General features: G+C 48.8%; 107 protein-coding genes (1 of these 107 cut by a window edge). 39 read left to right on the top strand and 68 right to left on the bottom strand.

Annotated features, from left to right (window positions below; genetic code table 11):
* The 3 genes from ppnN to AKL11_RS20030 form a co-directional block, all read left to right on the top strand.
* A protein-coding gene (gene ppnN, locus AKL11_RS20040) for a nucleotide 5'-monophosphate nucleosidase PpnN (protein WP_067521130.1) crosses the window boundary here: on the top strand, nucleotides 1-276 show its final stretch. It extends 1104 nt beyond the left edge of the window; only the last 276 of its 1380 coding nucleotides appear in the window; its start codon lies off the left edge, out of view; its stop codon occupies nucleotides 274-276.
* Nucleotides 277-547: 271 nt separating this feature from the next.
* Complete coding sequence (gene acnB / locus AKL11_RS20035; RefSeq protein ID WP_067521418.1) at nucleotides 548-3139, top strand: bifunctional aconitate hydratase 2/2-methylisocitrate dehydratase; 2592 nt, start codon at nucleotides 548-550, stop codon at nucleotides 3137-3139.
* An 82-nt stretch (nucleotides 3140-3221) separates the two neighbouring features.
* Entirely contained in the window at nucleotides 3222-3686 is a 465-nt protein-coding gene (locus tag AKL11_RS20030) for a YiiD C-terminal domain-containing protein (protein WP_067521126.1), read from the top strand.
* A gap of 13 nt (nucleotides 3687-3699) precedes the next feature.
* Here AKL11_RS20030 and AKL11_RS20025 read toward each other — a convergent pair whose 3' ends face one another.
* From AKL11_RS20025 to AKL11_RS20010, 4 genes are read right to left on the bottom strand one after another with little or no spacing between them, the layout of a single operon-like run.
* Complete coding sequence (locus AKL11_RS20025) at nucleotides 3700-5721, bottom strand: transglutaminase TgpA family protein (protein WP_172807337.1); 2022 nt, start codon at nucleotides 5719-5721, stop codon at nucleotides 3700-3702.
* Nucleotides 5722-5734: 13 nt separating this feature from the next.
* The gene (locus AKL11_RS20020) at nucleotides 5735-6712 is read right to left on the bottom strand and encodes a DUF58 domain-containing protein (protein WP_157673680.1); all 978 of its coding nucleotides are present in this window, start codon (nucleotides 6710-6712) and stop codon (nucleotides 5735-5737) included.
* A 19-nt stretch (nucleotides 6713-6731) separates the two neighbouring features.
* Nucleotides 6732-7634 carry an AAA family ATPase gene (locus tag AKL11_RS20015; RefSeq protein WP_067521116.1) on the bottom strand — a complete coding sequence of 301 codons (903 nt, stop codon included), beginning with the start codon at nucleotides 7632-7634 and terminating at the stop codon, nucleotides 6732-6734.
* Between the two features lie 54 nt (nucleotides 7635-7688).
* Nucleotides 7689-8924, bottom strand: coding sequence for an O-succinylhomoserine sulfhydrylase (locus AKL11_RS20010; RefSeq protein ID WP_067521112.1), 1236 nt, complete (start codon nucleotides 8922-8924; stop codon nucleotides 7689-7691).
* Nucleotides 8925-9230: 306 nt separating this feature from the next.
* Between AKL11_RS20010 and AKL11_RS20005 the strand changes: the two genes are divergently transcribed.
* Complete coding sequence (locus tag AKL11_RS20005) at nucleotides 9231-10037, top strand: 5'-3' exonuclease H3TH domain-containing protein (RefSeq protein WP_067521109.1); 807 nt, start codon at nucleotides 9231-9233, stop codon at nucleotides 10035-10037.
* 42 nt (nucleotides 10038-10079) lie between these two features.
* Here the strand turns inward: AKL11_RS20005 and purF are convergent, their stop codons facing one another.
* The 3 genes from purF to AKL11_RS19990 all read right to left on the bottom strand — a co-directional run bounded on the left by purF (nucleotide 10080) and on the right by AKL11_RS19990 (nucleotide 13030).
* The gene (gene purF, locus AKL11_RS20000) at nucleotides 10080-11582 is read right to left on the bottom strand and encodes an amidophosphoribosyltransferase (RefSeq protein ID WP_067521106.1); all 1503 of its coding nucleotides are present in this window, start codon (nucleotides 11580-11582) and stop codon (nucleotides 10080-10082) included.
* A gap of 184 nt (nucleotides 11583-11766) precedes the next feature.
* Nucleotides 11767-12261, bottom strand: a complete 495-nt coding sequence (locus AKL11_RS19995) for a CvpA family protein (RefSeq protein ID WP_067521102.1) — start codon at nucleotides 12259-12261, stop codon at nucleotides 11767-11769.
* A gap of 250 nt (nucleotides 12262-12511) precedes the next feature.
* A complete protein-coding gene (locus AKL11_RS19990; protein ID WP_067521099.1) occupies nucleotides 12512-13030 on the bottom strand; it encodes an SPOR domain-containing protein in 519 nt (172 codons plus the stop codon).
* 246 nt (nucleotides 13031-13276) lie between these two features.
* On the opposite strand from AKL11_RS19990, the gene AKL11_RS19985 reads away from it, so the two are divergent.
* Nucleotides 13277-14053, top strand: a complete 777-nt coding sequence (locus AKL11_RS19985) for a DsbC family protein (RefSeq protein ID WP_067521094.1) — start codon at nucleotides 13277-13279, stop codon at nucleotides 14051-14053.
* Nucleotides 14054-14114: 61 nt separating this feature from the next.
* Here the strand turns inward: AKL11_RS19985 and AKL11_RS19980 are convergent, their stop codons facing one another.
* The 4 genes from AKL11_RS19980 to AKL11_RS19970 all read right to left on the bottom strand — a co-directional run bounded on the left by AKL11_RS19980 (nucleotide 14115) and on the right by AKL11_RS19970 (nucleotide 17266).
* Nucleotides 14115-14879 (bottom strand): SDR family oxidoreductase, encoded by a 765-nt coding sequence (locus AKL11_RS19980; RefSeq protein WP_067521090.1) that lies wholly within the window; start codon nucleotides 14877-14879, stop codon nucleotides 14115-14117.
* A gap of 39 nt (nucleotides 14880-14918) precedes the next feature.
* Nucleotides 14919-15653: a sulfite exporter TauE/SafE family protein gene (locus tag AKL11_RS19975; protein WP_095210560.1), complete on the bottom strand. Its 735-nt coding sequence runs from the start codon at nucleotides 15651-15653 to the stop codon at nucleotides 14919-14921.
* A 107-nt stretch (nucleotides 15654-15760) separates the two neighbouring features.
* Entirely contained in the window at nucleotides 15761-16036 is a 276-nt protein-coding gene (locus AKL11_RS26345; RefSeq protein WP_253705266.1) for a hypothetical protein, read from the bottom strand.
* Nucleotides 16037-17266, bottom strand: a complete 1230-nt coding sequence (locus AKL11_RS19970; protein WP_253705264.1) for an aminotransferase-like domain-containing protein — start codon at nucleotides 17264-17266, stop codon at nucleotides 16037-16039. It lies immediately after the preceding gene.
* A gap of 204 nt (nucleotides 17267-17470) precedes the next feature.
* Here AKL11_RS19970 and AKL11_RS19965 point away from each other — a divergent pair, with 204 nt between their 5' ends.
* From AKL11_RS19965 to AKL11_RS19940, 7 genes are all read left to right on the top strand, one after another.
* Complete coding sequence (locus AKL11_RS19965; RefSeq protein WP_067521082.1) at nucleotides 17471-18823, top strand: aminotransferase family protein; 1353 nt, start codon at nucleotides 17471-17473, stop codon at nucleotides 18821-18823.
* Nucleotides 18824-18952: 129 nt separating this feature from the next.
* Nucleotides 18953-19975, top strand: coding sequence for a taurine ABC transporter substrate-binding protein (gene tauA / locus AKL11_RS19960; RefSeq protein WP_067521078.1), 1023 nt, complete (start codon nucleotides 18953-18955; stop codon nucleotides 19973-19975).
* Between the two features lie 63 nt (nucleotides 19976-20038).
* Nucleotides 20039-20308, top strand: coding sequence for an ATP-binding cassette domain-containing protein (locus tag AKL11_RS26710; protein ID WP_366556868.1), 270 nt, complete (start codon nucleotides 20039-20041; stop codon nucleotides 20306-20308).
* On the top strand, nucleotides 20289-20891 hold the full coding sequence (locus tag AKL11_RS19955) for an ATP-binding cassette domain-containing protein (RefSeq protein ID WP_366556867.1): 603 nt from the start codon (nucleotides 20289-20291) through the stop codon (nucleotides 20889-20891). Before AKL11_RS26710 ends, AKL11_RS19955 begins: the two co-directional genes overlap by 20 nt.
* A gap of 2 nt (nucleotides 20892-20893) precedes the next feature.
* Nucleotides 20894-21787, top strand: coding sequence for an ABC transporter permease subunit (locus AKL11_RS19950; RefSeq protein WP_095210559.1), 894 nt, complete (start codon nucleotides 20894-20896; stop codon nucleotides 21785-21787).
* A gap of 614 nt (nucleotides 21788-22401) precedes the next feature.
* Nucleotides 22402-24099, top strand: a complete 1698-nt coding sequence (locus AKL11_RS19945; protein ID WP_067521075.1) for a PEP/pyruvate-binding domain-containing protein — start codon at nucleotides 22402-22404, stop codon at nucleotides 24097-24099.
* Nucleotides 24006-27011 carry a DUF4116 domain-containing protein gene (locus tag AKL11_RS19940; RefSeq protein WP_253705262.1) on the top strand — a complete coding sequence of 1002 codons (3006 nt, stop codon included), beginning with the start codon at nucleotides 24006-24008 and terminating at the stop codon, nucleotides 27009-27011. The genes AKL11_RS19945 and AKL11_RS19940 overlap by 94 nt, the downstream gene beginning before the upstream one ends.
* A 398-nt stretch (nucleotides 27012-27409) precedes the next feature.
* On the opposite strand, the gene nqrF is transcribed toward AKL11_RS19940, so the two are convergent.
* The 19 genes from nqrF to AKL11_RS19845 all read right to left on the bottom strand — a co-directional run bounded on the left by nqrF (nucleotide 27410) and on the right by AKL11_RS19845 (nucleotide 44528).
* On the bottom strand, nucleotides 27410-28636 hold the full coding sequence (gene nqrF / locus AKL11_RS19935) for an NADH:ubiquinone reductase (Na(+)-transporting) subunit F (protein WP_067521067.1): 1227 nt from the start codon (nucleotides 28634-28636) through the stop codon (nucleotides 27410-27412).
* A gap of 15 nt (nucleotides 28637-28651) precedes the next feature.
* Entirely contained in the window at nucleotides 28652-29248 is a 597-nt protein-coding gene (gene nqrE, locus AKL11_RS19930; protein WP_067521063.1) for an NADH:ubiquinone reductase (Na(+)-transporting) subunit E, read from the bottom strand.
* A 3-nt stretch (nucleotides 29249-29251) separates the two neighbouring features.
* Complete coding sequence (locus tag AKL11_RS19925; protein ID WP_067521059.1) at nucleotides 29252-29917, bottom strand: NADH:ubiquinone reductase (Na(+)-transporting) subunit D; 666 nt, start codon at nucleotides 29915-29917, stop codon at nucleotides 29252-29254.
* Nucleotides 29917-30714, bottom strand: a complete 798-nt coding sequence (locus tag AKL11_RS19920; protein WP_067521055.1) for a Na(+)-translocating NADH-quinone reductase subunit C — start codon at nucleotides 30712-30714, stop codon at nucleotides 29917-29919. Before AKL11_RS19920 ends, AKL11_RS19925 begins: the two co-directional genes overlap by 1 nt.
* Complete coding sequence (locus tag AKL11_RS19915) at nucleotides 30714-31913, bottom strand: NADH:ubiquinone reductase (Na(+)-transporting) subunit B (protein WP_216636553.1); 1200 nt, start codon at nucleotides 31911-31913, stop codon at nucleotides 30714-30716. Before AKL11_RS19915 ends, AKL11_RS19920 begins: the two co-directional genes overlap by 1 nt.
* Nucleotides 31914-31916: 3 nt before the next feature.
* Nucleotides 31917-33266: a Na(+)-translocating NADH-quinone reductase subunit A gene (locus tag AKL11_RS19910; RefSeq protein ID WP_067521049.1), complete on the bottom strand. Its 1350-nt coding sequence runs from the start codon at nucleotides 33264-33266 to the stop codon at nucleotides 31917-31919.
* A 650-nt stretch (nucleotides 33267-33916) separates the two neighbouring features.
* On the bottom strand, nucleotides 33917-34699 hold the full coding sequence (locus AKL11_RS19905; protein WP_067521046.1) for a TatD family hydrolase: 783 nt from the start codon (nucleotides 34697-34699) through the stop codon (nucleotides 33917-33919).
* A gap of 102 nt (nucleotides 34700-34801) precedes the next feature.
* The gene (locus AKL11_RS19900; protein WP_067521042.1) at nucleotides 34802-35143 is read right to left on the bottom strand and encodes a PilZ domain-containing protein; all 342 of its coding nucleotides are present in this window, start codon (nucleotides 35141-35143) and stop codon (nucleotides 34802-34804) included.
* A gap of 20 nt (nucleotides 35144-35163) precedes the next feature.
* Entirely contained in the window at nucleotides 35164-36183 is a 1020-nt protein-coding gene (locus AKL11_RS19895) for a DNA polymerase III subunit delta' (protein ID WP_157673679.1), read from the bottom strand.
* Between the two features lie 12 nt (nucleotides 36184-36195).
* Nucleotides 36196-36837 carry a dTMP kinase gene (gene tmk, locus AKL11_RS19890; RefSeq protein ID WP_067521038.1) on the bottom strand — a complete coding sequence of 214 codons (642 nt, stop codon included), beginning with the start codon at nucleotides 36835-36837 and terminating at the stop codon, nucleotides 36196-36198.
* 22 nt (nucleotides 36838-36859) lie between these two features.
* Complete coding sequence (gene mltG, locus AKL11_RS19885; protein ID WP_067521035.1) at nucleotides 36860-37930, bottom strand: endolytic transglycosylase MltG; 1071 nt, start codon at nucleotides 37928-37930, stop codon at nucleotides 36860-36862.
* Nucleotides 37923-38756, bottom strand: coding sequence for an aminodeoxychorismate lyase (gene pabC, locus AKL11_RS19880; RefSeq protein ID WP_216636552.1), 834 nt, complete (start codon nucleotides 38754-38756; stop codon nucleotides 37923-37925). Before pabC ends, mltG begins: the two co-directional genes overlap by 8 nt.
* Nucleotides 38757-38760: 4 nt before the next feature.
* Nucleotides 38761-40008: a beta-ketoacyl-ACP synthase II gene (fabF, locus tag AKL11_RS19875; RefSeq protein ID WP_067521021.1), complete on the bottom strand. Its 1248-nt coding sequence runs from the start codon at nucleotides 40006-40008 to the stop codon at nucleotides 38761-38763.
* Nucleotides 40009-40291: 283 nt separating this feature from the next.
* On the bottom strand, nucleotides 40292-40525 hold the full coding sequence (gene acpP / locus AKL11_RS19870; RefSeq protein WP_020582918.1) for an acyl carrier protein: 234 nt from the start codon (nucleotides 40523-40525) through the stop codon (nucleotides 40292-40294).
* 202 nt (nucleotides 40526-40727) lie between these two features.
* The gene (fabG, locus tag AKL11_RS19865; RefSeq protein ID WP_216636827.1) at nucleotides 40728-41480 is read right to left on the bottom strand and encodes a 3-oxoacyl-ACP reductase FabG; all 753 of its coding nucleotides are present in this window, start codon (nucleotides 41478-41480) and stop codon (nucleotides 40728-40730) included.
* A 21-nt stretch (nucleotides 41481-41501) separates the two neighbouring features.
* Complete coding sequence (gene fabD, locus AKL11_RS19860; RefSeq protein WP_067521018.1) at nucleotides 41502-42437, bottom strand: ACP S-malonyltransferase; 936 nt, start codon at nucleotides 42435-42437, stop codon at nucleotides 41502-41504.
* A gap of 247 nt (nucleotides 42438-42684) precedes the next feature.
* A complete protein-coding gene (plsX, locus tag AKL11_RS19855; protein WP_095210556.1) occupies nucleotides 42685-43734 on the bottom strand; it encodes a phosphate acyltransferase PlsX in 1050 nt (349 codons plus the stop codon).
* Between the two features lie 17 nt (nucleotides 43735-43751).
* Complete coding sequence (rpmF, locus tag AKL11_RS19850; RefSeq protein WP_067521010.1) at nucleotides 43752-43925, bottom strand: 50S ribosomal protein L32; 174 nt, start codon at nucleotides 43923-43925, stop codon at nucleotides 43752-43754.
* Nucleotides 43926-43970: 45 nt separating this feature from the next.
* On the bottom strand, nucleotides 43971-44528 hold the full coding sequence (locus AKL11_RS19845; protein WP_067521007.1) for a YceD family protein: 558 nt from the start codon (nucleotides 44526-44528) through the stop codon (nucleotides 43971-43973).
* A 195-nt stretch (nucleotides 44529-44723) separates the two neighbouring features.
* Here AKL11_RS19845 and AKL11_RS19840 point away from each other — a divergent pair, with 195 nt between their 5' ends.
* Nucleotides 44724-45305: a Maf family protein gene (locus AKL11_RS19840; RefSeq protein WP_067521004.1), complete on the top strand. Its 582-nt coding sequence runs from the start codon at nucleotides 44724-44726 to the stop codon at nucleotides 45303-45305.
* 36 nt (nucleotides 45306-45341) lie between these two features.
* Here the strand turns inward: AKL11_RS19840 and AKL11_RS19835 are convergent, their stop codons facing one another.
* Together AKL11_RS19835 and rluC are read right to left on the bottom strand one after the other, a co-directional pair.
* Nucleotides 45342-46325 (bottom strand): S49 family peptidase, encoded by a 984-nt coding sequence (locus AKL11_RS19835; protein WP_067521001.1) that lies wholly within the window; start codon nucleotides 46323-46325, stop codon nucleotides 45342-45344.
* Nucleotides 46326-46342: 17 nt separating this feature from the next.
* Nucleotides 46343-47431 carry a 23S rRNA pseudouridine(955/2504/2580) synthase RluC gene (gene rluC, locus AKL11_RS19830; RefSeq protein WP_425387583.1) on the bottom strand — a complete coding sequence of 363 codons (1089 nt, stop codon included), beginning with the start codon at nucleotides 47429-47431 and terminating at the stop codon, nucleotides 46343-46345.
* Between the two features lie 886 nt (nucleotides 47432-48317).
* Between rluC and rne the strand changes: the two genes are divergently transcribed.
* Complete coding sequence (rne, locus tag AKL11_RS19820; protein WP_067520994.1) at nucleotides 48318-51503, top strand: ribonuclease E; 3186 nt, start codon at nucleotides 48318-48320, stop codon at nucleotides 51501-51503.
* Between the two features lie 197 nt (nucleotides 51504-51700).
* Entirely contained in the window at nucleotides 51701-52045 is a 345-nt protein-coding gene (locus AKL11_RS19815; RefSeq protein ID WP_067520991.1) for a hypothetical protein, read from the top strand.
* A gap of 82 nt (nucleotides 52046-52127) precedes the next feature.
* Here the strand turns inward: AKL11_RS19815 and murB are convergent, their stop codons facing one another.
* The 8 genes from murB to AKL11_RS19775 all read right to left on the bottom strand — a co-directional run bounded on the left by murB (nucleotide 52128) and on the right by AKL11_RS19775 (nucleotide 59169).
* Complete coding sequence (gene murB / locus AKL11_RS19810; RefSeq protein ID WP_095210553.1) at nucleotides 52128-53159, bottom strand: UDP-N-acetylmuramate dehydrogenase; 1032 nt, start codon at nucleotides 53157-53159, stop codon at nucleotides 52128-52130.
* A 69-nt stretch (nucleotides 53160-53228) separates the two neighbouring features.
* Nucleotides 53229-53699, bottom strand: a complete 471-nt coding sequence (locus tag AKL11_RS19805) for a low molecular weight protein-tyrosine-phosphatase (protein WP_067520987.1) — start codon at nucleotides 53697-53699, stop codon at nucleotides 53229-53231.
* Nucleotides 53700-53727: 28 nt separating this feature from the next.
* The gene (gene kdsB / locus AKL11_RS19800; protein WP_067520983.1) at nucleotides 53728-54510 is read right to left on the bottom strand and encodes a 3-deoxy-manno-octulosonate cytidylyltransferase; all 783 of its coding nucleotides are present in this window, start codon (nucleotides 54508-54510) and stop codon (nucleotides 53728-53730) included.
* Nucleotides 54510-54701, bottom strand: coding sequence for a Trm112 family protein (locus AKL11_RS19795; protein WP_067520980.1), 192 nt, complete (start codon nucleotides 54699-54701; stop codon nucleotides 54510-54512). Before AKL11_RS19795 ends, kdsB begins: the two co-directional genes overlap by 1 nt.
* A 12-nt stretch (nucleotides 54702-54713) precedes the next feature.
* Complete coding sequence (lpxK, locus tag AKL11_RS19790; protein WP_067520976.1) at nucleotides 54714-55748, bottom strand: tetraacyldisaccharide 4'-kinase; 1035 nt, start codon at nucleotides 55746-55748, stop codon at nucleotides 54714-54716.
* Entirely contained in the window at nucleotides 55745-56173 is a 429-nt protein-coding gene (locus AKL11_RS19785; protein WP_067520973.1) for an ExbD/TolR family protein, read from the bottom strand. Before AKL11_RS19785 ends, lpxK begins: the two co-directional genes overlap by 4 nt.
* Nucleotides 56170-56811, bottom strand: a complete 642-nt coding sequence (locus tag AKL11_RS19780) for a MotA/TolQ/ExbB proton channel family protein (RefSeq protein ID WP_067520970.1) — start codon at nucleotides 56809-56811, stop codon at nucleotides 56170-56172. Before AKL11_RS19780 ends, AKL11_RS19785 begins: the two co-directional genes overlap by 4 nt.
* 108 nt (nucleotides 56812-56919) lie before the next feature.
* Entirely contained in the window at nucleotides 56920-59169 is a 2250-nt protein-coding gene (locus AKL11_RS19775) for a DNA internalization-related competence protein ComEC/Rec2 (RefSeq protein ID WP_067520967.1), read from the bottom strand.
* Between the two features lie 332 nt (nucleotides 59170-59501).
* On the opposite strand from AKL11_RS19775, the gene AKL11_RS19770 reads away from it, so the two are divergent.
* Together AKL11_RS19770 and AKL11_RS19765 are read left to right on the top strand one after the other, a co-directional pair.
* Complete coding sequence (locus AKL11_RS19770) at nucleotides 59502-60026, top strand: DUF2062 domain-containing protein (RefSeq protein WP_067520964.1); 525 nt, start codon at nucleotides 59502-59504, stop codon at nucleotides 60024-60026.
* Nucleotides 60027-60064: 38 nt separating this feature from the next.
* The gene (locus AKL11_RS19765; RefSeq protein ID WP_067520960.1) at nucleotides 60065-60367 is read left to right on the top strand and encodes a hypothetical protein; all 303 of its coding nucleotides are present in this window, start codon (nucleotides 60065-60067) and stop codon (nucleotides 60365-60367) included.
* Nucleotides 60368-60578: 211 nt separating this feature from the next.
* Here the strand turns inward: AKL11_RS19765 and sthA are convergent, their stop codons facing one another.
* The 4 genes from sthA to AKL11_RS19745 all read right to left on the bottom strand — a co-directional run bounded on the left by sthA (nucleotide 60579) and on the right by AKL11_RS19745 (nucleotide 64191).
* Nucleotides 60579-61973 (bottom strand): Si-specific NAD(P)(+) transhydrogenase, encoded by a 1395-nt coding sequence (gene sthA, locus AKL11_RS19760; RefSeq protein ID WP_067520957.1) that lies wholly within the window; start codon nucleotides 61971-61973, stop codon nucleotides 60579-60581.
* Nucleotides 61974-62107: 134 nt separating this feature from the next.
* Nucleotides 62108-62341, bottom strand: coding sequence for a (Na+)-NQR maturation NqrM (gene nqrM / locus AKL11_RS19755; RefSeq protein ID WP_067521393.1), 234 nt, complete (start codon nucleotides 62339-62341; stop codon nucleotides 62108-62110).
* Nucleotides 62342-62355: 14 nt separating this feature from the next.
* Nucleotides 62356-63456 carry an FAD:protein FMN transferase gene (locus tag AKL11_RS19750; RefSeq protein WP_157673678.1) on the bottom strand — a complete coding sequence of 367 codons (1101 nt, stop codon included), beginning with the start codon at nucleotides 63454-63456 and terminating at the stop codon, nucleotides 62356-62358.
* 66 nt (nucleotides 63457-63522) lie between these two features.
* Nucleotides 63523-64191, bottom strand: coding sequence for a helix-turn-helix domain-containing protein (locus AKL11_RS19745; RefSeq protein WP_095210573.1), 669 nt, complete (start codon nucleotides 64189-64191; stop codon nucleotides 63523-63525).
* A 285-nt stretch (nucleotides 64192-64476) separates the two neighbouring features.
* Between AKL11_RS19745 and AKL11_RS19740 the strand changes: the two genes are divergently transcribed.
* From AKL11_RS19740 to AKL11_RS19725, 4 genes are all read left to right on the top strand, one after another.
* Entirely contained in the window at nucleotides 64477-65856 is a 1380-nt protein-coding gene (locus tag AKL11_RS19740; protein ID WP_067521384.1) for an L-serine ammonia-lyase, read from the top strand.
* Nucleotides 65857-65950: 94 nt separating this feature from the next.
* Nucleotides 65951-68902, top strand: coding sequence for an aminomethyl-transferring glycine dehydrogenase (gcvP, locus tag AKL11_RS19735; RefSeq protein ID WP_067520952.1), 2952 nt, complete (start codon nucleotides 65951-65953; stop codon nucleotides 68900-68902).
* A 3-nt stretch (nucleotides 68903-68905) separates the two neighbouring features.
* Nucleotides 68906-70027 (top strand): glycine cleavage system aminomethyltransferase GcvT, encoded by a 1122-nt coding sequence (gene gcvT, locus AKL11_RS19730; protein ID WP_067520949.1) that lies wholly within the window; start codon nucleotides 68906-68908, stop codon nucleotides 70025-70027.
* A 262-nt stretch (nucleotides 70028-70289) separates the two neighbouring features.
* Nucleotides 70290-71660: a YjiH family protein gene (locus AKL11_RS19725; protein WP_067520946.1), complete on the top strand. Its 1371-nt coding sequence runs from the start codon at nucleotides 70290-70292 to the stop codon at nucleotides 71658-71660.
* Between the two features lie 76 nt (nucleotides 71661-71736).
* Here the strand turns inward: AKL11_RS19725 and AKL11_RS19720 are convergent, their stop codons facing one another.
* Nucleotides 71737-72276 (bottom strand): hydrolase, encoded by a 540-nt coding sequence (locus AKL11_RS19720; RefSeq protein ID WP_067520943.1) that lies wholly within the window; start codon nucleotides 72274-72276, stop codon nucleotides 71737-71739.
* An 87-nt stretch (nucleotides 72277-72363) separates the two neighbouring features.
* Nucleotides 72364-73662, bottom strand: coding sequence for an anaerobic C4-dicarboxylate transporter (locus AKL11_RS19715; RefSeq protein ID WP_067520939.1), 1299 nt, complete (start codon nucleotides 73660-73662; stop codon nucleotides 72364-72366).
* 171 nt (nucleotides 73663-73833) lie between these two features.
* Here AKL11_RS19715 and AKL11_RS19710 point away from each other — a divergent pair, with 171 nt between their 5' ends.
* Together AKL11_RS19710 and AKL11_RS25335 are read left to right on the top strand one after the other, a co-directional pair.
* Nucleotides 73834-74307: an RDD family protein gene (locus AKL11_RS19710; protein ID WP_067520936.1), complete on the top strand. Its 474-nt coding sequence runs from the start codon at nucleotides 73834-73836 to the stop codon at nucleotides 74305-74307.
* 153 nt (nucleotides 74308-74460) lie between these two features.
* On the top strand, nucleotides 74461-74613 hold the full coding sequence (locus AKL11_RS25335; RefSeq protein ID WP_157673677.1) for a hypothetical protein: 153 nt from the start codon (nucleotides 74461-74463) through the stop codon (nucleotides 74611-74613).
* A gap of 95 nt (nucleotides 74614-74708) precedes the next feature.
* Here AKL11_RS25335 and lptG read toward each other — a convergent pair whose 3' ends face one another.
* Nucleotides 74709-75767 (bottom strand): LPS export ABC transporter permease LptG, encoded by a 1059-nt coding sequence (gene lptG, locus AKL11_RS19705; protein ID WP_067520933.1) that lies wholly within the window; start codon nucleotides 75765-75767, stop codon nucleotides 74709-74711.
* Nucleotides 75760-76875 carry an LPS export ABC transporter permease LptF gene (gene lptF, locus AKL11_RS19700; RefSeq protein WP_067520929.1) on the bottom strand — a complete coding sequence of 372 codons (1116 nt, stop codon included), beginning with the start codon at nucleotides 76873-76875 and terminating at the stop codon, nucleotides 75760-75762. Before lptF ends, lptG begins: the two co-directional genes overlap by 8 nt.
* A gap of 206 nt (nucleotides 76876-77081) precedes the next feature.
* Between lptF and AKL11_RS19695 the strand changes: the two genes are divergently transcribed.
* Together AKL11_RS19695 and AKL11_RS19690 are read left to right on the top strand one after the other, a co-directional pair.
* Nucleotides 77082-78569 (top strand): leucyl aminopeptidase, encoded by a 1488-nt coding sequence (locus tag AKL11_RS19695; protein ID WP_067520925.1) that lies wholly within the window; start codon nucleotides 77082-77084, stop codon nucleotides 78567-78569.
* Between the two features lie 140 nt (nucleotides 78570-78709).
* Complete coding sequence (locus AKL11_RS19690; RefSeq protein ID WP_067520921.1) at nucleotides 78710-79162, top strand: DNA polymerase III subunit chi; 453 nt, start codon at nucleotides 78710-78712, stop codon at nucleotides 79160-79162.
* Between the two features lie 41 nt (nucleotides 79163-79203).
* Here AKL11_RS19690 and AKL11_RS19685 read toward each other — a convergent pair whose 3' ends face one another.
* Nucleotides 79204-80073, bottom strand: a complete 870-nt coding sequence (locus AKL11_RS19685; RefSeq protein WP_067520917.1) for a death domain-containing protein — start codon at nucleotides 80071-80073, stop codon at nucleotides 79204-79206.
* A gap of 236 nt (nucleotides 80074-80309) precedes the next feature.
* Between AKL11_RS19685 and AKL11_RS19680 the strand changes: the two genes are divergently transcribed.
* The 3 genes from AKL11_RS19680 to xerD all read left to right on the top strand — a co-directional run bounded on the left by AKL11_RS19680 (nucleotide 80310) and on the right by xerD (nucleotide 84845).
* Nucleotides 80310-83180 (top strand): valine--tRNA ligase, encoded by a 2871-nt coding sequence (locus AKL11_RS19680; RefSeq protein WP_067520913.1) that lies wholly within the window; start codon nucleotides 80310-80312, stop codon nucleotides 83178-83180.
* Nucleotides 83181-83358: 178 nt separating this feature from the next.
* Nucleotides 83359-83838 carry a hypothetical protein gene (locus tag AKL11_RS19675; RefSeq protein ID WP_067520910.1) on the top strand — a complete coding sequence of 160 codons (480 nt, stop codon included), beginning with the start codon at nucleotides 83359-83361 and terminating at the stop codon, nucleotides 83836-83838.
* 110 nt (nucleotides 83839-83948) lie between these two features.
* Complete coding sequence (gene xerD / locus AKL11_RS19670; RefSeq protein WP_067520907.1) at nucleotides 83949-84845, top strand: site-specific tyrosine recombinase XerD; 897 nt, start codon at nucleotides 83949-83951, stop codon at nucleotides 84843-84845.
* Nucleotides 84846-84848: 3 nt separating this feature from the next.
* Here xerD and folC read toward each other — a convergent pair whose 3' ends face one another.
* From folC to truA, 6 genes are all read right to left on the bottom strand, one after another.
* Nucleotides 84849-86150 (bottom strand): bifunctional tetrahydrofolate synthase/dihydrofolate synthase, encoded by a 1302-nt coding sequence (folC, locus tag AKL11_RS19665; protein ID WP_157673675.1) that lies wholly within the window; start codon nucleotides 86148-86150, stop codon nucleotides 84849-84851.
* Between the two features lie 280 nt (nucleotides 86151-86430).
* Entirely contained in the window at nucleotides 86431-87345 is a 915-nt protein-coding gene (accD, locus tag AKL11_RS19660) for an acetyl-CoA carboxylase, carboxyltransferase subunit beta (protein ID WP_067520899.1), read from the bottom strand.
* The gene (trpA, locus tag AKL11_RS19655; protein ID WP_067520895.1) at nucleotides 87346-88155 is read right to left on the bottom strand and encodes a tryptophan synthase subunit alpha; all 810 of its coding nucleotides are present in this window, start codon (nucleotides 88153-88155) and stop codon (nucleotides 87346-87348) included.
* 11 nt (nucleotides 88156-88166) lie between these two features.
* Nucleotides 88167-89411, bottom strand: coding sequence for a tryptophan synthase subunit beta (gene trpB / locus AKL11_RS19650; RefSeq protein ID WP_216636549.1), 1245 nt, complete (start codon nucleotides 89409-89411; stop codon nucleotides 88167-88169).
* On the bottom strand, nucleotides 89408-90028 hold the full coding sequence (locus AKL11_RS19645) for a phosphoribosylanthranilate isomerase (RefSeq protein WP_067520890.1): 621 nt from the start codon (nucleotides 90026-90028) through the stop codon (nucleotides 89408-89410). Before AKL11_RS19645 ends, trpB begins: the two co-directional genes overlap by 4 nt.
* A 128-nt stretch (nucleotides 90029-90156) precedes the next feature.
* Nucleotides 90157-90960: a tRNA pseudouridine(38-40) synthase TruA gene (gene truA, locus AKL11_RS19640; RefSeq protein ID WP_067520889.1), complete on the bottom strand. Its 804-nt coding sequence runs from the start codon at nucleotides 90958-90960 to the stop codon at nucleotides 90157-90159.
* A gap of 224 nt (nucleotides 90961-91184) precedes the next feature.
* Between truA and AKL11_RS19635 the strand changes: the two genes are divergently transcribed.
* A complete protein-coding gene (locus tag AKL11_RS19635) occupies nucleotides 91185-92384 on the top strand; it encodes a coiled-coil domain-containing protein (protein WP_067520885.1) in 1200 nt (399 codons plus the stop codon).
* A 102-nt stretch (nucleotides 92385-92486) separates the two neighbouring features.
* On the opposite strand, the gene AKL11_RS19630 is transcribed toward AKL11_RS19635, so the two are convergent.
* The 8 genes from AKL11_RS19630 to leuC all read right to left on the bottom strand — a co-directional run bounded on the left by AKL11_RS19630 (nucleotide 92487) and on the right by leuC (nucleotide 101794).
* Nucleotides 92487-94889 carry a motility hub landmark protein FimV gene (locus tag AKL11_RS19630; RefSeq protein ID WP_067520882.1) on the bottom strand — a complete coding sequence of 801 codons (2403 nt, stop codon included), beginning with the start codon at nucleotides 94887-94889 and terminating at the stop codon, nucleotides 92487-92489.
* Nucleotides 94890-95157: 268 nt separating this feature from the next.
* Nucleotides 95158-96171, bottom strand: coding sequence for an Asd/ArgC dimerization domain-containing protein (locus AKL11_RS19625; RefSeq protein ID WP_067520878.1), 1014 nt, complete (start codon nucleotides 96169-96171; stop codon nucleotides 95158-95160).
* A 102-nt stretch (nucleotides 96172-96273) separates the two neighbouring features.
* Nucleotides 96274-96729: a PaaI family thioesterase gene (locus AKL11_RS19620; RefSeq protein WP_067520875.1), complete on the bottom strand. Its 456-nt coding sequence runs from the start codon at nucleotides 96727-96729 to the stop codon at nucleotides 96274-96276.
* Nucleotides 96726-97184 carry a PaaI family thioesterase gene (locus AKL11_RS19615; protein WP_067521376.1) on the bottom strand — a complete coding sequence of 153 codons (459 nt, stop codon included), beginning with the start codon at nucleotides 97182-97184 and terminating at the stop codon, nucleotides 96726-96728. Before AKL11_RS19615 ends, AKL11_RS19620 begins: the two co-directional genes overlap by 4 nt.
* A 199-nt stretch (nucleotides 97185-97383) precedes the next feature.
* Nucleotides 97384-98505, bottom strand: coding sequence for an aspartate-semialdehyde dehydrogenase (gene asd, locus AKL11_RS19610; RefSeq protein ID WP_067520871.1), 1122 nt, complete (start codon nucleotides 98503-98505; stop codon nucleotides 97384-97386).
* A 61-nt stretch (nucleotides 98506-98566) separates the two neighbouring features.
* Entirely contained in the window at nucleotides 98567-99649 is a 1083-nt protein-coding gene (gene leuB, locus AKL11_RS19605) for a 3-isopropylmalate dehydrogenase (protein ID WP_067520867.1), read from the bottom strand.
* Between the two features lie 27 nt (nucleotides 99650-99676).
* Entirely contained in the window at nucleotides 99677-100321 is a 645-nt protein-coding gene (gene leuD, locus AKL11_RS19600; RefSeq protein ID WP_067521373.1) for a 3-isopropylmalate dehydratase small subunit, read from the bottom strand.
* A 15-nt stretch (nucleotides 100322-100336) separates the two neighbouring features.
* A complete protein-coding gene (leuC, locus tag AKL11_RS19595; protein ID WP_067520865.1) occupies nucleotides 100337-101794 on the bottom strand; it encodes a 3-isopropylmalate dehydratase large subunit in 1458 nt (485 codons plus the stop codon).
* Nucleotides 101795-101988: 194 nt separating this feature from the next.
* On the opposite strand from leuC, the gene AKL11_RS19590 reads away from it, so the two are divergent.
* On the top strand, nucleotides 101989-102876 hold the full coding sequence (locus AKL11_RS19590) for a LysR family transcriptional regulator (RefSeq protein WP_067520862.1): 888 nt from the start codon (nucleotides 101989-101991) through the stop codon (nucleotides 102874-102876).
* A 1-nt stretch (nucleotide 102877) separates the two neighbouring features.
* On the opposite strand, the gene AKL11_RS19585 is transcribed toward AKL11_RS19590, so the two are convergent.
* Nucleotides 102878-103267 carry a cupin domain-containing protein gene (locus tag AKL11_RS19585; protein ID WP_067520859.1) on the bottom strand — a complete coding sequence of 130 codons (390 nt, stop codon included), beginning with the start codon at nucleotides 103265-103267 and terminating at the stop codon, nucleotides 102878-102880.
* Between the two features lie 73 nt (nucleotides 103268-103340).
* On the opposite strand from AKL11_RS19585, the gene acuI reads away from it, so the two are divergent.
* Both acuI and AKL11_RS19575 read left to right on the top strand, forming a co-directional pair.
* Nucleotides 103341-104318 carry an acrylyl-CoA reductase (NADPH) gene (gene acuI / locus AKL11_RS19580; RefSeq protein ID WP_067520856.1) on the top strand — a complete coding sequence of 326 codons (978 nt, stop codon included), beginning with the start codon at nucleotides 103341-103343 and terminating at the stop codon, nucleotides 104316-104318.
* Between the two features lie 131 nt (nucleotides 104319-104449).
* The gene (locus AKL11_RS19575; RefSeq protein ID WP_067520853.1) at nucleotides 104450-105892 is read left to right on the top strand and encodes a TrkH family potassium uptake protein; all 1443 of its coding nucleotides are present in this window, start codon (nucleotides 104450-104452) and stop codon (nucleotides 105890-105892) included.
* Here AKL11_RS19575 and AKL11_RS24775 read toward each other — a convergent pair.
* Nucleotides 105867-106043 (bottom strand): NAD(P)-binding protein, encoded by a 177-nt coding sequence (locus AKL11_RS24775; RefSeq protein ID WP_095210547.1) that lies wholly within the window; start codon nucleotides 106041-106043, stop codon nucleotides 105867-105869. The two genes, AKL11_RS19575 and AKL11_RS24775, sit on opposite strands and share 26 nt — an antisense overlap.
* Before the next feature lie 213 nt (nucleotides 106044-106256).
* Between AKL11_RS24775 and AKL11_RS19570 the strand changes: the two genes are divergently transcribed.
* On the top strand, nucleotides 106257-106802 hold the full coding sequence (locus AKL11_RS19570) for a hypothetical protein (RefSeq protein WP_067520850.1): 546 nt from the start codon (nucleotides 106257-106259) through the stop codon (nucleotides 106800-106802).
* 13 nt (nucleotides 106803-106815) lie between these two features.
* Complete coding sequence (locus tag AKL11_RS19565; RefSeq protein ID WP_067520846.1) at nucleotides 106816-107061, top strand: DUF6482 family protein; 246 nt, start codon at nucleotides 106816-106818, stop codon at nucleotides 107059-107061.
* A 23-nt stretch (nucleotides 107062-107084) separates the two neighbouring features.
* On the opposite strand, the gene AKL11_RS19560 is transcribed toward AKL11_RS19565, so the two are convergent.
* Together AKL11_RS19560 and AKL11_RS19555 are read right to left on the bottom strand one after the other, a co-directional pair.
* Entirely contained in the window at nucleotides 107085-107429 is a 345-nt protein-coding gene (locus tag AKL11_RS19560; protein ID WP_067520842.1) for a 5-carboxymethyl-2-hydroxymuconate Delta-isomerase, read from the bottom strand.
* Nucleotides 107430-107482: 53 nt separating this feature from the next.
* Nucleotides 107483-108991: an alpha/beta hydrolase family protein gene (locus AKL11_RS19555; protein ID WP_067520839.1), complete on the bottom strand. Its 1509-nt coding sequence runs from the start codon at nucleotides 108989-108991 to the stop codon at nucleotides 107483-107485.
* A 440-nt stretch (nucleotides 108992-109431) separates the two neighbouring features.
* Here AKL11_RS19555 and AKL11_RS19550 point away from each other — a divergent pair, with 440 nt between their 5' ends.
* The 5 genes from AKL11_RS19550 (at nucleotide 109432) to AKL11_RS19530 (ending at nucleotide 114291) form a co-directional block, all read left to right on the top strand.
* Entirely contained in the window at nucleotides 109432-110268 is an 837-nt protein-coding gene (locus tag AKL11_RS19550; RefSeq protein WP_157673574.1) for an IS630 family transposase, read from the top strand.
* Between the two features lie 236 nt (nucleotides 110269-110504).
* Nucleotides 110505-111440, top strand: a complete 936-nt coding sequence (locus tag AKL11_RS19545; protein ID WP_067520835.1) for a D-2-hydroxyacid dehydrogenase — start codon at nucleotides 110505-110507, stop codon at nucleotides 111438-111440.
* Nucleotides 111441-111507: 67 nt separating this feature from the next.
* On the top strand, nucleotides 111508-112398 hold the full coding sequence (locus AKL11_RS19540; RefSeq protein ID WP_067520831.1) for a PA4780 family RIO1-like protein kinase: 891 nt from the start codon (nucleotides 111508-111510) through the stop codon (nucleotides 112396-112398).
* A gap of 140 nt (nucleotides 112399-112538) precedes the next feature.
* Nucleotides 112539-113201: a DUF1294 domain-containing protein gene (locus AKL11_RS19535; RefSeq protein ID WP_067520828.1), complete on the top strand. Its 663-nt coding sequence runs from the start codon at nucleotides 112539-112541 to the stop codon at nucleotides 113199-113201.
* Nucleotide 113202: 1 nt separating this feature from the next.
* The gene (locus tag AKL11_RS19530) at nucleotides 113203-114291 is read left to right on the top strand and encodes an NAD(P)H-dependent flavin oxidoreductase (RefSeq protein WP_095210546.1); all 1089 of its coding nucleotides are present in this window, start codon (nucleotides 113203-113205) and stop codon (nucleotides 114289-114291) included.
* A 540-nt stretch (nucleotides 114292-114831) separates the two neighbouring features.
* Here the strand turns inward: AKL11_RS19530 and AKL11_RS19525 are convergent.
* On the bottom strand, nucleotides 114832-115343 hold a 512-nt coding region (locus AKL11_RS19525; protein ID WP_157673691.1), incomplete at its 5' end, for an IS630 family transposase.

Here is a 115343-nt window from a genome sequence, read left to right as displayed (position 1 = left end):
CCAACCCATGAGAACATGGCCGCACTGGATTTACACAGCAACCTGCCACCGCACCAACTGGCGGCCAATCTTCGCCGTGTGATGTCTGGCATTGTTGCCGGAAATATAAAAGAAGACGGGGTCAATCTGATTCGACAAAAAGGACCTTACCAACTGAGCGGCGAACCAGAGCTGATGAAGCAAATGGATAAACTTCTACAGTCGTTTGTAGACCAGCATCGTATGAAGCTGCCCGGCAGCCATTACGAACCCTGTTATGAAATTATTAACACATAATCTCCCCTGAAGGGGCTACCCCGCCCCTCCAGCCCCCCGCAACTATTCACTAAAAAAATAGTGGTTATTTCGGTCTTTACTTAACTTGAAATGTACGTTCCGCTATACTGCCCGCGCCGCCAGTGCTTTAACTGCCTGATAATTATCAACATCATTGCGTGAGCACTGGCCAAGATTTCACCTTGGAACGTCTGACGGACCTACCCAATAATCACAATGGTTCGTCGAAGGATCGCCCAAGAGCCTGCCACAGATGATGAGGGTAGAACTCGTGTTAGAAGCTTATAGAAAACACGTCGAAGAGCGTGCACAGGAAGGTGTCCCACCTAAGCCCCTGAGCGCCGAACAGGTACAAGGCCTGGTTGAATTACTGAAAACCCCACCTGCCGGTGAAGAAGCATACCTTCTTGATCTGCTGGAAAATCGCATTCCTCCTGGTGTTGATGAAGCCGCTTATGTAAAAGCCGGTTTCCTGTCTGCCATCGTAAAAGGCGAAGCAGAATCCCCACTGGTAGATAACAAAAAAGCGGTTGAACTATTGGGCATGATGTTGGGCGGTTACAACATCGAAACCCTGATTGAACTGCTGGACAACACCGAACTGGCAGAGCTGGCAGCAAAACAGCTGAAGAGCACTCTGCTGGTATTCGATTCTTTCCACGACGTGGAAGAAAAAGCAAAAGCGGGCAACACTCACGCTCAAGCGGTGCTTCAATCCTGGGCGGACGCCGAGTGGTTCACCAAGCGTGACGCGGTGCCAGAAAGCATCAAAGTGGCTGTCTTCAAAGTCACTGGCGAAACCAATACCGACGATCTGTCTCCAGCACCGGATGCCTGGTCCCGCCCGGACATTCCTCTGCACGCTCGCGCCGCTTACAAAATGACCCGAGACGGTCTTGAGCCAGAAGAACACGGCGTCACTGGCCCTCTGAAGCAAATCGAAGAGATCAAGAGCAAAGGTCTGCCTGTTGCTTTTGTGGGCGACGTTGTGGGTACCGGTTCTTCCCGTAAGTCCGCCACTAACTCTGTACTGTGGTTCTTTGGCGATGATATGCCTGGCGTACCGAACAAGCGTGCTGGCGGTATCTGCATCGGTGCCAAAGTCGCTCCGATCTTCTTCAACACTATGGAAGACGCTGGCGCACTGGTTTTCGAAGCACCCGTAGACAAAGTGAACATGGGTGACGTGATTGAAATCCGTCCATACGACGGCAAGATTCTTTCTGAATCTGGCGAAGTGCTTTCCGAGTTCTCGTTCAAATCCGACGTTATTCTGGACGAAGTTCGAGCTGGCGGTCGTATCAACCTGATCATCGGTCGTGGTCTTACCGACAAAGCTCGTGAAGCCCTGAAGCTGGGTCATTCAGACATCTTCCGTCGTCCAGTGGCACCTAAAGATTCCACCAATGGTTTCACTCTGGCTCAGAAAATGGTCGGCAAGGCTTGCGGCGTTGACGGTGTTCGTCCTGGCCAGTACTGCGAACCTAAGATGACCACTGTCGGTTCTCAGGACACCACCGGCCCAATGACCCGCGATGAACTAAAAGATCTGGCGTGTCTTGGCTTCTCTTCTGATCTGGTGATGCAGTCTTTCTGTCACACGGCTGCTTATCCAAAACCAGTGGACGTGGAAACGCACCACACCCTGCCCGACTTCATCATGAACCGTGGCGGTGTTGCCCTGCGCCCTGGTGACGGCATCATCCACAGCTGGCTGAACCGTATGCTGTTGCCGGATACCGTTGGTACTGGCGGTGACTCGCACACCCGTTTCCCACTGGGTATTTCATTCCCTGCGGGTTCCGGTCTTGTAGCTTTCGCAGCGGCTACCGGTGTTATGCCATTGGATATGCCAGAATCTATTCTGGTGCGTTTCAAAGGTGAAATGCAGCCGGGCATCACTCTGCGTGATTTGGTACACGCCATTCCACTGTACGGCATCAAGCAAGGTCTGCTCACCGTCGAAAAGAAAGGCAAAAAGAACGCCTTCTCTGGTCGTGTACTGGAAATCGAAGGTCTTGAAAGCCTTACTGTTGAGCAGGCATTTGAATTGTCTGATGCTTCCGCAGAGCGTTCTGCAGCGGGCTGTACCATCACGTTGTCTGAAGAATCCATCACGGAATATCTGAACTCCAACATCACCATGCTGCGCTGGATGATCAGCGAAGGTTATGGCGATCGTCGTACGATTGAGCGTCGTGCCGCGAAAATGGAAGAATGGCTGGCGAACCCAACCATGATGCGTGCAGATAAAGATGCCGAGTACGCTGAAATCGTCGAAATCGATCTGGCCGACATCAAAGAGCCAATCCTCTGCGCACCAAACGATCCAGACGACGCACGTACACTGTCTGATGTTGCCGGCGACAAAGTAGACGAAGTCTTCCTGGGCTCCTGCATGACCAACATCGGCCACTTCCGCGCAGCCGGTAAACTGCTGGAGCAGAATCACGAGCCGCTGAAGACCCGCTTCTGGATGTCGCCACCCACCAAAATGGACAAGGCGCAGCTGGAAGAAGAAGGTTATTACGAAATCTACAACGACAGCGGTGTTCGTACAGAAATTCCGGGATGTTCACTGTGCATGGGCAACCAGGCTCGCGTAGAGCCAGGTGCGACTGTACTGTCTACCTCTACCCGTAACTTCCCGAACCGTTTGGGTGATGGCGCTAACGTGTACCTCTGCTCTGCAGAGCTGGCTTCTGTGGGCGCGATTATGGGCAAGATTCCGACTACTGAAGAGTACATGGAATACGCCAGCAATCTGAAATCCATGTCTGCGGATATCTATCAGTACCTGAACTTTGACCGTGTTGAGTCTTATCAGAAAGCGGCAGATGATATTATTGCCAAAGCTGGTTAATCAGACAACGATGTCAATGTAAACCCAAAGCCCCTGATCTTCAGGGGCTTTTTATTACAGAGCTTTTTATTACAGAGCATTTATGAACAACACCCAAAAACCCACGCCAGAATCACTCTTTACCCCGGAGTTGACTCGGTGGATCAAAGACAATATTCCACTACTGAACAGTATGGATGTCAGCTTTGATCAGTTTCAGGATGGAGAGCTAACCATCAGCTGCCCACTGGAGCCCAACATTAACGACAAAGGCACTGCTTTTGGCGGAAGTATTGCGGCACTGGCCACCATTTGCGGCTGGCTTTACACGACACTTTACGCACGCACAATAGTAAAAGAATGCGCTGCCGTGATTGCTGATTCACAAATGACCTATCACGCGCCCGGCACAGACAGAATCATCGCAAAGTGCCAGGCACAGGTTCCAGAGACGTTTTATGAGCGATTAAGCGAACAGCGTAAGGCCAAACTGGAATTAACCATCACACTGCTCTCGGATGAGATTCATATCGCGACTTATAAAGGGCTCTATGTGGCAATCCCATGATTGCCACAACAATTCATATCTGGCTTATGGCACTTTTGAGAGATTGAAATTCAGCCTTATCCAAATCGTCCGTTTTCCCATAAGCCGAGCGGATATATCGACCAATAACTGGCTTCAACTTTTCCCCCAGAACAGGGTTTTCTAAACAAATACGATCAGCAAACGCCGCCGGCCCTTCTCCGGGTTCTCGGTGATAGCCTTTGCGCGCTAGCTTTTTCTCTAATGACAGCCATAATTTTTGATGTACGCTCAACGCTGACTTTTTGCTCAACAAAAAGAAAACACCATACAGTGAAAGGAAGATAACCATCAGTCCACCCAGTACTGCCATCTGGTGCCAATAATAAGCTGCAGTACCAAACAACTGACGCATAAAATCTTCCTGAGCGTCCTCTTGATACTGGATAACTGATTTCTGCCAGCGATACTCCAATCCTTCCCACTGGTTTCTCAAAAACTTCAGGACCTGGGTATTTCTCAAATGGTAGGCCAATGGCAACTCTTTCTGCTCAAGTCGCCCTCTGGAAATCATCTCATCAATGCCCAGCTCTACCCTTTCAGGAGCGACCGCTGTCGTTGGATCAAAACGAATCCAACCTTCACCATCCACCCAGATTTCTGCCCAGGCATGAGCATCTCTCTGTAATACCCGAATAACATTGTCTTCCGGTAATAAATCACCGCCCTGATAACCCGTAACAATACGAGCCGGCACACCAACTGAGCGCATCATAAAGACAAAACTGCTGGCATAATGCTCACAGAAACCTTTTTGATAACGGAACATAAAATCATCCACTTCATCCCGCCCCATCAACGGCGGCGATAGAGTGTAATAAAACGTGGACTGATTGAAGAATTTCAAAATACTCCGACCCATAACAAGAGGATCACCCTCCGATTCCTCAAACAACTCTCGTGCAAAATAGCGACTCTCTTCATTACCTGTGTCAGGTAATGTTGTGTTCACTTCTCTTAGCCACGCTGGCATGGATACTGAAACCGGATCAATTTTCTCTGATGAAGGACGATAGAGCTTCCTTTCGAACACGGGGCGTTCTGCCTCAATCCGCATGGTACGAAACAATGTACTATCAGGTATTGCACTGGCAGCTGGCCCCAGAGTAGGTAACCACTCACTGCCACTGGGTTCCAGTAAAATTTCGTAGTCATAACCGTCTGGCTGATTCTGCCACCAGCTGACCGCGGCACTCTTCTTTACTTGCCAGTCGCTATCACTAACGACAACATCAGGGTATTGACGACGCAGTGTATCCAGTTTGGTTTGCGACCACTGACCATCAGTGTATTGATCAAAAACAAGGGCTCGCCAGTAGCGTTGATCCGGCAGAGGCATATCCCCCTTAAACTGCGCTCTGAATGCTAACTCGTAGGATTGGCTCAAGCTGGCAACATCACCAGGCTTTAAGGTACCGGAAAGACCGGTTTGCTTTGAGGAATCCGGCCAGGTCACCGCCCACAATGGCCCTAATCGAGGCACAAAGACAAACAGTACAATGGTTAATGGCAACGCCTGAAGCACCATCAATCCAGCAAAGCGACCACTGACTTTTATTGAACGTTGATCAGGCGATGAATAGACAGCATGAACTGCCGCCACCAGCACACCAATGCAAAGCACCAGATAAGCGGCCTGTGACAACGATTGAGAATACAACCCTGCGGCACCAGTCACAAAGAAGCCAATAAACGCCACGATCATGGCATCTCTTCGAGTAACCGTCTCCAGCATTTTTAAGGCGTAGCCGGTGACCAAAACAGTCACTGCCATCTCCAGGCTAAACGTCCAACCTAAACCGGCAATAATTAACCCGACAGCACAGGCCACCAGCACTATTCTGATAACAACATTCGGCCAGAAGCCACGACCAAACCAGATCAACACGCGCCACAATAGCGTCAGAGCAATCAGCGGTAGCACCGTTACGGGCAAGACATCAAACACTGGCAGCGCCACCATCACCTGAGCCAACAGCAACCACAACGTGGCGTAGCGCGATACCGCTGGGCTCATGACTTTTTTCTTTTTAGCGCTCATCACTGTCATCAACGTTGTAAAGTGCCAGCAATTCAAATGCTTTATGCAGATGGACTGCGCCGTTGGCAGGCGACAGCTTCTGTGTACCCAGTGTTAAGCCATAGCTGAAACGTTGTCGTTCGCAATAAAGGCACCAGCCGGTCAAAATTGACAACTGTTTTTCAAGGTCGTAACCAGCAACCTGATCCAGAGAAAACCACAACTCTCTACCAACGGGCTGATCAAACTGCTTGGTCAGCAGTTCACCCGTTTTAGCAAAACCCTGCCAGTAAACATGGGAAGGGCTGTCGGTTTCCTGATAACCGCGAAAACCATGAAAATCATCAATACCGGATTTCACCAGTGATCTTTCACCGCCCTTACCGCAGTTCCCCTCTGGCAACGGTATACCCTCCTCCGGCGCGGGATAAATCAACGAGTGACAATCCAACCGAACCCAGGTCCAGGTACGAAAAAATCCCAACGGGTAAATACTTTTGATAAGCATCCTGCCCGGTCGAAAGCGCCCTCTTTGCTCTTCTGGTGCCAACAGTGACTGCTCATGTTCATGAGAAAAACTGGCTGACACCATTTCGGACTCTGGCCAGCCCATCAAAATGGAAAAACGCTGGCGACCTTCCGTCAGGCATTCCAAATTCACCGGCACCGGTTCGCCTGCATAAACCGACTCAGCGCCGCGCACGACCAGCGTAATACCGGCCAGGTTTCGCCACGTGTGAATCATAGAAATCTGGAAAAGACTGAGCATGAAAAAACACAGCCCAAATGCTAATGAGTTGGAATAGTTAGTGGCCACCAGAAAGACCAACAACACCATCAACAACCAGAAAAAACCATAGCCCGTGGGCACAATATAAATGCGACGCTGGTTTAATCTGATGCGATGGGAGCGAGGGCTTCGGCTGTCAATCCAGCGGCGAAACCGTTCCGACAGCCACTTCTCCGGTGATTTCAGACTTTCATTCATACTGTGAGAGCGCATCCGTTTAAACCATCACGTTAACGCGGGCCAATAATTCGCTAGGTGAAATCCCATGTTTGCTGGTAATCAAACGATGCCTTGCCACGGGCAGAAATACCGCTTGAACATCTTCCGGCACCACGTAATTTCGACCGTCAATACGAGCCCAGGCTTTTGCAGCCTGAAGCAAAGCAAGGCCAGCCCGTGGCGATAGGCCAACCTCAAAATGCTCTTCACTGCGCGTGGCCTTTAACAATCGAAGAATGTAATCCAACAGCAAATCACTGGCGCTGACCTTGTCCACTTCTTCCTGCAGCAGCAGAAGTTCTTCTGCAGTCATCGCCTGCTCAAGGCTATTGAGACACAGACGACCAGCCTCGCCTTTCAAGATAGCTTTTTCAGATTCGGTGTCGGGATACCCCATATGAATCTGCATTAAAAAGCGATCCTGCTGAGACTCCGGAAGCGCAAAGGTACCTTCCTGAAATACCGGATTCTGGGTCGCAATAACAATAAACGGCTTTGGCAGCATTCTGGCCTCACCATCAACAGTCACCTGACGTTCTTCCATGGCTTCCAATAATGCACTCTGGGTTCTGGGTGACGCCCTGTTGACTTCATCTGCCAGCAGCATCCCGGTAAACACCGGGCCCGGTTTGAATTGAAAGTCACTGGCAGACTGATCAAAGATTGATACACCGAGAATGTCCGCTGGCAATAAATCGCTGGTAAATTGAATCCGCTGATATTCCAGACCCAACAGACGGGAGAAAGAAAGCGCCATGGCCGTCTTTCCCATGCCGGGTAAATCTTCGATCAACAAATGCCCACGGGCGAGAAAACAGCAGAGCGCCAGTCGTACTTCGTTATCCTTCCCCCGAATAACGCCCGACATGGATTCCAGACAGTTCTTGATTATTGCGTCCATATCAACCTGATTTTTTAGTATTGGTTATTAAGCAATTCACGTACGCAGGCACTCTTAACGCAATTGCTGTAGTCCCTTATCAATATCCCGCTTGAGATCTTCAATATCTTCTAATCCCACAGCAACACGAACCAGGCCTTCTGTAATGCCAGAGCGCTGTTTGTCGTCATCCGTAAGACGACAATGCGTGGTGGTTGCCGGGTGGGTAATGGTGGTTCGGGTATCACCGAGATTGGCGGTTCGGGACATAATGGTAACACTGTCGATGACTTTCCAGGCAGACGCTCGACCGCCCTTCACTTCAAAGGCCAGCACACCACCAAAGGCCGATTGCTGTTTTTTGGCAAGCTCATGGCCTCGGTGTGAACTCAGACCAGAGTAATGTACCTTGTCAACCGCCGGATGTTCATCCAGCCATTTCGCCAAAGCGGTGGCATTACGACAGTGGCCTTCCATTCTGATGGAGAGCGTTTCCAACCCTTTAAACAGAACCCACGCATTAAACGCGCTGAGCGTGGCGCCGGCTGCCCTTTGCCACAAATGAACTTCATTCACCAGTTCTTTTCTGCCCACCACCATGCCCCCAAGGCAACGCCCCTGACCATCAATATATTTGGTGGCAGAATGAATAATCAGATCGGCTCCAAAAAGGAGCGGCTTTTGTAATGCTGGCGTGCAGAAACAGTTATCCACCATTAATAGCGCGCTCTTGTTATAGGTGTTGTGGGCGATATCTGCCAGTCGTTGTATATCAGCGACGTCGCTCAGAGGATTCGACGGAGTTTCCAAAAATAAAAGACGGGTTTCCGGCGTCATTGCCTCCTGCCATTGCTGATAATTGGTCAGATCCACAAAGGTGGTTTTCACGCCGAACTTTTCAAAGTACTTGGCAAAAATCGTAAACGTCGTGCCAAACACATTGCGGGAACAGATGACATGATCACCGCTTTTCAGCAACGCCATACAGCTGCCCAAAATCGCCGCCATACCAGACGACGTCGCACAACCAATAATATCTTCCATGCCGCCGGCTTCGAGAATGGCCATGCGCTCTTCAAACATCTGCACAGAAGGATTGGTGTAGCGGGAGTAGACATTACCGGGCTCATCACCCGCAAACACCGCCTGAGCTTGAGCGGCGCTGTCATAAACAAAACTGGAGGTTAAATAAAGTGCTTCACTGTGCTCCCGCATATCGCTGCGAAAAGAACCGCCCCGGATTGACTGAGTGGCAAAACCCAGCGCTTCATCAATGTCTGGAAGTTGATCGTTCACGTCTTGATTTTTCATGGGTAATTCCGGGACAGCTTTTTTTTAGAGTTAAGTAGTTGTTCAGATTAAATCGCAGCTTTCTGGCTGAGTAGGCAGTTACTATGCAAGGCAGAGCGTAGGGAGCATAGCCGTAGCTATGTGACCGGAGCTGTAACGCTGCAGAGTAGCTGATTACTTAGTCAGAAAGTATGATTTAATCTGCACAACTGCTGATACTTATTCAAGGAGCTAAACATAACAGAAGCCAAACAAAATCCACAGCCTTGAACCAATTTTCGTTATCATGGTCGAACCGTCAATATGATTGCTGAATAAACACGCACTATGGCCCCCACCTTATTGTTAATTGATGCCCTGAACCTGATACGCCGAATTCATGCGGCAGTTCCCGGCAGAGAAGCCCCCAGCCAAGACAATCATGATGATGAAGCTCAGCAGGTTGATGGCGCACTGTCGGCAACCGTGTCCTCTGTGCAGCGAGCCATTAAAGAGTGCAACCCGACTCATGCATTAGTCGTGTTTGATGGTGATCCGCCCACATGGCGTCACGAATTGCTGCCGGACTACAAAGCCAAGCGCAAACCAATGCCTGATGCGTTACGAAGACGGCTGTCTGACTTCAATAAAGCGTTTCGTGAAATGGGGCTAATGACTTTTCGCCGTAATGGCGTGGAAGCCGATGATGTGATTGGCGCCATTACCCATAAAGCCATTGGCGGAAATATCAACACGATTATTCTGTCGACGGACAAAGCTTACCGCCAACTGCTTCAATCGCCTCTGGTCATCCAGAGAGATCATTTCCAGAAGCTCGATTTTGATCGGGCAGAAGTGATGAAAGAGTTCGGCATTAAACCAGAACAGCTGCTGGATTACTGGAGTATGGCAGGGGTCGGTGATATCCCGGGCGTCGACGGTGTTGGCAAAAAAGGCGCTGGTGATTTGCTGGCTCAATTTGGCAATCTGCAAAACCTGTTCAGTGAAGGTTCAAACGTTGAAGCACCGAAAGGGCCACTAAAAAAGGTACTGAATCAGAAAGAACACGCTTTACTATCTTTGCAGATGGCAACACTTAAAGAGGATATTGACTTGGGCATGAGTTTGAAAGAAATGAGGTATCTGAACAAGTAGGTCGGCAACCCAGCGGGTTACCAACCTTTGCAAACCGATCGATTACAGATCATCCTCATTGTGAAGATCGATAATATCGCTTTCCACTGCCCGGCTGCTGTCATTCCGATGGGAAGCCAACTTTGCCAGATAAGCATCATCAATATTCCCCGCCAGATAACAGCCATCAAATACCGAGCAATCGAAATCTTCGATCTCTGGGTTTAACGCTGCCACGGATTTTTTCAGCTCATCCAACTCCTGAAAAATCAGCTTATCCGCACCGATCTGCTGGCTGATTTCCTCAATCGTCCGATTATAAGCAATCAACTCTTCACTGGTGGGCATATCAATGCCATAAACATTAGGGAAACGAATCGCCGGTGCCGCAGAGCAGAAATACACTTTCTTCGCCCCCGCTTCCCGCGCCATTTCAATAATCTGTTCACAGGTAGTACCGCGAACGATGGAATCATCCACCAGCAGTACATTTTTTCCGGCAAACTCCTGACCAATGGCATTCAGTTTCTGTCGTACGGATTTCTCTCGAATCGCCTGACCCGGCATAATAAAGGTTCTGCCGATGTAGCGATTCTTCACAAACCCTTCACGATATGGCAAGCCAAGACGAGTCGCCAGTTCCAACGCAGAGTTGCGACTGGTGTCTGGAATGGGCATCACCACATCAATGTCATGATCCCCCCATTCCCGCAGAATTTTATTCGCCAGCGTTTGCCCCATGCGCAAACGGGATTGGTAAACAGAAATACCGTCCACTGTTGAATCGGGTCGCGCCAGATAGACATACTCAAACATACAAGGGGTTAGCTTGCCGGGCACGCACTGGAAACTGTGCAACTGCCGCTGCTCATCAATATAGATGGCTTCACCTGGCGCCACATCTCTTATCAGCGTAAAGCCCAGAGCATCCAGCGCCACAGACTCCGATGCCAGCATGTATTCAGTGCCCTGCGCCGTTTCCCGCTTACCGTACACTAATGGTCGTATACCGTTGGGATCACGAAAGCCCAGCATGCCCTGCCCGTTCACCAACACAACCACCGCAAAGCCGCCTTCGCAACGCTCATAAACCCCTTTCACAGCGCTGAAAAAGTCTTCCGCCTGAGGCTTGAGCTTGCCAGCTTTGGCCAGCTCGTGAGCAAGGACGTTCAGCAGAATTTCAGAATCTGAATGGGTATTGATATGACGTAAATCCGCCTCAAACAGTGATTGTTTGATCTCTTCCGCATTGGTGATATTGCCGTTATGAGCGAGCGCGATACCGTAGGGAGAGTTGACGTAAAAGGGTTGGGCTTCTGCGGAACTGGAAGTACCCGCGGTGGGATATCGAACATGGCCAAGGCCGGAAGTGCCACTGAGCCGTGTCATGTGTCGGGTGCGAAATACATCCTTCACCAGACCGTTGTCTTTTCGCAGGAAGAACCGGTTATTGTCCAGTGTTACCATTCCTGCGGCGTCCTGCCCCCTGTGTTGTAGCACAGTCAGCGCATCGAACAACAGCTGGTTAACATTCACCGTTGCCGAAATACCGACGATTCCACACATGTACTCACCCCCAGGATTGATCAGTAAAGCGTGTTATCAAAAAGACCAACCAGATGAAGAATTTGCCTGTTCCCTGTCTGAAGATCCATTTCCTGATAACTCGTGTGGGGCGAATCATACGTGAAATTACGGTATTCCGAAATCGGTCTCAGTACTCAGATGTAAAAAAGTTATTAACTGAGTATCAACCACGCATTAGCGGCCCCATTAAACCCACCACTGTTTCTTTTGACCAATCCGCCAGCAGCAGGAAGTGAGGCAATAACACCGACTGCTGCCAGGCTTGATCCTGCTCTAATGGCGCCAACGTCATCAAGCCCAACAACACTGTCACCAGCAGACAACCCCGAAGCCCCCCAAACACCATGCCCAGCATACGATCCGTACCCGTCAAACCAGTGGCCTGAACCAGCTCAGCAATAATGCGGTTAACCAGTGCACCCAGCATTAATGTCACCACAAACAACAGAGCACAGGCCGCCATAACCCGAATGGAAGGTGTGCCGATGTAATCAGTGAATCGTTCAGACAGCGCTCCGCCAAAAGACCAGGCCACAAAGATAGCAGCGATCCAGGTAACGAGGGACAGTACCTCTTTAAAAAAGCCCCGCTTTAAGCTGAGCAATGCTGAGATAATAATAATTCCGGCTATCAGCCAGTCAATCCAGGTAAAAGACAAACAAACTTCTCCACGACGATAAGAGGGTGTCGCAAAATCCGTAGGTCGGTAATTCTGTAAGAATTGCCGACACCTCGCAGGCCTGTAGTTGATTGTCGGCAACCCTTTGGGTTACCGACCTACGACATCTGCTTTTAATGATCTTTTGCGACAACCTCGATAAGCAGGAAAAACAAGAGATTATAGCGAATATACAAGGCTGCCGGACAGAGAACTGAGCAAATTAAAGCTAGATTCTGTTGACGTAAGACTAAGGCTGAAATCGAACGATCATTCCATCCAAGCCCATCTCTTTCTTCAATGATGCCTTTAACCGTTGGAAGTCATCCGGACGAGCTTCAGGCCCGATGTAAACCCGATAAAAATAACTGCCGCTATCCGTTGTCACTTTATTGATATAAGCGCTATACCCTTTCTTCTTGAGATTTTTTTCAAGATTGTCAGCGTTGCTTTTATCAGAGAACGTCGCCAACCTGAGAGACCAGGCTTTCAAATGACCTTTTTCATCAGTGCCTGTATTCTGTGTCGGGACCGGGTCGAGCTCAACCTCTTGCACCTCGTCTCTGATGGCAACCGATACAGGTTCCGCCGGCACATCAAGCTGCTCAACAAACACCGGCACTGATGGCGCCTGTAAAGGCACTGCATCATTGTCTGAGGCCAGCATTGGGTGGCTTTCTCCCCCCTTAAACAGGGCTGGCGCAAGAATAATCAATAATGCCAATAATACGACAGCTCCAAACAGCCGTTGTTTCAATCCTTCGCCCAAGGCATTCTCCAGGAAAATTAAAGCTTAATACTCCACATCATTCCAAGTGTGCCGTTTCCGGTCAAGCAGGGAATGACCTTCATAAGTCAAACGTAAAGTCCAATTGACAATAACCTTCAATACAATCAGAAAAAATCAAGCTAAACTCGTTGTTTTTCCAAGCTTCAAACACGACTTTCCAGCCAGAAACTTACTGGCCGATAGCTCAATGAAGTGGTCATGAACTATTTATTTTGAGGAACCCATATGCAAAAACTCTCTGCCCTGCTTATTACCGGCCTGCTGAGCGCAATTTCTGTGGGGGCGGTAGCTGCCAATGCAGAGCCAGATGCCACAGCCAATAAGAATGCTGAAACGGTCATCCTAAAGGAGCTGATGACTCTGGACAGCAACATTCCTGTGGAGTCTATCGCCCCAAGCCCTATCTCAGGCCTTTATGAAGTTGTCCTTAAAGGTGGATTCGTTCTTTACAGCAGCGCTTCTGGTAAACATTTGATCAAAGGTGAAATGCTGGAAATTCGTGACAACCAGCTGGTCAATCTGACAGAAGAAGTGAAAAGCAAAGCTAACGCTGAACTCCTGGCTGCTTTAGATAAAGAAGACATGATCGTCTTCTCTCCTGAAGGCGAAACCAAAGGCGTCGTCTACGCATTTACGGATGTTGACTGTGGCTACTGTCGCAAATTGCATCAGGAAGTTGGTCAAATGAATAAGTTAGGTATCGAACTTCGTTATCTGGCCTTTCCCCGTGGCGGTGAACAATCACCGGCATTTCGAAAAATGACCGATGCCTGGTGCACTGCGGATCGTAAACAAGCCATGACCGATTTAAAATCCGGTCGCAGCATCAGTATTGAGGTTCAAGGCGATAAAGCTGCCTGTGAACAGATCATCAGCAACCAGTACATGCTGGGGATGCAGATGGGTGTAACCGGCACCCCTGCAATGGTTCTGGAAAACGGACAGGTCATTCCCGGATACCGCCCGGCAGATGCAATTGCCCAGATGCTGAACATTAAATAGCCCATAAAAAAAATAGCCTGAAATACATTCAGGCTATTTTCTTTACAATTCAATCCAACCTTCAGTCTGCTTGACGAACCACCTTGAAATTATCCCACGCCTGACTGCTTGGCATCACCTCAAGACTATTAATATTAATGTGCGCCGGCTGTTGTGCAATCCAGAAGATAATATTGGCAATGTCTTCCGGCAATAATGGATTCACCCCTTTATAAAGGTTATCACTCTTATCCTGATCCCCTTTGAATCGCACGACTGAAAATTCAGTCTCACACATACCCGGCTCAAGGCTGGTCACACGAACACCGCTTCCCGCAAGATCCGAGCGAAGATTACGGGAAAATTGTGCGACAAACGCCTTACTTCCGCCATAAACACTGGCACCGGGATAAGACCAGTTAGAGGCCACCGATGCCAAATTGATAATAGACGCCTTTGGTTGTTCACGAAGAATGGGCAGCAGTTTGTGAGTGACGTTTACCAATCCGGTGACATTGGTGTCAATCATGGTATGCCAATCGTCAAGGCTGGCTTCCCAGGCGGGCTCAGTGCCCAGTGCCAGCCCTGCATTATTGACCAGCACTTCAATGTTCCGGAACGCTTCTGGCAGCTCTGTCACCATGGCACCCACTGCCTCTGCGTCTCTGACATCCAGAGTCACACAATGGACAGGCACCATCGCCTTAAGCTCATCCGCCAATTGTTGTAGCCGCTCAGCACGTCGACCGGTGATAATTAACGAGTATCCATCCTGGGCAAACAATCTGGCACTGGCCAAACCAAATCCTGACGTGGCGCCCGTAATCAATACTGTGGTTGAACTCATACCCTGTCACTCCGTTTCTTCATTTATTGTGAGCAGCTTCTAAGCAGTCGTTATCATCGTCTGCAGAGCATTAATCAGCGAAAAAAATGCAAGCAGCATCATAGTCAAAAACGCAACTTGTTGAACTATCGCCGTAGTATACAGATGAAAAAGCACTTTACCGGCCAAAGCCCCTACGATGCAAAATGGTAGCAGCATAAAAAAGAGACTAAATACGGCATCGAGATCAGTAGCACCCGACAGAATTAAGGTGGCACATAGTATAGACGTCGAAATAAAGTAAACGATTAACGTCGCACGTTGCTTTTCAAGGGAAAGTGACGAACTCATCATGTACATAATAACCGGAATACCACCGGCGGATACGGCACTAGTTGTCCAACCTGACATCACACCACAGAGCCAACGCGAACGAGTTAATAGTATGGCACGCTGAGATGGCAAATAACTGAGCAATCCCATAGCCAATATCACAACAGCCACCAGCAGCCGCAACGCTGGCTCATCCAGGGTAAACAGTAAGAAAAGACCAATGGGAATGCCTACGCTGCTGGCTATCAACAATGAGTTCAGCGTTTTAGGACAACAATGCCGCCAGCTGCCTAATAACAGCGGTAAACCAGCAACTGCATCCAGCATCAACACAGCAGGTACCGACTCAGCCACTGAATAACTTTGACCAAGCACCAGTATGGCAATAGCAGCAAAACCAAAGCCGGTATAACCACGAATCACTGCCGCCAAAAAAACGGGAGAAACCAGATACCATTCCATCAAAATTACAGCGCCACCATTGAAGACTGATGACAGTGTAACTCACTATGAAGAACGTATTTAGACACAGTTGACGTTTTCGATGGTGACAGAGAGGGTTTGATCAATTAAACCGCGACAGCAATGCCCGACCTTGCAGAATGCTCAACATATAAAGCCAGTTTTCTTATACCAGGCTCGATCTGGTTTTTCTCTATGGCTGAAAAACCTAAACGGATGAATGGCCGCTTAAATTTTTCATCCATAAAATGAACGTCACCCGGTTCAATAATAACGCCATCGTCCATACAGCGGCTGACAAGCTCCGATAAGTTTACCGTGTCCGGCAGCCTCAGCCAGAAAGAAGAACCACCCGCTTCCGGATTGACCAACATGTCTGGCAACTAACAATTCAGTGACGCCTTCATTATCTGCCATTTCTCAAAATAGCTTTTTCGTAATCGTTGCAGATAACTGTCAAAATACCCCATGGAAATAAACAAGGCTGCTGTCCGTTGATTATTTACAGGCGGGTGACGGTACATCATGCGCCGAAGCATTCGGGCCTGGGTAATCACCTCTGCATCAGCCACCAGATAACCAAGCCTTAAACCATGAGAAAGGGATTTTGACAGGCTGCCCACATAAATAACACGACCATGGGTATCCAGACTTTTCAGCGCCGGGTGAGGGCGTTCCTGAAGGTTCACCTCACTGTCATAATCATCTTCGATGATCACGAAATCTTGTTCATTTGCTCTTTTGAGTAAAGCTTTACGACGCGCCATAGGCATGGTTGCATTGGTCGGCACTTGATGACTGGGCGTGACATACACATAGTCACAGCTATCCATCGTATCAGACAATGTAACGCCATCACCATCAAGGTGCAGAGGCACAACATCTGCACCATGATGGGTGAAAATATTTCTAACATCCGGATACCCGGGCTCTTCCATGCCTAATCGCGTATTCTTACCAGCCAACAATGAAGCAAGAAGATACAACGAGTTTTGTGTGCCTACTGTGATCAATATTTCATCATTCCGAACATTGATACCCCGCTTGATCAACACCCGTTTTCTCAGCTGCTCAACAAGAAACTCATCATCACTGTCTATCAGGTCAGGCATCCATGTATTTATTTCATGCTGGCTCTGAGCCAAACGACTGCACTCTCGCCACTGGCTGATCGGAAATAAAGAATGATCGGTTTGCCCGAAAACAAAAGGGTAAGGAAAACCCTGCCAATTTTCAGGCTTTTTTATATTTCGATAATGACTGAGGTCACTTTGCAAGCGGGATGACCAGTTCAGAGAATGTCTGACATTTTCAGCTGCCGGATACAGAGAACATTTAGTCGAATAAAGGTGATAATCTTGCTCCACATAGTGCGGGCTCACAAAATAGCCACTTCGTTCGCGGGAAACAAGATACCCCTCGTCTACCAATTTCTCATAGACAAGCACTACCGTATTTCTGGACACCTGAAGCATGTCGGATAGTTTTCGACAGGATGGCAGAGCCTGGTCGCTGAAGTGCTGCCCATGGATCATGGTCACCAGATGTTCTCGCAGTTGAACTTGCAAGCTTCGGCCTTTGGCAAAGTCAATGTGAAGTAAATGGTCAGTCATAAGACATCTGCCCTATCTTTTTCCAGTGCAAAGATTCTCAATCTCAGCGCGGACGCATAAATTCCCAACTAACCTTCCTCCCTGCAATTTTTCTGCCAATCATTATATTTCGCTGGCCTGAAAAAAAATCAAATCTGTACCTACAACTGACTGCCCGGAATTTCATATGTTGAAAAAAAGCGCAAAACAAAAGGTAACCCACTAATGGATATTGCAAAACTAAGCCGACAGAACATCTGGTTCCATCTGACTCAGCACACCAGTTATGACGATAAAGCGCCACCCGTCATGGTGAAAGGTGAAGGACTTAAAGTTTGGGATATTAACGGCAAAGAGTACCTGGATGCTTCTGCTGGTGGCGTCTGGACGGTCAATGTGGGTTATGGCAGAACGTCCATAGCGGAAGCGGTGAAAAAACAGATAGAGACGCTAAATTTCTTTGCCTCAACAACTGGCACACCGGTTGCTGCAGAGTTCAGTAAACGGTTACTGGAAAAAATGCCCGGTATGGGACGAGTCTATTTTTCAAACTCTGGTTCTGAAGCTAATGAAAAGGCTTACAAAATCGTACGACAAATTGCCCATAAGAAATACAACGGCAAGAAATACAAAATCCTATACCGTGAGCGTGACTATCATGGAACGACAATCACCTGTTTAAGCTCTACCGGCCAAAATGAACGCCGCTCCCAGTACGGACCTTTTACCCCGGGTTTTGTTGAGTTTCCCTATTGCTGTGAATACCGCAGCCAATTCGGTGATATCAATGATTACGGTACCCGAGCCGCTGAAGCGATGGAGGAAGTCGTTCTCCGTGAAGGAGCAGACACTGTGGGAGCTATTGTCATTGAGCCGATCACCGCCGGTGGTGGTGTGATCCCTCCACCAGAAAACTACCTGAAAAAGGTAGAAGAAATTTGTCGTAAATACGACATCCTGCTCCATATTGATGAAGTGGTGTGTGACATGGGTAGAACCGGCACATGGTTTGGTTATCAGCACTACGGTATTCAACCGGACATTGTCACCATGGCAAAAGGGGTTGCCTCAGGGTACGCCGCTATCTCCTGCACCGTGACTACTGAAGCCGTTTTCAACCTGTTTAAGGAAAACCCTGGCGAGCGAGAAGACTACTTCCGGGATATCAGCACTTTTGCAGGTTGCACAGCAGGCCCGGCCGCAGCTCTGGAAAACCTTCGCATTCTGGAAGACGAGCACCTGCTGGAAAATGCCAGCCACATGGGTGAAATCCTGATGGCCGGATTACAAAACCTCAAAAACCAATACCCGATCATTGGTGATGTTCGAGGGAAAGGCCTTTTCCTTGGCATCGAACTGGTCAAAGATCGCACCACTAAAGAGCCTGTGGATGAAAGTGTGACCATAAAAGTAGCATCACTGTGTACTGAATATGGCCTGCTTATTGGTCGCACGAACCGTTCAATGACCCAGTTTAATAACACACTTTGCCTAAGCCCTGCTCTGACCATTAACCAATCAGAGGTCGAGCAGATTCTGAACACTCTCAATCAGGCATTTGCAGAAATATCCATTTAATTTGAAGGCACTAATTAGAAGACACTAATTAGAAGACACCGTATTCAAACGGTGCATTACAAGACGAACGTCGTCATTAAAGCACTGTCTTGGTGCAACGAGAAATAACCACAATAAAAGGAATCCGTCATGAGTAAACGTCCATCGTTAAAACGCACATTGGGTATGACCGCAATATCCATTGGGCTGACTATTGCATCCGGAGTGAGCTTTGCTAAAGAAGTCACCATTGGCTACCAAGGCATGTTCAACCCCTGGAAGTACGCCATTGATCAGGAACTGGTCGAAAAAGAAACCGGCGTTGAGATCAAATGGCGCAAATTTGATTCCGGCGCCAAAGCCATATCCGCCATTGCCTCAGGCAGTGTGGATCTTACCGTTGCAGGCTCCAGCCCTATTGCAACGGCCGTCAGCCGCGGCGTGGAGCTGGTGTGGATTATGGAAAACATTGCCGAAGCAGAAGCCTTGGTGGTGCGCGACGGCAGTGGGATCAAATCCCCTTCAGACCTGAAAGGAAAACGCATTGCCGTGCCGTTTGTATCCACAACCCACTATCACATGCTCTTCGCCCTGAAGGAATTTGGCCTTACGGAGAAAGACGTCAAACTGGTCAATATGCAGCCTAATGCAATCAATGCCGCCTGGGCACGAGGCGATATAGACGGCGCTTTCATCTGGGATCCGGTTCTGGGCAGCATTAAGAAAGACGGCTCCGTACTGATATCTTCCAAAGAACTCAGCAGCTGGGGTAAACCTACTTTTGATGGACTCATTGCCAGCAAAGAGTTCACCAGCGAGTCTCCACAGTTTGTTGCCAAGCTAATCAAAATCATTGCGGAAACTGATGAAATGTATCGTCAGGCTGGCGTAACTTTCTCCGAAGACCACCCTATTGCCAAGTCCGTCAATAAGGTTGTAGGGGGCGAACCAGAGCAGGTGGTCGAAGCAATGGCACTTTACGATTTTCCTACGATTCCTACTCAGGTTTCCTGTCAGTGGTTAGGCTGTGAAATGGAAGGTGGTGCCGCAAAAGCATTGCTCTACACCTCTGAGTTTTTGCTGCAAGAGAAAAAAATCAACGCCCTGCAGGAAGACTACAGTGCGTTTGTTAATCCCGCTTACGCCAACATGGCCCTTACCCTTACCAACTGATCTGGAACAACAATTGCTAAACGACACTGCCTGAACCCTATTGGGTTAGGCCAGGAGATAATAATGAGTGTGAACAAGGTATTGAAAATCCGGGATGTCTCTGTGGAGTACCCCGGGTTACAGGGAGGCGCTCCGGTCACCGCCCTGTCTGGCGTCAACCTGGATATTCAACAGGGGGAACTGGTGGTCGCTCTGGGGGCTTCGGGCTGTGGCAAAACCACTCTGTTAAATCTAATAGCTGGTTTTATCCAGCCAACGGCAGGTTATCTGACTCTGGGAAGCTCCACCCTCACGGGAATCCCCGAGGGTTACCATGGGGAAAGAGATTGGTGATCAAATCGTAGGCCCCAGCGCAGAGCGAGGTGTGGTGTTCCAGAAAAACGCTCTGTTTCCCTGGATGAATGTGATTGAAAATACTGAGTTCGGATTAAAGCTGCAGGGCATCCAGAAAAAAGAACGTCGGCAGCGAGCGGCAAAATACCTTGCACTCGTCGGGCTGGAAGACTTTCATGATCACAAGGTCTACCAACTATCTGGCGGCATGCAACAGCGGGTAGGTATTGCCAGGGCATTAACGAACGACCCCAGCATTCTATTACTGGACGAGCCTTTGGGGGCCCTGGATTCATTGACCAGAGAAACTCTTCAGGAACTGCTACTGGATGCCTGGCAGGCCACCAGCAAGATGATGTTTTTTATCACTCACAGTGTGGAAGAAGCCTTGTTCATGGCTTCCAGACTGATTGTTATGTCACCACGTCCGGGGCGTATTACTCACTCATTTGACCTGGACTTCAATCACCGCTTTTTAAAGTCCCGAGATGCCCGAGCCGTGAAATCCGAGCCGGATTTCATCGCGATGCGAGAAAAAGTACTGTCCATTATTCATCAGGACGATCTCAGAGAGGTAAGTTAATCATGGATATCAACACTTCGGCCATCACCAGCCAACCTCAAACAAGTGAACAAAAGCCTCCTCTACTGACACGAGTAAAACAAAGGGTCATCGCCAGTACCGTGAAACCGGGCAGTTACTACGGTGAACCAGGCCAGGGTGATAGCCGGCTGATTGCTGTGATGACCACCATTGCCTGTCTGCTGCTGTGGCTAATAGCCACCGAGCTTGGCTGGATCAAACCGCTGTTTCTGCCCTCCCCGGTTGATGTCATTCTGCGAATGGGTGATCTCGCCAATGATGGTTTTGCCGGTGCGCCTCTGACTGAACATATGACCGCAAGCCTTGGTCGTGTATTCGGCGCTTTCTTTCTGGCCGCATTAACAGCGATACCTGTGGGTATTATGATCGGTTGCAACGTCTGGTTTCGAGGCATCTTTGACCCTATCATTGAATTCTACCGACCATTGCCTCCTCTGGCGTACCTGCCTTTGATTATCATCTGGCTGGGCATTGATGAAGCCAGTAAGGTGACGTTGATTTATCTGGCCATGTTTGCCCCCATTGCTCTCAGCGCCCGAGCGGGTGTCAGTGCAGCGAGAAGTGAGCAAATTCAAGCGGCCTACTCCATGGGCGCCACCAAATTGCAAGTGCTCTACCATGTGATTATCAAAAGCGCCATGCCTGAAATACTGACCGGCCTGAGAATTGGTATTGGCTTTGGCTGGACGACGCTCGTCGCGTCAGAAATGGTGGCGGCTGAAGTCGGTATTGAGTTTATGGTTCTTAATGCCGCTGAATTTATGGTCACTGATGTCGTCATTGCAGGCATTATCATTATTGGTTTGATTGCCTACAGCTTTGATCTTTTCATGCGCTATCTGGAAAAGAAGCTGATTCCATGGAAAGGCTATTAATGAATAGCCTTTCAAGCACTCACTCTTTCATAAAACTGTAACCATCTGATATTGCGATTGCGAAGACTTTAAAAAATTTTTCTTAGAACGATTATTTAGCAACGCTTATAGCTAAGTAGTTCTTAGCCGGAAAGTACCTTTCGCCTTGGTATCAAAGGCTTCAAGAGCCCATATAACCATCGAAGTTTCTTAATTCTTATTCGTTATATGTAGAGTTCCCAAGGGCTGGAAAATTTTCAAAATGAGCAATCTTCGATTTCCTACAAAACTTCGTGGTTAAGTTTTTGCCCTTAGACCATGGGAGAGTTGGGATTACGTAGTTTTCGTTCAGGCACTAAGTAGTTGATCAAATGTAATCGAATAATCCTGACCGATTGAATATTAATTCAGCTGATGACCTGTGCTGCAATAGTTATAGAGAGGTTATGGCTAATTGTGTTTGCCTCGATGTACTGTTAACTCAAGCAGTCACAATGTCAGTAATGCTTACTGGTCGATCAGTGATTTATTCGAAAGCAAATGGTTAACTACTTAAAAATCGTTCATTTACCGCTGCATACCGACTTTTATACAGATACACGAAAGATATTATTGCGGCAAAAAGATAAGGGAATATGAATCCAATAAATACAGACAACATTGCGAGCCTGATCAGTCAGCTTGAAAAGCTGTATCAACAAAAGCCTTCCTATATTGCACGTTTTTTGAATGGCTTAAAGGTAAAGAAATTACCAGGTTCAGAATTACAAGAGAAACTGAACCATTTCAGATACCAAGAGCAAACCGGTCATCAGGCGTTTGTGACTGCACTGAGTAATTGCCCTGACAAGTCCATTCTGACGCGGGGCATAGAGATTATTAAAAATAACCGCTATACCGATTGCACCGAGGCCGAAAAACCGCAGGTAATTCAACAGTTATCCGATATTGCTAAAGGTCTTAATCAGAACGGTTCATCCGTTGACCCCATCACTTTTAATGAGGTCTTACCTCCCCCAGCCAAAAAACGAAAGCCTGAGCCTATGGAATGGGAGTCATACCCGCCAGTCAGTGAATTGGCACGCCAGAAATTTGGTGGCAAGGGCATGTTTCTGAAAACCATGCAGGAGATGAAATTACCGGTTCCTCCTTTCCAGCCAATCGATATTGCTCTTATTAAAAGCTTCGAAAGTGAAGTCTTCAGTGTTGCCCTGATTCAACCGTTTATTCCTGAGCTACCAGATCAACCATCAGACACCAGTCTTCAGGCGATTGCCAATCGTATTGAACAGTTCCGCCCTTTTGAAAAAGCCAAAAGGGAACAGTGGTTATCCGGGCTTGCGAAGTTTATTGCCGGTGACGACTTTTATCAGGTCATCCAAAGTCGTGCAGCAGCTCAATCCATTAATGCGTCTTACCAGCAGTTAAAAAATCAGTGCCCGGAACAATCGGTAATTGTCAGAAGCTCCGGCACCCATGAAGACGATTACGGGGATGCCCAGGCCGGTAAGTTTGACTCCCATGTTCAGGGGGCAGAGCCGATTCTCAAAACCTGTTTAAAGGTTCTGGCATCCGGCTATCAGCCTGCCATTTGTCAATCGGGAAAGCCGCAGCCCTTGGCCATGGTGCTTCAAGCCTGTATTCCCTGCGCATCGGGTGGTGTGGTGTTAAGTCACTCATCATTGCAGGATGAACGCATCAACGTTGAATACGCTCCCGGACAGCCTCGCACCGTCGTTGCTGGCAGTGGTGAATTGACGCCCCACCGATACCGGATCGATCGAACCGGAGCGCCAGATAAAACCCAGTGGCAAGCCGGTGTCATTCCGGCAATCTACCAACTTCAGCAAGATAGCCATGGTGCCTGGAGTGAGCAGAAAATTCCTTATTCTTCTAATGGTGCTGAATCTGAAACGTTGTCATCGGCGATACAGGATCAATTGGTCAAGATAATCCGTCAACTGGAAGATCGTCTGTTCTGTCCGGTGGATGTGGAATTTGCCGTAGGGCAAGACGGCCAACTGTATATTCTGCAGGTGCGACCGGTCACCCGACTCTCTGGTGGCAACCGTTACGCAAAAGCGCAGCCTGGAGCACCGTTGCTTATGGGGCAGCTGGTCAGTGAAGGATGCTGCAGTGGTGAACCGGTGTATGTGGATGTCCAACAAAACCGGAGGCATTACCGAAGGGCGCAGTGCTTTATGCGAACCATGGGGCAGACTGGATGCTGGAGCCCGATGTGCTTAAAAGAGTGGGAGGGTTTGTTCTGGCCATGGGTGGCACCAATGACCATGTGGCCATCACGCTCCGGCAGGCCGGGAAGCCCTGTCTGATTGCCGGCGAGCAGTACCGACAGCCTCAGGACAGAAGTACGGTTACTTTAGTGGCAGGCAATTTTCAGGGAACCGAGGGTGCCTGTATTGTGCCGGGGGATCAGGCCGCTGAATGGCTGGCCTGTCGCACCACGCTCAGTCAGGATTATGAGCCTGCCCTGAACCGTTCAAAACAGTATCAACCGGTACATCCCAGCTTCCAGCGACCCCAGGATGGATTTGCCTGGCTGAGCCAGCAGAATGACAGGCTGCTCAATTATTTCAGCACCAACCGGCTGTTTCACCAGTGCCTGTCTCCGGAACAAAGTAAATTATTGAGCATGTCCGGACATAGGGCGGAAGTTGCCCGTCAGCTTCAGACAGAAGTGGATTATTTCTGTGAAGATGCTGACGCTCTACTGCAAGGTTACCAACAGTTTTTGAACCTGGCCGGAGAAACGGAAGATACCACCGTGGTTGATTATCGGAATGAACTGCCGGTGTTGCGTGACAAGCTCCACCCTCTAACGGCCAATATAAAGCGGATGGCTGCTGATATTTCCTCAGCGCTTCTCGATAACAGGGAAACACAGAAAATTTCCGGCTATTCAGAATGGCTGGCTCAGTGTCAGGCATTGAAATCGACATTGCAGGACCTGAATCAACCCGCAGACGCTGCCACAATCAACAGTCTTCATGATTTTATCTTTCTGGTTCATAAACGGTTTGTGGATGGCCTTGGCCCGGTTGCCGAGCATTCCGGCCAGGGGAAGGTGATCGGTTTCGGGCATAAAAAAAATCAGGGGAAATGGCTGGATTTTATAAGCACCGGGGATGCCGGGCTGCTTAATCCGGATATCCGTGACGCATTAAAAGCGTTTGATGGTGAGGTCACAATCCTCAATTTGCCGACGGCATTCAGGCTCAATGCCCGCTTGGGGATGCACGTGTGTGAAGTCGGGATGTTTGAACAGGCCGAAGGGGGAAAAGGTCGTAAAATAAAATTGACTCTGTCAGATAATTTCTCATCTGGACATGCTAGTGGAAAGTATCAGCGCTGCTTCTTCCTGGTTAGCGGCTTACTTGCCGAAGGGATGGACAGAAACAGAATGACCCTTAATTTTGACCGGGCAACGGGCAAACTGAGCCTGGACTACGCACCCATCGGGTCACAAGAAGACATGCAGAGGTTTTATGCTCTTAGCGTATCTTTGTTGGGAACTATGCGAAATTTGGACATAACTTTTAATGACAATCCCAAATGGAATTTTGAATCATTAGAAACCAGACTTAACCAGCCCGATTGGGATATTGAAAGCTTCATTCGCCTGATTCTGAGCGTTAGAGTGAATAACAAGCCTTATTACCACCGATTGGATAAGGTATACCACAAATTGAACGAGTTGCAGCAATGCATTTGCCGTTTAACAGATGAGGAATTATCAACCGCAAACGATTTGTTATTCAACGCTTATCAAGAATTCAAAGAGCAGGGAAGAGAAAGTGAATACCGTGCGTTTATCAGAGCAATGGTAGATCAGTATTCGGACAGCGTCTTTCCATTACTAACGCCCTATCCCCAGCTGATGGCATGGCTGAATCAGGATGAAATCCCCATAAGGTACGCTGGCAGTGCGGCGGGAGACAACAAGCAGCTCGTAATCAATGCACTGTCTCGTGGAGAAAAAGATACATTTAAGCATATCAGTGAGCGACTATTAAATGACCGAACTTTCATTCTAGAACTGATCGAACAGTATCCGCAGGCTATGAGTGGAATCGCGAACATTAATGTCTGGTTAAAAAAATGGAGTGATGATCAGGAATTACTGATAGCCGCTTTACGAAAAAAAGCATGCGGCTATTGGCAGCTTGAAGAAAAATGGAAAAACAATAAACCGTTCGTTCTGGCGTTAGCCGCATCTGGAGTTTGCATAGGCAACGTGGCTGATGACATAAGATATGACCGGGATGTATTTATGGTACGTAATAGTTGGTATGGGTTGAGCCATGCACCTGAGGCATTCAAAAGTGATCGAGAGGTTGTTCTGGCGGTGGTTAGCAGTGATGGCTTGGATTTGAAGTATGCTAGTCAGGCACTGAAAAAAGACCGTGAAGTCGTTTTGGCAGCCTGCCGCTCAAATAGTTATGCCTTGAATTATGCCAGTGATGAACTCAAAAATGACAAAGCTCTGGTGCTTGAAGTGGTTAGTCGTACTGGAGCCGCACTGGAGTATGCCAGCGAAGCATTAAAAAACGACCCGGATGTATTTATAGCTGCTCTCAGGCAGGATTACGAAGCGTTTAAGTACGCAGGCGCAGACTGGAAACAAAACCGGGAAGCAGTGCTGGCCGTGGTGCGTCAACATGGATACTACCTGCGTAATGTTGCTGATGCCTTTAAACAGGATGCGGAAATCGTCTCAGCAGCAATGGAAAATCACACTTTTGCTTTTCACTTTGCTGGTGACAGGTTTAAAGATAACGAGGAGTATGTGCGTAAAGCCATCACCCAAAGAACTTCAAATATGGAGTATGCCAGTGACCGATACAGAGGAAATAAACAGTTTGTGTCAGAAGTCATCAGGCAACACGGTGGGAATATATTAGAGTATGTTAATGATGAATTGAAAAACGATCCTCAGGTCGTGCTGACTGCACTAAAGCATTGGGATGGTCGGGGGAAATGTCCAATGGAATATGCTAGCCAAGATTTGCGTAAAACCCCGGATTTTGTGACTGCAGCGGTGAAAATAAAACCAGAAGCCTTTAAATCCTCTAGTTATGACTTGCGTAGCGATATCAATTTTATCAAGCAATTACTGGATATAGATAACCGCGTTTTACAATATGCAGATTATGATCTGAGAGATAATAAAGAGTTGCTTCGCCTCAGAGATATGAAGAACCCTTTAGGAATTGCCCTTGAATAACTTCCCCGTGTTCACCCTGAGCAGAGTTGAAGGGTGAACGGACTTCGATGCTTCGTCAAGCTCAGCACTCAGAACGAACGGCGTTAAGATAGTAGAAAGCGGAAGTTATTTTGGGACAGTTCCTTAAACACAGTTATTCCTGCGAAGAAGCCTTCTCATTTTTGGCCCTTCAGGGGTATCTTTGGGTAACCTGAAAGTTGATGACTATTTCTTTTCTCACCGTTACCGGACTATTGAAACATTGACACTTTTAAACCAGGCATTGAAACACCACAAGTAACAACAGAAACCTGCTTCCAGTGGTTACCCTGTGGTTGAGCTTGACTTAAGAAACTCCACAAAAAAAGCCGGTATCAAAAGATAACCGGCTTTTTATGAGATCAATTCACAACCGTGAATTAGCCACCGAAGTCATCCAGCAGGATGTTCTCTGGCTCAACGCCTTGGTCTTCCAGCAGTTTGATCACCGCTGCGTTCATCATGGGTGGTCCACACATGTAGAATTCGCAGTCTTCCGGAGCCGGGTGATCCTTCAGGTAATTATCGAACAGTACCTGATGGATAAAGCCGGTTTTGCCGGTCCAGTTATCTTCTGGCTGTGGATCAGACAGCGCCAGATGCCAGGTGAAGTTTTCGTTTTCTTCTGCCAGCTTGTCAAACTCTTCTACGTAGAACGCTTCACGCAATGAACGTGCACCGTACCAGAAAGAGATCTTCCGCTTGGAAGACAAACGCTTCAACTGATCAAAGATGTGCGAACGCATTGGCGCCATACCGGCACCACCGCCCACAAAGATCATCTCGTTGTCGGTATCTTTGGCAAAGAATTCACCAAATGGACCGTACACAGCAATCTTGTCACCTGGCTTCAGGTTAAAGACGTAGGACGACATAATACCTGGCGCAAAGTCAGTGCCCGGAGGTGGTGAAGCAATACGGATATTGAACTTCAACACGCCCTTCTCTTCTGGGTAGTTCGCCATGGAGTATGCACGGATGGTGTCTTCAGTCACCGTAGACACATACTGCCACTGGTTAAACTTATCCCAGTCACCTCGGTACTCTTCTTCGATATCGAAGTTTTTGTACTCAACGGTGTGAGGAGGACATTCCAGCTGAACGTAACCACCAGCGCGGAAGTTAACGTTTTCGCCTTCAGGTAATTTAAGTACCAGCTCTTTGATGAAGGTGGCCTGGTTTTCGTTGGAAACGACTTCACATTCCCATTTCTTGACGCCGAAGAGTTCTTCTTCAACTTCAATTTCCATGTCCTGCTTAACAGCCACCTGACAGGACAGACGCCAGCCTTCTTTCTCTTCACGCTTGGTAAAGTGAGAGCGCTCGGTTGGCAGCATTTCGCCACCGCCGGACAGAATCTTACACTTACACTGAGCACAGGTACCGCCACCGCCACAAGCGGATGGCAGGAATACGCCAGCGCTGGACAGGGTGTTCAACAGTTTGCCGCCGGCAGACGTAGTCACTGCTTTTTCAGCGTCTTCGTTGATACCGATGGTTACATCACCGGTACTCACCAGCTTTGAACGGGCTGCCAGAATCACCAGCACCAGCGCAAGCACGATGATGGTAAACATGGCAACGCCATAGATAATATTTAAATCCATATCGTACCTATCCCCTTACAGCTGTACGCCAGAGAACGACAGAAAGCCCAGAGACATCAAACCCACTGTAATGAAGGTAATGCCCAGACCTTGCAGCCCCGCAGGTACATCGCTGTACTTGAGCTTTTCACGAATGCCCGCCAGAGCAGCAATCGCCAGTGCCCAACCCATGCCTGCACCAAAACCGTAAACCACGGACTCACCGAAGTTGTAGTCACGCTGAACCATGAACAGGGATGCACCCATGATGGCACAGTTTACCGTGATCAGTGGCAGGAAGACCCCGAGCGCGTTGTAGAGCGAAGGTACAAACTTATCCAGAAACATTTCCAGAATCTGTACCAGTGCTGCGATAACGCCAATGTAGGTGATCAGGCCGAGAAAGCTCAGATCAACACCGGGCACCAGGGCACCGTCTTTCAGGATGTTCTGATAGATGACGTTGTTGATCGGCACGGTGATGGTCAGTACTGCAACCACCGCCACACCCAGACCCATGGCTGTTTTTACCTGCTTGGACACCGCCAGGAAGGTACACATACCCAGGAAGAAAGCCAGCGCCATGTTTTCCACGAACACTGCTTTCACAAAAAGCGAAATAAAATGTTCCATGACTTAGTGAGCCTCACTGAATTTGGTGTTCGGGGCAATTTTGAATTCTGCCGCTTCCACCTGGTCAACTTTCCAGCTGCGAATCGCCCAGATCAGTAAACCGATCAGGAAGAAGGCAGAAGGCGCCAGCAGCATCAAACCGTTGGGCAGATACCAGCCACCGTTGTTCACGGTTTGCAGAATTTCGATACCGAACAGGTTGCCCGCACCGAACAACTCACGGAAGAAAGCCACAACCATCAGAACCGCACCGTAACCCAGACCGTTACCGAAACCGTCCAGCGCCGACATAGCCGGGCCATTCTTCATGGCGAAGGCTTCTGCACGACCCATAACGATACAGTTGGTAATGATCAGGCCTACGAATACCGACAACTGCTTGGAGATGTCAAAGGCGTAGGCTTTCAGGATCTGATCCACCACGATAACCAGAGAAGCAATAACCGTCATCTGACAGATGATACGAATGCTGTTGGGAATCTGTTTGCGGATCAGGGATACGGCAAAGTTGGAACAAGTGGTTACGCCGATAACGGCCAGCGCCATTACCAGACTAACCTGCATGCTGGTGGTCACCGCCAGTGCCGAACAGATACCGAGGATCTGCAGGGTAATGGGGTTATTCTTTACTACCGGTTCCAGCAGGATATCTTTGGTCTTAACAGACATTATGCATTCCCCGCTTTCAAGTTAGTCAGGAACTGTTTAAAGCCAGCGTCTGACAGCCAGAATTTAATCAGGTTCGTGACACCATTAGACGTCAGTGTTGCGCCAGCCAGACCATCGATCTGGTTAGTTGCTTTCGGGCTAGACGTATCCACAGCGCCTTTGATCACTTGCAGAGCAACCTGACCATTAGCCGCGTAAATTTCTTTGCCGCTCCACCTGGCTTTCCAGATCGGGTTGCTGACTTCGCCACCCAGCCCAGGAGTTTCTGCCTGCTCGAAGAAACCAAAACCCTTGACGGTGTTCAGGTTGTTTTCCAGCGCCAGGAAACCGTACATGGTAGACCACAGACCATAGCCGTGTACCGGCAGGATGAGTGTTTCCATCTTGCCGTCTTTTTCTACCAGGTAAACTTTAGCCACGTTAGCCTGACGTTTGATGCCAGCAACATCTTCGCTGCCAGCCAGTGTCTTGGACACTTTAGGGTCTTTCGCGGCGGTACGCTGATCGTATTGATCAACGTTTTTGCCTTCTGCAGTTTCAGTGATGAACTTACCGGTTTTCAGATCCACCAGACGCGGCTTGATCTGTTTGTACAGTTCAGCCACTTCATCCACGCTCAGGGCTTTTGCGTCCTGAGTCAGACCGGAAATGGCCAGAATGTTACGCTGAACGTCCAGCTTGACGTTCTGATCCTGAATCGGCTTCAGGAACACTGCCGCCGCAGATACCAGCACTGAACAGATCAGTGACAGTACCACCGTGACCAGCAGCGTCTTTTTAATCGAATCGTTTCCCATCAGGCACGAGCCTCCCGACGCTTGATATTGGCCTCAACCACAAAGTGGTCAATCAGCGGCGCAAACAGGTTGGCAAACAGAATAGCCAGCATCATCCCTTCCGGGTATGCAGGGTTTACCACTCGAATCAGAACGACCATGATGCCGATCAGGATACCGTAGAACCAACGACCGGTGTTGGTCATGGACGCGGATACCGGGTCAGTGGTCATGAAGATCAAACCGAAGGCAAAACCACCCAGAACCATGTGCCAGTACCACGGCAGCTGGAACATCATGTTGGTGTCAGAACCAATCATGTTGAACAGGGTAGACAGCGCGATCATACCGATCATGGTGCCTGCAACGATTCTCCAGGAAGCAATGCCGGTAAACAGCAGAACCGCACCGCCGGCAAAAATAGCCAGAGTAGAAGTTTCACCTACGGAACCTTGCATCACACCGACGAAAGCCTGCATCCAGCTCATGGTCTGCTGCAGTGCCTCAACGCCGCCCTGTTGCGCCATGCTCAGCATGGTGGCACCGGAAAAACCGTCAACGGCAGTCCACACCAGGTCACCAGAGATTTGCGCTGGGTAGGCGAAGAACAGGAATGCACGACCCGTCAATGCCGGGTTGAGGAAGTTCTTACCGGTACCGCCAAACACTTCCTTACCGATAACAACACCGAAGGAAATACCCAGAGCCACCTGCCACAGAGGAATAGAAGGCGGAACGATCAGGGCGAACAACACCGACGTTACGAAGAAACCTTCGTTAACCTCGTGCTTGCGCACCATGGCAAACAGCACTTCCCAGAAACCACCCACAAAGAAGGTGACTGCATATATAGGCAGGAAGTAAACCGCGCCGTAGATCAGGTTGTCCCAGATACTGGCCGGATCATTACCTGCCAGCATGGCGATCAGCATACCGTGCCAATCTGCAGGTGCAGAAAGACCACCGGCAATAGCGGTGTTCGCCTGATAACCCACGTTCCACATACCGAAGAACATGGCCGGGAAAGTACACAACCAAACGATACCCATCATGCGCTTGAGATCAACCGCATCACGAACATGGCTGGTGGTGTGTGTTTTATCCAGCGGCGTGTAGAAAAGAGTGTCTGCGGCTTCAAACAGCGCGTAGAACTTTTCGTATTTACCGCCCTTGACGAAATGGGGTTCCATCGAGTCAAGGAGTTTTCTTAATGGCTTCACAGATTACCCCTCCAGCTCAATTCGGGTCAGGTTGTCACGCAGCAAGGGGCCGTACTCGTATTTACCTGCACAAACGAAAGTACACAGAGCCAGATCTTCTTCTTCCAGCTCCAGTGCGCCGAGTTTTTGAGCAACTTCAGTGTCGCCAACGATAATGGCGCGCAGCAATTGCGTTGCCAGAATATCCAGAGGCATCACCTTCTCATAGTTACCCACTGGCACCATGGCACGCTCACCACCGTTAGTCGTGGTAGAGAAGTTGAACAGACGACTCTTGCTCAGGCCAGACGTCATTACTCGCAGAATGGAGAAACGATCAACTGTTGGATTCACCCAGCCCAGGAACAAACGTTCATCGCTCTCTTCGAGAACAGACAGCTGGTTGTGATAGCGGCTCAGATACGCAAACGCACCACTGGCAGTACGACCACCAAATACGGAACCGGAAATTACACGGCTAGTACCTGACTTCAACTCACCCGCTGTCATTTCATCCGTGTTAGCACCCAGACGGGTACGAACCAGACGAGGCTTCTCAACCTGAGGACCGACCAGAGCAACAACACGATCCGTAAACAGTTTACCGGTAGTGAACAGTTTGCCGATGGCAATCACGTCCTGATAACCAATCTGCCATACGGTTTTGCTGGCAGACACTGGATCCAGAAAATGGATGTGCGTGCTTGGCAACCCGGCAGGGTGTGGTCCCGCAAACTCTTCGCTGTTGGCAATACCGGCAGGAATGCTGGCGCCCGGTGCTTTACACAGGAAGATTTTGCCGCCGCTCAGTTTGCCCAGGATATTGATACCCTGTTCAAAGGCTTCTGCGTGCTCTTTAATCACCACTTCCGGGTTTGCCGCCAGCGGATGAGTATCAATCGCGGTCACAAAAATAGAAGAAGGACGAGACTCCAGCGCAGGCACCTTACTAAAAGGGCGGGTGCGCAGAGCAGTCCAGAGACCGGCTTCGTTCAGCAGCGCTTCAACCTGCTCAGCCGTTAAGCCAGCCAGTTCTTCTGTTTTATAGGAAGTGAAAGTTTCCTCTTCTTCCTGGTCGCTTTCTGAGGACTCTACGTCGATCACCACGGACTGCAAAATCCGTTTCTCGCCACGATTTATGGCAGCAACTGTACCGCCAGCCAAGGCGGTGTACCGGATACCCGGTGTTTTCTTGTCGGTAAAGAGCAGTTGCCCTTTTTTAACTCGATCTCCCACAGCAACCGCCATCGTAGGCTTCATGCCTACGTAGTCCGAGCCGATTACGGCGACAGAACGCGCTGTTCTGCCTTCCGAGATAATCTGCTCAGGCGATCCTGAGATCGGGAGATCCAGCCCCTGTTTGATTTTGATCATACCTTTCGCCTAATCAATCAAGTTGAGGTCAGGAGTAACCCGTCTCTCCGGTGTACTGGAACTGCTATACAGGGTTTTACGACAGGTGTTCTGTGTATTGAGTGTGCTCAATAAGCGCTCAACCACGAATAGAACTTGCGTCACAAAATCAGAGTAATTCCGGGGGACGTCTTCAGAAGTAGGCTTGAGAAATGGGAGAAGAGTTTACAGGCAATATCAAACCCTGAATTACGACAGGGACTACAGCAGTGCCATCTCTATACCCTTTCTCAAGGCTACTGCTGCGTGGTCATACCGGAAAGCCACTGACCATCCGTACAGACATAACAAAACCCGCCACAAAGCAGCAGGTTTCTATTGGCAATCAGATAGACATGCACCGCAATTTAGAACTTATGTTCCTTATCTTTAGTGGAAACATGATCGGAAATTCCGTATCTGAGCCGTAATTCGCAACATCACCGATGAAATTGGTGGCGCAATTATAAAGAGACTGGAGAGGATATGCCATACTGAGCGACAGGTTATTTCACCTGCAGTACTTATTTGCACAGACACTCATATTCTGAGGACATTTTTCGAAAGCCTTGCAACGAAACACGTTGACCACCCAACACATCGCACACCAACGTCAAGACATAAACACATTTTTAGGCTGCAGTATTGAAGAGGTTAAAGAAATTCTCACTCGTCACTCGCCCTAACTCTCTTTCATCAACACCTTTCAACTCAGCGATATAACGAGCAACTTCAACAACAAACTTTGGCTCATTAGGCTTTCCACGATGAGGCACTGGCGCCAGATAGGGTGAGTCTGTTTCTATCAAAAGACGATCCATAGGAAGATGTTTCACAACATCTCTTAGTTCTGACGCATTTCGAAACGTTGCAATACCCGATATGGAAATATAGTAACCCAAGTCCAGCGCAGCAGTGGCCATTTCGAGACTTTCCGTAAAGCAATGCAAAACGCCAGCACTTTCCCCTGAGCCATACTCTCGAATAAAGTCGATGGTATCCTCTCTGGCATCCCGGGTATGAACAACCACTGGCAGCTTCAGCTCCGACGCCAGTTGTAAGTGATTAATAAACGACTGGCGCTGAATAGCCTGTAAACCTTCACTGTCGGCGTAGTAGTAATCAAGCCCAGTCTCACCAATCGCAACCACTTTTTTATGAGCAGCCAGCTTTTTCACTACCTCTATATCGGGCACTAGCTCTTTGCAATCCAAAGGGTGAACCCCCACGGAAGCAAATACATCGTCGTATTGTTCAGCAAGAGCAACCACTGTTGGCGCATTTTCCAGATCAATACCGATACAAAGCATCCGACTGACACCTGCATCTCTTGCTGCCTGCACAGCAAGATCCAGATCACCGTTGTAAGCAGTGAGATCCAGACGATCAAGGTGACAATGGGAATCAATAAACATAGTGAATCCTGATGAAAAATGCGGTCGGTTAACTGACTAATAAAGGAGAATTGAGCTTCTACCACAATAGATAAAAGCCCAAGGCATGAGAGGGGTCCGAAATCACATGGTATTGGTAGGACGATCCGAATTCAGAGCACCGGCAATATACGTCTCTATTTTGGTTCTGACGTTATCAGTAGGGTCATTAAACTGAATACCCACACCCGCCTGACGGCCACCCTGAGCCCCCGCCGGTGTAATCCACACCACTTTACCCGGCACCGGAATCTTTTCCGCTTCGTCCATCAGAGTCAGACGAATAAAAACATCGTCCCCCAAGGCATAGCGCTTGGCTGTGGGTACAAAAAGACCACCACCGGTGACATATGGCATATACGCTTCATAGAGTGATGCCGTATCCCTGATGGTCAGCGACATCAATCCCTGCATCCCTTTTCCCATCTCCCCTCTCCTCTTTAACCTTAAAGTGCCAATTCCAGATAATCACTGAACACGCCTTCCAGCAGCATCTGGCTGTTGAGGTTAGCGCCTTCCTGCAATTGCTGCCGCTGCAGCATAATACGATCTCGAACTTTGACCAGTGTTGGCGCATCTGCCTTTTTAGCGAGATAACCAATCATCCGATTCACGTCACGATTCCTGACAAGGCTCTCATCGGCCGTCAGTCTCAGTTTTACAGCATCATCCAGCCAGCTGCCTAGCCAGCCAAGCAACGAAATAAGGTCACCGGTATGCTGTTCTTTGGCCAGTTCCACCGGCGTTAAATTACCCCGAAACAGCTCTGGCATAACATTGATCAGGTGCCCGCGAAGCTCAAGCACATTCTGATCGAACATATTTCTCGCCAGCACCGGCGAACCACAGGACAACGACAACAGATGATCAATAGTTTGAGCATCTGCAATATGATCACCCAACCACTGCTTTGCCAGAGATAGATCTGGCACTGGAAACATCACCAGTTGGCAGCGACTGCGAATGGTGGCCAGCATATCCCCTGCCCGGGCACTGACCAGAAGAAACAGCGTATTATCGCCCGGCTCCTCAAGGCTTTTTAGCAACGCATTGGCAGCATTCACATTCATGGCTTCTGCCGGGTCGATAATAATCACCCGTCGCCCACCCTGCTGAGCCGTTTTTCTGGCAAATTCGTTAATACGTCGGATCTGGTCAATTTTTATAGGCTTACCAGAAGACTCTGGCTCAATCACCAAAACATCCGGGTGAGTACCCGCTTGCAACAGGTCGCAGCTTTTGCAATGACCACAAGCGTAGCCGCCAGAAGGTGTATGACACAAAACCCGCGACATCAATGCCTGAGAAAAAGCACCTTTGCCCACACCCAAAGCCCCTTTCAATAACAAGGCGTGAGGCAATGCATCTGATCGCATTCTGCGCAACAGCGACTTCCACTGACTTTCCTGCCAGGGCAGTGGCTTCTGCGCAAAGTAACTGACGGCTTCTGCTTTATCTTTACTCAAGACCAATAACCTTTATTCGCGATCAGCCAGTTGTACATTTAATGCCCGGATAATCTGTTCACGTACCTCAGCAATGGACTCACCACCATTGATCACAACGTACTGCCCTGGAAATTGTTTGGCGCGATCCAGATAAACCTGACGCACCCGATAAAAGAAGTCGATGGCTTCCTGCTCAATGCGATCAAGTGATCCACCCTGTTGCTCTGCCCGCCCTCTGGCGCGAGCCAATCCTAACTCAGGCTCAATATCCAGCAGCAAGGTCATATCCGGACGACGATCGCCTTGTACTAATTGTTCCAATATCGCTATGCGTGACGGATCAATACCACGACCACCACCCTGATAGGCATAAGTGGCATCGGTGAAACGATCACACACCACCACTTTGCCACTGGCTAAAGCCGGCTCAATATTCTCATTCAGATTTTGACAACGTGCGGCAAACACCATTAACAACTCTGTGGTATCGCTCACTCGCTCATCGTGTTCTGCTAGCACCAGACTTCTCAATTGCTCCGCCAACGGTGTACCACCCGGTTCGCGGGTTTCGATAAAATCATGCCCCGCCTTGGCCAGCCACTCCAGCACCACGCCTTTGGCTGTGGTTTTACCAGCGCCTTCGCAGCCTTCTATGGTTAGAAAAAAACCCATTAGATTCACTTATACACTCAATTTATTGATCGGTAGTGTCTTGCGTTAACTCTTGCACCGAGGAACGATAATCTTTACGCCGCTCGGAAATTTGGTACTTTCTAACAGCCCGGTTATGTTCAACTAAGGTATTCGAGAACTGGTGCGTACCGTCTCCTCGGGCAACAAAATACAATGCACTGCCATCGGATGGATTTAACGCAGCCTGAATCGCTTCACGCCCAACCGTAGCAATAGGCGTCAGTGGTAATCCACGAATCACATAGGTATTGTAATCCGTTGCCTCTCGCAGATGGCGACGACTTAACCCACCCTGATAACGATCGCCCATACCGTAAATAACCGTTGGATCTGTTTGCAATCGCATGCCTTTATTGAGCCGACGAACAAACACGCCCGCAATATCAGGCCGCTCAGAAGGCACACCGGTTTCTTTCTCAATAATGGAGGCCATAATCAGCGCTTCGTATGGTGTTTTATAGGGAACCCCTTCAGCCCGAGCTTGCCACTCTTTCTGCAACACCGCATTCAACTTTTTATTAGCACGCTGCAAAATAGAAGCGACAGAAGAGCCCGATTCAAAACTGTAAGTATCCGCGTAAAACTGCCCTTCAAGGTGACCGCCTTTCAATGCCCCCTCGATAGAACCTGAAATCACAGTAGCCAACTCATTCAACTGAACCGGATTACTCAGTTTCGGCTGCTGATTTAAGTCAGCGAGCAACTCTTTCAACGTAAAACCTTCTACCAGCGTTACGTTATAATAATGCACATCGCCCTGCACGAGCATGGTCAACAGCTCACCATTACTGATATCCGGTGCTATCAAGTACTCACCTGCATAAATATCCGTGGCCACACCACGCACTCGGGCCAACAACTCAAACAACCCCGGATACTTGATCACCTGATCATTAGTCAGGCGTCGTACAACTCGCCCCAGAGAGTCTCCCCGCTCAACCACAAATTCAGAATCAGCGGTGGACAACACTTTCTGTTGACTGTACCAGCTCATTCCATACCAGCCAGCTCCAGCGGCCATCATGGCCAACAACAGAGCAACAGCAACCAGTAACAATAACTTTTTAAGCATTTAATTCTTCCTGAACCCGACGACGTAACTCAAGGGTAACCGGCCCTACCTCCCAGTTTCTCTGATTATATTCCACTACCGGCCAGACACCATTCACACTGTTGCAAAGAAACAACTCGGTCGCAATGTCCGCCAAACGACTCTCTGCCAGATGCCGTTCCGAAACCACTAAACCCATTTCATGGGCGATACTCATAATAAACTGACGACACACACCTTTTACACCACTAAACGACAAATCCGGTGTAATAAGTTCGCCATTGTGAGCTACCACAAACAGGTTACTCATTGTGCCTTCAATGACATGACCGGAAAAATCACACACTAAACCTTCATCGTAAGCGGTACCGGACCACTCACTTCTTGCCATCACCTGCTCAAGACGATTCAGATGTTTTATGCCCGCCAGCGCGCTTTGACCAAGCCGGAGCTGGCAAGCAAACAGCTTTGCACCACAAATGGATGGATCTGGATCTCTAATCGGCAGTGAATGAATAGACAAAATTCGCCTTATATCATGACAATCTTCCGGATTATACCCTCTTCCGCCGCTGCCACGAGTGACCGTCACTTTTAACACACCAGTCTCCACTGATGCCGACGCCAGAAACGCATCTACCTCACGAGTTAACTCAGCCAGATTCAGATTGATAGCTAGACGACGGCAACCCTGAACCAAACGCTCCCAGTGTAATGCCGCCAGAGTTGACAGCCCGTTGGACACCCTAATTGTTTCGAAAAGCCCATCGCCATAGGCCAACCCACGATCCGATACCAAGAGTTCGGATTGAGGCTGGCCATTAACCCATATCAGCGCAGTACTCAAAAGCTTACCCCTGATTTTCCAGCTTGGAGAACGCCAATGTGACATTGGTTCCGCCGAAGCCGAAAGAGTTAGAAAGTACGTGATTAATCACCATCTGCCTGGCCTTATGGGGAACGTAATCCAAATCACACCCTTCCCCGGGCGTATCGAGATTAATCGTTGGCGGTGCCACTTGATCCATCAACGATTGAATACTGAACACCGCCTCCACAGCACCGGCAGCGCCCAGCAAATGCCCGGTCATGGACTTTGTTGAACTCACGGCAAGATGATGAGCGTGTGCACCAAAGACAGTATGAATAGCCCGGGTTTCTGCAACATCGCCGGTGGGCGTTGATGTACCGTGAGCATTAATATAATCCACATCTTGCGGTGCCAAACCCGCATCTTCAATAGCGGACTGCATGGCACGAGCTGCACCACGACCATCTTCCGGTGGTGACGTAATATGCCAGGCATCGCCACTCATACCAATGCCGCTGATTTCTGCGTATATTTTCGCGCCCCGGGCAACCGCATGTTCGTACTCTTCCAACACCAGAATACCCGCACCATCACTCAACACAAATCCATCGCGATCTGCATCCCAGGGGCGACTGGCTTTCTCTGGCGCCTCATTGCGTGCAGACAACGCTCTGGCGGCAGCAAAACCGGTAATACCCAGAGCCGACGACCCCTTTTCTGCGCCACCAGCCACCATCACATCGGCATCGCCATAAGCGATAATGCGAGCAGCCATGGCAATGGCATGACTCCCTGTGGCGCAGGCTGTTGAGGTAGCAAAGTTCGGCCCCTGAAGATTGAACCTCATGGACACCCAGCCTGCCGCCATATTGATAACCGCCGCTGGAATAAAGAACGGAGATATACGTCGAGAGCCGCTTTTTAGCAACGTTTCATGATTCTGTTCAATCGTGGTAAGACCACCAACCCCCGAACCAATCGCAACACCATAACGATGAGCGTCTTCGTCAAGCACTATCAGCCCCGCATCAGAGATGGCTTCTGCCGCTGCAGCAAAACCATACTGAATAAAGCCATCCATTTTCCGGGCATCTTTTGAATCCATGCACTCTGATGGATCAAAGTCCTTAATAGCACCGCAAATACGTACACCGAACTTTTCTGCTTCAAGGTGTGAAATCGGATGGATGCCACTAACGCCCTCCAAAAGAGAGGACCAACTGGTTTTCACATTGTTACCAACCGGAGTTACCGCCCCCATTCCAGTGACAACCACTCTTCTGCGCATCCGCTGCTGGGATCTGCCTGTATTCTTTGTATCCGACAAGACGGAAGCTCCTAGTAGCCTGTCGTCTAAATGACATGAGGCATTATTGTAGCACTGTCATCCATTCTTCTATCAACATAGGCGTTTAAAACAAGAGTAAAAAGCGCCCAAGACGCATTACCAAAACCTATATACAACAAAAGCCGTAGACTGACGTCATACGGCTTTTGTGATTTTACAAAGTCCTGCAAGCCCCTACCTTTCACAATGAGAAGGTCACAAAGTGAAAAGAGGCCTGTCAGAATCAGGAGTGAGCAACGACGTAGTCAATAGCTTCCTGAACGGTGGTGATCTTCTCAGCTTCTTCATCAGGAATTTCGGTTTCGAATTCCTCTTCCAGAGCCATCACCAACTCTACAGTGTCCAGAGAGTCCGCGCCGAGATCCTCTACGAATGACGCACTGTTAGTAACTTCGTCTTCCTTCACGCCAAGCTGTTCGCAAACAATCTTCTTAACGCGCTCTTCAATGGTGCTCATACCGTGTTGTGCTCCTGTCGATATTCAGTGCAGCCTGAGGCTACAGGTGAACTAGTTTATATGGTCATTTATAAGAATTTCAAGCCGGTTATTTGAAAACCGGAGAGAAACCTCGAAATCGGACATCAGTTATAAAAAACAAACAAAATCCATTCCACTTTCACAACACTTTTTCAAGGTTCTGAACCGTGGAAACGGGCAATCAGTTCATGTACATGCCGCCATTGACATGCAATGTTTCGCCAGTGATGTAACCCGCAGGCCCACTCACCAAAAACAGCACGGCTGCTGCAATCTCTTCTGGCTGGCCAAGCCTTGCCAGAGGAATCTGCCCCAGCAGAAACTCACGCTGCGCTTCGGGCAATTCATTGGTCATATCGGTTTCGATAAAACCGGGGGCAACCGTATTCACTGTCAGATTTCTGGAACCCACTTCACGGGCCATAGCACGGGTAAAACCTTCAACACCGGCTTTCGCTGCAGCATAGTTCGCCTGCCCCTGATTGCCCATAGAGCCAACCACAGAGCTGATATTAACGATACGACCTTCACGCGCCTTAGTCATACCGCGCATAACGGCTTTACTCATGCGGAAGATAGAGCTGAGATTGGTATTCACCACATCATCCCACTCATCCACTTTCATGCGCATCAGAATATTGTCACGGGTGATACCAGCATTGTTGATCAGAATCAACGGCGCGCCGTATTGATCAGCCACTGCTTTTACCACCGCCTGACAGGCATCATTAGAGGTGACGTTCAGCGCCATCCCCTGACCTTGAATACCTTCCGCCTTCAGCGCTTCGGTAATGGCTTCAGCGCCAGAGTCCGTGGTCGCTGTTCCGATCACCGTCGCACCCGCATGACCCAGGGCAAAGGCAATCGCCTTGCCGATACCGCGGCTCGCCCCGGTCACCAGAGCAACCTTTCCTTCCAGATGTTTTTCTGTCAAAGCCGTTATCTCCAAACCGTGTTAATTAGCTTCAGCCAGCCATTGGGCCATGACACCTGCGGACTCAAAAGTGGCTATCGGTGCACGTCGTGCAATGCGCTTATTCAGGCCAGCCAGCACTTTACCCGGACCACACTCTGCAAAACGACCAACCCCCGTAGCAATAATTGCCTCAATAGATTCAACCCAGCGAACAGGGCTGTATAGCTGTGCCACCAAATTCGCTTTTAGCTGCTCAGGATCAGAACAAAAGTCTGCGGATACGTTTTGCACCACGGGAATCATCGGCGCAACTACTTGAATACCTGCCAATTCATTTTTCAGCTTTTCAGCAGCAGGCCTCATCAACGCACAGTGAGAAGGGACACTTACAGGCAGTTCAATCGCTCTTTTCGCACCCATCGCCTTTGCTTCTTCGATAGCACGTTGCACAGCCACCACCCGCCCTGCAATAACAACCTGGCCTGGCGCATTGAAGTTAACCGCCTCGACCACATCTTCTGCAGCCACTTTCTCACAGACAGCGACAACGTCCGCATCATCAAGACCAAGAATCGCAGCCATGGCACCTTCGCCAGCTGCAACCGCTTCCTGCATATAAAGACCGCGAAGATGCACCAACTTAATAGCATCTGCAAAATTCATTGCGCCCGCACAGGTCAGCGCGGAGTACTCACCCAAGCTATGCCCCGCCATCACGGCCGGCGCCTCACCTCGACGATCACACCAGAGGCGCCACAGGGCGACACTGGCAGCCAACAGCGCAGGCTGGGCATTTTCCGTACGATTCAGCTGATCCGCCGGACCTTCTGAAATCAGCGCCTGCAGATCGTAACCGAGAACATCTGAAGCCTCTTTCAACGTAGACTGAACCAATGGCTCAGAAAGATAGTCTGCCAGCATGCCGACCTGCTGGGATCCCTGCCCGGGAAATACAAAAGCTAGCTTGCTCGACATGATTACTCGCTCTTTTCCTTTGGCTTCGCACAATCAACAACAAAGCCCACAATTTTACCGGAGTCAAAGCGAGCCAGAGCACAACGGCATATTCCGAAATAATTCATGAATCATGCCTGCGCAGAACTACGCTTACTTAAAAAATCGGGGCAATTATAGAAAAAACAGACAACAAGGTAAGTAAAATTATGTTTCCGATGGCAAAAATAGGAAAACAATCGTACTAATTTATCGATTATTTTATCGATCAGTCGCCTTTAAGCATGGACTCAACTTCTTCTGAAAGCCGCCCGGTCACATCACTATCCACCTCACGAACCGCTTCCTGAATTGCCCGATAAAACCCTTCTTCATCGGAATGGCCATGGCTTTTCACCACAATACCCTGCAACCCAAGAAAGCTGGCGCCGTTATAAACCACCGGATCAATACTGCGGTAAAGTTTGCGCAACACCGGCGCAACAATCAGAGCAAGAAAGCGACGCCAGAGCGTCTGTTGAAAGGCATCCAGTAACGTATCTCTAATCAGATTGGCCACACCCTCACCAGTTTTCAGAGTGACATTACCAACAAAGCCGTCGCAAACCACCACATCCGCCTTACCAGCAAAGACATCATGACCTTCGATATAGCCAATGTAGTTCAGCCGACCATCTTCCTTTAGCAAGCGATCCGCCAGACGAACCTGCTCATTGCCTTTAATGTCTTCCGTACCAACATTCAGCAAACCCACTCTAGGAGCGTCCAGTTCGTTGACCGAAGCGACTAACTGAGAGCCCATCACGGCAAACTGATAAAGATTGGTTGCCGAGCAATCCACGTTCGCCCCCATATCCAGCAGCAGCGCACTCCCGCCTTTACAGGGAACTGCTGCAGCAATAGCAGGACGATCAATACCCACAAAGGTTTTCAAGGCAAAGCGACCCATTGCCATCAACGCACCGGTATTTCCAGAGCTGACACAGGCTGCTGCATGACCATCCGCCACCTGCTCAAGCGCCAACCACATAGAACTGCCCTCACGACCTCGTAAGGCAGCCGAAGGCTTATCATCCATACCAATGGTTTTCTCAGCATGAACAATATGGAGTCTTGATTGATCAAAGGAAGCAGAAGACAGGTGTTCCGTAATCAGCTTTTGATTACCAACCAGAATGAGATGAAGATCTGAATACGCATCCAATGCACGAAGCGCCGCCCGGATACGAGAACGGGGACTTTCGTCCCCACTCATGATATCAAGCGATATTCTCCGTCCTGGAGCTGCCTGCCCTGAATTGGGTGACCGTCCTGGCATCGACAAAATCACTCAGATTATTTGCCTTCCAGCACTTTACGACCACGGTAGAAACCGTCAGCAGTCATGTGATGACGACGGTGAGTTTCACCGGAAGTCGCATCAACAGACAACTGACCAGCAGTCAGACTGTCGTGGGAACGGCGCATGTCACGCTTGGAACGGGTTTTACGATTTTGTTGAACAGCCATGTGTCAACTCTCCTCTATTCTATAACCAGAAGCTTCTATCTGAATCTATTCCGGTTCGATGTCTTTTTTCAAACCAGCCAGAACACTGAATGGGTTACGGCGTTTACGCTCTTCTTCTGCCTGTGCATCAGAAGCCCGCAACTCTTCATCAGACTCAGTAGTGTAACTCTGCTGAACCTGACAGGCCTCAGGTGGATGATAGGCCACAATAGGAAGACTTAACAAAAGCTCTTCCTCTAGCAGAGGGATCAACTCCATCGGCTCCTCTTGGAGCATCAAGGGTTCAAATTCCTCCGGCAACATTTTTGCCTGCTCATCCGTCAGTACACCCATCAGGTTGAGATCAACACGCACAGGCAGCTCTGCAATATCGAGACACCGCTGGCAAATCAATTTCAGATTTGCTTCAACATGCCCCTGCAAAACCACCCGATGGTCTTCACTCATATAGAAATGAAGAGAAATCTTCACCTCACCCTGATCATCAGCGAGGCTGGCCACCAGCTGCTCAAATTTATTGAGTGCCAGTGTACCTTCAAACTGCAACTCTTGACGCGCCAATTTACGGGGGTCAAAAGTTTTGGGTAATTGCCCTGATAACATAAGCGCGCAATCATAGGGGGATGAACACTGACTGTCAAACACCCTTTGCATCGGATTTCATATAAGCTCGTGATAATCTTCATACAATACCGTGCTTTACACAAAATTTCCCCGGATCACGAAAAAGACCGAATCCGGGTTATGTAGAAAACATCACACCCTTCGCATCCTTCACATCCGGACCACGATATAACCATGAAGATCCTCTTAGCCTCCAGCTCACCCTATCGCAAACACCTGCTTCAGCGATTAAACCTGACCTTTCAACAACAATCACCCGACATTAATGAAACACCATTAAGCCATGAAACCGCCCAGCAGCTGGCGACGCGTCTTTCGCTGGAAAAAGCACAAGCACTGACCAATAAGCACCCAAACACTCTGATCATCGCATCAGACCAGGCCGCCTCACTGCATGATAAGATCCTGGGCAAACCCGGCACTCGTGAAAAAGCCATTGCACAACTCTCAAGCTGCAGCGGAAAACAAGTAACCTTTTATACGGGTCTTTGCCTTCTAAACACCGCCAGCGGACAATTCCAACTGGAATGCATCGAGTATTCCGTCTGGTTTCGACAACTCACCCCATCACAAATCACTTACTATATAGATGCAGAAAGCCCGCTGGATTGCGCCGGCAGCTTCAAATGCGAAGGACTGGGGGTGACATTGTTTGAAAAAATGAATGGAGATGACCCTAACAGCTTGATCGGCCTACCTTTGATTACGCTAACCAATATGCTGATAAACGAAGGAATCTTCCCTTTAGGAAACTGACAAGAAAAAGGCTTCCGATTGAAAGCCTTTAAAGGATTACATTAATTGAAGCCCGCCATCCATCGCCTCAACAAAGGTGGAACTGACACCCGCACCAAAATCACGGGCAAATTTTTCTAGAGGACTTAGGCGAAAAGTGTAATCGACGATTTCTTCTTCACCAATCACCTCACGGGCCACATAACCCGCACTGCCCAACCCATCGATCAAGCCAAGCTTTTCTGCCTGCTCACCTGACCAAACCATGCCGGAGAAAATATCTGGAGAATCTTGCAGTCGATCACCACGCCCAGCTTTAACCACCTCAATAAATTGCTGATGAATGGTGTTCAACTGAACCTGCCACTTGGCGGCGGAGCCTTTATCAATAGGCTGGAACGGGTCCAGAAACGCTTTATCCTCGCCCGCATGATAAACACGTCGGGTAACGCCTAGCTTTTCCATCGTGCCGACAAAACCAAAGCCCGCAGAAATAACACCGATAGATCCTACCAGACTGGCTTTATCCGCATAGATTTCATCCGCCGCAGCAGCAATATAATAACCTCCGGACGCCCCGATATCCATAATCACTGCATAGAGTGGAATTTCTTCATGGATATCACGAAGCCTGCGGATTTCATCATAGATATAGCCAGATTGAACCGGACTACCACCGGGGCTATTAATCCGCAGAATCACGGCTTTGGTGTTTTCATCCTCAAAAGCTGAGCGCAGGCCGGTAATCACCGCATCCGCCTCTACTTCGCCACCACCAATCTGACCATCGATATCCACCAGAGCCGTGTGTTCTCCACTGCTGGACGAGACGTCTGCATCCGCAATATTTGTCGCCTTATAGAAGACCGCCACGGAGAAAAACAACCAACCGAAGGTCAGGCACTTGAAAAAGATCCCCCAACGGCGGGCTCGCCGCTGCTCCAGCAACGCGCCTTTCGCCAGCGTTTCTACCAACCCCCAGGCACGATCATTTTCCGGCTGATTTTCATCCGCTAAAGGCTCTTGCCAGTTATCCTGCATAATCACTCCTTAAGTCTTTAACCATTCGATTGCCGCAAAGTCGTTAAGACATCCTGCAATTCTTTTGGTAGCGGCGCTTCTACCTTCAATATCTTTCCATCCAGTAATTCAAACTGAATACTGGCTGCATGAAGGAACAGGCGATTCAAACCAAACGCCTTGAATCGTTGATTATCTTCGTCCAGCGCGTATTTATCATCACCAGCAATAGCGTGACCCGCATGCAAACAATGAACACGAATCTGATGAGTTCGACCAGTAATTGGGTACGCCTCAACCAATGTCATATTGGGATATCGTTCCAAAACACGGAACGCGGTGCGAGACTTTTTACCATCTACATGCACTCGCACCATCCGCTCACCGGATTGCAACACATTCTTCTGCAACGGCGCATTAACCAACTGCTTTCTGGTCGGCCATTTTCCGATTACCAGCGCCTGATACAGTTTTTCCACTTTATCTCGTTGTTGCAGCTGATTGTGAATATGCCTCAGCATACTGCGACGCTTAGCAATCACCAGACAGCCAGAAGTATCACGATCCAATCGATGCACCAACTCAAGGGTTTTATTATCGGGGCGCAACTGCCGCAAAGCTTCAATCACGCCGTAAGACAAACCACTGCCACCGTGCACCGCCAAACCGGAGGGTTTGTTGATAATCAGCAACAATTCATCTTCATACAGCACCGATTGTTCGAGCTGTTCGATCACATTGTCAGACGGCCTGACTGGCGCATTGGCTTCAGCTACCCGAACCGGCGGCACCCGAACCACATCCCCAGACTGCAAACGATAATCAGCGGTAATGCGTTTTTTATTGACTCGCACCTCACCCTTACGAAGAATGCGGTAAATGCGGGTTTTCGGGACGCCTTTGAGAATCCGCAGTAAAAAGTTATCAATGCGCTGGCCAGCGGTGTCGTCATCAATATCCAACCATTGAACCGTGGGCACCGCCTCAACTATTTCCGCAAGCTCCGCAGGCACTGCTTTTTTCGCACGCACGGTATTTTCACGCACGGTTTCTGGCCGACGCGCCTGCACACGTTGAGATTTTGTACCGGCAGAGCCGGAGCGTTTCACATTACGTCTTTGCTTCAATCGATTATCCACAACACTATTAATACCTTCTCACATACCATGAGCAATTAGCCAAATACTACCAGCTTTCAACGGTTTGAAGCACTCATAGTTTACTGATATAGTTGCAAGACTGTCTTGCTAACTACCGAGAAGACAGCACGATTTACTACGCTTGAGTAAGACTGGAAAGACGCAATAAGAGTGGATTTCACTTAAATTCCTTTCAACTGGTCCGAAGAATAGACTGATGATGTTCGTATTACCCGATATACTGTGAAGGGTTGTACATTATCAGCAAGACATATTCAGGCATATTTCACGTTAGACACCTCTGCTGAACAACAATGCACCGGTCTCTGAACGTGGGTATTGAAGAACGAAAGACCGCGACAATGGTCGCGATAAATAAACAGTGCCACATTTAATCAGTGGTTGCGTGCCCGTTAATGGGTCGAGGACAAGCGAACAGGTCATATGCCAGTATACGGTCTGAGCTGCCCAGAGATTATCGGCAGTCAGCCAAGAGGGCGCCTGATTTATGCAACCTCCTCCTGCAAAACATCCGTCAGACAATACCGCGGATGATTACGCTACAAGCAGCAGATTCGGCTTATTACAAAACCGACTGCCAGCCAATGAGCGCAGCAGCCGAACCGCCTGAAACACACGGCATTCGGCCTGTTAACGCAGGCAACAAAAGAGTTTGTAAAACACCGAAGGAAACCCGGTGCACAAAAGACCGCCCGACCGCCGAGGCTAAACACTCTCCGGTCTGACGCTCTGCCAGAAAGCCAGGCCTGACTCGCATGAACAATGCGCTGCCTGCCCGTAAAGGATGCACCGGAAAGCCAAACGTACAAACAACTCTGACTGATTAGAGTAGCCATTAGCAATTTGGAACTCTATGAAGAGAATGTTAATCAATGCGACCCAGCAAGAAGAGCTGAGAGTTGCACTCGTTGATGGGCAACGCCTGTTCGATCTGGATATTGAATCCGGAGCCCGCGAACAGAAGAAAGCCAACATCTATAAAGCCAAAATCACCCGTGTTGAGCCCAGCCTCGAAGCAGCGTTTGTTGACTTCGGCGCAGAGCGTCATGGCTTCCTTCCCTTAAAAGAAATCTCCCGTGAGTACTTCACGGGTCACAGTGGCGGTCGCCCGAACATCAAAGATGTCATCAAAGAAGGCACCGAAGTCATTGTTCAGGTGGACAAGGAAGAACGCGGCAATAAAGGCGCCGCTCTCACCACGCTGGTTAGCCTTGCTGGTCGCTACCTGGTATTGATGCCAAACAACCCACGCGCCGGCGGCATCTCCCGCCGCATTGAAGGCGATGAGCGTGCCGAGCTTCGTGAAGCTATGAGCAAACTGGACATCCCTTCCGAAATGGGTGTTATTGTCCGTACCGCTGGCCTTGGACGCTCCGCCGAAGATCTTCAATGGGATCTGGATTACCTCCTGCACCTCTGGAACTCCATCAAAGAAGCCTCCGGCAAAAATCAAGCTCCAGCCCTGTTGTATCAAGAAAGCAACGTCATTATCCGCGCGATCCGTGACTACCTGCGCCAGGACATCGGCGAAGTTCTCATCGATAAAACGGCTGTCTACGAAGAAGCGCTGGACTTTGTTAATCAGGTCATGCCGCAGTATCAGAATAAGCTGAAGCTGTATCGTGACACTGTGCCCATGTTTAATCGCTTCCAGATCGAAAGCCAGATCGAAACGGCGTTCCAGCGTGAAGTAAAGCTGCCTTCAGGCGGCTCAATTGTTATCGATCCAACAGAAGCATTGGTTTCCATCGACATCAACTCTGCCCGGGCAACCCGTGGTGGTGATATCGAAGAAACCGCCTTCAACACCAACCTGGAAGCAGCGGACGAAATCGCTCGCCAGCTGCGTCTGCGTGATATCGGCGGCCTGATCGTTATCGACTTTATCGATATGAGCAACAACCGCAACCAGCGCGAAGTGGAAAACCGCATTCGTCAAGCACTGTCGGTGGATCGCGCCCGGGTGCAAACCGGTCGCATTTCCCGCTTTGGTTTGCTGGAAATGTCCCGTCAGCGCCTGCGCCCATCCCTGGGTGAAACCAGTGGTGTCGTTTGTCCACGATGCTCTGGTCAAGGCACCATCCGGGATATCGAATCTCTGGCACTCTCCATCCTGCGCTTAATGGAAGAGGAGGCTATGAAAGACAAGACCTCTGAAATCCGCGCTCAGGTACCGGTTTCTGTTGCTGCATTCCTGCTCAACGAAAAACGCAAAAACATTGCCAAAATCGAAAAGCGCAATAACGCTCGCATCGTCGTGATTCCAAATGCCAACCTGGAAACACCTCATTACGATGTTCAGCGTCTGCGTGACGATAACCCTCAGGATGTTGGCAGCAGCTACGAAATCATTCTGGAGAACGAAGAAGCCGCGGTGGAAGAATACACCACAGCCTCCAAGCCTCAAGTCCAGAGACCACAAGCTGCCGTTCGTAACGTTGCCCCCGCTCAACCAGCGCCGGTTAAGCAAGCCGAAGCCAAGCCCGGCTTTATTGGCGGCCTGCTGAAATCCATTGGCAACCTGTTCAGTTCTGATAACGACGAAAAACCAGCCCAGCGTGAACGCTCTGGCCAGCAGTCTGGAAATCGTCGCGACAATGATAGAAATCAGGACAGAAACCAGAACCGCAACAAAAAACCACGCTCCGATGCACAACGTCGCGATGGTCGTAACGATAATCGCAATGAGACTCGCAACAACGAGAGTCGTGATAACCGCGAAAACCGTGAGCGCAATCAGAAAGATCGTAAACCCCGCAATCAGAAAGAACGCTCTGATCGCGACAATCGTTCCGACAATCGCACTGACAACCGTTTCGAGAAACAGGAGCGTCGTCCGCGGGAGAAAACAGACAATCAGGATCTGGACAACAACCTGGATCGTCAGCAGGATCAGGAGACTGAACAGAACGGTGATCGTCGCCGTCGTCCAAACTCTGCACCACGTCGTCGTAACAATCGTCAATCCCAGCGTCAGCCTCAGGGCGAGCCGCAGCTGCAGCCATTGCTACCAGAAAGTAGCAGAACAGCAGCACCTCAGGCCCCTGTTAAAGAAGAAGTCGCTACCGAGGTCACTGCTAAGCAAGAACAGCAGCCGACTGAAATTGTCCAGGAAAACGCAACAAAGCCTGCCGCTGTTGAAGCAGCACCGGTCATTGCGGAAGCAACCGCTCCAGAAGTTAAGCAGCCAACACCTGCCGCTTCTGAAGAAAAAGCAGAAACAGTAACCGCTGAAGCGACTCGGGAAACAACAATAGAGAAAACTGAAGACGCTCAAAGACCACGTCGCTCACGTCGCATTAAAAACGATCCGCGTCGTCAGAGAGAAGAGCAGAAAAATCCAGCGCCAGTACAAGAAGCAGCCGCTTCTGAAGAAACACCGGCCGCCAGTGAAATACCTGCGGCTCATGCTGATCAACCTGCCGGAAATCCAACCGACACGAACCAGCGCGACGAACAGCCAGAAAAAGCGTTTGAGCCAGCCAAATCCCATGGCCGCCCTCAAATGACCGAAATGGCTAAAGCCGTTGCGGCATCTCACAACCTGGAAAAACCTTCGTTCAACTCAATCCCTCCGTTTGAGAAGAAAGAAGTAACGCCTGAGCCGCAGGAAGCGGTGACGTCTGTTACCGCCAGCGAAGCAGAAGAGATGCTGGTAAAGGCACTGAACCAAAGCGAAGAAACAGCAACGGTTAATCCTGAAGCTGAAAAGGCGGAAACTGTTGCGCCAAAGACTGAAACCCCAAGAGCGACAAAACCGGCGAGACAATCTGAACCTTCTCTGCCTAAGCTTCTAGCTGACCCTGCACCTGCCGAAGCATCTGCAGAAGCAAAGCCAGAGTCTGCTGAAGTAGAAGCTACCGAGGTTGAGGTTGCTGCTGTAGAAGCGCCTCGCCGTCGCCGAAGCCGTGCTCATAACGACCCAAGAGCAAGACGCAATGCTCAGCAGGCAGAGCAAAGCTCTGAAGCAAAAGCAGATAACAATGCTGAAACCAGTGAAAAGACTGAACCGTCACACACTGAAGAAAGCAATCTGTAAACAACGGGTGATTTAATCATCAAAAAAGCCGGGAAAGGTCATCCTTCCCCGGCTTTTCTTTACCTTAAAAACAATGAACTCAAGCTCCTTATAGCCAATCCCAAGCGCATCATTTGATGATATTCATTATCAATATTTGTTTATATGAAGATGACTGTATATGTTAAATACTCCACCCCATGAGGCAGAGCATGATAATGAGCAAACATGAAACCCACTCACACCCTGAACACACCCACGGAAAAGACTGTGGTCACACAGCCATAAAACATAACGACCATATTGATTACATCCATGACGGCCACTTGCATCACCCCCACGAAGATCACTACGACGAACACGTCATTGAAGTCAGCGCCACCAACCCTGCTGAGTGCGACCCACTAAAGACCTGCCACCAAAATGGGCACAAACACGGACCGGACTGTGGGCAAGAAATCGTTCCCCATGGGGATCATTTTGATTATCTGGTGGAAGGTCGCCTGCACCATGTACATGGCGACCATTGTGACGATCACGGGTCGATAGAAATCATCTCATGATGTAAAAAGCAGGGAATTGAAAAAATCATCAGGGTTACAGGATCTTTAATACCTGAAACCCATTACTTATAGAGACCAATTATCAACGGTAAACTCTGGGCTCTCTTTCCAGCTCAACCCCAAACTGATTTTTCACTTTTTCTAAAACGTATTGAGAAAAAGCTATAACATCCGAACCGGTTGCGCCACCGTGGTTGACCAACACCAGCGCCTGCTTTTGATAAGTCCCTACACTACCTTGTTGAACACCACGCAGTCCGGCACGATCAATTAACCAGCCAGCGGCCAGTTTCCACTTTTCACCCACTGGATAAGCAACAATGTCTGGATACTCCTTTTTCAGGCGCTCCATGGTTTGCTGATCCACTTCCGGATTTTTGAAAAAGCTTCCGGCATTTCCGATAGTTTTCGGGTCCGGCAATTTTTGCTGTCGAATGTCACACACTGCCTGACTGATTTGCAATGCTGTCAGTACTGAATCTCCATGCTTTTCAGACAAACTATCCGTAAGCTGCCCATAACCCAATCTGGGGCTTAGTACAGCATCCAGCGCAAACGTCACGGAGATAATGATGTATCGATCTTTTTTCTCACCCTTGAATACAGAGTCACGATAGCCAAAACAGCAATCAAAATTATCGAATTGCTCTACGTCTCCAGTAGAAATATTGATCGCATCGAGGGAGACGAAATAATCTTTTATCTCAACGCCATAAGCACCAATATTCTGAATCGGTGCCGCCCCAACACAACCCGGAATCAGCGATAAGTTTTCAAGACCGTAGGCCTCTTGATCGATAGACCAGAGCACAAACTCATGCCAGTTTTCGCCAGCCATGGCAGTGACAGTCACCTGTCGCTCATCACGATGAACAACTGACAGGCCTTTCAAGTTAATGTGAATCACCAAGGCATCGAGAACATCGCCCAAAACCACATTACTGCCACCTCCTAGCGGAAGAATGACCAACCCTTTTTCTTTGGCAAAAGTAAGTGCTTCCTGCAACTCCTCAACCGTATTCACTTCTGCGTAATATCGGGCAATGGACGGAAGCCCAAGGGTATTCTGGTGAATAAGTGAGTAATTCTGGTGAATGGTAACCGGCAAAGTCATGTAAGCCTTAAAAACGACAGTAATTGGATAACGTAAGGTTCAACAATCAAAGCAATAAATCAAAGACAATCACTCCAACCCTTGTTTGATGTGCTCCAGCAAAGCAATGCCGCCGAGCTCCACGAGGTTTAACACGCGATGAAAACCATCATCGCCACCATAATAAGGATCTGGAACTTCATTAACGGGCAAATCAGCATAATCCAGAAACAGCTTCACCTTATGGATATGCTCTGAAGGACAGATAGATTTCAGGTTTTCAAGATTTTCTGTATCCATGGCAAGAATAAAATCCTGCCGGATAAAATCATCTTCCGACACCTGGCGGGAACGAATAAACGACAAATCGTAGCCATTCTGTGCAGCATAAGCCATTGAGCGGCTGTCCGGTTTCGCACCGTTATGCCAACCGCTGGTGCCCGCAGAATCCACTAGGATGGTAGATGAAAGCTCGGATTCGGCCACCTGATGAGCGAAGACGCCATGAGCTGTTGGTGATCGGCAAATATTACCGAGACAAACAAACAGAACGTTAACCATGGCTCCTCCTACTCATATCACCATACCTTTATTCAGATCTCTTGGAGAGTATGGCTCTCACAGCGTTCAAATCCTGCTCAGTATCAACGCCATGAGGCGGTGTTTCAACCGCCTGCGCCACATGGATGCGGTGACCATTCCACATCAGGCGCAACTGCTCTAAAGATTCCAATTGCTCAACGGGACTCACACCCCAGGTCACATATCGATTCAGTAAAGCAACTCGATAAGCATAAATGCCAATATGCCTTTGAAAGTCCACGCCCTCAGGTACTGTTTTCTGCTCACCGGCGAAAGAATCTCTTGCCCAGGGAATCGGCGCACGACTGAAATACATCGCATAACCATTGGCATCAGCAACCACTTTTACCACGTTAGGATCAAAGATCTGATCCAAATCACTCAGTGGATTCGACAAAGTTGCGGCGCCTGCTTCCTGAGCAGCACTTAAGTTGTCAGCCACTTGATTGATCACCGCCGGCGGAATCAGTGGTTCATCGCCCTGAACATTGACAATGATATGATCATCCGCCATACCATAGTGCGCAGCCACTTCCTGCAAACGGTCAGTGCCTGACGGATGCTCTGGCGATGTTATACACACCTCAGCACCAAAGCTTTCAGCGATCGCCTGAATGCGCTGGTCGTCCGTGGCAATAATCACGCTTTGAGCATCCGACTGCTTAGCCCGCTCGTAAACGTGCTGAATCATCGGTTTGCCGCAGATATCCGCCAACGGTTTACCGGGCAAACGTGTAGACGCAAAACGGGCGGGAATCACCACTGTAAAACCCGTAGATGGCTGGGACATCAAGAAGCCTCGTTTAATCGCTCTTCAGTGCTAAGCGTGCGGGCTTCCCCTTCCAGCATCACCGGGATACCGTCACGAACCGGGTATGCAACGCCGCAAGGGCGACACACCAGTTCCTGACGTTCTTTATCCATACGAACCTGTCCTTTACACAAAGGGCAGGCCAGAATCTCAAACAATGTTTTGTCCATACTTATTCAGCCTTAATTGTCCGGCGCTACAGGTTTACGGGCTTCAATCATTTGCAACAATGAATCAATTAGCTTATCCGGCAACTCTGTGGTCACCGGCAGGTACCAATGATGATCACCGGCAAAAGAGCGACACTTCACCGCGTCTTTTTCCGTCATAATAACCGGCAAATCATCTTCGAAATTCACGTCTTCTTCCGCAAAACCGTGATGATCCGCAAACGGGTGCGGGATCACATCGTATCCAAGCGATTTCAAGGTACTGAAAAATCGATCCGGATTACCAATGCCCGCCACCGCATGCACTCTACCAGAGAACGCTGCGCCCTCATGGTCATCACTCACACGCCTTAATCGGAAAGGCACCAGTGAAAAGCAACTCAAATCCGACCGCTCCAGCCTTTGCTCATACACTTCACAGGAAACAGCTTCCGGACAGTTCACCAAAACAAAATCGACAGCATTTAATCGGCTTTGCGGCTCTCTTAAAGGACCTACAGGTAAACAAAAACCGTTACCCAGCAAACGTTGACCATCCAAAACCGCCAGTTCTATATGCCGCTGAAGATTATAGTGCTGCAACCCATCATCGGCGACAATAACGTTACAATCGAAATGCGTGCAAAGATGTTTTGCCCCACGAACCCGATCAGCATCCACCACCAATGGCACTTGCAGCTTTGCCAGCATGACCGGCTCATCCCCCACGATGGCAGGATCTGAATCGACCGTCACCACCACGGAATCTTCTTGATGCTCAGTGCCGTATCCACGACTGATGATGCCGGGTCGATAGCCCTGCTCTTTCAACAGGTGAATCAGCGCGGAGACCACCGGCGTTTTCCCGGTACCGCCCACAGTGATATTTCCCACCACAATAACGGGCACTGGCGGCGTCCATCTCACGCTGTCGAGATAGCGATGCTTTCTATACTCCGCCAGCATCGAGAAAATAGCGCTCAGCGGTTTAAGCCAGAGAGTCCAGCCACCGTTTGGGTTATACCAGGAATCAATCACCGATTGATTGAAGCGTTGTCGAAGACTCACTGATCAGACTCAGACTCTTTGCGGGTTGTCATACTCAGGTTCACAAACCCGAGCTGCCCCGCCGCATCCATTGCCGTCACGACCGATTGATACGGTGTATTAGCATCCGCAGTAATAATCAGGGGTAACTGGCTATCGCCTTCACTGACTTTGCTCAGGGCGTTTTTCAATGTTTCCAGCTGACCATTGACCAGGCTTTGCCCCGCCACCGCAAAATCACCGCCTTTGCTGATGGTGATTTCAATTTGCTGTGGACGCTCTGCCCGCTGCTCACCGCTGGATTGCGGCAAATCGATGGCCAGATGGGTTTCTTTGGTAAACGTGGTGGATACCATAAAGAAAATCAGCAACAGGAAAACCACATCAATCAGAGGCGTCAGATTGATGGAAACCTCCTGCTGGTTCATCTGTCGACGGAAATTCATTTCCGGCCCTCATTACTTTTGTAACCGGCGTCTTTACGATCGCCCTGCATCACTTCGACCAGTTTGATGGCATCCTGTTCCATACTCACCACCAGTTCATCAATACGGCGGGTAAAGTAACGATGGAAAATCAGGGCTGGAATCGCCACAGTCAAACCGGCTGCCGTGGTAATCAGCGCCTTGGAAATACCGCCAGCCAGAACACCGGCATTACCCGTACCTTCCAGCATAATCACGGTAAACACATCGATCATACCGATAACCGTACCCAGCAGACCCAATAGTGGCGCAATGGCAGCTACGGTACCCAAAGTGTTCAGATACTTTTCAAGGTCATGAACGACCTTACCGGCCTGCTCTTCAATACTCTCTTTCATGATCTCACGACCACTGCCGGCATTACTCAAGCCAGCGGCCAGAATTTCACCCAACGGTGAACCTTCTTTCAACTGCTCCAGTTTTTTGCTGCTGAGATTATTGTTCTTGATCCACTTCCAGACCGTCGACAAGGTATTTTTGGGCGTGATGCGTGAAGGCCTGAGGGTCCAGAGGCGCTCGAAAATAATGGCCATGGCAATGACCGAAGACAGCAGGATAGGCAACATCAACCAACCGCCGGATTTCACCAGTTCGAACACAGTTATTTCCCTTAAAGTGAAGAATCATAATTACGGCATGACTTTATCACAGAGATCTGCACCGTTTAAGCAACAAAAACATACTTCAGTACCATTTTTGCGACGCCATTATCGCCACCAGTAACGATCGTGTGTTTTTCGATAGGCGGAGATGATCAATGAATCAGTACTCAAATGAAAACTCAGCGTCCCATCTTCGGCCGTATTGAACGTATTCGCTCCAGCCGCCACTGCCCGACTGACGGTTTCCGGCGAGGGGTGATTAAATCGATTGGCAAAGCCGGTGGAAAAAATAACCGCCTCCGGCTTCACCGCCGCCAGAAAACCATCTCCGGATGAATAGCGGCTACCATGATGCGCAGCGAGCAATACATCCGATTTCAACCATTCATAACTTTCATCCATCAGCTGTCGTTCAATTCGATGACTGATATCCCCCGGCAATAACATGCTTTTATCGTCGGCAGTGACTTTCAGCACACAGGATGCATCGTTGCTGCGCCGTTGATTGCCACCGGACAGTATCTGAAACTCAACACCATCCCAATTCCATGTTTCACCCTTGCCGCACGCTCTGGCTTTGTTGTTGTAGGCAGGCAACTCTGAACCAGCGATCAAATCAAATTCGCCGTACCGCTGAATCAACGCACCAACGCCGCCGGCATGATCACGATCGCCATGGGAAATCATCACCTTATCGAGAGTTCGCACACCGAGGCGATTTAATAATGGAATCATCACACTGTCTGCAGCCGTAAAGCTTTCCGAGAATCGATCACCAGTATCGTAGACCATGACGTGTTGGTTTGTTCTGATCACGACGGCCAGACCCTGCCCGACATCCAGCACCGATATTTCAGCGACGCCATATTCCGGAATTCGCTCGCGGGTGAATATCAGTGGCAACAACATAAACACAGAAAGCCAGCGAAGCCTCAAAGCTGCTGGCAGTATCAATAACAACACACCCAACATCGCCAGAACCATTTCTGCGGTTTGCACGGTTGGTCTTGGTGGAATTAACAAACGCCAATGATCTATCCATTGCAAAAACTGATGCAAAAATTCTAATAGAGCTCCAGAAAAATGAATTATCTGAGTAGCGATATCTGGCACAAATATAAACAAACCACCAGCTAACAACAGTGACGGAACAATCATCACACCCACTACTGGAATCGCTATTAAATTAACCAGAGGAGACAGCAAAGAAACCGATTGTCCATTCGTGAGCAATAAAGGAAGCAGCACCACAAACACCAGCCACTGAGGCTTCAGTATTCGTTGCCACTTAGAGGGAATGCCCGGCCTGCCGGATAAACCAATGCACAATGCTGCCACCGCAATAAACGAATACCAGAACCCGACACTGGTAAACGCCAACGTGTCCAGCATAAGCACAATAGTGAGCGCAAATACCCAGAGTGTTATTAATGAAGCCCTTAATCCAAAACAACAGGAGAGCAAAGCAACCACCGTCATCACCAGCGCCCTCTGCACAGGAATACTAAAGCCTGCCAGCAGCGCATAAATCATCGCCAGGCCAATACCAAAGAATGATTTAAACCAAATCAGCGGAATGCGCTTTAACGGAAGCATGCCCGATATTGCCAACAGTGACGCCAGGTTAAAACCAAGCCATGCCATTAATCCAATATGCAATCCTGAGATTACCAGCAGATGCGTCGTGCCTGTCCGGTTGTACAAATCCCAGAGATCAGAGGGCACGCCAGATTTATCACCAAGCAGCAGCGCCGAAAACACACCCGAAACCGCTTCTGATAATTCAGTAACGAGCCAATGTTTTAACCTCTGTTTTAATTGCTGAAACCGATAACCCCAATACTCACTTTCGCCCAACAACGTCGCATCGCGAACATAACCGACACCATGAATTCCCTCCCGAGCCAACCACGCCTCATAATCAAAAGCGCCCGCACTGGCAAAACCATGAGGCTCTCTCAGCCGCACAACCAAAGACCAACGCTGCCCCGCCTGCAACGCCGGAGCATCATACCAACTGAGCCTTACCCTTCCGGAAAACCCATCCTTTGCAACGCCTTTCGTCGCCTCAAAATCAAATCGAGTAGATTCTCCACGCTGCAATGGCGCACTGACAACCTCCCCGATCAGTTCAAAATCTCCGCCAGGAATTGGATGAATGTAGATTTGTTGAAAGTGCTTAATAGCAACAACGGCAATCACACAACCTGCCAGCGCCATAAAGCCGTAGGGTAATAAAGCACGCAGAAAACAACGAACAAGCGCCACTATTCCGAGCATTGATAGCAGCATAAGCACCATCGACAACTCAGCCCCGTCGATGACAATAGACGCAACCATCAACGCGATGCTCATAACTAAAGCACCGCAAGTTGTATTAAACGTAAAGGATGTATTTTCCACGTGGTGTTGATAGTTCTTTCAGTGCATAATTGCCGACTTTGACTTGGCTAAAAGCGTGACCCTCCGCACAAAATCGCGGAAACCTTATCGCCGCTTCACCCTGTAAATTTTTATTGATCGGGTCGATAAAGAAGCAAGCTTAGTTGAAGTGAATGGATTTGCCTGTCTGGCAATGCCTGAAACGATTGATCAAGCGCTGGAAGAAAGTTGGTAACTTTCATCGACCATGATCTAAAGTCATAGCATTCCGGTCTGATTTTATGATGTAACCCAATTGGTAACCCATGGCGAAAAAACTGATTCAAAGGTATTTGCCCGAACCCCATACGATTAAAGAAAACCGTTACCTCCGGTTTCTGGGCAGCGCGCTTCACAACGCAAACCTTTGGCAACTGAATCGTCGATCCGCTGCAACCGCTTTTTTTGTAGGCATCTTCGTTGCCTTTATTCCCATGCCATTTCAGATGGTACTGGCGGCCTGCCTGGCCATTTTGTTCCGCTGCAACTTACCACTCTCTGTTGCCCTGGTCTGGATCACAAACCCTCTGACCATGCCCGCCATATTCTATTTTACTTATAAAATAGGCTGTCTTATCCTTCAGGTACCCGTTAATGAATCCTCCTTTGAACTTACTCTGCAAGGGCTTGGGTCAGGGCTGGCGAGAATCTGGAAACCGCTTTATCTTGGATCTGCGATCTCCGGTGTCGTTCTTGGCTTTATTAGCTACACAATGATTCGGATTATCTGGCGCTGGAATGTTATTGTTAACTGGCGTCAACGTAACAAACGCCGTTCAAGATCCAATTAAACCAACTAACCGCACACACTCATCCTGAGAAAAGTCCTATGCAAAGAAACTTTCAAAAGCGCCAGCCTAAGCTGGAAGGCCGTGGCCTGCTTGAAGCGGTCAACAGCGAGGGGCCACACAGTAACTGGTTAGGTATGCCGGACTATTACATCCATACCCTGACCGTTGCTGGCGACGAATTTAAGTACTTATCCGCTGACAGCAAACTCGACGTTGGCGTCGGGGATACCGTGGTGTTCAGATACCAGGAAGTGGGAAAAACCGAGAAGAAAGAGAAACGTATTGATAAACGCTCCCTGGGCATTTACATCGACCCAAGCCAGTACATGCAGAATAACTGATCTTTAGAAGCTGTTCACAAGCTTTCTGCGAGCTGCAAACGATGATAAAACGCCCCTGTTTTTCAGTTTTCTTCGTTGCGTAGCACCACTATGCGCCTCAAAAAACTGAAAAACAGGAACATTTTCTCCTCGTTTTCGCTATTCGCAAAAGATCATGAACAGCTTCTTAAAAGTCACCGGAGTCGATCTCCGGTGATGATTGAGATTGAGCTTAAAATAAACGATTCAGACCATCCAGCGAGGCCACACGATAAGCCTCTGCCATGGTCGGATAGTTGAATGTGGTATTCAGAAAATAGCGCAACGAATTGGCATCGCCTTTCTGTCGCATAACGGCCTGACCGATGTGCACAATCTCAGAAGCCTGGTCACCAAAGCAGTGAATCCCCAGCACTTCCAAAGTATCCCGATGAAAGAGAATCTTCAGCATACCCACCACTTCACCGGTGATTTGCGCCCGGGCCAACCGGGAAAAAAACGCTTTACCAACTTCGTAAGGCACCGCATCTGCCGTCAGCTCTTCTTCCGTTTTACCAAGCGAACTGATCTCAGGAATGGTATAGATCCCCGTGGGCACCTCATTGACAAAGTGCCAGTCTTGACTGCCACACAAATGGGCAGCTGCTGAACGTCCTTGGTCGTATGCCGCACTGGCAAGGCTTGGCCAGCCAACCACATCCCCCGCCGCATAAATATGGGGCAGTGCCGTTTGATAGCTTTCGTTTACCGCTAACTGACCTCGACCATCGGGGTTCAAGCCAAGCATTTCCAGCCCCATAGCCTGCGTATTGCCGGTTCGGCCGTTGGCCCAGAGCAGCATATCTGCTTTCAGCTTTTTGCCCGATTTCAGGTGCAACACAACACCGTCATCCAAGGTTTCCAGTTTCTGGAATTCTTCATTGTGACGGATAATCACGTTCATTTTCCGCAACTGATAACCCAGCGCATCGGAAATTTCTTTATCAAGGAACGACAACAACCGTTCCCGCGTATCCACCAGATCCACCAGCACACCAAGGCCGGAGAAAATAGATGCGTACTCGGAACCAATAACACCCGCTCCGTAAATAATCATGCGCCGCGGTGTAGACGACAACTCAAGAATAGTATCGCTATCAAAGACTCGCGGATGATGAAAATCCACACCCGGTGGATGGTAAGGTCGAGAACCGGTGGCAATCAGAAAATTGGCACCATAGAGCTTTTCAGTATTGCCGTTAGACTCGGTGACCTCCAGAACATGCTCATCCAGAAAGACACCACGACCAAAATAAAGATCGATCCGGTTGCGGGCATAATACATGGTGCGAGACTGCACCTGTTTCTGAATCACCGACTCCGCCCGCTTCAATACTTTTGGGAAACTGAACCAGCGCGGATCACCAATCTCCCGAAACATGGGGTTGGTGTTGAAGTCCATGATCTGTTTAACGGAATGGCGAAGCGCTTTGGAAGGAATGGTGCCAAGGTGAGTACAACCACCACCGACAAAATTGTACTGCTCAACCACAGCCACTTTTTTGCCCAGCTTGACGGCGTTCATCGCCGCCCCTTCACCTGCTGGCCCTGACCCAAGAATGACCAGGTCGTATTTATTGACACCCATACATTGGATTCCCCCGGCTGATTATCAGCTTTATTGGCCAACGCCTTGATGAAAAATCCATAAGGCGTCTTTTATTCCGGACTGCATTCTTTTGTGCTGAACATTGTTTTAAGCTTTGGTTTTACGCTTTGGTTTTACGCTTTGGTTTTATCGCCCGCTGCTGAGGCGTCATAAAACAGGTCTTCATTCATTTCAGACAGTGGATCGGTTTTATCGCCGCCTCCACAAATAACACAACCGTCTTTCAAGCCAAGCGTGCTTAAACCACCGCAAGAACCTTTGATGGGTTTGTTGGCAAAAATCACTCCCACCGACATGGCAGCAATCAGGGTTAAAAATACGCCGAATGTAATCAGCATCATCGTCATTGCTGATTCCTCCATTAGTGGACCAGATAAGGCTTGAACGCCTCACTGGTCACGGTTTCAAATCCTTCACCCGTATAATAGGCAAAACGGGCTGCAATACCCAGCTGGTTCGCCAGTTCGAGGCCTTTTTCATCCCCTAGCACCATAAACATGGTCGCCAGAGCGTCGGCCCGGGCCGTGGTGTCTGCAATGACCGCCACTTCCGCCACTCGCTTGGCTTCTGGCCAGCCCGTTAACGGGTTAATCGTATGTGAATAGCGCTGACCATCCACTTCAAAAAAATTCAAATAATCACCGGAAGTTGCCAGCGATTTATCGCCGGGCTTCACCAGGGCAGAAACCCCGTTTTTGCCCATTTCCGGCCCAATCACTGCCAGCCGCCAGGGCAGACCATTGGGTTTCATGCCATGGACGGCAACCTCTCCACCCACTTCCACCAAATAGTCATCAATCCCTTCTTTACGAAGTGTTTCAGCCGCCTTGTCGACCCCATAACCTTTGGCAATGGAGCTCAAATCCACAAACAAAGGTAACTCGCGGGTTAACGTTGAATCCTGCGTATTGGCTACAAGATGTTGGTAACCCACCGTTGCCAGTGCTTCATTAATGGCGTTTTCACTGGGAAGCTCGCCATACTGAGTTCTTACCCACGCCTGGAACTGTGTAGAATTAATGGCATCTTTAACCGTTTCTGCCTGATCCAATACGTCTCCGGAAGGCCCAAAACCCCAGAGATTAACCAGCGGGCCGATGGTGACGTCATACTCACCATCAGACATCACCGAAATGGCTTCCGCCTGAACAATCAAATCCACCAGATCCGGCGATACCTTAAAAGGCAGCCCAACTTCCGAACGGTTGAACTGCATCAATTCTGAATCGGGTTTATAGGTAGACATTCTCTGGTCCACATCCACCAGCGCAGCATGGACTTTTTTCGAGATATCATCCACCGGATGGCTGAACAGGTCAGACACATAACTGACGTTATAGGTTGTCCCCATGATCTGCCCCTGAAAGCTGTTAAGCCTTGGGCGGGTTCCCAGTACAGCCAGCACTGCAATAACCAGTACTACGGCCGGGAACACATATCGTTTCAGTGAGTGTGACAGCAAACGAACAACCTCCCGGTAAAAAGCCGGAGAATTCTACCACCTAAAACCACTATTTTCATCAGGGATTCAAGCGGTTACCCAGAGAATGACCGCATCGGATTCACTGGTCGATACCAGGGCATGCCCCATCTGAGCATCGTAATAAACACTGTCCCCCTCAAACAGCTCTACGGGCTGATAATGTTCCGTATAGAGTTCGAGGCTGCCTGAAAGCACCAGCAAAAACTCTTCCCCATCGTGTCGAACCCACTCCCCGTATTCATCGAAAGAACGGGCTTTCACCGTGGTTCGATAGGGAATTATTCTCTTCCCAGAGAGCTCAGTCGCCAGCAGCTCATGCTCGTAAGTGGTGGTTGGATGAATCTTACCCTCACCCTTTCGAGTAATATCACGACGGCCGCCTGCACCACTGTTTTCAGGTGCCGGGGAAAAAAGCTGCGGCAAATCAATTCCAAGTCCATCCACCAGCTTGGTCACTGCAGCAAAGGTGGGGGATATCTGTTCATTTTCAATTTTTGACAGGGTTGAGCGAGCCAACCCAGTTTTCAAACTGGCTTCTTCCAAGGTTAAATTCTGGCTTAAACGAATATCTCTCACTCGTTTGCCCAGCTCAAGCGGCGTGACTTTTGACTCAGGCTTCCCCTCACCAGAGTGATCCACCCCGACCCGTCTATTAATCACGACTGATGGCTTATTATATTGATTTTGTTTGAGAAATTCCGTTGACTCTGCCATACCCTGCCCCTGTTCAATTCGCATCACGTAGCAAGAAATCCATAATACACTACAATCTGCAAGAAGCACTCAATGTGACACTTTGTTTCCTATTGGAAACTTTTCTATTGAAGCGACCATTGGCTCTTGATACGCTTTTTATAAGGAAACACAAACGCAGCACCAGCAGATATAACAAATCCTTCTAAATAAATCTGCCGCATATAACCGTTTCCCCATAACAACTTATAACAAGCACAAATGCCAACAAAATAAATGAAGGATTTGGAAAATGGAGTCCTGGTGATGCCCCTCAGTATTCTCGACTTATTTAAAGTAGGTATTGGCCCCTCGTCATCCCATACGGTTGGCCCCATGGTGGCTGGAAATCGTTTTCTTGCTGAACTCAAAGCTGAAGCTGTGTTCGAGAAAACTCAACAAATTCGGATCGAGCTCTACGGTTCCCTTGCCATGACCGGTCATGGTCATGCCACGGATACCGCCATCATGCTAGGGTTGTCCGGTGAACAGCCGGACCTTATCGATCCTGATGCGGCTCCGGTTATTATTGATAACATTCGATCATCCGGTCTGTTACACCTTGGTAAAGAAAAAACCATTGCTTTTATCGAAGATCAACACCTGCTCTTTTTAAAAGGCCAATCGCTCCCCAAACACCCCAACGGGATGACGCTGAGAGCCTTGGATGAAGCCGGCATAGAGCTTTATCAAAACCATTTTTACTCTGTTGGTGGCGGCTTTGTTCTCAATGAACAGGAAACGGAACAGAAAAATCAGCCCACCACTTCGACAACCACCATTCCTCACCCATTCCAAAACGCACAAGACCTTCTTGATATTGGCGACAGAACTCACTTGTCCATCGCTGAAATTGTCTCTGAAAATGAAAAGCACCTGGGCAGAACGACAGACATCAAGGCCGACTTGCTCAACATCTGGCACGTTATGGAAAGCAGCATTAACCGAGGCTGCCAGCAAACCGGTATTCTGCCCGGCGGATTGAACGTCCCCCGCCGTGCTCATCAGTTACATCAGGAATTATTAAACAAGCCTGAAGATCAGAAAGACCATTTGGAAGTGATGGACTGGGTCAGCCTGTTCGCCATCGCCGTCAATGAAGAAAATGCGGTGGGCGGCCGAGTCGTCACAGCACCCACCAACGGCGCTGCCGGCGTGATACCCGCCGTCCTCGCTTATTATGATCGCTTCGTGCCCGGTAGTAATAAAGACGGTATTTGCACGTTCCTCACCACCGCTTCCGCCATCGGCATGCTGTACAAAAAGAACGCATCGATTTCGGCCGCTGAAGTGGGTTGCCAGGGAGAAATAGGTGTCGCCTGCTCCATGGCCGCTGGCGCATTGTGTGCGGTGATGGGTGGCGATAACCGACAGATCGAGAATGCCGCTGAAATTGGCATGGAACATAACTTGGGCCTGACCTGCGATCCAATCGCCGGACTGGTTCAAGTCCCCTGCATCGAGCGCAACACCATGGGCGCCATCAAGGCAATCAACGCAGCGCGTCTTGCCATGAAGGGTGATGGCATTCATCACGTTCATTTGGATCATGTGATCGAAACCATGCGCCAGACAGGCATGGACATGCAGGATAAATACAAAGAAACCGCCATGGGCGGACTGGCGGTGAACGTCGTGGCCTGCTGATCCAGGCCCACTGACACCGGATTCAAACGCAAGTTTTAAACATTAGAACCGCAACAATATTAAGACCAACGTAAGACTAAAACAGGACAGCAACATGGCCGTTAATAAAGAACCTGTCACCTTGCCAACATTGGCTGAACTGGAAAACAACGAACAGTTCACTCACCGACACCTTGGCTCCGACTCTGCAGAACAGCATGCGATGCTGGAAGTGCTTGGTCACCAACACCTATCAGAACTGATTGATGAAACGGTACCGGGCAGAATTCGACTTGGCAGAGAGCTTGACCTGCCCAGTGAAAAAACAGAACCGCAAGCATTGGCCGAACTCCAGGCTCTGGCAAAACAAAATACCGTTAACAAGTCGTATATTGGCATGGGCTATTACAACACCCATGTGCCCAATGTTATCCTGAGAAACCTGCTGGAAAACCCAGGCTGGTACACTGCCTACACTCCCTACCAGCCAGAAATCTCCCAGGGCCGACTGGAAATGCTGCTGAACTATCAGCAAATGGTGATGGATCTCACCGGCATGGAAATCGCCAACGCCTCTTTGCTTGATGAAGCGACAGCGGCCGCAGAAGCCATGACACTTTGTCTGCGCAGCGTTGGCCGCCAAAAAGCCAAATCCAACGCTTTCTTTGTTGCCGATGACGTTCACCCACAAACCATTGATGTGATCAAAACCCGTGCAGAGTGGATGGGCATTAACGTCATTGTTGGCAACCCACTGACCGACCTCGATAACCACGATGTGTTCGGGGTACAAATCCAATACCCAGGCACTTATGGCTCAATCACTAATGTCGAATCCATCACCGCCCTCGCCAAACAGCAAGGCGCAATGGTTTCTGTGGCTTCCGACTTACTGGCACTGACTTTATTGAAATCCCCTGGCGAACTGGGCGCCGATATCGTGCTGGGCAACAGTCAGCGTTTTGGTGTACCAATGGGCTTTGGTGGTCCGCACGCCGCGTTTTTTGCCACCACCGCAAAACTGAAACGCTCCATTCCCGGGCGCATCATCGGTGTTTCTAAAGACAGCCGTGGCAATCAGGCATTGCGCATGGCCATGCAAACCCGTGAGCAACATATTCGCCGAGAAAAGGCCACATCCAATATTTGTACGGCACAGGCTCTGTTGGCAAATATGGCCGCCAGCTATGTGGTTTATCACGGAGCGGAAGGTCTGAAAACCATTGCTGAACGGGTTCACCGTTTGACCCGAATCCTGCATCACGGCCTGACCGAAATGGGCTTCAGCTGCAACGACACCTTCTTCGATACTCTGGCCGTCAAAGTGGGCAGCGATCAGGAAAAAGTTGTCAAAAGAGCTTTAAAACAAGGCTGCAACGTACGACAAATTGGCCGTAATCGTATCGGCGTCAGTCTGGATGAAACGACGACTTCAGCCGACCTGATCGAATTATTCAATATCTTTATGGGTGAAGGCAAAGAGTTGAACATTGATTCAATCGATCGCCAAATCGCCAGCAACAACCATCAAAGCACTCACTGCAAGCCTGCCTCAGGCCTGTCAGAAGATCATCGTCGTACAGATGACATTCTTACTCACCCGGTGTTCAATACCCATCATTCAGAAACCGACATGATGCGCTATCTGAAACGCTTGGAGAACAAAGACTACTCACTGGTTCACGGTATGATTCCCCTGGGTTCCTGCACCATGAAACTGAACGCCGTTGCCGAAATGCTGCCGGTGTCATGGCCAGAATTTTCCAGCATTCACCCATTTGCCCCCAGCGATCAGGTGCCGGGTTATCTGACCATGATTCGTCAACTGGAAGCTTCCCTCGTTGAGATCACCGGTTATGACACTATCTCAATGCAACCAAACTCTGGTGCCCAAGGCGAATACACCGGTCTTCTGGCCATTCGTAACTATCAGAAAGCCAACGGTCAGAGTCACCGCAACATCTGCCTGATCCCATCCTCTGCCCATGGCACCAACCCGGCATCCGCTGCCATGCTGGGCATGGAAATCATCATTGTGGCTTGTGACGACAGCGGTAACGTGGATGTGGAAGACCTGAAAGCCAAAGCTGAAGAGCACAGTGACAACCTGTCGGCGCTGATGGTTACTTACCCATCAACCCACGGCGTCTACGAAGAAGAAATAAAAGTCATCTGTCAGATCATTCACGACCATGGCGGTCAGGTGTATATGGATGGCGCCAATATGAACGCCATGGTGGGCGTTTCACGGCCGGGGGATATTGGTTCCGATGTTTCTCACCTGAACCTGCACAAAACCTTTGCCATTCCTCATGGCGGCGGTGGTCCGGGCATGGGCCCCATCGGTGTTAAAAGTCATCTGGCGCCTTATCTGCCCAACCATAAAATCAGCCCGATCAAAGAACGTGAAAACGACATTGGCGCTGTATCTGCCGCGCCTTTCGGCAGCTCTTCCATTCTGCCAATCAGCTGGATGTACATCACTCTGCTGGGCAGCCGTGGGCTGAGAAGATCAACGGAAGAAGCCATCCTGCACGCGAACTACATGGCCAACCAATTGACTGGCCATTACGATATTCTATATCAGGGTCGCAACAATCGGGTTGCTCACGAATGCATCATTGATATTCGTCCCATCAAAGCAGCCAGCGGTATTTCTGAAGAAGATATTGCCAAACGTTTAATGGATTACGGCTTTCACGCTCCCACCATGTCGTTCCCCGTGGCGGGCACTCTGATGATTGAACCCACAGAGTCGGAATCCAAAGAAGAAATTGATCGCTTTATCGAAGCCATGATTTCTATCAAAAACGAGATTGATCAGGTGCAAAGTGGTGTCTGGCCAGCCGATAACAACCCATTGGTCAATGCCCCACACACTCAAGCAGACATTGCTGATGACCAGTGGGAACGCCCTTACAGCAGAACAGTGGCCGCTTTCCCATCCGAGGCCACCAAACTCAGTAAATACTGGCCTGCCGCCAACCGCGTTGATAACGTGTACGGCGACCGTCACTTAATCTGCTCATGCCCGAGCATCGAAAGCTATCAGGATATGGAGGACTGATTCATGTCAACCGAGACACTTAAACGAACACCGTTGTTTGACCTCCACGTAGCCAACCAAGGCAAGATGGTGCCGTTTGCGGGCTATGAAATGCCGGTTCAATATCCTCTGGGCGTTAAAGGTGAGCACCTGCACACTCGCGATAAAGCCGGACTGTTTGATGTTTCTCATATGGGACAGTTAACACTGACTGGCAAAAAAGCCGATCAGTTTCTGGAAACGCTGGTTCCGGTTGATGTTATTGATCTACCAGTAGGCAAACAGCGTTATGCAGTGTTCACCAACGAGAACGGTGGCATTCTCGATGACTTGATGATCACCCGTTATGAGCAATACCTGTACTTAGTCGTCAATGCAGCCTGCAAAGAACAGGACATTGCTCATATTCAAGCGCACCTTCCCGATGATGTCACTCTGGAGCGTCTGGACGATCGCGCCTTGATTGCCATTCAAGGGCCTGAAGCTGTGACAGCTTTACAACGATTGGTGCCAGAAGTAGCCAATATGGTGTTTATGGATTCACTGCATCTGGACATTGATGGCATCACCTGTTTTATCAGTCGTTCCGGCTACACCGGCGAAGATGGTTTTGAAATATCCATTCCGGAAAAGGGTGCCGAGAAAGTCACCCAGCTCCTACTGGATCAGCCCGAAGTAGAGCTGACCGGCCTTGGCGCCCGTGATTCCTTGCGCCTTGAATCGGGTCTTTGCCTGTACGGACACGACATCAATGAAAACACCACTCCTATCGAAGGTGGTTTGATCTGGGCCATCAGCAAATGCCGCCGTACCGGCGGGGAAAGAGCCGGTGGATTTATTGGTCACGCCCACGTACTCCATCAGATTGACACCAAAGATGTTTCAACACGCCGTGTCGGCTTGATTGGTAATAGCCGGGCACCGGTTCGTGAAGGCGCCGAGCTGGTCAATGAGCAGGATGAGGTCATTGGCAGGGTTACTTCAGGTACTTTCGGACCAACGATTGGATCTCCAATTGCCATGGCATTAATTAATTCCGGTTTCGCCAAAATGGATACGGAAGTATATGCTGTTGTTCGGGGTAAAAAGCTGGCAATGACGGTAAGTAAAATGCCTTTTGTAGAACAACGTTATCACAGAGGCTAAGTGATCTACCGAGCCTTGCTGGTAATGAATACCGGCAAGGCGTTATTTATCAAGTACAAAACACCTTCCCCAAAGCTTAATATTTATTGAATTAAAATGCATATTAATTCAATATATCGTTATATATATCACCAACTTGTTTGTGACATATACAGATATGTGTAGTTATTTACCGAACATATTCCTTTGTTTACTTATTAGGCAGAAAATCTACACTGTCTGAATACGATTTTTGGATATAACTCCAAACCCAAGGCGTGTTATGAAGCAGTTTACCGCTATACCCAAAAAAGAACTCAGTCTGACAGACTGGCTCACCTTTCTTGTCCCCTCTTTGACTGGCATTCTGCTGTTCATTACTCCCGTCAGCTACAATGGCGATTTCACCATTCCTGTGGCCATCCTTGCCAGCGGCCTGAAATCCACCCTGCAAGATGAACTCACCACGATTATCACTATTGCGGTTACCATTACCGGCGTCATGACACTCCTTATCAAAGCCATTGAGCCTCGCTGGCTTAACCGATACCCATTTATTGCTTCTCTGCTGAACGTTTCAGCACCGTGGTGCCTGGTTCGAGTGATAGGAATGATTTTTATACTGGCCACCTATTTCAACGCAGGCCCCCAGGCGATCTGGTCCAGCGCCACCGGAGGCATGGTATTGAATGACTTAATGCCCACCCTGTTCTCTGTCTTTATTTTTGCTGGTCTTCTGTTACCACTGCTGATGGACTTTGGCTTACTGGAGCTGCTTGGCGCGCTCATGACAAAGGTCATGCGTCCATTGTTCAATCTACCAGGTCGCTCCTCTATCAACTGTATTGCTTCTTGGCTGGGTGATGGCAGTGTTGGCATCCTGATGACCAGCAAACAGTACGAAAACTCCTATTACACTCAGAGAGAGGCCGCCATTATTGGCACCACCTTTTCGGTAGTATCCATCACATTCTCTCTGGTAGTTGCAGCCCAGGTTGGGCTGGAATATATGTTTGCCCAGTTCTACTTAACCGTATGTCTGGCAGGTATCGTTGCCGCCATGATTGTTCCAAAGTTGCCACCACTATCCCGCAAGAAAGATATTTTCATCTGCGGCAAAGCACGCACCGAAGACGGTGAAGTCATTCCTGAAGGTAGCACCGCCTTTAGCTGGGGCATGGAAATGGCTCTGGAAAAAGCGGCAAAGATCAAAAATCCAATCACTGTTTTTCAGGAAGGCATAAAAAATGCCGTTGATATGGTATTTGGTGTTTTACCAGTGGTTATGGGCGTCGGCACCATTGCACTTATGATTGCGGAATACACGCCGGTGTTTCAGTATTTAGGCATGCCCTTTGTGCCGCTGTTGAATCTACTGCAAATCCCTGAAGCTCAGGACGCATCAACCACGATGATGATCGGCTTTACCGATATGTTTGTGCCTTCCATTCTGGCCGCTTCATTTGAAAATGAAATGACCCGCTTTGTGGTTGCCGCGCTCTCTTTGACACAGCTGATATATCTTTCTGAAGTGGGCGCTCTGCTGCTGGGCAGTAAAATCCCCGTCACCCTTTTGGAGCTGTTTATCATCTTCATTCTCAGAACACTGGTTACCCTTCCAGTGATCGCCGGTGTCGCTCATATACTGTTCTGATGAGATTTAACGTGACGGTTTTCCAGAGAGACCGTCACTCGCTCAGCACTATTTAACCAGGTCTATTTAATCAGGCCTATTTAATCAAGCGGGCAATCTCCCGAAACTGCGGTGCTTCAGCGGTTTCCATCAACTCAAACAACGCCATTTCCACCGTTGTTAAATCCGCACCCAACGCCGACATTTTATCCAGGGCTACGTCCTTGCTTTGCAGCGTTCTGGATGACACCGCATCAACCACCACCTCAACCTCATACCCCTGAAGCAATAGATCCGCTGCCGTCTGATACACACAAATATGCGCCTCAATACCTGCCAGTAGAATCTTTTGTCGTCCGCTGGCTTTTAGAGCCGAGGTAAACCCCTGGGCACCACAACCACTGAATGATGATTTTTCGATAGGTGTAAGATCAGAAAGAATATCTTGAAGTTCCGGAATGGTAGAGCCCAATTTTTCAGGAAGTTGCTCGAGCCAGAGAATGGGGATATCCAGCAACACCGAGCCTTTAGCCAAAGCCTGCAAGTTTTTAAACAGCGCCTCATTGTCATGCATCAATGTGGCCAGCTTTCCCTGAACATCCACAATAACCAGCAGAGTATTATCCGTTGTCAGCATACCGATCCCCTGTCACTGTTATTTTTATCGTTCCAGCATAACAGAGGATCTTAAAATTTAGCCAAGCCTTCTTTTTTAATCGCTGAATTACAAAATAACCGGTGCCCAGAAAAATCCGAACGTAACGGACAGCGTCAGGCAGATCACGCCAGGAAGAAAAAATGGATGATTAAATACGTAACGACCAATACGGGTTGATCCGGTCTCATCCATTTCCACCGCCGCCAGTAACGTTGGGTACGTAGGCAGAACAAACAAGGCACTGACTGCGGCAAAAGAAGCAATGGCCGTGACCGGATCCACCAACATCAGTGCAGCTGGCATCAACGCTCTGGTGGTTGCCGCCTGGGAATAAAGCAGCATGGAAGCAAAAAACAAAGCGACGGACAACAGCCACGGCAAACGCTGAAGAAGATCACCAGCCACCATCTTGATATCATCAAGATATGCGCCTACAAACGTATTCCCCAACCATGCAACTCCCAGCACACAAATACAGGCGCTCATACCGGATTTAAACGTCTGGGCATTAAGAATATCTCCGGTATTGATTCCCGACACCAACGTAATTAGACAACCCGCCGTCAGCATAATGGAAATAATTGCACTGTCTCTGGGTAAAATCGGGTCCTGAATAATGCCTACTTTGTCGCTGATGAGTGTTGCATAAATAACCACTGCAATAATACTTAATAGAAAAATGAGCACTGAGTATTTGGCTCCGGAGGAGACACGATGCTCAACCTTACCATGGGGTTTGATCAACCCCTCTGCCAGTCTCTGCTGATACACCTCATCATCCTTAAGTTCACACCCCATGTAATTGCAAACCAGCGACGTCAGCATCACCGCAGCCAGTGTTGTGGGTATACAGATAAAAAGCAGATCAAGGTAACCCACTCCCAACGGCTCTAGGAGACCACTGAATACGACAACCGCTGCAGACACCGGTGATGCGGTGATTGCTACCTGTGATGCAATCACAGAGATACTTAAAGGGCGAGAAGGTCGAACACCATTTTCCTGAGCAACCGCAGAAATCACTGGCAATGTTGAATAGGCAGTATGCCCGGTGCCCGCCAAGAGCGTCATAAAATAGCTAATCAAAGGCGCAAAGAAGGTCACTTGTTTTGGCTGTTTGCGGAGTAGGCCGTCTGCCAGCTGCACTAGATAACCCAATCCACCGGCCACCTGCATGGCTGCCACGGCACCAATGACCGACATGATAATCAGAATGACATCCACCGGAATGGACCCGGGCTCGAGCCCAAAACCAAGAGTCAGCACTATGACTCCGGCAGCACCGGCAAACCCAATGCCAATGCTGCCCAATCTGGCCCCTAGATAGATAAAACCCAGCACCACACAGAGCTCAAGCCACATCATAATGGACCTCACAAAGCCATTTGCAAAAGGAAAAGGTAATCTTGGAGAACTATCGACCAACGAATGGAAAAACTGGACAATCACTAATCAAGCATAGACAACAACTTCATTTCATTCAGATATCATTTCCAGATAAACTAGGCTCTGTTGAAATAACAAGGCTAAAACACAATGGACGCCATAAACGTCACTCCAGCGCCTCTTTGGAGAAGAGTTGCTTCTATGCTCTATGATTCTTTTCTGATCCTCGCTCTTTTCTTTCTGGTGGGGTTCATCAACCTGTTTATCCAGATTCAGATCTATGGAAATGAACAATTACGACAAATGACGGCAGAAGGCTACAACCTTGGCGGCCCATTTTTTTACTCCACCCTACTAGTGCTGACCTATGGTTTCTACGGCTTTTTCTGGACCCGAAATGGACAGACTCTCGGCATGCTGGCATGGCGAATAAAAGTCGTGAGTGAGCACAACCAATTAATTTCACCCGGTCAAAGCCTACTACGCTTTATCGTTGCCATACCCTCATTGCTACTGGGTGGTATTGGGCTCGCCTGGGCTATTCTGGATAAGGATAAACGCAGTTGGCAAGACATGGCTTCTCGGTCAAAAGTCATACTGCTACCTAAAAAAGCAAAGCAGTAAACTTTATGTACAAATAGACAATAAACGAAAACGGATTGGTATTTATACTTATCCGTATTAGAATGAGTATGCGGGTCACATATGCCCCTCATGAGAACGCTCGATAACCATCGAACGCATATCAGGTCATGCACGACGAGAGGAGTTGTCAGTATGAACACCCAATTATTTGAACAAATTCTGTTACAGCTTACGGAGACATTTCGTCGCCTATGTGGCCAACAACAGGAAGAGAGCAGATTGTACTGCCCGGTGAAAGTTGAAGCCCGGCACCCTGCGGAAAGAGAACGCAGAATTCGTCGTTAATCCTTTCATTGTTTTGCAATGCTTCTAAATCAAAAAAAGCCATCCGTTTATATCAATCGGATGGCTTTTTGCTTTCAGGCTCAACCCGATAATGATCAGGCGGCCTTTTTCAGCATCACAGCACCAATCACCAAACAGACGACAATGGGCATCAAAACAGAGATCGCTGGCGGAAAGCCAAACACAAGGCTCGATGGCCCCATGAGGTTTTGCACGACCATAAAGACGACACCGGTAATCACTCCGGCAAACACCCGGTACCCCATGCTTACCGAGCGCAAAGGACCGAAAACAAACGAGATACCCACCAGCACCAAAGAAAGAATAGACAAAGGCTGAAGCACCTTCTCCCAGAAGGCCAGGCTATACTCTCCAGAATTCAAACCCTGCTGCGCCAGATAGTCCGAATAGGTCATCAAGCCCGAAATAGACAACGCTTCCGGTTTAACCACCACGACCTTTAGCAACGTAGTGGTCAGATTGGTTTCCCAGGGTTCGATCAACTGCTGCTCGGTCACAAAGCGATCCCCATCCCGCTTAAGGGTAGTTACTTCTTCCAGCAACCAATGATCTGCCTGATAAATAGCTCGCTTGGCAAAAGAGCTTTCCTGCAGCACCATATCCTCATCAAACTCATAGCGACTGACACCATACAATACACCGTTGGGTTCAACCGCATTGAAGTACATGTATTCATTGCCTTCCCGATGCCAGAAGCCTTCACCGGAATAAGAACCATCAACGGAACGGGCGATGGCTCTGCGAGTTTCAGCAATCTGTTCTGTCATCGGTGCCAGATATTCACCCAACAGCAGTCCGGTCAAAATCAGTAGCAGCGCGGGTTTCATAACAGAGGCCAGCATTCGCCAGAGGGAGATACCTGCCGCCCTCATCACCACCAGTTCACTGTTCGATGCCATGGAGCCGAGCCCCACCAGACACCCAACCAATGCCGAAACCGGGATCAGTTCATACAATTTTCGCGGGATCATCAACAGCGTATAGAGTAAGGCGTCCACGGACTGATAATTACCACGGACATTTTCCAGCTGCCCCAAAAACGAAAACAACGCTTCCAGAAACACCAGTATCAGCAGAACAAGAACCGTAGAACCCAGTACATTGCGGGAAATATAACGATCGAGCTTACGCATGGCGAGCCCTCCGGCGTGACAGCCAGAGCTTGCCCGGCTCAAAGAAATACAACGTCAAAGCAATCAACAAAAACAAGCCATGAATCGGCCAGAGACCAATATTTACAGGTAACCGCCCATCTTCAATAGCCCCTCGCCCGCTCATCAACAACGACAGATAAAAAAGATACAGCAGAATACCGGGCAATAATTTCACATAACGCCCCTGCCTTGGATTCACTTGAGCGAGAGGCAACGCCAGCAAAACAATCACCGGAATCAACAGCGGCAAAGACAACCGCCATTGCAGCTCGGCACGATAAGCTAATTTGTCAGAGTTTATCAGCTGGGCAGTTGGTAACGCCTGCTCCTTCCCTGACCATTTGGCAGCACTCTTCTGCTCCATTCGAAAACCATAACTGCTGAACAAAGTCTCTCTGATTGGCAGAATACCCGGCGTCAAATCGTAACGATAGCCATCTTTTAACAACAAATAGCGCCGCCCATCCTGGCCCACGTTTTCTTCTAACTTACCCGATTCAGAAACCAGAATCGTCATCGCGCCAACATTATTACTGTCCGTGTTGCGGTTTGCGATAAACACCTGATTCATTTGCTGTTTATCATCGGACAGTGACTCAGCGTAGGTCACTCTCTGCCCCTTACCTATATTTTGAAACCGGCCGGGAACCAGTGTATCAAACTCGGTTAATGAATCCTGTTGATCAAAAATCTGCCCAACTTTCATGACCCCGGCCGGCGCAATCCAGAGGCTTAAAACCCCCACCACCACCATGACCATCAGCGATGGCAGCAATGTCATGCCAAACAGTTGATTGCGACTTAGCCCACAGGCGCTGAGCACCGTCATCTCGTTGTCTACATAAAGACGACCATAGGCCAGAATAATTCCCAGAAACAAACCCAGGGGGAGAATCATCACCAGAAATTCCGGAATTCGATAGCCCATGATGGCAAAGAGAAACTCAGCCTTCAGAGTGCCGGTTGCCGCCTGAGCCACATAATTGGCAAAGCGGCCGCTCATGATGATCAATAACACGACAGCAGTGATAGCCAGCATCACCTGCAGCATCTGGCGTGAGAGGTAGCGATAGATAATTAAAGGCATGCCCTGACACTATTCATTAAAGTCACAAAAAAGTCGAAATAAGCCGTAGCCCCAGGCACAGCACCAGAATACCAACTGAACGATCATCGTCGTAAGACTTGAATTCAGTATCAAAACAGTGATGCAATTGCACTATGACTCTGGTTGAAATGGCTCAACCGTATTATTATCCATGAAATCGGATAACTTGTCCTCTCGGAGAGACTATGGAATTTGTAGTTAAAAGCGGCGCCGCAGAAAAACAGAAAACCGGCTGTCTTGCTATTGCCGTCTCAAAAAAAGAATTACCCGCCTCCGCCACGGCCATTGACACCCTGACCGAAGGGTATCTGGCCGGCCTATTAAAGCGAGGCGACCTGGAGTTCAAAGCCGGTCATTCGCTCATGCTGCTGCATACGCATCATGCGCCTTTTGAGCGCTTACTATTAGTTGCTCTCGGTGAAAAGAATACTCCTCTGTCCGAAGCCGACTTCCGTAAACTGCTTGCCAACCTGACTGGACAGCTTAAAGCGATCAAATCCAAAGACATTACCATCGCCATTGACGAACTTGCGGTTGCTGAAAAATCTCATCAATGGGTCACTCGTCAATTGGTGGAAGCCGTCGAATACGCATTCTATCAATTCTCCCAGTACAAAAACGACGGTGGTAAAGATCCGGCACTGAAAAAAGTAGTGCTTTTAACCGACCGTAAAAACGCTGATGAAGTAAAAGCTGGCCTTGCAGAAGGTCAAGCCATTGGCAGCGGTCGAAACGTAGCCAGAACGCTGGGCAACCTTCCCGGCAATATTTGTCATCCAGCCTATCTGGCCGATGAAGCCAAAGCACTGGCCAAACGTCACGCTAAGCTGACCACCAAAATCCTCAATGAAAAGCAAATGTCCGATCTGGGCATGAGCTCCCTGCTGTCCGTCAGCGCCGGTTCCGAACAGGAAGCCCGCTTGATCTGCATGGAATTCAAAAACGGTAAGCGCGGCGCCAAGCCACTTATTCTACTTGGCAAAGGCATTACTTTTGATACCGGTGGCATCTCTCTGAAACCGGGTGCTGCCATGGACGAAATGAAGTTTGATATGTGCGGCGCTGCCAGTGTATTTGGCGTTATGAATGCCATTATCGATCTGGATCTGCCATTAAACGTCATTGGTATGGTGGCTGCAGCGGAAAACATGCCAAGTGGCAAAGCGACCCGCCCTGGAGACATCGTTACCTCCATGTCTGGCAAAACCATCGAAATTCTGAACACCGATGCGGAAGGTCGTCTGGTATTGTGTGACGCACTCACCTACGCAGAACGCTACAAGCCGGAAGCCGTGGTTGATATCGCCACCCTGACCGGCGCCTGCATTGTTGCACTTGGTCATCACACTACCGGCCTGCTCAGTAACAATAATGCATTAGCGGAAGAATTGCTGGATGCCTCCAAAGGCTCCATGGATAAAGCATGGCAACTGCCAATGGGCGAGGAGTACGCCCAACAGCTGGACAGTAACTTTGCCGATCTCGCCAACATTGGTGGCCCAGGTGCTGGCACCATTACTGCAGGTTGCTTCCTGGCCAAGTTTGCAGAAGCCTATCCCTGGGCGCATCTGGATATTGCGGGTACCGCCTGGAAATCTGGCAAAGACAAAGGGGCTACCGGTCGCCCGGTGCCAATGCTGGTGCAATTCCTGCTGAACCGTATCAACCAGTAATCATCAAATCTTCAATCCGGCATTAGCAAATGCCGGATTGTTTCCTACCTTATTTTCCACCCATCTCTATCCGAAATTTTATTTGGCTGATAACATTTGTCTCATCAACTTCTCCACTCTCAGAGATACACTTGCAGCCAATGACTCGAGTCACTTTCTATCTTCTTGAAAACAGCCAGCAAAGCGCTGAACAATTTGCCTGCAAACTGGTAGAAAAAGCATGGCGTGGTGGATTGCCAATGCACATTCACACAGATGATGAAAGCAGCTGTGTAGCATTGGATAAATTGTTATGGGCCTGGCGGGAGGACAGCTTTCTGCCTCACGGGATAGTTACGGGAACCGCTGATTCTGAAGACAATTCAACCTCAATAAACAACCTTCCCATCACACTGGGCTTTGACACCCCCTCCATTCCGCAAAATCGACTATTAATCAATCTGAATTCAGAAGTTCCGCAATTTTTCACCCGATTTGACCGCGTGTGTGAAATCGTAGTGATATCGCCAGGGCAAAAAACAATCTCTAGAAATAAATTCCGCAGCTACCGACAACTAGGCATTGAACCGGAAGTGCATAATTTACCCGGCTGAATAGGCGGTTACCTGATGGCCTTCAAATTCAAAAACTACACTTACGGCCAGTGCGGGTATTGGCCTTCCACTTCTTGTGCGCCCTGTTCATTGCCACATTGTCGCAACGCATCAATTAGATTCGCCATAGGTGCATGCTCACCTCGACAAAAATGGTTATTCAATAATTCCAGCCACTGAAGTTCGAGATCTTGACCACGCTGCGGTTCCGACAAATTTAACTTTCTTGCTAACATCGGAACTTCTGTTCCCCATAACCCAGAACAATTTAATAAAGCCAAATACGGACATTCCGCAGCACCTTGTTGAGGCCGCCCTTCAATATTCTCCAAGTTCGCAGCTTCCTTCATATCAAATAAACGCCGTGCGCTCTCTTGTTGACCAGGAAAGATAATATCGTGACTATTCACACATAAAAAAATATTGAAAAAAGCACTATCGGTACCAAACTCTGCGAACAATTTTTCAAAGCACCTTACTTGGCTCATTTCCAGGTCATTAGGGTATTCACTCACACCAGCTTGAAAAAAATCAAACTTCCCGATTGCAAAAGCAGTTTTTGCAACCTGATTACGCTCCAGCCCAAGCTCATTGATCAGTTTTGACTGAATAAAACTAGTTACATTGGGATATTTGGCACTAAACGCCTCTGGCTCTCGAGTTCCATTAAAAATCTGGGCGCTAGCGTTTTTTACATCTTTACTGTCGTTATGAACTTCAACAAGTCGCTTCAGTAATTCTTTTCTTTGAACGGGGGAAAATACATTTAATTGCTGATTTACCGTGCTAAAAGCAGACTCCGCCAACTCAACCTGCATCCCCTCAAAAACCGCATTTCCCTGAGGTGATTTTACTTGTGCGAAATAGGAACCACCGGAGGTTGACGAACTGTCAGATACACTATTAGCCATAACTCAATAACTCTCGAACATAGTTTGTTTAACCTGATATTTTGTCCAGCTCTGATGCAAAAAGTTCCCTGCCTGAATGAATACACACCAATTACTCACCAATCCCCCATTACGAACCCTTTAGCTCCGTGTATAATTCCCGGTTTGCCCATATCCAAACCATGAGCAACGGCACAATCTCCAAAGACAGAGCCAACCGCTCAGGTTAATGATCGAATACTGACTGGACAGCAGTTATGGAAAAGACGTTCAACCCCCAAGCCATAGAACGCACCCTGTATCAAAACTGGGAAGAGAAAGGTTATTTTTCACCTTCCGGAGCAGGTCAGCCTTACTCCATCATGATCCCGCCTCCGAATGTCACCGGCAGCTTGCACATGGGTCATGCGTTCCAGGATTCCATTATGGATGCCCTGACCCGCTACCACCGTATGAAAGGCCATAACACGTTGTGGCAGGTAGGAACGGACCACGCAGGCATCGCAACCCAAATGGTGGTTGAACGGAAAATTCTGGCTGAAGAAGGCAAAACCCGTCACGACTATGGCCGCGAAGCCTTCACCGACAAAATCTGGGAATGGAAAGAAGAGTCTGGCGACACCATCACCCGCCAGCTTCGTCGTTTGGGTGCATCTGTGGATTGGGATACCGAACGCTTCACCATGGACAAAGGCTTTTACGCTGCCGTTCAGGAAGTCTTCGTTCGTTTGTACGAAGACGATCTGATTTATCGCGGCAAACGTCTGGTCAACTGGGACCCAAAACTGCACACCGCCATTTCTGACCTGGAAGTAGAAAACAAAGAAGTTAAAGGCAATATGTGGCACCTGCGTTATCCGCTGGCCGACGGTGAGAAAACCGCTGAAGGCAAAGATTACATTGTGGTCGCCACTACCCGCCCGGAAACCATGCTGGGTGACACCAGCGTTGCCGTCAATCCGGAAGATGAGCGCTACAAAGCGCTGATTGGCAAAGAGATCATCTTGCCATTAGTCAACCGTCGTATTCCTATTGTGGGCGATGAACACGCAGATATGGAAAAAGGCACCGGCTGCGTAAAAATCACGCCAGCCCACGACTTTAACGACAACGAAGTGGGCAAACGTTGCAACCTGCCCATGATTAACATCATGACGCTGAACGGTGATATTCGTCAGCAAGGCGAAGCCTTCAATCATGACGGCACCGTGAACCAAACCGTCGACACCATTATTCCAGAAGCCTATCACGGCATGGAACGTTTCGCGGCTCGCAAACAGATTGTTGCCGACTTTGATGCACTGGGTCTGTTGGAAAAAATAGACGACCACACCTTAATGGTGCCTTACGGCGACCGTTCCGGTGTCGTTATCGAACCACTGCTGACCGACCAATGGTTTGTTCGTGCAGCGCCTCTGGCGGAACCAGCGATTGAAGCAGTCGAAGATGGCCGTATTCAATTCGTACCAAAGCAATACGAAAACATGTACTTCTCCTGGATGCGGGATATTCAAGACTGGTGCATCTCTCGTCAGCTCTGGTGGGGTCACCGTATTCCCGCCTGGTATGACGACGCTGGTAATGTTTATGTTGGTCGCAACGAAGAAGAAGTTCGCGAGAAGCATAACATCCCATCCCCAGTGGTTCTGAAACAGGATGCGGATGTACTGGATACCTGGTTCTCCTCAGCACTCTGGACATTCGGTACTCTGGGCTGGCCAGAACAGACGGATCGTCTGAAGACCTTCCACCCAACAGATGTTCTGGTAACCGGTTTCGATATCATCTTCTTCTGGGTAGCCCGGATGATCATGATGACCATGCACTTCATGAAAGACGACTCTTCAGAAGGGAAAGGGGGCAAGCCACAGGTACCGTTTAAGTATGTATACGTCACCGGTCTGATTCGTGACGAGAACGGCGACAAAATGTCCAAATCCAAGGGTAACGTCCTTGACCCACTGGATATGATCGACGGTATCGATCTGGAAACGTTGGTAGAGAAACGCTGCGGCAATATGATGCAGCCACAACTGGCCGCCAAAATTGAAAAACGCACCCGCGCAGCGTTCCCGGAAGGCATTGCTGCCCACGGTACGGACGCCCTTCGCTACACCCTGTACTCGTTGGCATCCACCGGTCGTGATATCAACTGGGATATGAATCGTCTGGAAGGTTACCGGAACTTCTGCAACAAAATCTGGAACGCTGCCAACTATGTAAAAATGAACATTGATGGTCAGGACACCGGATTAAATGATGAGCCGATTGATCTGACTCTGGCTGACCGCTGGATCATCTCTCGCCTGCAGCGGATAGAAGCCCAGATCGAGAAGAACCTGGCAGACTTCCGTCTGGATCACGCTTCCCAGAATCTTTATGACTTTATTTGGAATGAATACTGCGCCTGGTACTTGGAACTCTCCAAGCCTGTACTGTGGGATGAGAACGCACCGGCTGCACGCCAACGGGGCACCCGTCGTACACTGGTGAGAGTACTGGAAAGCATTATGCGTCTGGCTCACCCATTCATGCCTTACCTCACCGAAGAGATCTGGCAGAACATCAAACAGAGCGCCGGCGTAGAAGGCGAAACCCTGATGCTGCAAAACTATCCGGTTTCTGACGCCAGCAAAATTGATGAAACTGCAGAGCGCGACATTGAATGGCTGAAGTCGTTTATTTCCGGCATCCGAAATATTCGTGCCGAGTTAAATATTGGCCCGGGCAAGCCTTTGAATGTGCTGCTGCGTAATACATCTACAGACGACATCGCTCGCTTGGAAGACAATCTGACCTTCCTGAAATCACTGGCCAAACTGGACGATATTCGCGTTCTGGAAGCCGGCGAGGAAGCACCCATGTCGACCACACAATTGGTTGGCTCGATGGAAGTACTGGTGCCAATGGCAGGCCTGATCGACAAGGATAAAGAGATTGCCCGCCTGAGCAAGGAGCTGGATCGTTATGCCAAAGAAGTCGCGCGCTTTGAGGGTAAACTGAATAACGAAAAGTTTATCAGCAAAGCACCAGCAGAAGTGGTGGCAAGTGAGAAGGCCAAGCTGGCTGAGGCACAAGCTGCAAAAGCCAAACTGGCCGAGCAACTGGAGGCTATCAAAGCTCTGTAAACACCAGCGATTAGTCACGCCTCAGACTTCTACTGAATCTGAGGTGTGATTCAAGTACAATACTTCCTTGTTTATTAACCATACTGTTCGTGAAACGTTTAATAAAACCAACCATAAAAATAAAAGAGAAAACATAGTGATACTAAAAGGAATATCTGCTTTTCCCTTAGCTTTATTAATGAGCAGCTTTTCAGATAATCATAAAGAGAGCGAGGCTCACTCGATAGCTCTCGGACCAAAGCCCAGCCAGCTCTCGCCAGACATTGAACTGGAATCCATTAGCTACAGCGCAAGCAACTTTAGTAAGCGCATGCAAACTGAATGCAAAATGTCCGACAGTATGGAAAGAAGTGTTTTGTTTGCTGCACAATCAAACAACCTGAAAACTAACGACTCAGCTAACCACCAGCCGACTCTTAAAAATGCCCGCATTACCGTGGATTTTATCGATGTCATTTCTCATCACTGGCGCTCCAAAGCCATAAGACCAGGCTCCGTCGCGACTTTCACAGCCACGCTGCATCAAAACAATGAGCCACCTCAAATGATCACCAAGTCCATTGCTTCCTATATGACCATGGGCACTTGCGATCGATTGGAAAATATTGCTTATAACGCGGGTCAATTTCTGACTCAATGGACGGCTGCCAAGATTTAGGCAGCGACCATCTGTGAGAAATTCGATTACAAGAAGCACCCTTAAACCTTTCGTTTACACGCCCAAACCGAATACACTATCTGGAGAAATTTGAGAGACCATTCAGACATATGCCCTCCCCTTCATCGCCCATCATTCAGGAATTCCTTCAACATCTCTGGCTGGAAAGAGGGTTGAGTAAAAACACCCGGGAGGCTTATCAAAGAGACATATTGCTTTTCAGCAACTGGCTGAAAGAACAGGAAAATGATTTAGTGGACGCTTCAGAAGATGACCTTCGAGCATTCCTTGGCTGGCGTTTCGAGCAAAAATATCATCCTCGTTCCACGGCTCGTCAGATCTCAAGCCTGCGGGCATTCTATCGCCACATGCTGCAAAATCATCAAATACTCACTGATATCACTGCTAACATAGAAATGCCCCGCCAAGGTAAAGCACTACCCAAAACCTTATCAGAAGACGATGTCAATGCACTGCTGAACAGCCCGGACACAGACACCACCATCGGCCTGCGGGACCGAACCATGCTGGAGCTGCTCTATGCCTGCGGTTTGCGAATATCCGAACTGGTCAATCTGAATCTGGATAACATCAATCTACGTCAGGGCGTGATTCGCGTGACAGGAAAAGGCAGTAAGGAAAGGTTGGTTCCCATGGGGCAGGAAGCCATCGATTGGCTGGCAAGTTACCTAAAACAGGCTCGTAGTGAATTGTTAAACAACTATGAAAGCAGAACTCTGTTTCCCGGCCGTTATGGGCGACCAATGACGCGGCAAACCTTCTGGCATCGCATCAAACACTACAACACCATTGCCGGAATAAAGTCCGATGTGTCGCCCCATGTGCTTCGCCATGCCTTTGCCACACATCTATTAAATCACGGGGCAGATCTTCGGGTTGTACAACTGTTGCTCGGCCACAGTGATCTGTCAACAACACAGATTTATACCCATATTGCCAACCATCGCCTGACCGAGTTACATAAAGAACATCACCCCCGAGGCTGACCCTTAAGCCACCAGAGCAAGCACCGCTGATACGGTCATAAATGAGCCGGTGACCAATATGCGGTCGCCTGGCTTAGAGTGATTCAACGCATCATTCAGTGCTTCAGGAATTGACGAAAACTCAAAGACAGCAAAGTCTCTGGCTTTTAGCTTTTCGGCAAACTCTGCGGTATTCAATGTTCTTGGCGAAACAAATTCAGACACGCGCCAGTCATCAATATGAGCACTGAGACAGTCTGCCACCGTCATATAATCTTTGTCTTTGCACATAGCAATGACTGCGCGAGTAACACCAGTAACCGGGTTCTCTTGCAGTCGCTGGCTCAGTTTCTCTGCGGCCTGAGGATTGTGAGCGACATCCAGAATCAACTCGATGTCATTACCAGCGTCGTTTTTCATTGTGACTCGCTGAAACCGCCCTTTAACTGCCGCGCCAGACAAACCTTTGCGAATTGCCTCGATGCTAATAACTTCTGGTACAAACTGTAATGCCTGAAGTGCCGTGGCAGCATTATCAATCACCACATCTGGCAGCGGTAAATCATCGGCGTTCAAAGCCTCACCCGCTCGAGTCAAACCAGACCAACTCCAGCTTTTATCACTATTGTTTAGATCGAAATCAACGGAACGTCGATACAGTTGGCTCTCTAGACGCGATGCCGCTTCCACCACAGAGTCTGGAACCGGATCACTGCCAAAAATCACAGGTTTTCCTGATCGCATTATCCCTGCTTTTTCTTTGGCAATCGCTTCAATGCTGAAGCCCAGGTACTCTTGATGATCCAAACCCACCGTCGTGATAATGGAAATATCAGGATCAACGACATTGGTCGCATCAAGGCGCCCGCCCATACCCACTTCCATCAGGGCAAAGTCCACTTCTGCTCTTTGAAAGCAATCAACGGCAGCCAAAGTGGCAAACTCAAAATAGGTTAACCATGTTGTCTGCCGCCCTTCATTCAGTTTTTCGAAAGCGTCACAGAGCCATTCATCAGAGACCTGCTGCCCGTTAATCCGAATGCGTTCATTAAATTTCAATAGATGCGGTGATGTGAAGAGACCAACCTTGTAGCCAGCAGCCAGCAATATAGACTCAAGCACCGCCAAGGTTGACCCTTTGCCATTTGTCCCGCCCACCATAATGACAAAAGGCGCAGGCTTGAGCAGGTTCAGCTTTTCGCCCACCAGACGAATACGATCCAGGCCAAAATCAATTTCATGCTCAGGACGGGTTTCTTCCAGCCACTTAAGCCATTGATCGAGTTTTTTTTCAGACTTCAACGACATCTCTCCAATGAAAGCCAAGCATCTCGTTCCCATGGTTCTGAGGCTGCCGCTAAAGACCATTTAAAGCAGATGTCGTAGGTCGGTAACCCAAAGGGTTGCCGACAATCAGCACCTACAGGCCTTCGGGATGTCGGCAATTCTTACAGAATTACCGACCTACAGGTTTCGCGACAACCTCGTTCTACATGGGAACGAGGTGATTTGAGAGTTTTGACACAACCTAGAAATACGCAAAGGGCATAAAAGCGCAGGAACGAGATGAAGATAAAATCTTAATTGCCGCGCCCCTTATGGGTTATCAGGCAACCACTGCCTCACTCTTCACCTCATCCGGAAACTGGGTATCCGGCTGCGGCTGATACTGCATCTTACGACACAGCCTACCAATGGTTGAACGAATATCAGATCGCGCCACGATCATATCAATCGCACCGTGATCCAGCAGAAACTCACTGCGCTGAAAACCTTCCGGCAGTTTTTCACGAACGGTCTGTTCAATAACACGAGGACCGGCAAAACCGATCAACGCACCAGGTTCCGCCATATTGATATCACCCAACATGGCCAGACTGGCAGACACACCACCGTAAACCGGATCAGTCATCATGGAGATGTAAGGAATCCCGGCCTGCTTCATTCGCTCCAACGCAGCACTGGTTTTTGCCATCTGCATCAGAGAAAACAGCGCTTCCTGCATACGGGCGCCGCCACTGGCAGAAAAACATACTAACGGGATGCGCTCGGCCAAAGCCAACTCCGCCGCACGGGCAAACTTCTCACCCACCACCGAGCCCATGGAACCACCCATAAACGAAAACTCAAAGGCCACGGCCACCATTGGCAAGGCTTCCACCGTGCCTCGCATGGCAATCAAGGCATCCTTTTCACCGGTTTGCTTCTGGGCTGCTGCCAGGCGATCTTTGTACTTTTTGGTATCTTTAAACTTCAACAGATCTACAGGTTCAAGATCAGTGAAAAGCTCTTCACGTCCTTCTTTATCAAAAAAGTAATTCAATCGGGTGCGCGCTGAAATCCGCATATGATGCTGACATTTCGGACACACCCCTAGGTTACGATCCAACTCAGGACGATAAAGCACGGCTTCGCACTTTACGCACTTGCGCCAGAGACCTTCCGGCACACTACTGCTCTTCTGCTCAGCGGCAGAGCGAGAAAGCGACGGAATAAGTTTATTGACTAGCCAGTTGCTCATTCATTTATCCTGTAAACTATCCATGGCTGAGCGCATTTCAGTCATTTTTTCACCCACACGCTCAACGACAGCCTGCCCTTCAGTGGCGAACTTCGCCAGCTCCGAAACCAGCACACTGCCTGCGATGACGCCATCAGCGGTTCGGCTGATGGCCGCCGCCGATTCGCCATCACGAATACCAAAACCGACACAAACCGGTACATCGGTGAATTGCCGAATGTGATTCACACGCTCGGCCACTTCAACGGTGTCCAATGTCGCGGCGCCGGTCACTCCCTTGAGAGAAACATAATAGAGGTAGCCACTGGCCACACTGCATATCTTTTTAATACGTTCATCCGACGTAGTGGGTGTGATCAACTTGATCATATCCAGCCCACGTTCCTGAAGCAGCCCATGCAGCTCTCCAGCCGCTTCCGGTGGTAAATCCACCATCAGCACACCATCAACGCCGGCGTCGGCGGCCATCTCAACAAAACGTTCATAGCCCATAATTTCTACGGGGTTGAGATAACCCATCAGGATGATCGGAGTGACATTATCGGTCTGACGGAACTCAGAAACCATTGCAAAAACGTCAGTCAATGTAACACCTTGTGATACAGCCCGCTCATGAGCCTGCGCAATCACGGGTCCATCGGCCACCGGATCGGAGAATGGGAAGCCCAGTTCGATTATATCAGCGCCACTTGCCACCAGTTGGTGCATCACATTGATGGTCTGGCCCGGAGGATCTCCCGCCAACACATAGGGAATCAGCGCCTTGCGATTGCCGGCCTGAAGCTGCTCAAAACAGTTTTTCAGTCTCATTCTGGCATTCCTTACTCTTCAAACCCATCAAGGCCGTCGATCTCGGCAACGGTATGAATATCCTTATCACCACGGCCGGATAAGTTGCAGATGATGATCTGATCTTTATCCATGGTCGGAGCCAATTTATCCACGTAGGCAAGGGCATGAGCACTTTCCAGCGCCGGCATAATGCCTTCGAGACGAGTGAGCTTTCTGAACGCATCCAGCGCTTCATCGTCTGTGGCAGCAGGATACTCTGCTCGACCAATATCCTTGAGGTAACTGTGCTCTGGTCCAACGCCTGGGTAATCCAAACCGGCAGACACAGAATGGCTTTCAATAATCTGGCCGTGCTCATCGGTCATCAGATAGGTTCTGGCACCCTGCAAAACGCCGGGGCGACCGGAACTCATGCGTGCTGCATGTTTATCTGTGTGAATACCATGGCCAGCAGCTTCAACACCGTACAGCTTGACCGAGGTATCTTTAATAAATTCATGGAACAGCCCCATCGCATTGGAGCCGCCACCGACGCAGGCGACCAGGGCATCAGGCAGCTTTCCCTCCTTAGTCATAATCTGCTGTCTGGCTTCACGGCCAATAATGCTTTGCAGGTTACGCACCATTTCAGGATAAGGAGACGGGCCACACACCGTACCTAATAAATAGAAGGTATCTTCCGGACGGGCCACCCAGTCACGAAGTGCTTCATTAATGGCATCTTTCAACGTCTGGGAACCGGTCTCAACTGGAATCACGGTAGCGCCGAGCAGCTTCATACGATACACGTTAAGAGCCTGACGTTTTACGTCTTTAGCGCCCATATACACCACACACTCTAACCCAAGGCGAGCGGCTACCGTGGCCGAAGCAACACCGTGTTGACCGGCGCCGGTTTCCGCAATAATCCGGGTTTTGCCCATGTGCTTGGCCAGCAATGCTTGACCTACCGCATGGTTAATTTTGTGGGCGCCGGTATGATTCAGGTCTTCCCTTTTCAGGTAGATTTTTGCGCCGCCGCGCTCATTGGTCCAGCGTTCAGCTAAATAGAGCGGAGATGGACGGCCAACAAAGTCCGCCAGATCCCGATCAAAATCCGCCTGAAACGCCTTGTCTTGCCAGAGCTCACGCCAGGTGTTGTCCAGATCTTCCAGAGCACCCATCAGCGTTTCAGCTACAAAACGGCCGCCGAACCGGCCAAAATGGCCCATCAGATCCGGCTGGTCATAATGACCATTAAACAAGACATCACTTTTCTTTTGATCGACCATCATCTTCCCGCCGCCTTCATAAAGGCTTTGATTTTGTCGTGATCCTTAATGCCAGGGCGAGCTTCCACGCCGCTGCTGACATCAACTCCATAGGGTCGAACCCTGTTAATTGCCTGATTAACGTTATCAGGACTTAACCCACCTGCCAGAATGACAGGCTTGCTCAACGATCGGGGAATTAATTCCCAATCGAATGATTCCCCAGTGCCGCCCGGTTCGCCGGGTTTGTAGCTGTCCAGCAAGTAGCCTGAAGCCGAGTGATAGGGCGTGACCATGTCTTCAACCGAATGATCAGGCCTGACCCGAAAGGCTTTCAAATAGCGCATTCCCCAACGGGAACACTCGGCCTCTGTTTCTTTACCGTGAAACTGAAGTAAAGACAACGGCACCGTATCTATAACCGATTGAATCAGTGCTTCTTGTGCATCCACAAACAAACCCACGACGCTGACAAACGGCGGTAATACTGAAACAATTTCAGCCGCCTGCTCCGCTGTAACATAACGGGCGCTTTTGGCATAGAACACCAGCCCAAGGGCGTCTGCACCGTTTTCTACGGCGATTAGACCATCTTCAGGCCGGGTAATTCCGCAAATTTTGATACGGGGAGTTACATCCATTTCCGTCTACTTTTCCCGTCTTCGGTTAAGGAGGCACAAAGATTGTTGATAGTATCAGAACCTTTCGGTAAATACTGCACTCTCCTTTCCTCTCCTCTCCAGTGTCGCTCGTCGTTCTTACCAGCAATTCAAAGGGGGAGCAGCGGAGCAATAAAGTGCGGATTCGATTCGCTCTCAGGCAAACCAAACACATCATCATAACCAACATCAATAAAATAGAGACCACAGGGAGACGCGGTGACACCACCCTGGCCACGGTCACGGGCATCCAGCACTACCTTTGCCCAGATTGGCTCCCGTTTACCGCAACCAATTGCCATTAAAACACCCGCAAAATTACGAATCATATGGTGTAGAAAAGCATTCGCCTGCACATCGATCACAATCAACGGGCCATGGCGGGAGATATCCATACGGGTGATGGTGCGCACCGGATTTTTTGCCTGACACTGAATGGCTCGATACGAGGTAAAATCGTGTTCACCTTTTAAGTATTCTGCCGCCTCTTTCATCCGCGCCACATCCAAAGGCCGGTAATTCCAGGTGACACCTTTGGACAAGTGTGCCGGACGAATAGGATGGTTATAAATCACATATCGATATCGACGCCACTTTGCTGAAAAACGGGCATGAAAATCATCTGAAACCGGCTTAACCCAATTGACCGCAATATCATCGGGTAAATTGGCATTGGCGCCATAAGCCCAACCCCGCTCCGTACGGACAGAATCTGAATCAAAATGAATAATCTGATTGGAGCCATGAACCCGTGCATCGGTTCTGCCTGCACAAACCACCGATACCGGATGATCAGCCACTGTTGAAAGCGATTTTTCGACCGCAGCTTGAACGGTTGGCAAGCCTGTTTTAAGACTTTGCCACCCAAAATAGTGAGAGCCATCATATTGAATACTGGCGGCGAAACGAGGCATGAACTCTGTCAACCTTAAACCGAAAGGAGTGGATTCTAACCAATCAAAGTCCTTATACCAACGTCTAAATCAGCACAAAGTCTAATTGTTTGCAACAGGCATTCAGTAATAAAGTCTTCTCATCACAACGAATTGAGCATCTATTTCAAGACTAAAGATCGTAGTCTTCATTATTTTGAAGCGCCTGAATTTGATGTCTCACGATAAGAGGGGGGGAAATAAAAATGAAATCGAATCTACTAACAGGCAAGTTTGCAACATTAGTCAATCAATTTGAGCATCACTCCAAAGACAGCAAGCCACCCCGTCAGGCTATGAGTTACAGCAGAGTAGTGGCTAAAAAAGCGGTATCTGGCAGCCCATTTATCAAACAAGACAAGGATCAACAAAAAGCTTTCAACAACCTGGCGCCCTTGTCACTTGATAACAGACAAAACAGCGCTACCGACTTTGACAAAGCATTTTCTCGCCGTGATAGCGGTTGCCACTCAATGCCCAGCTCACCGTCGCAGTCTAGCTTAACATCGGACGACATAGATCCATTCTTGCTTAAGCTGGAAACTGCTGAGGGTGCATCTACAACAGTATCAACAAATCCTGTCATGAAAAGGAAACTGACACTGAAAAGCTATGAACAAGCTCCTGCCAAAAAAGGAAAACGCATACACATTGAGCCAGACCAGCGCATTCTAGAAATTTCCAACGGGATTACAGCGCAACAAAACCGAATAAAGGAGCTTAGCAACCAGTTACATGATGCTGAAATGAACAAGCTTGGTATGTCCTTATCGCTTAAAAGAACCGTAGAAGAGGTTGAAGAACAGGAGAAGGAAATTACCAACCTGGAAAATCAATTGTCCGGAAAGGATTTATTATTAGACGAAACAAGAGCAACGTTGATGCAGTGTCAAAAGCACATTCAATCCATGAAAGAGAAATTAGTACAGCTCTCTGCCATGTATAAAAGTTCAATGAAAGACCTGCAGATTGATTCACTGAGTGAACGAATGGTTATGAACGCCATGCTGGGAGCACAGCAAGACATTTCATCATTCAGAAATGAGGAGCTAGTCAAAAAGCTTCATCAAGCTGAGGATAAAGCAACGAAGTTGTCCGCTCAAAATAGTGAGCTTCAATCAACAATTAACAATATCTCAGTAGCAAATGAGAAGACGATAGCGCATTTAAGGCATAACAATGCAGTATTAATGAACTGTAAAGATCGAACATTACTAGGCAGCAACGTTGACGATGGCTTGATGCATGAGGAGAAGCCAGAACCAAAAAAACTCTTGAAAAGAAAGAAAGAATTGGCTGCACCGGAAAGCACTCTTTCCACATGGAGCTTTGGTCTTCAATCTTATTTACCAAGCAGTGTAAGCAGAGTATTTAACCTGGCAACATTTGGGCGTTCTATTACTTAATCCCCTCCAAGTAAACGCCCAAATAAAGCAATGGCAGTTACCCGATAACAGGTAGCTGCCATTTTTTATACTGCACTTTTACTAGCAAGCCTGCAAAACCAATCAGCTCACGCCGGCTGCTTGAAGAAGATCATTTGCCTCCTGCTTCTGCTCATCACTGCCCTGCTCAACCACTTCCTGAAGAATCGAGGCCGCGCCTTCCATATCACCCATATCCATATAAGCTCTGGCCAGATCCAACTTAGTGGATGCTTCATCACCATCGTCCATAAAATCGAGATCATCATCCAGCGACTCTTCAAAGCTCGAGCCACCGTCATCAGAAAAGGCTGCTTCAATATCCTGACCGACAGAATTATCATCTTCAACATCAAAGCCAAAATCTATGTCATCAAGATTGAAATCATCTTCAGCTGCTGCAGGTGTTGCTGCAGGCGCAGGCTCTGGCTCACTACCAAAGCCATCCAAGTCAAACTCAAGATCACCGGAGTCAGAGGCATCATCGGTTGTCACGTCTGAGTCGAACTCACTTAAGTCAAACTCTGGCAGCTCATCCTGTTGAGGTGCGGCGGGTGAAGCATTTAGTTCAGCGCTGTTCGGAAAATGAGATCGGAACCCTTCTGCAGCCTGAACAGCGGTTGCATCACCAGTAGCCTGGACAGCACTGACAGCCTGATCAAACTTTACCTGATCACCCGCTTCCGCATAAATCTCAGCCAGTTTCGCTTTCAGGTCAGCACGTCCAGGCTCGTTGGCAATCGCTTGCTGCACCAACTCCTCCGCCTGATCCAGATGGCCGTAGGCAATATAAATATCAGCCTCACTGATGACATCCTGTGTTTGCTGGGTGGTGACACCACTGTCAATATCGTCAACGACGGAATCATCAATATTCAGCGCTTCATCAAACTTTAACTGGTCGTCTCCACTGACCGTTGACTGAAGATTACCAGACGCTGGCACCAGATCTAATGCTTGAAAGTCATCATCCTCGTCCGCTTCTTCCTGTTTTTTTTTGCGATTTCTCAGGAACAGGAGAATAGCCGCTCCAAAAGGCAATACGCCCAGCGCTGCAAGCAAAATAGGATTTCCAAGCAGGAAGCTAACAAAGCCCGTTTTTTCCATCTGGAAATCATCTGGAGCTACAGGCTCAGGTAAAGGTTCTGGCATTGGCTCAGGCTTTGGAGCCGGTGGAGGTTCATTGACCACAACACCCAGATCTGCCTCTTGCGGCTGAAGGCTTTCGTCAGGCTGAAGGCTCTCTTCCGGTTGAAGGTCCCCCTGATTTTGCAACGCAGCCAGCTGATCTTCCTTAACGACCAAAAGGCGCTCAAGGGTTTCAATCTGTTCATCCAGACTGCCCAGGCGGCTCTTTAATTCGGCATTCTCACGACTGACCTTATCCATCTGCTCACGGGTCATGGCCAGCTCAGTTTGCAACCCCGCTTCGTTCTCAACAGAACCACCACCTAAATCCTGACCACGGCCTGTGGAACCGTCCGGAGTGACGATCGCCAGCGTGCCATCAGAATTGGTTGTCCGCTTATCTTCTGCTACAGGCGACGTAACCCGGGTCGCATCGATCTGAGCGACCTGACTTCTCCCCGCCCACTCGCTATTTTGCCGGGAAACGTCACTTATCGCCTCGCCCATCGCAATACTGGTGATCTGGTTACGGCTCGGAATTCGAAGCACCTGTCCCGTTTTCAGACGATTAATATTGTCATCAATAAATGCCTGAGGATTGGCACGCTGAATGGCCACCATGGTCTGTTGAATACTGAGATCGCTTCCCGGTCTGACATCACGGGCAATTTCCCAGAGACTGTCATTACGATTGACCCGATAAGTATCCGGGCCATCTGATTGATTTCCGGACGATGATGGCGATGAAAAATTAGTTTTGGGTCGATCCAGACGCCCTGTGGTAACTGTTGAAGACTGAGTACTACGCGAAGAATTATCATCCCCTCCCGTAGATTGGCTTGCGCTCGTATTAACACTGGAAGATTGAGGCAACACAGGCGTATCCGTCACCGGCGTTACACCGTAGGGTGTTGCATCTGAAACCGCCTGATCTACCGGAGCCATCAACTGGCCATTAAATGCCGGTGGATCCAGTAACAGGGTATATTCTTTCAAAAGTCGACCACTTGGCCAGTGGACTTCTACCAGAAAGTTCAGGAAAGGTTCATGGATCGGTTTGGTGCTGGTAACTTTGATGATGCCATTACCATTAGGGCCTACTTCTGTTCGAAACTTCAAACCACTGAGCATGAATGGGCGTTCAATTCCCGCACGCTGAAAATCCACCTTGCTGGCCAAGTTAGACAGTATTTCATTTCGGGTAAGCTCCCGAACCTGCGTTAACTCAATTTCTGCCATGAGTGGCTGGTTCAGAGAGGAGTAGAGTTTCACTTCCCCCATGCCTAATGCACTGGCGCTCAGCGGGGCAATACTCCCTGCCAATGCTGCCATCACTACTACAAGTTTATGCAGTCTCATTGTGAATCCTTGTTATATACATAGGCTGCCAGCGCCTTTTGTCTCCAGAGGCCACCAAATATAAAGGGCCCGAAGCTGCAATGGACAAAATTGAAAATAGCTGCGCTTATCGAAACCCGACCGGTGCCTAACCATCTGAAAATGTCAAAAAACATTTTACTTCGGATAGGCAGCCCGTGGCTACAGCTCTATTTTAATACCGTGATTTACAGGACAAAAAAATTTCCTTACCCGTTATTTTCACATCATACGCAATGTACTTACGGTATCATCTAGCCAAGTCTTTGATCAATAACCCTGCTAATTCAACAGCCTGTACAGCCCCTCTGTTCAAACTATCGGCAACAACCCAAAAACTCAAGCCACTGTTATAGGTGCCAACCTGCTGTATTCTGCCAATGCACATCTCATCTGAACCCGCAATACGCTCGACTGTTGGCAATTCCTCGTCAGCCAGCAGAGAGACTCCCCCCCACTCTTCCAGAGCCGCTTTCAGCTCTTCCAACTCAAAAGGTTGCACCGCATCAATATCCACCAGAAAACTGTCGCCAAAAAACACAGGAACGGTGGTTGCTGATACACGAATATCCACTTCTTCACCCAAAGCCATTCTTAACTCGTGACTGATCAGGGATTCATTACCGTTTTCATCTTCTGAAGCTTTTTCCGGCACAAGATTATAAGCCAGCCGATGATCAAACTGCTCGCTTTCAATAGGCTTACCATTCAATAGCTCGATGGTTTGTTTTCTTAGAGCATCAACCCCAATCCGGCCATGGGAAGCAACTGACTGCATCACCGCAAGACTAATTCGACTAACGGAACAGTATTGATGAATCATCTGTATTAACGGCAACAGTGGTGCAGCAATAGAAGAAGGCATCACGGCGTAACGATTCTCAGCCACCTCTGACAAAAAGTGCTCATTAAAGCCAGGCATCACCGGCAAAGTATATCCTTGTGCCGCCGCCCCCCGGGAAGCATCAACAATATAACAACCACTCTCAACCGCTCGACTCATCAGCTCCACGTTACGTTGAGTACCTGACGGGATCATCAGAAAGTTAACCATGGAGAAATCCACCGCATCTGCACTGGTGTATTCCAATTCTTCGCCATGAAATTCCAACTCGCAAACGGCATCGGCTTTTTCACTGATCAGATAAAGGTTCAGCACAGGCAACGACTGACCATCCATCAAGTGCTCTTCCAGCTGACGAACCAGTGTTTCACCCGCCAGCGTATCCGCTGCAGAAATGGCAATATTAAGAGTTTGATTCATGGGGAGTGCAACCTGTCAGTCAAATAGGGGGGGGAGCTCCCCCCCCGAAGACAAAGAAAAGCCGTGACTCTATACAGCCACCAATTAACAGGCAAGCCCTTTCTAAAGGGCATTACCTCTGGACAGTTTGAAATGCCCTCTGGCAATGGCAATAGGCTCTTCTTTTTTACTTTGCCATGCCGTCACCGACACATTGGCCACTCGACTCCCCTGACGACAAACTTCACATTGCGCATAAGTCGCTTTGGGCTGACCGGAGCGAAGATAATCAATGGAGAAATCCACAATCTTAGGCAATCGTGGCTCATCCATAAACAGCATTAAATGCAAGGCCGCCGACATCTCCATAAACCCACCGATCACACCACCATGAATAGCAGGCAAAATGGGATTACCGATATTCGTTTGCTGATACTTTAAGCTGAACAGCGCATCATCCCCCACCGACATACACTCCACACCGATCAGCTCTGCATAAGGAATAACCTGAGTAAGGAGACTGAAGTTCCGAGTTTCCCGGGCGGTGATGATTTGTTGAACCAATTCCTGGCGATTCATGACCTGCCCTCCTTAGGGCTCAAGCCTTCTTTTCCAAGTCGCATAAAAGTGCCAATGGAATGAGCAAACGGTTTCTCTTTGCTCTCCTGAAAGGCCACGCCACGAACAAACACCATAGAGTCAGTCATGTGATAGACCTCGGCAAATGCCCGAATCGGTTTTTCCGGTTCCGCTGTCGTCAGGTGATCAATTCGCAGATCCAGTGTTGGGCAGGCTTCCATTTTGCTGAGCCGGGCATAAACCGCAACCCCGGAGCATGAATCCATCAACGTCGTAATGACTCCGGAATGAATCACACCTGTTTCCGGATTACCCACAAGACGAGTGTCGTAAGGCATCTCCATTTCGACACCGTCCGGCGCTGCATGAATAAGGGACATATTTAAATGATGACAATGAGGCAACATCTTAATGAAGTTGCCTGCAAACGTATTGAGCTGTTCATCCGTTGGCATAAGCAAAAGCGCCATTTTTTGTTGTTATAAAAAAGCCGGCTGCTCATAAGAGACTGCCACAAAACCCCAGAAACCTCGTTCCCATGCTCCGCGTGGGAATGCATACCTCTTAATTTTCAAAGAGATAGATGTAAGGATTCCCACGCAGTACCCAAAGGGCATAAAAGCATGGGAACCAGGGCTTTTGCGACCGCTTCACTTACAGCAGGATCGTCAACATACGACGAAGTGGTTCTGCCGCGCCCCAAAGCAGCTGATCACCTACCGTAAATGCGGACAGATATTCCGGCCCCATATTCAGTTTGCGCAGACGACCCACCGGAATATCCAACTTACCAGTCACAGCCGCAGGCGTCAGCTGATGTATGGTTTCTTCCCGATGATTGGGAATCAGGGAAACCCAATCATTGGCACCGGCAATCATCGCCTCGATATCTGCCATGGGAATATCTTTTCGCAGTTTGATAGTCAACGCCTGACTGTGGCAGCGCATGGCACCGATGCGAACACAAACACCATCCACCGGAATCGGTGATCCCTGACGACCAAGAATCTTGTTGGTTTCTGCCTGAGCTTTCCACTCTTCACGACTCTGACCGTTTTCCAATTCTTTATCAATGTAAGGAATCAAACTGCCCGCCAGGGCAACACCAAACTCACTCTGAGGCAAATCAGCACTTCTTAACAGCGATGAGGTTTTGCGGTCAATATCAAGGATGGCACTGTGTGGATTCGCAAGTTCAGTGGCAACGTTCGCCTGAATAGTACCCATCTGGCTGATCAGCTCCCGCATATTACGGGCTCCAGCACCGCTGGCCGCCTGATACGTCATGGCACTCACCCATTCCACTGCATCCTGCTGAAATAAGCCACCAATGGCCATCAGCATCAACGACACAGTGCAGTTACCACCGATAAAATTACGAACACCGTCGTTCAGTGCCTGATCGATAACATCACGATTGACCGGATCAAGTATCACCACCGCTTCGTCGTTCATACGAAGGGAAGAGGCGGCATCAATCCAATAACCCGCCCAGCCGGCATCTCGTAATGGCTGAAACACTTTGCCAGTGTAGTCACCACCCTGACAGGAAATAATGACATCCATCGCCGCCAGTGCGTCAATATCATGAGCATCCTGCAGGGTTCCCACTGACACCCCCACCTCGGGGCCAGGCTGACCCAACTGTGACGTGGTGAAGAAAACGGACTCAACGCCTTTATCCTGTAAACGAGAAAAGTCGTTTTCTTCCTGCATGCGCTCCATCAGAACGGAGCCAACCATGCCACGCCAACCCACAAAACCTACTTTTTTCATGCTGCCCCCGCTGCCGCAATACATCTAATCAAAAACATCTAATCAAAAACATCAAAAATCATTACGAATGCTGCAAGCACTCAACCACCGCATCACCCATTTCAGCGGTGCCGAGCAATTGACTTCCCTCAGAAGCAATATCACCGGTGCGATAGCCCTTATCCAACACATCGCTTACCGCCTTTTCAATAGCGTCCGCCGCGGCACCTTCGCCTAAAGAGTAACGGAGCAACATAGCCAGAGAGAGAATCTGTGCCAGCGGGTTTGCTTTGTTCTCGCCAGCAATATCCGGTGCAGAGCCGTGTACCGGCTCATACATGCCCTGATTCTTTTCATTCAGGGAAGCCGAAGGCAACATACCAATAGAGCCGGTCAACATCGCAGCACAATCACTGAGAATATCACCGAACATATTGCCGGTAACCATAACATCAAACTGCTTCGGTGCCCGCACCAGTTGCATGGCGGCATTATCAACGTACATATGGCTCAGCTCAACAGCGTGATATGCAGCAGATTCTTCAATCACCACGTCACGCCATAAAGCCGTCACTTCCAATACGTTGGATTTATCCACGGAACATAAACGACCACCGCGTTTTTGCGCTGCCTCGAAAGCCACTTTCGCTATACGACGAATTTCTGATTCCTGATAAACATAGGTGTTATAACCTTCGCGCTCGCCGTTCTCCAGAGTACGAACACCTCGAGGCTCGCCAAAATAAATGCCGCCAGTTAATTCGCGGACAATGAGAATATCCAGCCCAGCCACCAATTCAGGTTTCAAACTGGACGCTGCCGCCAATTGCGGAAACAAAATCGCCGGGCGCAAGTTGGCAAACAAATCCAACTCGGAACGCAATTTCAACAATCCTTTTTCCGGACGATTGGCCATGGGTTGATCATCCCACTTCGGCCCGCCGACCGAACCAAACAAAATAGCATCGGAAGCCTTGGCAACAGCCAACACGTCATCTGTCAGAGGCACACCGTCCTGATCGATGGCTGCACCACCCACAAGACCGTGACTGACCTCAATATCCAGCCCAAACGTCTGCCTGACCACATCCAGCACTTTCAGGGCTTCCGCCATGATCTCCGGACCAATACCGTCACCGGGAAGACATAAAATCTGCTTACTCATTGTTATTCCTTATATACCGCTCAAATATTAATTTCCGGCGAACAGCCATGGATTATTGGCTTGATAACCCTGTTCAAAAGCTCGAATCTTATCCGCGTCCTGCAACGTTAAGCCAATGTCGTCCAAACCATTTAACAGACAGTGACGTCGGAAGGCGTCAATGGAAAATGGCAATTCGTCACCGTTTGGCTTGACTACCACTTCTCGTTCAAGATTAATCTCCAGCTGATAACCTTCGTTGGCTTCAACGTCTGAGAACAATTGATCCACTTGCTCATCAGAGAGCGTGATAGGCAAAATGCCGTTTTTAAAACAATTGTTGTAAAAAATATCCGCAAAGCTGGGTGCAATAACACAACGAAAACCAAAGTCATCCAAAGCCCAGGGCGCATGTTCACGGCTGGAGCCACAACCAAAGTTTTGCCGTGCAATCAACACAGAAACGCCCTGATAACGAGGTTGGTTCAGCACAAACTCTTTGTTAAGAGGGCGCTTCGAACAATCCTGCCCAGGGAAACCTTCATCTTCATAACGCAGTTCATCAAACAGATTCACACCAAAACCGGAACGTTTGATGGATTTCAGAAACTGCTTGGGAATGATCATGTCCGTATCCACATTGGCACGATCCATGGGAGCCACTAACCCTTTATGTACAGTAAAAGCCTGCATAGTCATTAACCTCCCTTAAGCTGCAGTTTCAGCATTATTAACAAACTGACGTACATCTACGAAGTGACCAGCAATGGCTGCCGCTGCTGCCATAGCCGGGCTCACCAGATGGGTGCGACCACCAAAGCCCTGACGACCTTCGAAGTTACGATTAGACGTAGAAGCGCAGTGTTCACCCTGCCCCAGTTTGTCGGCATTCATGGCCAGACACATGGAGCAACCAGGCTCACGCCATTGCAAGCCGGCTTCAGTGAAAATTTTATCCAACCCTTCGGCTTCCGCTTGAGCCTTCACCAAGCCTGAGCCAGGCACCACCAGCGCTTCTTTGACAGATTGAGAAACGGTTTTCCCTTTAACGACAGCTGCCGCCTCTCTTAGATCTTCAATGCGGGAGTTGGTGCAGGAACCAATAAATACACGATCAACAGGGATATCCGTAATTTTTTGTCCGGCGGTTAAACCCATGTATTCCAGAGCACGGGCATAACCTTCTTTGCGGGTTTCATCTTCCGCATCTTCCGGGGCAGGCACACTACCATCGACGGGTAAAACCATTTCCGGAGAAGTACCCCAGCTCACCTGAGGTTTAATATCTGCACCATTTAACACGACGACTTCATCAAACTGGGCATCGTCGTCTGAATGCAATGTTTTCCAGACGTTTACCGCCTGCTGCCACTGTTCAGCTTTGGGTGCAAACGGACGGTCTTTCACGTAATCGATGGTTGTCTGATCAACTGCGACCATGCCGGCGCGAGCTCCAGCTTCGATGGCCATATTGCAAATGGTCATCCGACCTTCCATGGACAGGTTACAAATAACTTCGCCACCAAATTCAATAGCACAACCCGTACCGCCCGCAGTACCAATGCGCCCGATAATAGCCAACACCACATCCTTGGCCGTCACACCCGTACCCAAAGCACCATCAACGCGCACCAACATATTTTTCATTTTTTTTGCCACCAGACATTGGGTGGCAAGGACGTGCTCGACTTCAGAAGTACCAATACCATGAGCCAATGCACCAAAAGCACCGTGGGTGGAGGTATGGGAATCACCGCAAACCACGGTCATGCCGGGCAAAGTAGCGCCCTGCTCAGGCCCCACCACATGCACAATACCTTGACGACGGTCTTTCATATCAAACTGGGTAATGCCAAAGTGGTCGCAGTTTTCATCCAGGGTTTTCACCTGAATTTTAGAGACTGAATCTTCAATCCCCTCAATACCGTGTTGACGTTCACTAAACGTAGTGGGTACGTTGTGATCCGGCGTCGCCAGATTGGTATCCAACCGCCAGGGCGCTCGGCTAGCAAGCCTCAAGCCCTCAAAAGCCTGAGGCGAGGTCACTTCATGGAGCAGGTGGCGATCGATATAAATCAATGCAGAACCATCGTCACGCTGGCTGACAAGATGGGCATCCCACAACTTGTCGTAAAGCGTTTTACCTCTGGAAGTCTGACCAGCCATCACTCTACCCTCGTTTTGTTTTATCAAAAAACCGCTGTGCTTTTTATAACCAGCTTGATTTATAAGCAGTTTTTGCTATTTCAGTGAGTTGTTCGGAACAGTAACAATCCTAGCCCCACAACAAAAATTACTCAAATTCATCTTTTTTATGCTATTGATAACTTATAGGAATGAATCATTAGTAGGATAGGATAATGGATACCACCAATCTGGCTGCATTTCTGGCAATCGTGGATACTGGCTCTTTTTCAGAAGCGGGCGAAAAACTGTTTCTCACTCAACCCGCTGTCAGCAAGCGTATTGCCGCACTGGAAGATCAACTGGGCACACCAGTGTTTGATCGTATTGGACGACAGGCCACGTTAAACGAAGCCGGCAAGATTTTGCTGCCGAGAGCTCGCCAGCTGATGGAGCTGGTAAAAGGCACCCGGCAAGAGATCATCAACCTGAACAGCGACATCAAAGGGCCACTGTCCATAGCAACCAGTCACCATATTGGCCTGCGTCGTTTACCCGAAATTTTGAAAACCTATACCAACCAATATCCCGACGTGAAACTGGATATCCGCTTTGTGGACTCTGAAGCATCCTATGAAATGTTGAACCGGGGTGAAATTGAACTGGGAGTTATTACTTTATCGCCCACGAAGCAACCGAACCTATTGCCCAAAAAGCTCTGGCACGACCCTCTGGTTTTTATGGCTGCCAAAGACCATCCACTGACTCGTCTGAAAAAAATAACCGCAGCACAACTTAGCGATTATCAAGCAGTACTCCCGGGAAAAAACACTTTCACTTACCAGATTGTACAAGATCTGTTTGATCAGGAAGCACTGCAACTGCAAACGGCGATGTCCACCAATTATCTGGAGACACTGCGCATGCTGGCCTCTATCGGGTTAGCCTGGAGTATTTTGCCGCTGACCATGCAGGAAGATGATCTCACCGTTTTGGACGTGCAATTGAAAGGTGCCTCGCCGGCACGGGAGCTTGGCTATATTCTGCATCCAAAACGCACCTTGTCTAATGCCGCTCAAGCCTTTGTGACACTTTTGGAAAGCAGTAAAGATCCTGCACCATAGATTACTTTATCTCTGTCACCACCACTTCCAGTGGCTCATTCCCTGCATTGACGCAATAGTGCAGCTCATTTTCAGGATCTGCATCCAGCCAATACGATTCACCTGCCTGCCAGTGATGAACAGACAGCACTTCGCCACTGACCAACGTTCTTTTTAGCGTTCCGTCTCTTAAAGCAGTGACGACTCTTGGGTAATCATGACGATGTAACTTCAGCGGCTGATCGACCACAATGACTGAACGCCAAGTATGTACTTTATTATTATTCAGCTGTTCAAATCGTTGAGATTGCTTAGGCTTTCCATCTTTCGTTTCACAGGCACTAGCGCTGGACAATGCACATACCCCCACCAACGCCAGCATAAATACCGATACAATTGTTCGGTTTTTCATCAATGCTCACCTCTCGCCACAATGTCAGAGCAGGAGTATAGTCAATACTCTCTTTTTGCTGAGATGATCAACCATGTTCAAGGCACTGGTACTTAATCAACAGGATGCAAACACTGTCTCAACTGTTGAGCAGTTGGACGACAGCAGCCTTCCAGATGGCGATGTTGTGGTCAGCGTTGAATACTCCTCTCTGAATTACAAAGATGGCCTGGCCATTACCGGAAAAGGCAGAATCATTCGCCAATTCCCTATGGTGCCGGGCATTGATTACGCAGGTAAAGTGCTGACCTCCAGTGACGATCGTTACCAGCCCGGAGACTCGGTTGTACTCACTGGCTGGGGTGTTGGCGAAAATCATTGGGGCGGTATGGCCGAAAAAGCCAGCGTCCCTGCAGATTATCTTGTTCCCATGCCCACAGGCCTTGATAGCCGTAAAGCCATGATCATTGGCACTGCAGGCCTCACCGCCATGCTCTGTGTAATGGCACTAGAAGACGCTGGCATTACACCGGACAAAGGTGACATTCTGGTCACTGGTGCCAGTGGTGGTGTAGGCAGTGTTGCAATCACTTTGCTGGATCAATTGGGGTATCAGGTTGTAGCTTGCTCTGGTCGTGAGCAAAACAATGAGTGGTTAAAATCCATTGGTGCTGACCGTGTCATCCCCCGTGATGATCTACTGGAACCGGCAAAACCACTGGAAAAACAACTCTGGACTGGCTGCATTGATACGGTTGGCAGCAAAGTGCTGGCCAAGGTACTGACTCAGATAGACTACGATGGTGCGGTGGCTGCCTGCGGTCTCGCCGGTGGCTTTGATCTGCCAACCACTGTTATGCCATTTATCCTCCGTGGTGTAAAACTCCTCGGTGTGGACTCTGTCATGTGTCCTTTTGAGCGTCGCACTCAGGCCTGGAGTCGTGTAGCAGAATTACTGCCAGAAACGTTCTACAGCAATGCCGGCAACGAAGTGGCGCTTGATGCCGTACCGGAGCTGGCAGAAGCCATCACCAATGGACAGGTAACCGGTCGTACCCTGATCAAGTTGTAATCCTTCATCGACCTTCTACACTTCCCATCAACTGATGGTTATAGGCTGTCGTTTATAGCGCCATCAGCAAACCGGATGCCCTGTTCTAACTCAGGGCATTACTGTCTATTCTCACAGTTTGATGAAAAGTAATGAACCATCGTCCGGTACTTTATGTCATCGGTCTTTTCTTAACGGCCCTGGCAAAATTCATGTTGATACCGGTGATCTATGATCTGCTCACCGATGATTCAGGGATTTGGGAATTTCTTGCGGCTGCTGGCGTTACTCTAGTGACCGGCGCTGCTCTAACCATCAATTTCAAACCCGACACCTTTAATATGAAGCCCCGGCAAGTGTTTGTATTAACAACACTGTGCTGGATTGCTGTAAGCAGTTTTGCCGCGTTACCCTTTTGGTTCAAATTGTCCGTCAGCTATACCGATGCGTTTTTTGAAACGATGTCCGGAATTACCACGACCGGGTCCACCGTGTTGACCGGGCTGGATTATATGGATCACAGTGTGCTGCTTTGGCGATCGCTACTGCAATGGTTTGGGGGGATCGGATTTATTGTTATGGCCGTGGCTGTGCTGCCTTTTTTGAAAGTAGGCGGCATGCGTCTTTTTCAAAGTGAATCATCGGATTGGTCTGAAAAAGCACTCCCCCGCTCTGGCAGCATCGCCAAGCGCATTATCCTCGTCTATCTGATAATGACAGTACTCTGCGCCTATCTGTATTATCTTGGAGGCATGAATGGGTTTGAAGCGATTAACCATTCCATGAGTACGGTATCCACTGGTGGTTATTCAACATCCGATGCATCCATGGGGAATTTTAGAAGCCCATTCATAATCTGGACCAGTACCTTCTTTATGATTCTGGCCAGCCTCCCCTTTGTCCTGTTCGTGCGCGGTATGCGAGGAGAGATAGATTGCCTTTATAAAGACACACAGGTTCAGGCATTTATCGGTTTTCTGGTCTGCGTTTGGCTGGTGCTGGGAACTTGGCTTTGCTTTCATTCACAGTACAGTTTCTTTGAGTCATTAACCCTCGTGTCGTTTAATACAACATCCACGGTGACGACAACTGGTTATGCTTACGGTGATTATTCATTGTGGGGGGCTTTTGCCAACATCGCCTTTTTCTTTTTGTTGTTTGTTGGCGGTTGTTCTGGCTCCACAGCGGGTGGGATAAAAATCTTCCGTTTCCAGATCGGTAGTAAACTGTTGCATATTCAATTGAAACAGTTGGTTCACCCCAGAGCCTGTTTTGTGCAAACCTATAATGGACAACAGATCAGCAGTGAGATTCTTCGCTCTCTTATTGGCTTTACTTTCTTTTTTATTTTGTTGATCGCACTGATCAGCCTATTACTGGCGCTGTGTGGGCTTGACCCTATCACCAGTGTGACAGGAGCCACAACTGCCGTTACCAATGTAGGGCCGGGACTTGGTGATATTATTGGCCCCGCCGGAAACTTTAGCTCTCTTCATGATGCGGCCAAATGGATTTTAAGTGCGGGCATGTTACTTGGCAGGCTGGAAGTTATTACGGTGCTGGTGTTGTTTACACCCGCTTTCTGGAAAGGTTAAGCCTTAATATCAATTCTGTTTTTAAATTAAGAGCCATCCGCCCACCAAAGCCCCGGCTTTTCTCAAAAACCGTCACCTCATGACCAATTTTATGTAATAAGCTTGCAGTTTTTATTCCAGAAAGACCTGAGCCAATCACGGCAATTTTCATACTTTCTCCTTGGCAACGCTCATATCAGACAGCCATTAATAAGTAACTATTTGTTTTTATTTACTAATTCACAGCCTTAAGTCAAAAAGCCCTGTACGAAAAACCAATCAGATCGATGCTGCGTAAAACAATGAACCATCGATAAACGGCAGCATAACAAAGATTTTCGGAGCTACCCTTTACTTATTACAGAAATTGCAACGGAGCTGCATCATGAAACAACAACTCTACCTGTTACCCGGCTTAAAAACCGCCAGACACCTCTCAGAGCAATTGGAAGGTGCTGGTCTTCATCATAAGCAGCTGCACATTGCCCATATGGATCATACCAGAACCATTCAATATCACCTGAACGACCTTAACTTTCTGGAAGAGTCCGATGTTATTCATTCCGGGGAACGCGGATTTCTTGTGGGTATGATGCTTTCTTTAATCACGGGCATGATTGCCTGGAAACTTCTGGCTGACCATCCCGCTGGCCTGCTAATCACCGGGTTCGCCTGCGTCATTGTCCTGGGATTTTCTACCTGGTTGGGGGGATTGATTGGGGTGTCCAGCGATAATTATCGACTCCAGCCTTTTCATGACCATATCAGTGAAGGCGGCGCTGTGCTCATGGTGGATCTACGCACAAAAAATGACCGCGAAATCCTCGATTCCATCACATCTCATTTTGAGCCGGTAAAACCTGCAGGTTTCGTCAGCAGTATTGATAACCCATTCCTTGGAGATCTTATTCCCCGGAAACATTACAGCTAATCTGGAGATGCCCATGTACCTTAAAGAACTTAAAAAAGCCGTACAAAAAGCACCAGTCACCGTGCAGTTGATTAGCCACGAGGGGGATATTTACCTTTGTCAGATCAATGGTTCTGAGCTTCTGAAACTGGATCATAAGACGCCCAAGATCTTCCACAGCATCTGTGAGGCAAAGGACTTTCTTGGTAAAGACATTTCAGCGAAGATGGAGCTGATCACTTCAGCAGCCTATGATGAGATGATTTATCCGGCCAGTTGAACCCAGTGCAAACGTGTTGTCACTCAACGGATAATACGTTTCAAATAAACCGCCCGGCTCATATCTTCAACATCAACAGACACCATTGTGTTGTTGAAGCCAAGACCCGCCAAAGCGTTCATAACATTCTCTGCCAGCATCTGCTTTTGTGCTTCATTTCGTCCTGACAGAATTTTTGCCGTCACATGAATAAAACCCATTCCCTCAACGGGCAGAAGGTAGTGATCAAAAGGCTGCATTCTCACCTTGATATCGGTTTCATTGAACAACCCGGATTGCACAGCGGACTGAAAAATAGCGAACATCAATCGATCAGGAGGGGTAAATTCTTCAATGGATCTGGAGTATTCAATAACGAAATGAGGCATGGATAACAACCTGAAGAGCTAATAAAGATAACTCATTCAGGTTTTACCATGTTTCAACGCATACTTGGAAGCACGTTGTAGAACCTATGGGCAAGGCTATGAACGACATGCTGCGCTTTTTTTACCGAACGATTATGGAGAATAGTTTCTGGCACTTTTGCCAAACGCTTATTCACTTTTTCCAAACCTGCCCGTGTTTGATTGGTCAGTTTCTTAACCTTGCGAGGAATTGACAGCTTTTTTCCACCAAGATACTTACCAGTGTGAAGACTGAAATAGCTGGCGTTTTCAGGTGCCTTGATATTGAAAAGTGTCACCTTAGCTTCTTCAGCGTTAAGACCGGCACCAATATGGCACTCACCAGTATCCTGCACCAGATCGTCTTTTATCATCATATGCGTGATGCTGAAATCGAGATGCTGTGATTTGTCGACTTTCTTTAGGTCGTCAACACTCTCCTTGATGAGCTTTGGCGTACTTTCAGGAACACCGGCAGAGTTTTTGGTGAAGACATCAATTTTTCGGATATTACTCAAGCCATTGTAGCGTGGTTCCAGAACACCAAATCCCATCTTCTCAAGTTCGTTTGTATCAGGCTCAGGTTGCCGCTGCCTGACCGTTTGACGAAGAAGATGACTGGCATAGTTTTGAGAATCCGCCCCACCGAGGCTGTGTCCGAGAATTTGAAGATTCACCGGAGTATCTGGCCGCTTTTTCAAAAGATTCATTAGTACAGTATCAAGATATTCACTGATATCCCCAGAACCCTTTATAAGCGTTTTTGAACCGGCACCGTCAGCTTCCATGTCCCGGATGGCAGATGCCGCATCTTTAGTTCCCCGGAAAACCAGTTTCACATCGAGAGGGCTACCGTCCTTTGGTAATTTAGTGGGACAAAGAACGAAAGCATTCAGTCCTGCTTCAACATTCACTCCTCTTACCTGGAAAGCACGAAAGCTCCGTAGCCTTCCAGAAGAGTCAGGAAGCTTAACCTTATCCCCATGTTTGATGTTATAAGCCAGCTCATGGGCAATAAATTCTTTCCCGGGCAACATGGGATCACTTTCAAGCAATGGTTTCAGTTGCCCATACTGATCAGAGCCCTCGGATACAGCCTCATCTATCGGCTTATTTTTTGGCTCAAGGCTCACCTGATCCAGCTTATCCAGCTTATCCGTTGAACCTGCAACCCAGCTCTCAAAACTCACCTTACACTTAGAGCTTTGCCCGGTAGCAACCACAACTTCCGATTCATCACGGTCGTCAAATGCACGATTTATTGAAGCCTTTTCACCGGTTAACGGCTCATCACCACAAGCATCGGATTCTGGGTAAGCCAACAGGGAATGGCCTTCATCAGCTATTGAAACTGCCCTGCAGGCTAGCGACGTCTTTTCTACGGTCGGCTCATTACCTTGTTTAGGAAGGCAGTTATGATTTGGTGCTGACCCAGCGGGAGTCAGGTCACTATTAACACTATTAGTATTAGCAGGCACACTAGTACCCTTAGCCTTGATAGGCTGGGGATAAAAGAAACTGGTCACACTGCTAATGAAACTCACTCTATGCACCTTTGAACTTTCTCGCCATTGGCGGGACTAATTTGTATATAAACCAAAACTCATTTGAAACATACGGTTCTAAATGAGCAGATAAATTGATCCAAAGCATGAAACGAAAAACGATTCAAGACGTATAATTACAGATCATTTTTTGCCATAACTATTCGATTCATGCTTAAAGTCCTACACGATAAATGGAATCAATCCCCAGAATGCCTCTATCAATCTGGATTATCAGAACCTCACCATAGGACGCGCGAACGCTTTATGGCCCTTTATCAAGTCTGTTGTGAGCAATCCGCTTCACAGGTGGCCTTCAGCACCAAACGCGCAACACACACCTTGTGGAAATGGATCAAAGCTTATAATGAATTCGGCCCAAAAGCTCTCCAGTATAAGCGTACAGGCGGGCACCCCCCTTTTGTCTAACCGTTACCTCAATCATCACTCAAGCCATCCACCGCTCGGCTGAAGCCGCTGCAAATGCTGAAAAGTCGTCACTCCCTCGCTGGACTCTTAAAAGGTTAGTAAACTGGTGCAAGGTGAAATGGAGCTTTACTTGCTCCCGGGAAACTATTCGCCGTGTTTTGAAAAGGAATAATATCTCCTGGAAAAAGGCGAAGAAGCTCCTGAATCGTGCCGATCCTGAAAAAAGAGCAGACTATCTGAAGCAGCTTGAGCCGTTACTTCAGCAGGCAACCAGGCAAGAAAAACTGATCGTTTATATTGACGAAGCGCACATTCATCAGGATACGGATATCGGTAGTGGGTGGTCAGCTAAAGGCGGTAGACTCTTTGTGTCTTCTTGCTCTCCAGGGCTATCCAAAGTCACGTTTTACGGGATTTATTACTACAACGAGGGCCAGGTTAGGATTTGGCCATACCCCAAAGGCAATTCACAACATACTGTGAATGTTCTGGAGCGTATTCGACAGGAGAATCTTGAACGACAAATTACTGTTATTTGGGATGGTGCGTCCTATCATCGGTCATTTGACGTCTGCAAGGCTGCAAAAAATCTAAAAATAGAGCTAGTCTGGCTACCTCCGTACAGTCCTGATTTTATGCCAGTTGAGGCTCTTTGGCGTTGGTTGAGAGAGGAGGTAACTTATCATTATTGTCATAGCACCCAAGATGAACTGGTGAAGAATGTCAAAGCCTTCTGCGTGCAGATTAACCAAAAACCAGTCGAGTTAGCCGACAGACTCCATACCAAGACGTCTCTTGACGAGGAGGAAGAGGTGCTCAGAAAACCGGTTAAGCCAAAACCAAAATAAAACCGATGGTTTCAAGTGAGTTTTGGTTTAAAAACAACAATTTATAAATTATTTATTTCTTTTCTAACCATTCAGACAGCTTTTTTGAGCATTAGTTCCTGATAAAGATGTTTTAAAAGATATTATCTGTTCTTATGCTGGCTAACCGTGCTTCGAGCCGGCTCTCAAGGTATGATCTGTACACTTGATGTATTGCCACGGGATTGAGCTCAATTCCTTCTGCCATAGGAGACAAAATGATCAACGGCGTATTTCTCGATGCTGCCACCCTGGGGCCAGATCTGGACCTGACACCACTCCATAAACTGCCTGTGAATTGGCAATTCCATGATTTCACCCGACCGGATCATGTACTGAAGCGTTGTCAGAATGCTCAAATCATCATTACCAATAAGGTGGTTCTTGATGAGTCCGTACTCAATCAGCCTGGACATCTGAAGCTCATCTGTATCGCCGCCACCGGTATGAATAATGTGGATCTTGCCGCCGCTGAACGGCAGGGCATTGCGGTAAAAAATGTCACCAATTACGGTGGCAGCAGTATTGCCCAACTGGTGTTTAATGTGATTCTCGAGCTGACCACCCATGCCGCAGGCTACAACCAACTGGTTAGATCGGGTCAGTGGAGTAAAAGCCAGTCTTTCTGGCTGTTTGATTACCCGATGATTGAACTGGCGGGAAAGACCATGGGATTGGTGGGTTATGGTCATCTCGCTCGCTCCGTGGAACACCTGGCGAAAGCCTTTGGCATGAATGTACTAATATCGGAACAAAAAGAGGCTGACAATCTGCGCCCGGGCAGAACACCGTTTCAGCAGGTGGTGAGCGACGCGGATATCATCAGTATTCACTGCCCATTAACTGAATCCACCAGAAACCTGTTTTCTGAGCCGGAATTTCAGGGGATGAAATCCTCTGCCATTCTAATCAATACCGCTCGTGGTGGCATTGTGAATGAAGCAGCGCTGGTCACTGCACTAAACAATGGTGATATTGCCGGTGCCGCTGTGGATGTCATCACCACAGAACCCCCGCCGGAAGATTACCCATTGATTCGCCACCAGCCAGATAACCTGATAATCACTCCGCACATTGCCTGGGCCACCCTTGAATCCCGCACAAGGCTACTGCAACAGCTGGTGAACAACATCCGTAACAGCGGGCTTTTCTAAGCTCCTAAATCCATCTCCGCCTAAACCCCTATTCCATCGGGCCGGTAAATAAGGTAAAAGTTTCCTTATGAGAACCCCTAAACGAATCCAACCTCTGGTTGATGAAGGTCTGGTAGACGAAGTCCTTCGACAGTTAATGAGTGGCAAAGAAGCTGATGTCTTTGTCGTGCGCTGCGGATCGGAAGTCCGCTGCGCCAAAGTGTATAAAGAAGCCGTAAAACGCAGCTTCAAAAAAGCCGCGCAGTACCAGGAGGGCAGAAAAGAACGCAACAGCCGAAGGCAGCGAGCCATTGAAAAAGGCTCCAAGTTCGGCCGTAAACAGCAGGAAGAAGTGTGGCAGAACGCCGAAGTGGACGCCCTATTCCGATTGGCAAGAGCGGGCGTGCGGGTTCCTCAGCCCTACATTTGTCTGGATGGCGTCCTCCTTATGGAGCTGGTCACCGACGATGAAGGCAATGTGGCACCACGCTTGGGCGAAGTGACCATGCCGGCAGAACAGGCCATCGAAGACCACGCCATCATGATGAATTACGTCAAACTGATGCTTTGTGCGGGTTTGATTCATGGTGATTTATCTGAGTTCAACGTATTGGTGGACGACTATGGCCCGGTGATTATTGACCTGCCCCAGGCGGTTCATGCTTCAGGCAACAATAATGCCCAGAGCATGCTGGCTCGCGATATTGACAATATCACTCACTACTACGGCCAATTTGCACCAGAGTTGCTAAACAGCCGTTATGCGAAAGAGATCTGGAAACTCTATGAAGACGGAGAGCTGACCCCAGACAAAGAACTGACCGGCTTATTTGTTGAAGAAGAGCGCTCCGCCGATGTGGATTCCGTCATGGCTGAAATCAAAGCAGTGCTGATCGAAGAGCAAAAGCGGCAGGAACGTTTAAAAGACACGGACAGTTCCGACACTGACGATTACCCTCAAGACTACCCTGAAAACTGAGCAGTAAAGCCCGACTTTGGGCTTTACCCAACTCCCCATCTTTACAATACAGCAACACAACATTACCCTTGCTAAAAAATGACATTAGTCGTTTATTAGTCGCTCTCCACACCACAAAAACTCAACTTTAAGACGAAGTCATGGATCTGAAAGGCACGATTGTCAACTGGAATGAAAGTAAAGGTTTTGGTTTCATCAAACCAGAGGACAGCAAGAGCACTGTTTTCGCACACATCAGTGATGTAAAAGGACGACGATCAAACAATATGATGGGCACCGAAGTCACTTTTGGTATTTCAAAAGATGATAAGGGTCGAATGCACGCCATCGATATAAAAGCCATTAAATCCGCCACCCAATGGCCAGTATTTTCTCTCGCCTATATTCCTTTGCTTGCTTTTCTCATTGCCGTTGGCCTGCCCATCTACAGAAATGAATACCCTATAGAAGTCGCCTACTGGATCGGTGCTCTCAGCCTGATTTCCTTTTATTACTACGGTAGAGATAAATCCAAAGCCCAGAGTAACCAGTGGCGGGTCAATGAAGACAAACTGCACCTGCTTTCTATTCTGGGTGGCTGGCCCGGCGCCATCATTGCCCAGAAAAAATTCCGACATAAAACCGCCAAGAAATCATTCCAACGAGTTTTCTGGACCTCTGTCGTCATCAATTGCGGCATCATTGCATGGACGTTTACTTATTCGGGCGCCCCTTACATGTACGACGCAATCTTCACCATCAAATATCATCTCGTCAATGTGGCTGGTGAGCTGACACCATTGATCAAAGAACTATTGAGATAAAATGCAATCTCAAAAACAACAAGATGACAGGCAAACAACAATGGCACTTTGTAAACTGCTGGACATCGAAAAGCCCATTATTCAAGCCCCCATGGCGGGCGTACAAAACTGGGAGCTGGCAGTCGCTGTGTCTGAAGCTGGAGGCTTGGGCTCTATTCCTTGTGGCATGTTAAGCAATGAACAGATTGAAGCTGAAATCCAACAGTTCATCGCTCACTCAGCCAAGCCGTACAACCTCAACTTCTTCTGTCACACCATGCCGGAGATTGATTCTCAGGCATTACGGCATTGGGAGCAGACTTTGCAAAAGTACTTCAATGCTTTTTCAGTAAGCCCACCAGAGAAGATCACAGGCCTGCGTGTTCCTTTCGATAAGAATACTGCTAGGATTATTGAACCTTACCAGCCTCCGGTCGTTAGTTTTCACTTTGGTCTTCCCTCCCCTAAGCTGGTACGGAGAATAAAATCTTGGGGAACCGTCATTCTCTCATCCGCGACGACAGTTGAAGAAGGTATCTGGCTTCAGGAAAATGGGGCTGATGCAGTGATAGCCCAAGGGATTGAAGCCGGTGGTCATCGGGCGATGTTTATGACTAAAGACCCTGCAACTCAACGTCCTACGCAGACGCTTTTACACAATTTACAGCAAGCCCTTTCTGTCCCTGTTATTGCTGCCGGAGGCATTGCCACAAGCAATGATGTCGAACGCATTATGCAGCAGGGTGCTGCAGGTGTTCAGGTGGGAACCTCTTACCTTCTATGCCACGAAGCAAAGACCAGCCCGGTTCATCGTATGTCCATCATTTCATCCGAAAAGCCAACCGCATTAACCAATATTTTCTCAGGTCGACTGGCTAGGGGAATCACTAATCAACTAATGGAAGATCTTGGTTTTATATCAGATCATACCCCCGCATTTCCTTATACTTCAATTACACTTGCACCACTGCGCACGAGAGCAGAATCTCTTGACCAGCCAGACTTCTCACCACTATGGGCTGGCACTGACCGGTCTGGGTGCAGAGAAGTATCAGCAAAAGAACTGACAGAAGAACTTTGGACTATCTTATCATCCAATGGTATCAGGTAAGCATAATCAGCCTGCCCCCGAGGGTGTACCAGGAAAGCCTTGCTGTTTGACAGTAAACCTGACAGGCCATAGTAGTATTTGGGCTGATAAGCATTAGAACCAACATAGACACACTTAGAGTTATTTAAGAATTCCCGATCACAAAGAATTTCACTGAATATTCGCGATACATCATCTTTACCTGCAGACAATGAGCAGTGCAGTGCATCCGTAATTTCTCCCAGGGCGCTCTCGTAAAGCTCCACTTCAGGTAATTGCTCTTTAAGCCGATCAAGCCAAGGCTTTGGATAAGCTCCACATCCTGCCGCTCCTTTTCTTACACTATCACCCACATCCTTTACCAATGCACGAAGTACGTTGTATACTTTTTCATTAATACATCGTCGATTATAAATAGGCTTGGCTAATATTAACTCGGACTTTTCCAACTCTTGCCTCCCCATATAGTCTTGCGCGTCTTGATCAGAACCTCCACCCCATAAGTTAGGCGTACAATGTGAATTAACAGCGACTTTATGACTGTCATAGAAAATCAACACCCTAGTGTAGTGCGCCGTTCTTTTTGCTGCTTAAGCGGCAATTAGCTCGAACTACCTTCTCCAGTATGTCATTAGCCTTGGCTGTCCATATAAACGGCTTGGGCTTCTCGTTATGTTTTTCGATATATTCCTCTATTGCCTCCACAAGCTCTGGAACACTTTTGAATACCCCTCGACGTAAACGCTGTGTGGTTAAATCTCGGAAAAACCTCTCAACCATGTTCATCCATGAAGCTGATGTCGGTGTAAAGTGAACGTGGAATCGCGGGTGCTTTTCCAGCCACTCTTTTACCTTCGGATGTTTATGAGTTGCGTAGTTATCACAGATAAGATGTAAAGACTTATCTTTTGGGGYTTCCCGATCAATCTGTTTCAAAAACTTCAGCCACTCTGCATGAGTATGCTTTTGCTGGCATTGACCAATAATATTTCCTGTAAGTACGTTCAGTGCTGCAAACAAGGTAGTTGTCCCATGTCGTTTGTAATCATGAGTCATTGTCGCAGCACGTCCCT

The sequence above is a fragment of the Endozoicomonas ascidiicola genome (assembly GCF_001646945.1).
GTDB classification, from domain to species: domain Bacteria; phylum Pseudomonadota; class Gammaproteobacteria; order Pseudomonadales; family Endozoicomonadaceae; genus Endozoicomonas; species Endozoicomonas ascidiicola.
The sequence above is the reverse complement of the archived record's forward strand: the minus strand, read 5'-3'. Positions and strand labels throughout refer to the sequence as shown.

Bases quoted from the DNA above. Each gene is read 5' to 3' on its own strand.
- AKL11_RS20030 (WP_067521126.1), top strand. From the start codon at position 3,222: ATGAACAACACCCAAAAACCCACGCCAGAATCACTCTTTACCCCGGAG.
- AKL11_RS20025 (WP_172807337.1), bottom strand. From the start codon at position 5,721: ATGAGCCCAGCGGTATCGCGCTACGCCACGTTGTGGTTGCTGTTGGCT.
- AKL11_RS20020 (WP_157673680.1), bottom strand. From the start codon at position 6,712: ATGAATGAAAGTCTGAAATCACCGGAGAAGTGGCTGTCGGAACGGTTT.
- AKL11_RS20015 (WP_067521116.1), bottom strand. From the start codon at position 7,634: ATGGACGCAATAATCAAGAACTGTCTGGAATCCATGTCGGGCGTTATT.
- AKL11_RS20010 (WP_067521112.1), bottom strand. From the start codon at position 8,924: ATGAAAAATCAAGACGTGAACGATCAACTTCCAGACATTGATGAAGCG.
- AKL11_RS20005 (WP_067521109.1), top strand. From the start codon at position 9,231: ATGGCCCCCACCTTATTGTTAATTGATGCCCTGAACCTGATACGCCGA.
- purF (WP_067521106.1), bottom strand. From the start codon at position 11,582: ATGTGTGGAATCGTCGGTATTTCGGCAACGGTGAATGTTAACCAGCTG.
- AKL11_RS19985 (WP_067521094.1), top strand. From the start codon at position 13,277: ATGCAAAAACTCTCTGCCCTGCTTATTACCGGCCTGCTGAGCGCAATT.
- AKL11_RS19980 (WP_067521090.1), bottom strand. From the start codon at position 14,879: ATGAGTTCAACCACAGTATTGATTACGGGCGCCACGTCAGGATTTGGT.
- AKL11_RS19975 (WP_095210560.1), bottom strand. From the start codon at position 15,653: ATGGAATGGTATCTGGTTTCTCCCGTTTTTTTGGCGGCAGTGATTCGT.
- AKL11_RS19970 (WP_253705264.1), bottom strand. From the start codon at position 17,266: ATGACTGACCATTTACTTCACATTGACTTTGCCAAAGGCCGAAGCTTG.
- AKL11_RS19965 (WP_067521082.1), top strand. From the start codon at position 17,471: ATGGATATTGCAAAACTAAGCCGACAGAACATCTGGTTCCATCTGACT.
- tauA (WP_067521078.1), top strand. From the start codon at position 18,953: ATGAGTAAACGTCCATCGTTAAAACGCACATTGGGTATGACCGCAATA.
- AKL11_RS26710 (WP_366556868.1), top strand. From the start codon at position 20,039: ATGAGTGTGAACAAGGTATTGAAAATCCGGGATGTCTCTGTGGAGTAC.
- AKL11_RS19955 (WP_366556867.1), top strand. From the start codon at position 20,289: ATGGGGAAAGAGATTGGTGATCAAATCGTAGGCCCCAGCGCAGAGCGA.
- AKL11_RS19950 (WP_095210559.1), top strand. From the start codon at position 20,894: ATGGATATCAACACTTCGGCCATCACCAGCCAACCTCAAACAAGTGAA.
- AKL11_RS19945 (WP_067521075.1), top strand. From the start codon at position 22,402: ATGAATCCAATAAATACAGACAACATTGCGAGCCTGATCAGTCAGCTT.
- nqrF (WP_067521067.1), bottom strand. From the start codon at position 28,636: ATGGATTTAAATATTATCTATGGCGTTGCCATGTTTACCATCATCGTG.
- nqrE (WP_067521063.1), bottom strand. From the start codon at position 29,248: ATGGAACATTTTATTTCGCTTTTTGTGAAAGCAGTGTTCGTGGAAAAC.
- AKL11_RS19925 (WP_067521059.1), bottom strand. From the start codon at position 29,917: ATGTCTGTTAAGACCAAAGATATCCTGCTGGAACCGGTAGTAAAGAAT.
- AKL11_RS19920 (WP_067521055.1), bottom strand. From the start codon at position 30,714: ATGGGAAACGATTCGATTAAAAAGACGCTGCTGGTCACGGTGGTACTG.
- AKL11_RS19910 (WP_067521049.1), bottom strand. From the start codon at position 33,266: ATGATCAAAATCAAACAGGGGCTGGATCTCCCGATCTCAGGATCGCCT.
- AKL11_RS19905 (WP_067521046.1), bottom strand. From the start codon at position 34,699: ATGTTTATTGATTCCCATTGTCACCTTGATCGTCTGGATCTCACTGCT.
- AKL11_RS19900 (WP_067521042.1), bottom strand. From the start codon at position 35,143: ATGGGAAAAGGGATGCAGGGATTGATGTCGCTGACCATCAGGGATACG.
- tmk (WP_067521038.1), bottom strand. From the start codon at position 36,837: ATGGGTTTTTTTCTAACCATAGAAGGCTGCGAAGGCGCTGGTAAAACC.
- mltG (WP_067521035.1), bottom strand. From the start codon at position 37,930: ATGCTTAAAAAGTTATTGTTACTGGTTGCTGTTGCTCTGTTGTTGGCC.
- fabF (WP_067521021.1), bottom strand. From the start codon at position 40,008: ATGCGCAGAAGAGTGGTTGTCACTGGAATGGGGGCGGTAACTCCGGTT.
- acpP (WP_020582918.1), bottom strand. From the start codon at position 40,525: ATGAGCACCATTGAAGAGCGCGTTAAGAAGATTGTTTGCGAACAGCTT.
- fabD (WP_067521018.1), bottom strand. From the start codon at position 42,437: ATGTCGAGCAAGCTAGCTTTTGTATTTCCCGGGCAGGGATCCCAGCAG.
- plsX (WP_095210556.1), bottom strand. From the start codon at position 43,734: ATGCCAGGACGGTCACCCAATTCAGGGCAGGCAGCTCCAGGACGGAGA.
- rpmF (WP_067521010.1), bottom strand. From the start codon at position 43,925: ATGGCTGTTCAACAAAATCGTAAAACCCGTTCCAAGCGTGACATGCGC.
- AKL11_RS19845 (WP_067521007.1), bottom strand. From the start codon at position 44,528: ATGTTATCAGGGCAATTACCCAAAACTTTTGACCCCCGTAAATTGGCG.
- AKL11_RS19840 (WP_067521004.1), top strand. From the start codon at position 44,724: ATGAAGATCCTCTTAGCCTCCAGCTCACCCTATCGCAAACACCTGCTT.
- AKL11_RS19835 (WP_067521001.1), bottom strand. From the start codon at position 46,325: ATGCAGGATAACTGGCAAGAGCCTTTAGCGGATGAAAATCAGCCGGAA.
- rne (WP_067520994.1), top strand. From the start codon at position 48,318: ATGAAGAGAATGTTAATCAATGCGACCCAGCAAGAAGAGCTGAGAGTT.
- AKL11_RS19815 (WP_067520991.1), top strand. From the start codon at position 51,701: ATGAGCAAACATGAAACCCACTCACACCCTGAACACACCCACGGAAAA.
- murB (WP_095210553.1), bottom strand. From the start codon at position 53,159: ATGACTTTGCCGGTTACCATTCACCAGAATTACTCACTTATTCACCAG.
- AKL11_RS19805 (WP_067520987.1), bottom strand. From the start codon at position 53,699: ATGGTTAACGTTCTGTTTGTTTGTCTCGGTAATATTTGCCGATCACCA.
- kdsB (WP_067520983.1), bottom strand. From the start codon at position 54,510: ATGTCCCAGCCATCTACGGGTTTTACAGTGGTGATTCCCGCCCGTTTT.
- AKL11_RS19795 (WP_067520980.1), bottom strand. From the start codon at position 54,701: ATGGACAAAACATTGTTTGAGATTCTGGCCTGCCCTTTGTGTAAAGGA.
- AKL11_RS19785 (WP_067520973.1), bottom strand. From the start codon at position 56,173: ATGAATTTCCGTCGACAGATGAACCAGCAGGAGGTTTCCATCAATCTG.
- AKL11_RS19775 (WP_067520967.1), bottom strand. From the start codon at position 59,169: ATGAGCATCGCGTTGATGGTTGCGTCTATTGTCATCGACGGGGCTGAG.
- AKL11_RS19770 (WP_067520964.1), top strand. From the start codon at position 59,502: ATGGCGAAAAAACTGATTCAAAGGTATTTGCCCGAACCCCATACGATT.
- AKL11_RS19765 (WP_067520960.1), top strand. From the start codon at position 60,065: ATGCAAAGAAACTTTCAAAAGCGCCAGCCTAAGCTGGAAGGCCGTGGC.
- sthA (WP_067520957.1), bottom strand. From the start codon at position 61,973: ATGGGTGTCAATAAATACGACCTGGTCATTCTTGGGTCAGGGCCAGCA.
- nqrM (WP_067521393.1), bottom strand. From the start codon at position 62,341: ATGACGATGATGCTGATTACATTCGGCGTATTTTTAACCCTGATTGCT.
- AKL11_RS19745 (WP_095210573.1), bottom strand. From the start codon at position 64,191: ATGGCAGAGTCAACGGAATTTCTCAAACAAAATCAATATAATAAGCCA.
- AKL11_RS19740 (WP_067521384.1), top strand. From the start codon at position 64,477: ATGCCCCTCAGTATTCTCGACTTATTTAAAGTAGGTATTGGCCCCTCG.
- gcvP (WP_067520952.1), top strand. From the start codon at position 65,951: ATGGCCGTTAATAAAGAACCTGTCACCTTGCCAACATTGGCTGAACTG.
- gcvT (WP_067520949.1), top strand. From the start codon at position 68,906: ATGTCAACCGAGACACTTAAACGAACACCGTTGTTTGACCTCCACGTA.
- AKL11_RS19725 (WP_067520946.1), top strand. From the start codon at position 70,290: ATGAAGCAGTTTACCGCTATACCCAAAAAAGAACTCAGTCTGACAGAC.
- AKL11_RS19720 (WP_067520943.1), bottom strand. From the start codon at position 72,276: ATGCTGACAACGGATAATACTCTGCTGGTTATTGTGGATGTTCAGGGA.
- AKL11_RS19715 (WP_067520939.1), bottom strand. From the start codon at position 73,662: ATGATGTGGCTTGAGCTCTGTGTGGTGCTGGGTTTTATCTATCTAGGG.
- AKL11_RS19710 (WP_067520936.1), top strand. From the start codon at position 73,834: ATGGACGCCATAAACGTCACTCCAGCGCCTCTTTGGAGAAGAGTTGCT.
- AKL11_RS25335 (WP_157673677.1), top strand. From the start codon at position 74,461: ATGAACACCCAATTATTTGAACAAATTCTGTTACAGCTTACGGAGACA.
- lptG (WP_067520933.1), bottom strand. From the start codon at position 75,767: ATGCGTAAGCTCGATCGTTATATTTCCCGCAATGTACTGGGTTCTACG.
- lptF (WP_067520929.1), bottom strand. From the start codon at position 76,875: ATGCCTTTAATTATCTATCGCTACCTCTCACGCCAGATGCTGCAGGTG.
- AKL11_RS19695 (WP_067520925.1), top strand. From the start codon at position 77,082: ATGGAATTTGTAGTTAAAAGCGGCGCCGCAGAAAAACAGAAAACCGGC.
- AKL11_RS19690 (WP_067520921.1), top strand. From the start codon at position 78,710: ATGACTCGAGTCACTTTCTATCTTCTTGAAAACAGCCAGCAAAGCGCT.
- AKL11_RS19685 (WP_067520917.1), bottom strand. From the start codon at position 80,073: ATGGCTAATAGTGTATCTGACAGTTCGTCAACCTCCGGTGGTTCCTAT.
- AKL11_RS19680 (WP_067520913.1), top strand. From the start codon at position 80,310: ATGGAAAAGACGTTCAACCCCCAAGCCATAGAACGCACCCTGTATCAA.
- AKL11_RS19675 (WP_067520910.1), top strand. From the start codon at position 83,359: ATGAGCAGCTTTTCAGATAATCATAAAGAGAGCGAGGCTCACTCGATA.
- xerD (WP_067520907.1), top strand. From the start codon at position 83,949: ATGCCCTCCCCTTCATCGCCCATCATTCAGGAATTCCTTCAACATCTC.
- accD (WP_067520899.1), bottom strand. From the start codon at position 87,345: ATGAGCAACTGGCTAGTCAATAAACTTATTCCGTCGCTTTCTCGCTCT.
- trpA (WP_067520895.1), bottom strand. From the start codon at position 88,155: ATGAGACTGAAAAACTGTTTTGAGCAGCTTCAGGCCGGCAATCGCAAG.
- trpB (WP_216636549.1), bottom strand. From the start codon at position 89,411: ATGATGGTCGATCAAAAGAAAAGTGATGTCTTGTTTAATGGTCATTAT.
- AKL11_RS19645 (WP_067520890.1), bottom strand. From the start codon at position 90,028: ATGGATGTAACTCCCCGTATCAAAATTTGCGGAATTACCCGGCCTGAA.
- truA (WP_067520889.1), bottom strand. From the start codon at position 90,960: ATGCCTCGTTTCGCCGCCAGTATTCAATATGATGGCTCTCACTATTTT.
- AKL11_RS19635 (WP_067520885.1), top strand. From the start codon at position 91,185: ATGAAATCGAATCTACTAACAGGCAAGTTTGCAACATTAGTCAATCAA.
- AKL11_RS19630 (WP_067520882.1), bottom strand. From the start codon at position 94,889: ATGAGACTGCATAAACTTGTAGTAGTGATGGCAGCATTGGCAGGGAGT.
- AKL11_RS19625 (WP_067520878.1), bottom strand. From the start codon at position 96,171: ATGAATCAAACTCTTAATATTGCCATTTCTGCAGCGGATACGCTGGCG.
- AKL11_RS19620 (WP_067520875.1), bottom strand. From the start codon at position 96,729: ATGAATCGCCAGGAATTGGTTCAACAAATCATCACCGCCCGGGAAACT.
- AKL11_RS19615 (WP_067521376.1), bottom strand. From the start codon at position 97,184: ATGCCAACGGATGAACAGCTCAATACGTTTGCAGGCAACTTCATTAAG.
- asd (WP_067520871.1), bottom strand. From the start codon at position 98,505: ATGAAAAAAGTAGGTTTTGTGGGTTGGCGTGGCATGGTTGGCTCCGTT.
- leuB (WP_067520867.1), bottom strand. From the start codon at position 99,649: ATGAGTAAGCAGATTTTATGTCTTCCCGGTGACGGTATTGGTCCGGAG.
- leuD (WP_067521373.1), bottom strand. From the start codon at position 100,321: ATGCAGGCTTTTACTGTACATAAAGGGTTAGTGGCTCCCATGGATCGT.
- leuC (WP_067520865.1), bottom strand. From the start codon at position 101,794: ATGGCTGGTCAGACTTCCAGAGGTAAAACGCTTTACGACAAGTTGTGG.
- AKL11_RS19590 (WP_067520862.1), top strand. From the start codon at position 101,989: ATGGATACCACCAATCTGGCTGCATTTCTGGCAATCGTGGATACTGGC.
- AKL11_RS19585 (WP_067520859.1), bottom strand. From the start codon at position 103,267: ATGAAAAACCGAACAATTGTATCGGTATTTATGCTGGCGTTGGTGGGG.
- acuI (WP_067520856.1), top strand. From the start codon at position 103,341: ATGTTCAAGGCACTGGTACTTAATCAACAGGATGCAAACACTGTCTCA.
- AKL11_RS19575 (WP_067520853.1), top strand. From the start codon at position 104,450: ATGAACCATCGTCCGGTACTTTATGTCATCGGTCTTTTCTTAACGGCC.
- AKL11_RS24775 (WP_095210547.1), bottom strand. From the start codon at position 106,043: ATGAAAATTGCCGTGATTGGCTCAGGTCTTTCTGGAATAAAAACTGCA.
- AKL11_RS19570 (WP_067520850.1), top strand. From the start codon at position 106,257: ATGAAACAACAACTCTACCTGTTACCCGGCTTAAAAACCGCCAGACAC.
- AKL11_RS19565 (WP_067520846.1), top strand. From the start codon at position 106,816: ATGTACCTTAAAGAACTTAAAAAAGCCGTACAAAAAGCACCAGTCACC.
- AKL11_RS19560 (WP_067520842.1), bottom strand. From the start codon at position 107,429: ATGCCTCATTTCGTTATTGAATACTCCAGATCCATTGAAGAATTTACC.
- AKL11_RS19545 (WP_067520835.1), top strand. From the start codon at position 110,505: ATGATCAACGGCGTATTTCTCGATGCTGCCACCCTGGGGCCAGATCTG.
- AKL11_RS19540 (WP_067520831.1), top strand. From the start codon at position 111,508: ATGAGAACCCCTAAACGAATCCAACCTCTGGTTGATGAAGGTCTGGTA.
- AKL11_RS19535 (WP_067520828.1), top strand. From the start codon at position 112,539: ATGGATCTGAAAGGCACGATTGTCAACTGGAATGAAAGTAAAGGTTTT.
- AKL11_RS19530 (WP_095210546.1), top strand. From the start codon at position 113,203: ATGCAATCTCAAAAACAACAAGATGACAGGCAAACAACAATGGCACTT.